This window comes from Nitrosospira sp. NpAV, assembly GCF_000832065.1.
Taxonomy (GTDB): Bacteria; Pseudomonadota; Gammaproteobacteria; order Burkholderiales; family Nitrosomonadaceae; genus Nitrosospira.
The window spans coordinates 115,344-230,686 of the sequence record NZ_JXQM01000008.1 but is presented as its reverse complement, the minus strand read 5'-3'; the positions used below and the strand labels follow the sequence as shown (position 1 = coordinate 230,686).

96 protein-coding genes and 1 tRNA gene (2 of these 97 cut by a window edge) are annotated in these 115,343 nt (G+C 53.1%); 54 read left to right on the top strand and 43 right to left on the bottom strand.

Going from position 1 to position 115,343, the window contains the following annotated elements; genetic code table 11:
• The 3 genes from SQ11_RS06855 to SQ11_RS06845 all read right to left on the bottom strand — a co-directional run.
• Nucleotides 1-1,252, bottom strand: the 5' portion of a protein-coding gene (locus tag SQ11_RS06855) for a M48 family metalloprotease (protein ID WP_041513397.1). It extends 458 nt beyond the left edge of the window; the window shows 1,252 of its 1,710 coding nt (coding positions 1-1,252); the start codon lies at nt 1,250-1,252; its stop codon lies beyond the left edge, outside the window.
• A 193-nt stretch (nt 1,253-1,445) separates the two neighbouring features.
• A complete protein-coding gene (locus tag SQ11_RS06850) occupies nt 1,446-1,784 on the bottom strand; it encodes a P-II family nitrogen regulator (RefSeq protein ID WP_041513396.1) in 339 nt (112 codons plus the stop codon).
• 315 nt (nt 1,785-2,099) lie between these two features.
• A complete protein-coding gene (locus SQ11_RS06845; RefSeq protein ID WP_041513395.1) occupies nt 2,100-3,716 on the bottom strand; it encodes an NAD+ synthase in 1,617 nt (538 codons plus the stop codon).
• Between the two features lie 198 nt (nt 3,717-3,914).
• Here SQ11_RS06845 and SQ11_RS06840 point away from each other — a divergent pair, with 198 nt between their 5' ends.
• The gene (locus SQ11_RS06840; protein WP_306463965.1) at nt 3,915-5,123 is read left to right on the top strand and encodes a GNAT family N-acetyltransferase; all 1,209 of its coding nucleotides are present in this window, start codon (nt 3,915-3,917) and stop codon (nt 5,121-5,123) included.
• Nucleotides 5,120-5,659, top strand: a complete 540-nt coding sequence (locus tag SQ11_RS06835) for an NUDIX hydrolase (protein ID WP_041513394.1) — start codon at nt 5,120-5,122, stop codon at nt 5,657-5,659. The genes SQ11_RS06840 and SQ11_RS06835 overlap by 4 nt, the downstream gene beginning before the upstream one ends.
• Before the next feature lie 53 nt (nt 5,660-5,712).
• Here SQ11_RS06835 and SQ11_RS06830 read toward each other — a convergent pair whose 3' ends face one another.
• From SQ11_RS06830 to tsaE, 6 genes are all read right to left on the bottom strand, one after another.
• Nucleotides 5,713-6,879 (bottom strand): ABC transporter permease, encoded by a 1,167-nt coding sequence (locus SQ11_RS06830; protein WP_041513393.1) that lies wholly within the window; start codon nt 6,877-6,879, stop codon nt 5,713-5,715.
• A gap of 3 nt (nt 6,880-6,882) precedes the next feature.
• The gene (locus SQ11_RS06825) at nt 6,883-8,040 is read right to left on the bottom strand and encodes an FtsX-like permease family protein (RefSeq protein ID WP_041513481.1); all 1,158 of its coding nucleotides are present in this window, start codon (nt 8,038-8,040) and stop codon (nt 6,883-6,885) included.
• Between the two features lie 80 nt (nt 8,041-8,120).
• Entirely contained in the window at nt 8,121-8,813 is a 693-nt protein-coding gene (locus SQ11_RS06820) for an ABC transporter ATP-binding protein (RefSeq protein WP_041513392.1), read from the bottom strand.
• 6 nt (nt 8,814-8,819) lie between these two features.
• Nucleotides 8,820-10,037, bottom strand: coding sequence for an efflux RND transporter periplasmic adaptor subunit (locus tag SQ11_RS06815; protein WP_041513391.1), 1,218 nt, complete (start codon nt 10,035-10,037; stop codon nt 8,820-8,822).
• 237 nt (nt 10,038-10,274) lie between these two features.
• Entirely contained in the window at nt 10,275-11,621 is a 1,347-nt protein-coding gene (locus tag SQ11_RS06810) for an N-acetylmuramoyl-L-alanine amidase (RefSeq protein WP_084226765.1), read from the bottom strand.
• A complete protein-coding gene (gene tsaE, locus SQ11_RS06805) occupies nt 11,579-12,049 on the bottom strand; it encodes a tRNA (adenosine(37)-N6)-threonylcarbamoyltransferase complex ATPase subunit type 1 TsaE (protein ID WP_041513480.1) in 471 nt (156 codons plus the stop codon). Before tsaE ends, SQ11_RS06810 begins: the two co-directional genes overlap by 43 nt.
• 425 nt (nt 12,050-12,474) lie before the next feature.
• On the opposite strand from tsaE, the gene SQ11_RS06800 reads away from it, so the two are divergent.
• The 15 genes from SQ11_RS06800 to SQ11_RS06730 all read left to right on the top strand — a co-directional run bounded on the left by SQ11_RS06800 (nt 12,475) and on the right by SQ11_RS06730 (nt 31,503).
• Nucleotides 12,475-13,101, top strand: a complete 627-nt coding sequence (locus tag SQ11_RS06800; RefSeq protein WP_041513389.1) for an XrtA/PEP-CTERM system exopolysaccharide export protein — start codon at nt 12,475-12,477, stop codon at nt 13,099-13,101.
• 216 nt (nt 13,102-13,317) lie between these two features.
• A complete protein-coding gene (locus SQ11_RS06795; protein ID WP_041513388.1) occupies nt 13,318-14,850 on the top strand; it encodes an XrtA system polysaccharide chain length determinant in 1,533 nt (510 codons plus the stop codon).
• Between the two features lie 280 nt (nt 14,851-15,130).
• The gene (locus tag SQ11_RS06790) at nt 15,131-16,060 is read left to right on the top strand and encodes an XrtA-associated tyrosine autokinase (protein ID WP_041513387.1); all 930 of its coding nucleotides are present in this window, start codon (nt 15,131-15,133) and stop codon (nt 16,058-16,060) included.
• A 55-nt stretch (nt 16,061-16,115) separates the two neighbouring features.
• Nucleotides 16,116-17,783, top strand: a complete 1,668-nt coding sequence (locus tag SQ11_RS06785) for a TIGR03016 family PEP-CTERM system-associated outer membrane protein (RefSeq protein WP_156972427.1) — start codon at nt 16,116-16,118, stop codon at nt 17,781-17,783.
• 12 nt (nt 17,784-17,795) lie between these two features.
• Nucleotides 17,796-18,785 carry an XrtA/PEP-CTERM system-associated ATPase gene (locus SQ11_RS06780; RefSeq protein WP_041513385.1) on the top strand — a complete coding sequence of 330 codons (990 nt, stop codon included), beginning with the start codon at nt 17,796-17,798 and terminating at the stop codon, nt 18,783-18,785.
• 146 nt (nt 18,786-18,931) lie between these two features.
• Nucleotides 18,932-19,774 carry an XrtA system polysaccharide deacetylase gene (locus tag SQ11_RS06775; protein WP_041513384.1) on the top strand — a complete coding sequence of 281 codons (843 nt, stop codon included), beginning with the start codon at nt 18,932-18,934 and terminating at the stop codon, nt 19,772-19,774.
• A 2-nt stretch (nt 19,775-19,776) separates the two neighbouring features.
• Nucleotides 19,777-20,862, top strand: coding sequence for a FemAB family XrtA/PEP-CTERM system-associated protein (locus tag SQ11_RS06770; protein WP_041513383.1), 1,086 nt, complete (start codon nt 19,777-19,779; stop codon nt 20,860-20,862).
• Between the two features lie 4 nt (nt 20,863-20,866).
• Nucleotides 20,867-22,042: a TIGR03087 family PEP-CTERM/XrtA system glycosyltransferase gene (locus SQ11_RS06765; protein WP_041513382.1), complete on the top strand. Its 1,176-nt coding sequence runs from the start codon at nt 20,867-20,869 to the stop codon at nt 22,040-22,042.
• Nucleotides 22,043-22,132: 90 nt separating this feature from the next.
• Nucleotides 22,133-23,719: an exosortase A gene (gene xrtA / locus SQ11_RS06760; RefSeq protein ID WP_041513381.1), complete on the top strand. Its 1,587-nt coding sequence runs from the start codon at nt 22,133-22,135 to the stop codon at nt 23,717-23,719.
• Nucleotides 23,720-23,735: 16 nt separating this feature from the next.
• A complete protein-coding gene (locus SQ11_RS06755) occupies nt 23,736-24,908 on the top strand; it encodes a TIGR03088 family PEP-CTERM/XrtA system glycosyltransferase (RefSeq protein WP_041513479.1) in 1,173 nt (390 codons plus the stop codon).
• A 29-nt stretch (nt 24,909-24,937) separates the two neighbouring features.
• On the top strand, nt 24,938-26,872 hold the full coding sequence (locus SQ11_RS06750; RefSeq protein WP_041513380.1) for an XrtA/PEP-CTERM system amidotransferase: 1,935 nt from the start codon (nt 24,938-24,940) through the stop codon (nt 26,870-26,872).
• Nucleotides 26,873-26,977: 105 nt separating this feature from the next.
• The gene (locus SQ11_RS06745; RefSeq protein WP_041513379.1) at nt 26,978-27,940 is read left to right on the top strand and encodes a polysaccharide deacetylase; all 963 of its coding nucleotides are present in this window, start codon (nt 26,978-26,980) and stop codon (nt 27,938-27,940) included.
• A complete protein-coding gene (locus tag SQ11_RS06740; protein WP_041513378.1) occupies nt 27,937-28,878 on the top strand; it encodes a GNAT family N-acetyltransferase in 942 nt (313 codons plus the stop codon). The genes SQ11_RS06745 and SQ11_RS06740 overlap by 4 nt, the downstream gene beginning before the upstream one ends.
• Nucleotides 28,879-28,908: 30 nt before the next feature.
• Complete coding sequence (locus tag SQ11_RS06735) at nt 28,909-29,604, top strand: TylF/MycF/NovP-related O-methyltransferase (protein WP_041513377.1); 696 nt, start codon at nt 28,909-28,911, stop codon at nt 29,602-29,604.
• A 36-nt stretch (nt 29,605-29,640) separates the two neighbouring features.
• Nucleotides 29,641-31,503 (top strand): HAD family hydrolase, encoded by a 1,863-nt coding sequence (locus SQ11_RS06730; RefSeq protein ID WP_041513376.1) that lies wholly within the window; start codon nt 29,641-29,643, stop codon nt 31,501-31,503.
• On the opposite strand, the gene SQ11_RS06725 is transcribed toward SQ11_RS06730, so the two are convergent.
• A complete protein-coding gene (locus tag SQ11_RS06725) occupies nt 31,467-33,614 on the bottom strand; it encodes a VanZ family protein (protein ID WP_041513375.1) in 2,148 nt (715 codons plus the stop codon). The genes SQ11_RS06730 and SQ11_RS06725 overlap by 37 nt on opposite strands.
• Before the next feature lie 56 nt (nt 33,615-33,670).
• The gene (locus tag SQ11_RS06720) at nt 33,671-35,020 is read right to left on the bottom strand and encodes a hypothetical protein (protein WP_041513374.1); all 1,350 of its coding nucleotides are present in this window, start codon (nt 35,018-35,020) and stop codon (nt 33,671-33,673) included.
• Nucleotides 35,021-35,294: 274 nt separating this feature from the next.
• Here SQ11_RS06720 and SQ11_RS06715 point away from each other — a divergent pair, with 274 nt between their 5' ends.
• The 5 genes from SQ11_RS06715 (at nt 35,295) to lolD (ending at nt 40,516) form a co-directional block, all read left to right on the top strand.
• On the top strand, nt 35,295-35,717 hold the full coding sequence (locus SQ11_RS06715; protein WP_041513373.1) for a Fur family transcriptional regulator: 423 nt from the start codon (nt 35,295-35,297) through the stop codon (nt 35,715-35,717).
• Nucleotides 35,714-36,106 carry a hypothetical protein gene (locus SQ11_RS16380; RefSeq protein ID WP_052494036.1) on the top strand — a complete coding sequence of 131 codons (393 nt, stop codon included), beginning with the start codon at nt 35,714-35,716 and terminating at the stop codon, nt 36,104-36,106. Before SQ11_RS06715 ends, SQ11_RS16380 begins: the two co-directional genes overlap by 4 nt.
• A gap of 168 nt (nt 36,107-36,274) precedes the next feature.
• Nucleotides 36,275-38,446, top strand: a complete 2,172-nt coding sequence (locus tag SQ11_RS06705; RefSeq protein WP_084226763.1) for a TonB-dependent receptor — start codon at nt 36,275-36,277, stop codon at nt 38,444-38,446.
• A gap of 152 nt (nt 38,447-38,598) precedes the next feature.
• Nucleotides 38,599-39,846 carry a lipoprotein-releasing ABC transporter permease subunit gene (locus SQ11_RS06700; protein ID WP_041513372.1) on the top strand — a complete coding sequence of 416 codons (1,248 nt, stop codon included), beginning with the start codon at nt 38,599-38,601 and terminating at the stop codon, nt 39,844-39,846.
• Nucleotides 39,839-40,516, top strand: a complete 678-nt coding sequence (lolD, locus tag SQ11_RS06695; RefSeq protein WP_041513371.1) for a lipoprotein-releasing ABC transporter ATP-binding protein LolD — start codon at nt 39,839-39,841, stop codon at nt 40,514-40,516. The genes SQ11_RS06700 and lolD overlap by 8 nt, the downstream gene beginning before the upstream one ends.
• An 84-nt stretch (nt 40,517-40,600) precedes the next feature.
• On the opposite strand, the gene SQ11_RS06690 is transcribed toward lolD, so the two are convergent.
• Entirely contained in the window at nt 40,601-41,095 is a 495-nt protein-coding gene (locus SQ11_RS06690) for a DUF2062 domain-containing protein (protein WP_232297917.1), read from the bottom strand.
• A 270-nt stretch (nt 41,096-41,365) separates the two neighbouring features.
• On the opposite strand from SQ11_RS06690, the gene SQ11_RS06685 reads away from it, so the two are divergent.
• The 18 genes from SQ11_RS06685 (at nt 41,366) to ftsZ (ending at nt 64,455) form a co-directional block, all read left to right on the top strand.
• Complete coding sequence (locus SQ11_RS06685; RefSeq protein ID WP_041513370.1) at nt 41,366-43,780, top strand: ComEC/Rec2 family competence protein; 2,415 nt, start codon at nt 41,366-41,368, stop codon at nt 43,778-43,780.
• On the top strand, nt 43,777-46,068 hold the full coding sequence (locus SQ11_RS06680) for a bifunctional (p)ppGpp synthetase/guanosine-3',5'-bis(diphosphate) 3'-pyrophosphohydrolase (RefSeq protein WP_041513369.1): 2,292 nt from the start codon (nt 43,777-43,779) through the stop codon (nt 46,066-46,068). The genes SQ11_RS06685 and SQ11_RS06680 overlap by 4 nt, the downstream gene beginning before the upstream one ends.
• 366 nt (nt 46,069-46,434) lie before the next feature.
• Complete coding sequence (mraZ, locus tag SQ11_RS06675; RefSeq protein ID WP_041513368.1) at nt 46,435-46,878, top strand: division/cell wall cluster transcriptional repressor MraZ; 444 nt, start codon at nt 46,435-46,437, stop codon at nt 46,876-46,878.
• A 16-nt stretch (nt 46,879-46,894) separates the two neighbouring features.
• Entirely contained in the window at nt 46,895-47,833 is a 939-nt protein-coding gene (rsmH, locus tag SQ11_RS06670; protein ID WP_041513475.1) for a 16S rRNA (cytosine(1402)-N(4))-methyltransferase RsmH, read from the top strand.
• A 44-nt stretch (nt 47,834-47,877) separates the two neighbouring features.
• Nucleotides 47,878-48,189 carry a cell division protein FtsL gene (ftsL, locus tag SQ11_RS06665; RefSeq protein WP_041513367.1) on the top strand — a complete coding sequence of 104 codons (312 nt, stop codon included), beginning with the start codon at nt 47,878-47,880 and terminating at the stop codon, nt 48,187-48,189.
• Complete coding sequence (locus SQ11_RS06660) at nt 48,186-49,922, top strand: penicillin-binding protein 2 (protein WP_041513366.1); 1,737 nt, start codon at nt 48,186-48,188, stop codon at nt 49,920-49,922. The genes ftsL and SQ11_RS06660 overlap by 4 nt, the downstream gene beginning before the upstream one ends.
• Nucleotides 49,919-51,496: a UDP-N-acetylmuramoyl-L-alanyl-D-glutamate--2,6-diaminopimelate ligase gene (locus tag SQ11_RS06655; RefSeq protein ID WP_041513365.1), complete on the top strand. Its 1,578-nt coding sequence runs from the start codon at nt 49,919-49,921 to the stop codon at nt 51,494-51,496. The genes SQ11_RS06660 and SQ11_RS06655 overlap by 4 nt, the downstream gene beginning before the upstream one ends.
• Nucleotides 51,493-52,869 carry a UDP-N-acetylmuramoyl-tripeptide--D-alanyl-D-alanine ligase gene (murF, locus tag SQ11_RS06650; RefSeq protein ID WP_041513364.1) on the top strand — a complete coding sequence of 459 codons (1,377 nt, stop codon included), beginning with the start codon at nt 51,493-51,495 and terminating at the stop codon, nt 52,867-52,869. The genes SQ11_RS06655 and murF overlap by 4 nt, the downstream gene beginning before the upstream one ends.
• Before the next feature lie 95 nt (nt 52,870-52,964).
• On the top strand, nt 52,965-54,050 hold the full coding sequence (mraY, locus tag SQ11_RS06645) for a phospho-N-acetylmuramoyl-pentapeptide-transferase (protein ID WP_041513363.1): 1,086 nt from the start codon (nt 52,965-52,967) through the stop codon (nt 54,048-54,050).
• An 11-nt stretch (nt 54,051-54,061) separates the two neighbouring features.
• The gene (gene murD / locus SQ11_RS06640; RefSeq protein ID WP_041513362.1) at nt 54,062-55,477 is read left to right on the top strand and encodes a UDP-N-acetylmuramoyl-L-alanine--D-glutamate ligase; all 1,416 of its coding nucleotides are present in this window, start codon (nt 54,062-54,064) and stop codon (nt 55,475-55,477) included.
• Nucleotides 55,477-56,640, top strand: a complete 1,164-nt coding sequence (ftsW, locus tag SQ11_RS06635; protein WP_052494035.1) for a putative lipid II flippase FtsW — start codon at nt 55,477-55,479, stop codon at nt 56,638-56,640. Before murD ends, ftsW begins: the two co-directional genes overlap by 1 nt.
• On the top strand, nt 56,630-57,754 hold the full coding sequence (gene murG, locus SQ11_RS06630) for an undecaprenyldiphospho-muramoylpentapeptide beta-N-acetylglucosaminyltransferase (protein WP_052494034.1): 1,125 nt from the start codon (nt 56,630-56,632) through the stop codon (nt 57,752-57,754). Before ftsW ends, murG begins: the two co-directional genes overlap by 11 nt.
• A 78-nt stretch (nt 57,755-57,832) precedes the next feature.
• The gene (gene murC, locus SQ11_RS06625; RefSeq protein WP_041513361.1) at nt 57,833-59,248 is read left to right on the top strand and encodes a UDP-N-acetylmuramate--L-alanine ligase; all 1,416 of its coding nucleotides are present in this window, start codon (nt 57,833-57,835) and stop codon (nt 59,246-59,248) included.
• A 76-nt stretch (nt 59,249-59,324) separates the two neighbouring features.
• Nucleotides 59,325-60,350, top strand: a complete 1,026-nt coding sequence (gene murB, locus SQ11_RS06620) for a UDP-N-acetylmuramate dehydrogenase (RefSeq protein ID WP_041513360.1) — start codon at nt 59,325-59,327, stop codon at nt 60,348-60,350.
• Nucleotides 60,347-61,264, top strand: coding sequence for a D-alanine--D-alanine ligase (locus tag SQ11_RS06615; RefSeq protein ID WP_041513359.1), 918 nt, complete (start codon nt 60,347-60,349; stop codon nt 61,262-61,264). The genes murB and SQ11_RS06615 overlap by 4 nt, the downstream gene beginning before the upstream one ends.
• Entirely contained in the window at nt 61,254-61,988 is a 735-nt protein-coding gene (locus SQ11_RS06610; protein WP_041513358.1) for a cell division protein FtsQ/DivIB, read from the top strand. Before SQ11_RS06615 ends, SQ11_RS06610 begins: the two co-directional genes overlap by 11 nt.
• Nucleotides 61,985-63,223 (top strand): cell division protein FtsA, encoded by a 1,239-nt coding sequence (gene ftsA / locus SQ11_RS06605; RefSeq protein ID WP_041513357.1) that lies wholly within the window; start codon nt 61,985-61,987, stop codon nt 63,221-63,223. The genes SQ11_RS06610 and ftsA overlap by 4 nt, the downstream gene beginning before the upstream one ends.
• A 65-nt stretch (nt 63,224-63,288) precedes the next feature.
• Nucleotides 63,289-64,455 carry a cell division protein FtsZ gene (gene ftsZ, locus SQ11_RS06600; RefSeq protein ID WP_041513356.1) on the top strand — a complete coding sequence of 389 codons (1,167 nt, stop codon included), beginning with the start codon at nt 63,289-63,291 and terminating at the stop codon, nt 64,453-64,455.
• 244 nt (nt 64,456-64,699) lie between these two features.
• On the opposite strand, the gene SQ11_RS06595 is transcribed toward ftsZ, so the two are convergent.
• The gene (locus SQ11_RS06595; RefSeq protein WP_041513355.1) at nt 64,700-65,158 is read right to left on the bottom strand and encodes a DUF721 domain-containing protein; all 459 of its coding nucleotides are present in this window, start codon (nt 65,156-65,158) and stop codon (nt 64,700-64,702) included.
• 25 nt (nt 65,159-65,183) lie between these two features.
• Between SQ11_RS06595 and SQ11_RS06590 the strand changes: the two genes are divergently transcribed.
• Both SQ11_RS06590 and secA read left to right on the top strand, forming a co-directional pair.
• On the top strand, nt 65,184-66,101 hold the full coding sequence (locus SQ11_RS06590) for a M23 family metallopeptidase (protein WP_041513354.1): 918 nt from the start codon (nt 65,184-65,186) through the stop codon (nt 66,099-66,101).
• 90 nt (nt 66,102-66,191) lie between these two features.
• The gene (secA, locus tag SQ11_RS06585) at nt 66,192-68,930 is read left to right on the top strand and encodes a preprotein translocase subunit SecA (RefSeq protein ID WP_041513353.1); all 2,739 of its coding nucleotides are present in this window, start codon (nt 66,192-66,194) and stop codon (nt 68,928-68,930) included.
• 54 nt (nt 68,931-68,984) lie between these two features.
• Here secA and SQ11_RS06580 read toward each other — a convergent pair whose 3' ends face one another.
• The 7 genes from SQ11_RS06580 to SQ11_RS06550 all read right to left on the bottom strand — a co-directional run bounded on the left by SQ11_RS06580 (nt 68,985) and on the right by SQ11_RS06550 (nt 75,878).
• Nucleotides 68,985-69,539 (bottom strand): cytochrome P460 family protein, encoded by a 555-nt coding sequence (locus SQ11_RS06580; RefSeq protein ID WP_041513352.1) that lies wholly within the window; start codon nt 69,537-69,539, stop codon nt 68,985-68,987.
• A 255-nt stretch (nt 69,540-69,794) separates the two neighbouring features.
• Entirely contained in the window at nt 69,795-71,870 is a 2,076-nt protein-coding gene (locus SQ11_RS06575) for a M3 family metallopeptidase (protein WP_041513351.1), read from the bottom strand.
• Nucleotides 71,871-71,928: 58 nt separating this feature from the next.
• Nucleotides 71,929-73,203, bottom strand: a complete 1,275-nt coding sequence (locus tag SQ11_RS06570; protein WP_041513350.1) for a dihydroorotase — start codon at nt 73,201-73,203, stop codon at nt 71,929-71,931.
• Between the two features lie 132 nt (nt 73,204-73,335).
• A complete protein-coding gene (locus SQ11_RS06565) occupies nt 73,336-74,283 on the bottom strand; it encodes an aspartate carbamoyltransferase catalytic subunit (protein ID WP_041513349.1) in 948 nt (315 codons plus the stop codon).
• Nucleotides 74,280-74,789 carry a bifunctional pyr operon transcriptional regulator/uracil phosphoribosyltransferase PyrR gene (gene pyrR, locus SQ11_RS06560; RefSeq protein ID WP_041513472.1) on the bottom strand — a complete coding sequence of 170 codons (510 nt, stop codon included), beginning with the start codon at nt 74,787-74,789 and terminating at the stop codon, nt 74,280-74,282. Before pyrR ends, SQ11_RS06565 begins: the two co-directional genes overlap by 4 nt.
• Entirely contained in the window at nt 74,776-75,255 is a 480-nt protein-coding gene (gene ruvX, locus SQ11_RS06555) for a Holliday junction resolvase RuvX (protein WP_041513348.1), read from the bottom strand. Before ruvX ends, pyrR begins: the two co-directional genes overlap by 14 nt.
• Nucleotides 75,256-75,317: 62 nt before the next feature.
• A complete protein-coding gene (locus SQ11_RS06550) occupies nt 75,318-75,878 on the bottom strand; it encodes a YqgE/AlgH family protein (RefSeq protein ID WP_041513347.1) in 561 nt (186 codons plus the stop codon).
• Between the two features lie 189 nt (nt 75,879-76,067).
• Here SQ11_RS06550 and SQ11_RS06545 point away from each other — a divergent pair, with 189 nt between their 5' ends.
• Nucleotides 76,068-76,529: a hypothetical protein gene (locus tag SQ11_RS06545; RefSeq protein ID WP_041513346.1), complete on the top strand. Its 462-nt coding sequence runs from the start codon at nt 76,068-76,070 to the stop codon at nt 76,527-76,529.
• 101 nt (nt 76,530-76,630) lie between these two features.
• Here the strand turns inward: SQ11_RS06545 and SQ11_RS06540 are convergent, their stop codons facing one another.
• From SQ11_RS06540 to SQ11_RS06480, 13 genes are all read right to left on the bottom strand, one after another.
• On the bottom strand, nt 76,631-76,903 hold the full coding sequence (locus SQ11_RS06540; protein ID WP_041513345.1) for a hypothetical protein: 273 nt from the start codon (nt 76,901-76,903) through the stop codon (nt 76,631-76,633).
• Between the two features lie 278 nt (nt 76,904-77,181).
• Entirely contained in the window at nt 77,182-77,583 is a 402-nt protein-coding gene (locus tag SQ11_RS06535; protein WP_232297920.1) for a hypothetical protein, read from the bottom strand.
• A gap of 419 nt (nt 77,584-78,002) precedes the next feature.
• Nucleotides 78,003-78,491, bottom strand: coding sequence for a pilin (locus SQ11_RS06530; RefSeq protein WP_041513343.1), 489 nt, complete (start codon nt 78,489-78,491; stop codon nt 78,003-78,005).
• Nucleotides 78,492-78,605: 114 nt separating this feature from the next.
• Nucleotides 78,606-79,031: a universal stress protein gene (locus SQ11_RS06525; protein WP_041513342.1), complete on the bottom strand. Its 426-nt coding sequence runs from the start codon at nt 79,029-79,031 to the stop codon at nt 78,606-78,608.
• 121 nt (nt 79,032-79,152) lie between these two features.
• Complete coding sequence (locus SQ11_RS06520; RefSeq protein WP_041513341.1) at nt 79,153-79,881, bottom strand: TerC family protein; 729 nt, start codon at nt 79,879-79,881, stop codon at nt 79,153-79,155.
• Nucleotides 79,882-79,985: 104 nt separating this feature from the next.
• Complete coding sequence (locus SQ11_RS06515; RefSeq protein WP_041513340.1) at nt 79,986-81,152, bottom strand: patatin-like phospholipase family protein; 1,167 nt, start codon at nt 81,150-81,152, stop codon at nt 79,986-79,988.
• A complete protein-coding gene (locus SQ11_RS06510) occupies nt 81,149-81,403 on the bottom strand; it encodes a hypothetical protein (protein ID WP_041513339.1) in 255 nt (84 codons plus the stop codon). The genes SQ11_RS06515 and SQ11_RS06510 overlap by 4 nt, the downstream gene beginning before the upstream one ends.
• A 189-nt stretch (nt 81,404-81,592) precedes the next feature.
• Nucleotides 81,593-82,987 (bottom strand): class II fumarate hydratase, encoded by a 1,395-nt coding sequence (gene fumC / locus SQ11_RS06505; protein ID WP_041513338.1) that lies wholly within the window; start codon nt 82,985-82,987, stop codon nt 81,593-81,595.
• A 406-nt stretch (nt 82,988-83,393) separates the two neighbouring features.
• Nucleotides 83,394-83,672 carry a hypothetical protein gene (locus tag SQ11_RS06500; protein WP_041513337.1) on the bottom strand — a complete coding sequence of 93 codons (279 nt, stop codon included), beginning with the start codon at nt 83,670-83,672 and terminating at the stop codon, nt 83,394-83,396.
• A 562-nt stretch (nt 83,673-84,234) separates the two neighbouring features.
• Complete coding sequence (locus SQ11_RS06495; RefSeq protein ID WP_041513336.1) at nt 84,235-84,783, bottom strand: histone H1-like repetitive region-containing protein; 549 nt, start codon at nt 84,781-84,783, stop codon at nt 84,235-84,237.
• A 312-nt stretch (nt 84,784-85,095) separates the two neighbouring features.
• Nucleotides 85,096-86,298 carry a ribonucleotide-diphosphate reductase subunit beta gene (locus SQ11_RS06490; RefSeq protein ID WP_041513335.1) on the bottom strand — a complete coding sequence of 401 codons (1,203 nt, stop codon included), beginning with the start codon at nt 86,296-86,298 and terminating at the stop codon, nt 85,096-85,098.
• 34 nt (nt 86,299-86,332) lie between these two features.
• Nucleotides 86,333-89,167, bottom strand: coding sequence for a ribonucleoside-diphosphate reductase subunit alpha (locus tag SQ11_RS06485; RefSeq protein ID WP_041513334.1), 2,835 nt, complete (start codon nt 89,165-89,167; stop codon nt 86,333-86,335).
• Nucleotides 89,168-89,427: 260 nt separating this feature from the next.
• A complete protein-coding gene (locus tag SQ11_RS06480; protein WP_041513333.1) occupies nt 89,428-90,513 on the bottom strand; it encodes a rhomboid family intramembrane serine protease in 1,086 nt (361 codons plus the stop codon).
• Nucleotides 90,514-90,779: 266 nt separating this feature from the next.
• Here SQ11_RS06480 and SQ11_RS06470 point away from each other — a divergent pair, with 266 nt between their 5' ends.
• The 6 genes from SQ11_RS06470 (at nt 90,780) to SQ11_RS06445 (ending at nt 97,441) form a co-directional block, all read left to right on the top strand.
• The gene (locus tag SQ11_RS06470) at nt 90,780-92,015 is read left to right on the top strand and encodes a TIGR03790 family protein (RefSeq protein ID WP_041513471.1); all 1,236 of its coding nucleotides are present in this window, start codon (nt 90,780-90,782) and stop codon (nt 92,013-92,015) included.
• Between the two features lie 158 nt (nt 92,016-92,173).
• Complete coding sequence (locus SQ11_RS06465) at nt 92,174-93,214, top strand: DUF2278 family protein (RefSeq protein WP_041513331.1); 1,041 nt, start codon at nt 92,174-92,176, stop codon at nt 93,212-93,214.
• A gap of 207 nt (nt 93,215-93,421) precedes the next feature.
• On the top strand, nt 93,422-95,170 hold the full coding sequence (gene argS, locus SQ11_RS06460) for an arginine--tRNA ligase (protein ID WP_052494033.1): 1,749 nt from the start codon (nt 93,422-93,424) through the stop codon (nt 95,168-95,170).
• Between the two features lie 204 nt (nt 95,171-95,374).
• A complete protein-coding gene (locus SQ11_RS06455) occupies nt 95,375-95,941 on the top strand; it encodes an SPOR domain-containing protein (RefSeq protein ID WP_232297916.1) in 567 nt (188 codons plus the stop codon).
• Between the two features lie 56 nt (nt 95,942-95,997).
• Complete coding sequence (locus tag SQ11_RS06450; protein ID WP_041513329.1) at nt 95,998-96,648, top strand: thiol:disulfide interchange protein DsbA/DsbL; 651 nt, start codon at nt 95,998-96,000, stop codon at nt 96,646-96,648.
• A gap of 40 nt (nt 96,649-96,688) precedes the next feature.
• On the top strand, nt 96,689-97,441 hold the full coding sequence (locus SQ11_RS06445) for an SDR family oxidoreductase (RefSeq protein ID WP_084226756.1): 753 nt from the start codon (nt 96,689-96,691) through the stop codon (nt 97,439-97,441).
• A gap of 141 nt (nt 97,442-97,582) precedes the next feature.
• On the opposite strand, the gene SQ11_RS06440 is transcribed toward SQ11_RS06445, so the two are convergent.
• The 3 genes from SQ11_RS06440 to SQ11_RS06430 are packed head-to-tail and all read right to left on the bottom strand — an operon-like array spanning nt 97,583 to nt 101,750.
• The gene (locus SQ11_RS06440) at nt 97,583-98,815 is read right to left on the bottom strand and encodes a multifunctional CCA addition/repair protein (protein ID WP_041513328.1); all 1,233 of its coding nucleotides are present in this window, start codon (nt 98,813-98,815) and stop codon (nt 97,583-97,585) included.
• A gap of 21 nt (nt 98,816-98,836) precedes the next feature.
• Nucleotides 98,837-99,775, bottom strand: coding sequence for a complex I NDUFA9 subunit family protein (locus tag SQ11_RS06435; protein ID WP_041513327.1), 939 nt, complete (start codon nt 99,773-99,775; stop codon nt 98,837-98,839).
• Nucleotides 99,762-101,750 carry a lytic transglycosylase domain-containing protein gene (locus tag SQ11_RS06430; RefSeq protein WP_041513326.1) on the bottom strand — a complete coding sequence of 663 codons (1,989 nt, stop codon included), beginning with the start codon at nt 101,748-101,750 and terminating at the stop codon, nt 99,762-99,764. The genes SQ11_RS06435 and SQ11_RS06430 overlap by 14 nt, the downstream gene beginning before the upstream one ends.
• A gap of 114 nt (nt 101,751-101,864) precedes the next feature.
• Between SQ11_RS06430 and SQ11_RS06425 the strand changes: the two genes are divergently transcribed.
• Nucleotides 101,865-103,229 carry an NAD-dependent succinate-semialdehyde dehydrogenase gene (locus SQ11_RS06425; protein WP_041513325.1) on the top strand — a complete coding sequence of 455 codons (1,365 nt, stop codon included), beginning with the start codon at nt 101,865-101,867 and terminating at the stop codon, nt 103,227-103,229.
• Between the two features lie 209 nt (nt 103,230-103,438).
• On the opposite strand, the gene gdhA is transcribed toward SQ11_RS06425, so the two are convergent.
• Nucleotides 103,439-104,782, bottom strand: a complete 1,344-nt coding sequence (gene gdhA, locus SQ11_RS06420) for an NADP-specific glutamate dehydrogenase (protein WP_041513324.1) — start codon at nt 104,780-104,782, stop codon at nt 103,439-103,441.
• Nucleotides 104,783-104,885: 103 nt separating this feature from the next.
• Nucleotides 104,886-105,011, bottom strand: coding sequence for a hypothetical protein (locus SQ11_RS18095; RefSeq protein ID WP_269746028.1), 126 nt, complete (start codon nt 105,009-105,011; stop codon nt 104,886-104,888).
• Between the two features lie 38 nt (nt 105,012-105,049).
• On the opposite strand from SQ11_RS18095, the gene SQ11_RS06415 reads away from it, so the two are divergent.
• A complete protein-coding gene (locus SQ11_RS06415) occupies nt 105,050-106,243 on the top strand; it encodes a murein transglycosylase A (protein WP_041513323.1) in 1,194 nt (397 codons plus the stop codon).
• A 46-nt stretch (nt 106,244-106,289) separates the two neighbouring features.
• Here SQ11_RS06415 and SQ11_RS06410 read toward each other — a convergent pair whose 3' ends face one another.
• Nucleotides 106,290-107,006 carry a DsbC family protein gene (locus tag SQ11_RS06410; protein ID WP_041513322.1) on the bottom strand — a complete coding sequence of 239 codons (717 nt, stop codon included), beginning with the start codon at nt 107,004-107,006 and terminating at the stop codon, nt 106,290-106,292.
• Nucleotides 107,007-107,244: 238 nt separating this feature from the next.
• Nucleotides 107,245-108,414, bottom strand: a complete 1,170-nt coding sequence (locus tag SQ11_RS06405) for a UbiH/UbiF family hydroxylase (RefSeq protein ID WP_041513468.1) — start codon at nt 108,412-108,414, stop codon at nt 107,245-107,247.
• 237 nt (nt 108,415-108,651) lie between these two features.
• On the opposite strand from SQ11_RS06405, the gene SQ11_RS06400 reads away from it, so the two are divergent.
• Nucleotides 108,652-108,727, top strand: a tRNA-Met gene (locus SQ11_RS06400).
• 210 nt (nt 108,728-108,937) lie between these two features.
• Here SQ11_RS06400 and SQ11_RS06395 read toward each other — a convergent pair.
• The 3 genes from SQ11_RS06395 to SQ11_RS06385 form a co-directional block, all read right to left on the bottom strand.
• A complete protein-coding gene (locus SQ11_RS06395; RefSeq protein ID WP_041513321.1) occupies nt 108,938-110,974 on the bottom strand; it encodes an AIPR family protein in 2,037 nt (678 codons plus the stop codon).
• A gap of 466 nt (nt 110,975-111,440) precedes the next feature.
• Nucleotides 111,441-112,679: a hypothetical protein gene (locus SQ11_RS06390; RefSeq protein ID WP_041513320.1), complete on the bottom strand. Its 1,239-nt coding sequence runs from the start codon at nt 112,677-112,679 to the stop codon at nt 111,441-111,443.
• 255 nt (nt 112,680-112,934) lie between these two features.
• Nucleotides 112,935-113,708 carry a hypothetical protein gene (locus SQ11_RS06385; protein WP_041513319.1) on the bottom strand — a complete coding sequence of 258 codons (774 nt, stop codon included), beginning with the start codon at nt 113,706-113,708 and terminating at the stop codon, nt 112,935-112,937.
• A 574-nt stretch (nt 113,709-114,282) separates the two neighbouring features.
• On the opposite strand from SQ11_RS06385, the gene SQ11_RS06380 reads away from it, so the two are divergent.
• Nucleotides 114,283-114,936: a glutathione S-transferase family protein gene (locus tag SQ11_RS06380; protein ID WP_041513318.1), complete on the top strand. Its 654-nt coding sequence runs from the start codon at nt 114,283-114,285 to the stop codon at nt 114,934-114,936.
• 310 nt (nt 114,937-115,246) lie between these two features.
• Nucleotides 115,247-115,343: the 5' end (the start) of a Crp/Fnr family transcriptional regulator gene (locus SQ11_RS06375; RefSeq protein ID WP_084226755.1), read on the top strand. Its footprint extends 692 nt past the window's final position; 97 of the gene's 789 nt are visible here — the first part of the coding sequence; the start codon lies at nt 115,247-115,249; its stop codon lies off the right edge, out of view.

Below are 115,343 nucleotides of genomic sequence, written 5' to 3'. Positions count from 1 at the left end.
TAATTCGGATTGTTGCACCGAGGTGATGGTTTTCCAGCGTTTTATCCGTTCCGATGTAATTGTTGTTTGAGGAATGTCGCGGCCGGTATATTCGTGGCGCGGCTTTGTAAATGTTGAGTGTTTCCACCGGCTCCCCTATGGCAAGCCGGGCACGTTCCGCCAGCATTTCGATCACGTCGCTCGATAGCGGGGTCTTATATATGCTCTGGGGAGCCGCGCTCAGGGAGTGGTTTTCCAGCGCCTCATCCGCCTCAGCCTGCAAGTTGTCATACAGTTGCACCAATTCTTTGTCCGCCCGTACGAACTTGTGGCTCCGCAGCAAGGCATTGATCAGTCCGTAGCGCTCCACAGCTTCACTGGCATAGCGCTTCTCCCGCAAAGCAGAGTCAAAGTATTCCACCGCATCGCCGGGAGTATCCATAGTGGCCCGCAGCTTGGCTCGTACCAACAGGAAATCCAGGCTATCGGGAACCTGGCGGTAAGGCAGACTGTGCGTGCGGTTATCGATATCCGCGATTCGCTCATAAGTAATCGGGTGGGTGCGTAGATATGAGGGTGCGCCGTTTTCACGGAATCGTCCGGCCTTTTGCAAACGCTCGAAGAATTCCGACATGCCGCGCGGATCAAGGCCAGCACTAATCAGTATATTCAGCCCGATACGATCGGCCTCTTTTTCATGATCCCGCGTGAAATTCAGTTGCGACTGAATTTGGTGCGCCTGCGAGCCAATCAGAACGGCTTGCGCCGCCTGTGGATTTGTGCGCGAAGCCAGAACCGCCAATGCCATTGCCGCCAGAGAAGTTAGAATGCTGTATCGCTGTCCGGCAATGATGCGTGCGAGGTGTTTCTGGGTAACATGCGCGATTTCATGCGCCATAACGCCAGCCAGCTCCGATTCACTTTGCGCGGTAAGTATAAGGCCGGTATTGAAGCCCATAAAGCCGCCGGGCAGTGCAAACGCATTGATCATCGGATCTTTCACCGCAAAGAATTCAAACTCCTGATCGGGGCGCGTCTCGCGTGAATTCAGAAGCAAACGGGTTCCAAGATGGGTCAGATATTCGGCGACTTCGGCATCGTCAAGATAACTGGGGTCAGCCCGAATTTCGGACATGATCCGCAATCCAAGTTCCCGCTCGTCTGCCGGCGAGAAAGTAACCTGGGATGCGTCACCGAGATCGGGCAGTCCCGCGGCAACAATATTGGTGGGGAACAATAGAGGTAAAGCCGCCACTAAATAGCGAAATTTCATGAGGATAAGATAACCGTATGCGGGCGAAGTTCCAATATGTCTTGGCGCTCGATAGGCAATGGATGGGACAGTGCGGGGAGTGCAGAACCGCAGCTTAAGCAGGGAGGGCGGTTAACGCGGGGACCAGACGACCAGTACCATGCTTCCATAGTCTGGCGGACGGGCGGCACTCGTATAGGCTGGTTCCCCTATGCTAAATTGCTGTCTCTCCTATCTCGCCGGTACGGATTCTCACCACCTGTTCTATGCTGGTGACGAAAATCTTGCCGTCGCCGATCTTGCCGGTGCGGGCGACGTTTACGATGGTTTCGATAATGCTGTCCACCAGTGCTTCCGGCACCACTATTTCGATTTTTATCTTCGGCAGAAAATCCACTACATATTCCGCGCCCCGATAGAGTTCGGTATGACCTTTTTGCCTGCCGAATCCCTTGACTTCAGTGATGGTCAATCCGCTCACGCCGACTTCATTGAGTGCTTCACATACTTCATCGAGCTTGAAGGGTTTGATAATAGCCTCAATTTTTTTCATTATGCATTTTCCATGATGCGTTAGCCTGCTTATCTTGGTCGGATGTGTTTTTTATCAAATTACGGTCGCAGTCAGCGGTATACGTTTGGCTCTTCGCCGAGTTGATTATACGAGGTTATGGAATGTTAAATCTTGATTGTTGATTAGCTATTAACCCGGATGTTTCATAAATTGACGCGCGTCCTCGCCGGTCTTTTGTTTCGTATGAAAATTTTGTTCAGTCGGGCGTATGAATAACTACGCCACTCTTTCACAAAACCCCCCTACAAACCAAAATCCTGCGCGATCATCACGCGAATTTATGAAACATCCGGGTTAAAATTCGTCTCGATATTTTGACGTGATCGGATAGCGCCAATCCTTGCCGAAACCTCGCTGCGTGATTCGAATGCCCGGGGGGCTCTGGCGGCGTTTGTACTCATTCAGGCGGATAAGCTGCACCACCCGCCGCACGTCGGCCTCGGCATACTTCATGTTTAGAATTTCCCGCAACGACAAGTCGCGTTCCATATACGCTTCGACGATGCCGTCGAGGACGTCGTAAGGCGGCAGGCTGTCCTGATCGGTCTGGCCGGGTCGCAACTCGGCCGAAGGCGGGCGGCTGATGACGCGTTCCGGGATGACACTTCCCAGCGTGTTGCGGTAGTGGCAAAGCCGGTACACCATGGTCTTGGTGATATCCTTCAGCACCGAGAAGCCCCCCGCCATATCGCCATAAAGCGTACAGTAGCCTACGGCTATTTCTGATTTGTTGCCGGTCGTAAGCACAATGGAGCCGTATTTGTTGGATAACGCCATCAGCAAGTTGCCGCGTATGCGCGCTTGCAGATTCTCCTCAGTGGTATCCGGCTGATTATGACCGGACGGCTTCGGGATTTGTGTGGCCAGCGTATCCAGGAATTTGTCAAATACCGGTCGGATGGAAAGTTCGCTGTAACGCACCTTCAATATCTCCGCCATCATGCGCGCATCCTGTAGGCTGATATCCGCGGTAAACGGTGACGGCATCATGACCGCTTCCACTTTGCCGGCACCCAGTGCATCCACCGCGATCGCCAGCGTGAGTGCAGAATCGACGCCGCCGGAAAGTCCCAGCAACACTCCCGGTATGCCATTCTTCCCCACATAATCCTTGAGGCCAAGACACAATCCTTGATAAACGGTTGCTTCCAGTGTTTGCGAGGGTGCGATTTTTCCGGGCATGGGGCTGCCGTTTTGCAATTCGATCAGGCCGAGGGTTTCCGTGAACTCATTGAATTGATGCGTCAGATCGCCTCTGCCATTCATTGCGAATGATGCACCGTCGAATATCAGTTCATCCTGTGCGCCTACCAGATTGGTATAAATCATGGGCATTCCTGTTTCACCGATGCGTTGACGCACAATCTGGTGGCGCAGGGTTTGCTTGCGCATATGATAAGGAGATGCATTCAGCACTATCAGCACATCGGCTCCCGCTTTCCTGGCGCGGCTAGCTGTATTTTCTTGCCAGATATCCTGACAAATATTGACGCCGAATCTTATTCCTTCCAGTTCAAACAGGCAGGAATCGGAACCTGGCTCGAAATAACGCCGCTCATCGAATACAGAGTCATTGGGGAGCAGATTCTTGTGATAGGTGGCGATAATTTTGCCGTCGCGTATCACTGAAGCCGCATTATAGAGTTTACCGTCCGCGAGATGGGGATGCCCCACCAGTAGCGTTAAGTCTTTTATTTCTTGGGCCAATTCGGAAAGGGCCTTTTCGCATGCCAGCCGGAAACCGTTGCGCAGTAGCAGATCTTCCGGCGGATAGCCTGAGAGTGCCAACTCGGGCGTGACAACCAAACCGGCTCCGGCACTTCTAGCCTGGTGGGTATAATCCAGGATTTTGCGGAGATTCCCGCCAAGGTCGCCGACCGTACAATTAATCTGGGCAATGGCGAGCTTCATGGCTGGGGAGAGGAGGGGATGGACTTAATTTGCAATATCTCTGCGTTGATGGGCAGGGAGATCGGGTTACGCTGGCGCTTTCGATCTATAAAATGCGCATGGCGAGCTTCGTGATCAGGATGATTTTTGCTATCTCTATCTCGGTACTGGCAATTTCTTTGCATTAACAATCACCAAATAATAACAGAATGCACCATCTTGCATAGTCTTGCGCGCAATGAGAGCAAGCGCGACAATTCCCGCATGATTTCAGCGTTTGAAATTAAAATAATTGATACGCTTGATGGTATTCCGGTGAAGGCATGGAACGCGCTTGCCGGGGACGATCCATTCCTGCGATATGAATTTCTTTCCGCCATGCATGATACCGGATGCGTATCAGGGAAAACCGGTTGGCTGCCGCGATTTGTCACGTTGTGGGAAAGAAACACCCTACGCGGCGCGTTGCCGCTTTATTTGAAAAGCCACTCCTATGGGGAGTATGTATTCGACTGGGCGTGGGCAGATGCCTATCGACGTTGTGGCCATGCGTATTACCCCAAGTTGCTGAGTGCAGTACCTTTCAGCCCTGTCACCGGACGGCGTCTGCTGGCGGAAACTGCGGAGCATCGCGCCTTGCTGGTTTCGGCCGCATTGAAAATGGCCAAAGGCAAAACCGCGGAAACAGGTATGTCATCGTTCCATTGCCTGTTCCCGCGAGAGGATGAGGCGCGCGAAATGGAGATGGCAGGGATGACGTTACGGCACGGTATCCAGTTCCACTGGAAGAATCGAGAGGTTGGCGGCTATGAAGATTTCGAAGCTTTTCTGGGGGAGTTGAGTCATGGCAAACGCAAGAAAATCCGACAGGAGCGGCGCAGGGTTCATGCTGAAGGGATTCGTTTTCAGTGGCTGTCCGGTTATGATGCAAATTGCGACCACTGGCGTTTTTTTGTCAACTGCTACAATAAAACTTACCGCGATCACCATTCCATGCCTTACCTCAATCTGGAATTCTTTTTGCGGCTCGGCAAAAGCATGCCGGAAAATGTATTGCTGATTCTGGCATTGCGCGACGGCCAGCCCGTTGCCGCCGCCCTGAATCTGCATAACTCTCGCACGCTGTATGGGCGGTACTGGGGCACGATGGAGTTTGTTCCTGGACTGCATTTCGAGACCTGCTATTATCAGGCCATCGAATTCTGCATTGCCCATCGTATCGCGTTGTTTGAAGGTGGCGCGCAGGGAGAGCATAAGCTTGCGCGTGGCTTCCTTCCCGTTCGCGTCTGGTCGGCGCACTGGCTTGCGCATCCCGAATTCGCCGCCGCCATCGGGAATTACTTGAAGCGTGAGGCCCAGGATATCAATCATTATCTGGATGAGCTGAATGAGAGCTCGCCCTTTAAGAAAGAAATGAAAGAGAAATGAAATTCTGTAGTAATTGTGGCACGCCGGTGGAGTTGCGCGTTCCCGAAGGCGACAACTTGCCGCGTTATGTTTGCCCTGCATGCGGCATTGTCCACTATCAGAATCCGAAGATAGTGGTGGGCTGCATACCCGAGTGGGAGGACAGGATATTGCTATGCCGGCGCGCCATTGAGCCGCGCCACGGTTTATGGACTGTGCCTTCAGGTTTCATGGAAAATGCCGAAACACTGGTCCAGGGTGCCGCACGCGAAACGCTGGAGGAAGCCAATGCGCGGGTGGAAATGGGGGATCTGTACGCCATTTATAATATTCCCCATATCAATCAGGTGCATGTTCTGTTTCGTGCACGCTTGCTGGATCTAGATTTTAAACCCGGTATCGAAAGCCTGGATGTCCAGCTTTTTGAGGAAGCGGACATTCCCTGGGATACGTTGGCGTTTCGTGTCATTCACGAGCCGCTGAAACGTTACTTTGAAGAACGCCAGCAAGGGAAACTGGGTTTTCATATGGGTACCATAGAAGAGCTGCGCAAATGATTCACCGTGCCGCAGAAATGCACAGGGCATGCAAATCGCCCTGACCGGCACCATTACGCCGCCCGCAGCGAATCCACGATATTGAGGCGCGCGGCCCGTGCGGCGGGAAGAAAGCCGCCGGTGACTCCCATGATAAGTGCAAATGCAAACGACTTGATGATAATCGCACCATTCAGGGTAAAGCTGAACGCGAGTTCGGAAAACGATTGCCAATTCATGGTGGAAATGGTGAAAAGTTGCATGAATGAGGCTAATACCAGTCCAACCACGCCCCCTGCCGCCCCAAGCATCAATGCTTCCATGAGAAAAGCGGCCAGAATATTCTTTCGGCGGAATCCCAGCGCGCGCAAAGTACCAATTTCCGTAGCACGGTTGGCGACGGAAGCATACATGGTGATCATCGCGCCGATAATCGCGCCGATGGAGAAGATGATCGACAGTATCATTCCCAGATAGCGAATGAAATTTGCCAGCAATTGCGATTGCTCGGCGTAGAAGACACTTTCCTGTTTGACTTCCAGAGTCAGGCGCGGATCATTCTCAATGCGGATCTTGAGTTGAGGAAATACCGCGGGATCGTTCAGCTTCAATATTACCGAAGAATAGACCGGCCTGCGAAATGCCTGCATCAACTGATCCACATCGCCCCATATTTCAGAATCGAAACCGGTCTTACCTGCGTCCATGATACCGACCACCGTCCATTCACGCTGCCCGAAACGCAGTGTTTCGCCGACACCGGCACCTTTGTAACGTTCGGCCACGCTCTTACCGGCAATAATTTCCGTTGAACCGGGACGAAACATACGTCCCTCGGCGATTTCCACTTGTGGGCGCAGCTCGATGCCTTTTTGCCCCACGCCGCGAATCAATACATTGGACGCTTTATCGGAGTTGCGCTTGGCGAGAGAAATCAACACGATCGTTTCTTTTGATGCCAGCCGCAAACCGTTTGCGCTGTAGGCGACTTCCGGCTGATTTTCCACGATGGCGGCCTGGTCGCGATCAATGACGCTTTGTACTTCAGTTCCGGCGGAACGGCGCGTGATAACCACATTGTCGGGGGAGCCGGTTTCCACCAGTGTTTTTCTGAGACCTTCTTCCAGCATGAGTACCGTCGCGAATACAAACACCACCAGTGCCATGCCGCCCGCAGTGAGCAGGGTAGTCAGCTTGCGGGCAGCGAGGTTACGCCAGATATAGGAAAGGGGAACTGACATAAGCTATCCGATGCTCCTCAGCCCTTCCACAATGGATACCCGGGCCGCGCGGTAAGCGGGTAGTATTGCCGCCGCAAGGCCTACCGCGATTGCGGCGGCGGCTTGCATATAGACAGTCTCCAGCGAGACCCCAAATACCGGAAACAGTGTGCCGACCTGTTCGCTGAACCTGTCAGCGACAGGAAAGGTGAGCAAAATGCCTGTCATTGCGCCAGCCAGCGCAATCGCGAGGGATTCGCCATAAATCAACCCGGCGAGAAAGCGCGGGCCGAAACCCAGCGCCTTGAGAGTGGCGTATTCGGCGATGCGCTCGCGCGCCGTCATTGCCATGGTGTTCGCCATGACCGCCAGGATAATGAAAATCACCAGGAACGAAACGATGCGTATCGCCACCACAATCGCTTCGGTCATGGAAACAAATCCCAGTTGAAAAGCTTTTTCTGTTTCGGTAAGGGTCTCGGCAAGAGAATTTCTGAACATTGCGTCGACCTCGGTCGATATTTCCGCGGCCCTGTCGGGGTCTGAGATCTCGATCACGTAAACACCGATCCAATCGGTTCTGCGGGCAACCGCTTTTTTCATGGTTTCATTGAGATAGTCCCAGTGAAAGAAAAACTGAGAAGTATCGGTTCCCGCCTCCGCGCCATCATAAATGGCGCGTACCGTGAAGCTCCATGAGCCCGGATAAATCGTGCCGCGCAGAGGAATGGTATCGCCGATCTTGAACCCATACGTGCTCGCCAGCTTGCGGCCAATCACGCAGCCTTTGCGGTCGGTGAGGAATGCCTTCAATTCAGCTGGCGGAATGAGGTACTCTGGATAAAGATTAAAATAGGTTTTCGCATCGACGGCGAACTGTGGAAAAAAGTTCTTTGGCGTAACGTAAACACCGCCGAACCAGCTTGCATGGGAAATTGCCGTAACACCCTGAATTCTGCGAATACGTTCCTGGTAATTGATGGGTAGGGGAAATACCAGCGAGATCGCATTCCGTGTCACCAGCCGCGCTGATGAAGCGCCTTCCGCACCCGCGTACCAGGCATCCACAACCGTGCGCAATAGTCCAAAAGCAAGTATTGCCACCATCAGGCCCAGCACGGTCAGCCCGGTGCGCAGTTTGTGGCGCAACGTATTTCTCAGAATGAGCTTCAGGAAATGCATTTTTGCAAATTCTCCGGATACCCTGCGGATAATGGAGGAGAAGCCTGGAAGAAAAGCCAGGTAAAATATTCGCCATTCCATCAATTCGTTACATCCAGCTCTCCTTTCTCCAAATGGCGAATTGAATGGGCTGACTTGGCCGCGTGCGGATCGTGTGTCACCATGATGATGGTTTTGCCCATTTCGCTGTTAAGGCGCTCCAGCATTGCAAGAATGTCGTTCGCCGAGGCACGATCGAGATCTCCGGTAGGCTCGTCCGCTACCAGTATGACGGGGTCTGTAATGAACGCGCGAGCAATCGCCACGCGTTGTTGCTGACCCCCGGAAAGCTCCGAAGGATAATGCTCCATTCGGTCAGTCAGTCCCACCATTGACAGCGCCAGTTCTACGCGTTCCCGCCGCTGGTTGCGCGAAAGCCGTGTTAACAGCAACGGCAATTCAACATTCTCAAATGCGGTCAGCACCGGCATCAGATTGTAGAACTGGAATATGAAACCAACATTGGCTGCGCGCCAGTCCGCCAGATCCGCTTCGGAAAGCGTGGCAATGTCTATTCCGCTTACCTTCAATGAGCCGCTGTCGGGCTTGTCGATCCCGGCAATCAGGTTGAGCAGGGTGCTCTTACCGGAGCCGGAAGGCCCCATCAAGGCAATGAATTCGCCGGAAAAAATATCGAAGGAGATATTCGTCAGTACCGGCACCAATTGCTCGCCGCGATGATAGCTTTTGGTGAGCTGTCTTATCTGGACGATGGGCTCCGAAAGATTTTCCATGCGTCTTTACTTCGCCACCGTTTTAACCTTATCGCCATTGTCGAGTCCATCGCCGGGGCGCAGTATGACTTTGTCACCCGCCTTGGGGCCCTTCAGAACTTCGATCATATCGCCAATTTTCTCGCCGGTTTCGATAGGTGTTTCCACTGCTTTTTCATCTTTCATGATGAATACCACATTTTTCCCGCTGCGCTGAATGATGGCATCGGGCTGAATCACCGTGCGCGCGGCGCGCTGCTCCGCCGCCATTTCTTTTTCCAGAAAGGCAATTTTTGCGCTCATCTCCGGCAGAATGTCCGGGTCGCGGTCGATGAACCGAATTTTAACCACCACTGTGGCTTTCGCCCTGTCAACTGTCGGCACGATGCGTTGCACTACCCCGCGCAATCTTACGTCAGGCATGGCATCCAGCTGGATTTCACAGGGCTGCTCAAGCTTCACTTTAGGTAAATTGGATTCGGATACGTCGGCTTCCACCTCCAGTGTATTCATGTCGGCTATCGTCACTACCGCGCCTTTGGCGTCGAGCGCGGATGAGAAGGGTGTTATCACGTCACCGACATTGGCGCTTTTTGTCAGCACTACCCCATCGAACGGCGCGCGGATCAGTGTTTGTTCCACCGCTATCCGAGCGGCGCGATGGTTTGCCTCGGCCACGCCAACAGATGCCTGATAACCCAGGACAGCGGCCTGGGCTTTGCGAAAGCGGGCGGTTGCGATGTCATGGGCGAATTGCGAAATAAACCCCTTGGCGAGCAGCTCGCCATTACGGTTGAACGCCGCCTCGGCATCGATTAGCTCTGCCTGCCCGTGCTGCAAGTTTGCCTTGGCTACCCTGACGTTGGCCGCGGCTTGCTCCATCGTGGCGCTGACATCCATATTTTCCAGCCGGGCGATAATTTCGCCTTCCGTCACGCGGCTGCCTTCCGTCACACCCAGCCACTCGACTCGTCCCGTAGCCTTTGATGCGACTGCCGCTTTACGCTGTGCAACGACATAGCCGGTGGCATTGAGCAGTGTGAAAGATTGTGAGGGATAGGCAGTGGTGACTGTGCCGGACTCCACCTCCACCCCGGTGCCGGTATGAAAGTAGAAGATTATGAGAAGACTCAGCGCCGCGATGATCGCAAGCACCGAAATGAGGCGGGGGCGTTTCCTGTGGCCAGCCGGGCTGGCGGTATCGCTCCGGTCGATCTTTAATCTGGATAAATCCTCGTTGGCCACAACAACGTCCTGAATGATTCAATCACGTGATTATGGCGTAGAAGCAATGCCACGGCTAGGCAACTTCTGATTGCTCGGGATCCACGCTGCGGCCCCCTTGGTTATCTTAGCTTAGTACGGCTTGTGATAATCGATTTTGCCAACCCGGTTGGCAATAAGTGCGATGGAGCTTTGCAGAGATACCCGAAACTTTGTCAGGAAGGGAGACGCCGGTAGTGGGTGGATGAAAATAAAAAATTATTCCAGAAATACCATTCTTGAACGTGCAAGGGGAGGATTGTTGGCGAAATAACGTTTGATGCCGGCAAGCATGGCGTCGGCCAGTTTGTCCTGGTAGGCGGCATCTTTCAATTTACGTTCTTCGTCTGGATTGCTGATGAAAGCGGTTTCCACCAGGATGGACGGAATATCGGGAGACTTGAGTACGGCGAAGCCGGCCTGTTCCACCTCGCTTTTATGCAGATGGTTTATGTCGCCGATTTCCGAGAGTACTTCCCGGCCGAGCCTGAGGCTGTCATTGATAGTGGCTGTTTGTGACAGATCCAGCAGAGTTTGTTTGAGATAAGGATCCTTGATACCCAGATTGACTCCTCCGATCAAGTCCGCCTCATTTTCTTTTTTTGCAAGCCAACGGGCAGCCGCGGAAGTTGCCCCACGCTCGGACAGCGCGAAAACAGACGAGCCGCGCGCATGGGGTTTGATGAAAGCATCCGCATGCACCGATACGAACAGATCGGCATTCAATTGCCGTGCTTTTACAAGACGCATCGGCAGCGATATGAAATAATCGCCTTCCCGTGTCAGCGCGGCCCGCATGTTGGGCTCTTTATCAATCTTGGCTTTAAGCTTTTTGGCAATCGCCAAGGTGATATCTTTCTCGTGAGTGCCACCGCGGCTTATTGCGCCGGGATCTTCGCCGCCGTGCCCGGGGTCGATGGCGACTGTGATAAGCCGTATCGTTTCCGGTTTGTTCTTTTTGACGGCCACGTTATTTTTTGCGGGTTTGCTGTTTGTCTTTACGTTCGCTCCGTTGTCGGCATCAATGTCAGGTTGTAACATTGCTGTGGTATTCTCATTCAGTAACGCCATGAGCGGATCGGGCGGGATAGCGGGGTAAATGTCCAGCACGAGTCGATAGCCGTAAGTGCCGACCGGTTTGAGGACAAATGCTTGCGGTATGGCCTCGGTTTTCAGGTCCAGTACCAGGCGCAATACGGTCGGTTTGAAACGGCCGATGCGCACGGCTCGTATATAAGGATCGGTGACATCTATTTTGCCCGGCAAGCTTTCAAGTTCCGGGTTGAGCCTGACCTGTTCCAGGTCAATTACCACGCGATCCGGATCTTTTACCATACTGAGCGAATACTGGATGGGCAACGCGGATTCCAGTGTGAGGCGCGTATATTCCGGTGCCGGCCAGACACGGACGGAGTTGACCAGGGTAGCCGCAAGAACAGTATTGCTGAGCAGCAATAGCAGAAGGACCGCCATCAACCAAAACGTGGCGAATGCCGGAGAAACAGAAAGAGGGTGGCAATAGGCTATTGCCTGAGAATCCTTAGGGTTTGCCAATGTTTTAAACACTGCCTGCCCGCCTCCGTATGCGCCTGAATTTCGACGCGGCGATGATCCGTTCCGGTAATCTGGATAAGAAACTGCAAATCCGCTGTGGGCAATAGTCCGCTTGCTTTTTCGGGCCATTCCACCAGGCAGATCGACTCCTCGTTGAAATATTCGCGGAAACCCGCTTCTTCCCACTCTGTTGGGTCATTGAAACGATAGAAATCAAAGTGATAGAAGTATAACCTAGAAATTTTGTAAAGTTCAACTAAATTATAGGTGGGACTTTTTACTTTTCCTTGATAACCCAGGCCGCGCAAGATCCCTCGCGCCAACGTGGTTTTGCCGGCGCCGAGATTGCCGCTCAGGAAAATGATAAGACCCGGATGCAATACGGCTGCGATTTCTGCGCCGAACGCCAGTGTTGCGTTTTCTTCATCAAGATTGCGCATAACGTGATGTCTGGCGGCGGAATCGGTATGATGGGGGCTATGCAAGAAAAAATATCCCAAGTAATCTGGTGGGTCCGTCCGGCTTACCGAACGCGGGTTTCACTAAGATTGTACTAAAGTCCTATTTGCTCATGCCGCTGAAGTTGATACGATGCGGACATGTAACTCAAAACAAATCACTCAATTTGACTGATTTGCTTATGCGGTGGGGTTTCACCTTGAGGATAATCTTTTCCGATTCTGAAGCGCGTTGATATAAAAATGCTATTATGGCGCACATTAAAGATCTTAGATTCCGTGACATACGTTAAAAAGAGTTTGGATTGACGCTGTCTTGACACAGATATCTACTTATTGCATCTTTAATTATCGTTGGTCGCCCGCATGATCCGACGCATCTTCAATAAACAACAAAAGGAAATTCAGTGAACACTCTCCATATCAATACCACGAAATGGCTGACCTGTTTTGCGATCGTGTTTCCTATGCTTGTCCTGGGCGGTTGCAAAACATATCCGCCCCTGTCTCCCGAGGAAAAGCATATTGCGCACGATTATTTGATAGGACCGGGCGATACCGTGGATATCATTGTCTGGCGCAATCCGGAAGTCTCCATGACGGTACCGGTTCGTCCCGATGGAAAAATCACTACGCCTCTGGTGGAAGATCTGCCGGCCAGCGGGAAAACATCCACACAGTTGGCTCGTGACATTGAAGAAGCATTATCCAAGTATATTCAGCAGCCTGTCGTAACAGTTGTTGTGACAGGGTTTGTCGGACCGTATACCGAGCAAATTCGCGTCATCGGCGAGGCGGCCAGACCCCAGGCGCTTCCTTATCGCGAAGAAATGACGCTCATGGATGTTTTGATTGCAGTGGGCGGCATAACGGATTTTGCAGCCGGCAACAAAGCGAGAATCATTCGTAACGTGGATGGGAAACAGCAACAATTTAGTGTCCGCTTGAACGATCTGATCAGAGACGGTGATATCTCGGCTAATGTCCCCATGCGTCAGGGTGACGTTTTAGTCATACCAGAGAGCTTCTTCTGATTTCCGGCGCATAGACCCCCTCCTTAGATCCATTTCATATATGGCGTATAAAAAGATCGGGTCCTGCTCCATTTCGCAATCGAGGATGCGGGCGAGAAGATAATCATGGATAAGAAATTAGTTTCTTTACCTTTAAACGTGGCGGCGCAAATAGGCCTCCAAAAATTCCATCGTTGCAAAAACCGGCAATAGCACTTCCAGGGAACATTCGACAAAATGGAAGAACTGACTACCCAACTGCTTGTTTATCTGAAGGGGATATGGAAATATCGCTGGATCTCGGTAATTGCCGCCTGGGTTGTAGCGATTGCCGGATGGGTTATTGTTTATAAGCTGCCTGACGATTACCAGGCATCAGCCAGAATTTACGTGGATACCCAGAATGTCCTGAAGCCGCTGATGGCAGGCATGACGATTTCTCCTGATCTGCAACAGCAGGTTTCCATTATGAGCCGTACACTGATTAGCCGTCCCAATGTGGAGAGGGTTGTCCGCATGGTTGATCTGGATATTAAAGTCAAGGATGCGAAAGATCAGGAGGCGCTTGTCAAGGAACTCATGGAAAAAATCAAGCTCGGGACAACCGGCCGCGATAACCTGTTCACAATTCATTATAACAATCAGAATCCACGGCTCGCCAAGGACGTCGTTCAATCGTTACTCACCATTTTTGTCGAAGGGGGACTGGGAGACAAAAGACAGGATTCTTCCGCCGCACTCCGTTTTATTGATGAGCAGATCCAGAGTTATGAGGAAAAGCTGATAGCGGGGGAAAATAACCTTAAAGCATTTAAGCAAAAGAATATAGGAATGATGCCGCAGCAAGGTGGTGATTATTATTCTCAGTTATCTGCGGCTACCGAGGATCTCAACAAAACCAGGCTGGAATTACGGGAAGCCGAGCATGCCCGCGATGCGATCAAGAGGCAGATTACCGGGGATGAGCCCGTTATGATGGTGGATCAGAGTGAGACATCCCCCTCATCCATAGTCAATGTAGAGCTTGATTCCCGAATTACTGCATTGAACAAGAATCTGGATGCGCTGCGGCTGAATTTTACAGAACTGCATCCTGATATTATTTCTACCAAGCGCCTGATTGCCCAACTTGAGGAGCGCAAGAAGGAAGAGGCCAAACTGGTGGTAAGAAACACCGGCGATCCCGGGAAAAACTATAGTCCCATGCTGCAGCAGCTTAACGTTGCCTTGGCGGAAGCTGAAGCCGATGTGGCATCCATGAGGGCTCGGGTGGAAGAGTATACCGCCCGGTACAATCGTTTAAGGTCGCTGAGCAATGCGGTGCCTCAGGTGGAGGCGGAACTTGCTCAACTCAATCGTGATTATCAGGTGAATAAATCCAATTATGAGAAGCTTCTTGAACGTCGTGAATCCGCGAAGATATCAGGCGAATTGGGTTCCGCCACCGATTTGATGTCATTCCGGATCATCGATCCGCCGACAGTATCTGACCGGCCGGTGGGACCGGATCGCAGCAAGCTGTTTTCTCTAGTGTTTTTAGGTTCCCTGCTAGCCGGGATTGGGATAGCATTTGTCATCAGCCAGGTCCGGCCCACATTCCACAGTCAGGCGAGCCTGCGCGAAATAACCGGCAGACCGATCCTGGGTTCGGTACCCATGATCTGGACGGATCAAGAGAAAGTAAAGAGCAGAAAGCGGCTCTATGCCTTTGGTCTCTCTTTGCTATCCTTGCTGGGCTTATACGGCACCTTAATGGCAAAGATGGTTTGAGCCAGGTTTTGTAAATTGACGCCCCCACAAACTTTTGAGACGTATGAAGATTTATTATCGCAAGAAACGTCTATACTAAGTCTTTGTCGCTAAGGGTAAATGAACAACGATATCGTTTCGTCGCATCAGTCTCTGTCAGTCAAATGAGGTTTCCCGGGATTCAACGATTTATTCCGGTTCACAAAGTCCGGGCGATCATTTGTTTCCATTTGCGGGTATCCGGAAAGCATTATAGATAACTGCATTTCGGCAACTTTCATTCAACACTATTGGAGAAAGCGTGAGCATTATTGAAAGAGCTGCAGGTAAGCTTGAAAAAGAAGGAAAGGTCGGCGCTAGGCAAACGCCGCCGCAAGGGCCCTCCAGTACCTTGGTAAATTCGGGCCAGAAACATTCGAGCGCAAACGATACCCCCGAGGAAGAGATTAGCCAAAGTTTTTCACCCAATCCTGTTCCGCCTTCTGCCTCGGCCTCGACATCGAAACGAATTACACTCAACCTCGCCAAGATGCGTCAATACGGCATCGTCACGCCCGATGAAGGAAGAACACAAGTTGCGGAGCAATTCCGCGTGATCAAAAGGCCCTTGCTCACCAACGCGTTCAATCAGGGCGCGGGCATGATCAAGAATGGCAACTTGATTATGGTTACCAGTGCGCTTGCGGGGGAAGGTAAAAGCTTTTGTACGGTCAACCTGGCGATGAGCATCGCCATGGAAATGGACCGCCGGGTTCTTCTGGTGGATGCCGATGTAGCCCGTCCCACTGTGCCCAAGATTCTCGGATTGGGTACAGAAAGAGGCCTGATGGATATTCTTCTCGATGAAAAACTCAAATTAGCGGATGTCCTGATAAAAACCAATGTCGAGAAACTCACCCTCCTCACGGCGGGGACGCGGCATTCTCATTCTACCGAGTTGCTGGCAAGCCAAAGCATGGAAACGCTATTGAAGGAGCTTGCGCAACGTTACGCCGATCGCATTGTCATCTTTGATTCTCCCCCGCTGCTGTTAACCAGCGAAGCGCGTGTATTGGCAAGCCAAATGGGTCAGATTGTCGTGGTGGTGGAAGCTGAAACGACTTCACAACAGGCCGTCAAGGAAATGCTCAGGCAGATCGAGTCGTGTGATGTGGTGAATTTGATCTACAACAAGGCCAGATCATTCTCCGGTGGAGAATATTACGGCTATTACTACCATGAAAGTGCCTGAGGTTCAGGCATGCCATAGAGGATTAGTCCCGGCCACTTGCTTTGCCGCAGTGGCCATGTTGTTACTGTCATCCTATTCCTATGCACAGACGCAAGGCCAGCAGGCTCAGCAGGGTCAGCAGGCTCAGCAGCTCCAGCAGGCCCGGCAGGGTGCCCAAGGCCAGTTGTTTCAGGGCACCAATGCGCCCGCCGGGGCCTTGGGGGGTGGATGGAGAGTCATTCCGCGCATGAGTTTGAGGGAAACATACTCCGACAATATTAGATTGAGACCGGAGGCCGACGCCAGGGCCGATTTCGTGACTCAGATCAATCCTGGCATCTTGGTGAGTGGCGTAGGACGCCGTTTTAATTTCATTGCTGATTACACCATGAATAACCTCATCTATGCTGATCAAAGCAGCTTAAGCAGGATAAGGCATCAATTCAATGTCATGGGCACGACTGAATTGATCGAAAATTTGTTCTTCGTGGATGGAAGAGCCATGATGACACAGCAAAATGCTTCCTTATTGGGTCCGCAGGGGCTCGACAATGTCAATGTCACGGGCAACAGGGCTGATGTAAGAACTTATACTATAAGCCCTTATCTGCGCCACCGTTTCCAGGATATTGCTACAGCACAGCTCCGTTACACTTATGGCATTGTTGAATCGAGTGCAAATGCGCTTCGAAACAGTCACAGGGACTCTTTCCAGGCGAATCTCAATAGCGGCGATGCTTTCAGGACATTCAGCTGGGGCGCGAATTATGATAAACAAATCATTACGTTTGACCGAACCGGCCGGACAGTCGAATTGGAACGGTCTATCGCCAATGCTCGCTATATGGTTACGCCCCGATTCGGACTGACCGCAACCGGGGGCTATGAGAGCAACAGTTTCATTTCAATTCGGGGGAGTCCCTCAAGTCCTACGTGGACAGTAGGCTTTACATGGATACCGGACGAGAGAACGAATATTGTGGCGACTGCCGGTCAAAGATTTTTTGGCGATACCTACTTCGTGTTGGCCAATCACCGCACTCGCCTTACCGAATGGAACGCAAGCTATAATGAAAATATCACGACGTTCAACCAGCAGGCTGGCGCAGGCGGCATAGGCGGTGTTGGTGGCATAGGTGGCATAGGCGGTATTGGTGGCATAGGTGGCGGCGGCATAGGCGGCGGCGGGATAGGCGGGATAGGTGGTGGCGGCATAGGCGGCATAGGCGGGATAGGTGGCGGCGGCATAGGTGGTTCCGATCCGGGGTTTTCTGGTACAGGCTCTTTCCTCGATCCCACTAATTTTTTTACGAATCGCCTTTTTTTGCAGAAACGTTTCCAGGCTTCCATTGCCTTCAACGGTTTATCAAATACGCTGTTGTTAAGGGCGTTCAATATGACACGCAGGGCATTCTCGCCGGAGTCAGAGGATGCCGATCTCCTTGGGGCGAACGCAGCGCTGTTTAATCACACCAGGCAAAGCGGAGTCAATGCGCTATGGACTCATCGCATTACCGCGCTCACCAGGGCTAATGTCAATTTGGGGTTCACAAGATTTGCCTTCCTCACTACCGGCAGAGAAGACGATTACAAGATTGGCAGGGTTAGCCTGACAAGGCAATTCCAGGCTCAGCCCGCTGTGAATGGCATGATTGAATTCCGGCATGTCCAGCGGGATTCCAATCAGCCTGGAGCGAATTATCGCGAGAATGCTGTTATCGCTTCCCTAAACATGAGCTTCTAGGGGCAGAGACGAATGTACGGATCATATTATGGTTTCAGGGTCAAACCATTTCAATTGCGACCCGACCCGAGTTTTTTCTTTGGCAGCAAGGGCCATAAACGTGCCATGGCCTATCTTGAATATGGGCTTTCGCAGGGTGAAGGCTTTATTGTCATTACCGGGGAAGTGGGTGCAGGCAAGACGACACTGGTACGCAATCTTTTTCGTACGCTGGAATCCGAGAATATCCTTGCCGCGCAAATAGTCAATACTCATCTGGACTCGGACGATACCCTGAGAATGGTGGCTGCCGCTTTTGGGTTGCCTTACGAAAACTCCGGTAAGGCTTCGCTCTTGATAGGGCTCGAACAATTTTTTCGTCAATGTGATCAGCAAGGGAAACGCGCGCTTCTGGTAGTCGATGAGGCGCAGAATCTTTCTCCCCGCACTGTGGAAGAGTTGAGAATGCTTTCCAATTTTCAAACAGACGACAAGCCACTGCTGCAGACATTTCTGCTAGGTCAGCCGGAGTTCAGGAAAACTCTGCTTAGCGGGGACATGCAGCAGTTACGGCAAAGAGTGACTGCCACCTATCACCTTGGGCCCATGGATTTATCAGAAACACGATCCTATATCGAACATAGACTGAATACCGCGGGCTGGCACGGAGACCCATCGTTTGATGAAGCTGCCTTCGCCGCTATCTACGATTATACCGGCGGCATTCCTCGCAAGATCAATACATTGTGTGACCGCCTTTTGCTGATGGGCTGCCTGGAGCAATTGCACGAGTTCGGTAGTTCGGAAGTCAATGAAGTCATTTGCGATATACAGCAGGAGTTTCATCTGTCGGAAGCCGATATCGCGTCCGGGCTGAAGAAAGAAGAGGCTTTCGCCAGCTTGGAGAATATGGATGACCGGATTGTCAAGCTGGAGGAATCCGTTGTTTCGTTGGCGGAACTGCTCAAGCAGGTCCTGTCCTTGGCCAACGTAAACAAGAATATTCGGAAAAACAAGGGCTAATGTGCATACTAAGGTGAGGCGTCAACTTGGCTAGCCATCATGGCCAGTCAGCGGGCGAGAACTGTGGAGGCGATTTACGGGCAGGTAGGAATGGCTTGCGAGCCTAAGTGGGGAACCGATGGTTCGCACTATGCGAGGATGGTTAAATGACTACAGCGCCAATACGCAATGCGATGACTGTCGATGTGGAAGACTATTTTCAGGTTTCCGCATTTGCCCCCCATATTTCGAGGGAATCGTGGACATCCATATTCTGCCGGGTGGAATCCAATATCGATCGCATACTCTCCTTGCTGGATGAAGAAGGTGCAAAAGCAACTTTCTTCACACTGGGGTGGATCGCTGACCGTCACCCTGACATGGTCAAGCGCATCGTCGCAAACGGTCACGAGCTTGCCAGCCATGGATGGGCTCATCATCGGGTCTCGGATCAGGAACCTCATGAATTCCGTGAGGATGTCGTTCGAAGCAAAGCCATTCTGGAAGACATTGGCGGTCACGCGGTACTGGGCTACCGTGCGCCGAGCTTTTCCATCGGGCGTCATAATCTATGGGCGCTGGATATACTTGAAGAAGCCGGCTACCGCTACAGCTCCAGTATTTATCCCATCCAGCATGATCATTACGGCATGCCGGAGGCTCCCCGCTTTGCCCACCATCCGCGCACCCATCATGGGTTGCTGGAATTGCCCATTACTACCATGCGTCTGTTCAAACGGAATTTTCCCGCCGGCGGCGGAGGCTATTTCCGGCTCTGGCCCTACCCGGTTTCGCGGTGGTTCCTGCAAAGGTTGAATCATCTGGAGCACCGTTCCGCCATCTTTTATTTCCACCCCTGGGAGATAGATCATAAGCAGCCCCGTCAGCAGGGTATCAGCATGAAAACGCGCTTCCGCCATTATTACAATCTTCATCGTATGGAGGAGCGGATCAAGGCTTTGACGCGTGACTTCCGATGGGATCGCGTGGATCGGATCTTTCTGGAATAAGCATGAGCAGCATCATTGACGCGTTTCAGGAAGATCGCAACATTTCCTTCCGCCAGACCGGTACGCCGGTTGTTCATGCCTTTCAACCGCAGGATGCCGAAAGATGGGATGAATTCGTGTCCGCTTGTCCCGAAGCCACGTTCTTCCATCGCGCCGGGTGGAAAACAGTCATCGAACGTGCGCTGGGCCACAAAACCTGGTATCTCTACGCGGAATCCGAAGGGGAAATACAAGCAGTACTGCCATTGGCGGAAATCAATAGCCGGCTTTTTGGTCATTGTTTAAGCTCACTTCCGTTTTGTGTCTATGGTGGCATCGCCGCAATTTCGGAATCCAGCCGGATTGCCCTGGACCACGCCGCCCAGTCGCTCGCTACGCGGCTGAAAGTTGACTATCTCGAATACCGCAACCTGGGAGTGCAGCACCCGGATTGGCCAACCAAGGATCTCTATGTGACCTTCCGCAAAGGCATAGATCCGGAAGTAGAGCAGAACATGCAAGCCATCCCGCGCAAGCAGCGCGCGATGGTACGCAAGGGTATCAAGGCCGGATTGGAAAGTATCATAGATGAGGATACTGAGCGTTTTTTCTTCGCCTATTCTGCAAGCGTGCACCGTTTGGGTACTCCGGTCTTTTCCAGGAAATATTTCCGGCTTCTCAAGGAAACCTTTGCTAAAGATTGCGAACTTATGGTCGTTCTAAAGGAAGGGCGCACCGTCAGCGGCGTAATGAGCTTTTATTTCCGTGATGAGGTATTGCCTTATTACGGAGGTGGCACGGGCGAAGCAAGGGAGGTAGCGGGAAACGACTTCATGTACTGGGAACTGATGCGGCGTGCTTGTGAGAGAGGGGTTAAAACTTTTGACTTCGGACGCAGCAAGCGTAATACCGGCTCTTACGATTTCAAGAAGAATTGGGGATTCGAGCCACAATCGCTGCATTACGAATATCAGTTGCACCGTGCGGGATCAGTGCCTGATCATAACCCTCTCAATCCCAAATATCAGATTTTCATCAAGGCCTGGCAGAAGTTGCCTCTACCGGTTGCCAATCTTGTGGGTCCTTATATCGTGAAGAATCTGGGCTAGATTCATGCGGGAACTTCTTTATCTCGTCCACCGCATCCCTTATCCACCGGACAAGGGTGACAAAATACGTTCTTATCACTTGCTGAAGTATTTGAGTCAGCACTATCGTGTTCATCTCGGTACCTTTATCGATAACGAGAAAGACTGGAACTACCTTGGTAAAGTCAAGGATCTCTGTGGCGAGACCTGCTTCGTCAATCTATCCCCGAAAGTCGCGCGCTTGCGTAGCCTGGGCGGCCTGCTTTTCCGGCAGCCCCTTACCTTGCCCTATTATCGGGACAAGGGCTTGCAGGCATGGGTAAATAATATTCTCGAAACAAGATCTATCAGGAATATTCTGATCTTTTCCTCGGGTATGGCGCAATATGTGAGCCATGCCGCACCCGCACGCCGGATAATCGATTTTGTGGATATCGATTCAGACAAATGGATGCAATACGCAGCCACCAAAACTTGGCCGATGGATTGGATATATCGGCGCGAATCGAGACTACTGCTCAGCTATGAAAAACAGGTCGCCAAAGAGTTTGATGGTGCGGCTTTCGTTTCCGAGGCGGAGGCCGATTTATTCAAGCGGCTTGCGCCGGAGGCTGCAACAAAAGTCACTTACTTCAACAATGGCGTCGATGCGGACTACTTTTCTCCACAAGTTGTTTACGCCAGCCCCTACGCCGCCGGCAGCAACATTCTGGTTTTTACCGGAGCTATGGATTACTGGGCTAATGTCGATGCCGTAGACTGGTTTGCGCGCGCCATCTTCCCTGTAATCCGTGCAGGCGTGCCCGATGTTGAATTCCATATCGTTGGCGCGCGGCCGACCGCAAACGTGCTGGCACTCGCCACCCTTCCCGGGGTCGCCGTAACCGGCTCGGTACCGGATATACGTCCCTATCTCGCCCATGCGTCTTTGGCGGTAGCGCCGCTACGCATTGCCCGAGGGATACAGAATAAGGTGTTGGAAGCGATGGCTATGGAAAAAATTGTAGTCGCCTCTCCCCAAGCAATGGAGGGACTATGCGCACTTCCCGGGCGGGAGTTGCTGGTCGCTGACAACGAGGACGATTTTGCTCATCAGATAATTACGCTGCTCCAAAGCAAATCGCATCTGGCTATGGGCCGTGCCGCAAGAGTTCGTGTTCTGGAGGACTACAGCTGGGAAAAAAGGCCTGGCGCGGGTTGACGCGATCCTCTCACAGCCGCAAGCGCCTTCAGCTGATGAGGCGTATTCGGTTGATTTGCAGAATCATTTTAAATCTGCGGGAGATGCGGCATGAGTGCGCAATCCCCGCAAGAAATTGTGCATAATTCGGCCACAGCGCTGGATCAGCAACATTTGAAGGGGGCTGCCCTCCTCACACTTGCCACCATCGCCGCAATCCTGGCGGGTTACCACGACACCACGTGGTCCATGGTATCCATCTGGGAGCGATCCGATACATTTGCCCATGGCTTCCTCATTTTTCCCTTCAGTGCCTATCTGATCTGGGGGCAACGCAAGCGTTTAAGCACATTTCGCCCAGAGCCCAACCCGATGGGCCTAGCGGTACTCGCCGTCTTGGGTTTTAGTTGGTTGCTGGCAACGCTTGCCAGCGTCCAGGTATTTGAGCAATATTTTCTGATAGCGATGATTTCCGCCGTGGTTTGGGCAATTCTGGGCACCCGGATGGCATGGGCGTTGGCTTTTCCATTGGCCTATCTCTTGCTCGCGGTGCCTTTTGGCGACGCGCTTATCCCTCCCCTCATAGACTTTACCGCCGACTTTACAATCTGGGCGCTGCAGTTGACCGGTATACCGGTTTATCGTGAAGGCAGCTTTTTTGCCATCCCGAGCGGAAATTGGTCCGTGGTGGAGGCTTGTAGCGGTTTGCGCTATCTGATTGCGTCTTTCACGCTGGGTACTCTTTATGCCTATTTGACATACCGCAGTCTGAAACGCCGTCTGGCGTTTATCGCACTTTCAGTGATTGTGCCTATTATCGCCAATGGGATTCGCGCCTATATGATTGTGATGACCGGCCATCTGAGCGACATGCGACTGGCTGTGGGAGTCGATCATCTTATTTACGGCTGGATATTCTTCGGCTTTGTGATGCTATTGTTATTCTGGATCGGATCGTTCTGGCGTGAAGACGATAGCGAGAATGATGTTGCTGACGCGACTTTTTCCCAATCCAAGCCGGACGTCAAGCAAGGCGGCAACGGTTCACTGAAGAGCATAGCTCTCACCACCAGCGCCGTCCTTGCCATAGCCTTTATCTGGCCAGTATCCGCAGCTTATCTGGAGAACAGATTTTCCCGCAGCACGGCGCCCCAAATTGAAATTCCAGGCGTATCGGAAAAATGGGAGGCCACCGCGAGTCAGCTCTCCGACTGGAGACCCAAGTATATTGGAGCCGCTGCCCAATTTCTGCAAAATTACCGGAACCACGGCCGGGGGGTGGATCTTTACGTGAATTACTATCGAAACCAGCAGCAGGGAACAGAACTGATCAATTCGGAGAACCTGCTCGTACCGGAAACGGAATCGTATTGGCGTAACATCAAGGAAGATACACGCGGGATCCTGCTTGACTCCCAGCAAATGACCGTCACGCAGAATCAGCTTCATTCTCCCGCCACAAGCCTGCTCGTCTGGCGGTGGTATTGGATTGGCGCAGAGAAGACGGCGAGTCCTTACATGGCTAAGTTTATTCTGGCGCGGAATAAACTCCTGGGTAGAGGGGATGATGGGGCGGAAATCATTATTGCGGCGCGTTACGAGGAGACACCGGATGAAGCTGTTCCAGTGCTTCAGGCTTTTGTGGATGACATGATGCCAATGATAACGAAGGGGCTCCAGAATGCATGGGAGCGCTAGTACCCGGCAAGATCCGGTGAAATCTTCAAGGAGCATCACGGCGCAGCCCCCGCTCATTGTCCATGTCATTCATCACCTGGGTGTTGGGGGTCTGGAAAATGGTCTTATAAACCTGATCAATCATATTCCGCCCGAGCGTTACCGGCACGCTATCGTATGCCTCAAGGGTTACTCCGATTTTCGCAGCAGGATTCTCAGGGAAAATGTGGAAATCGTGGCGTTGAACAAGCGCGAAGGCCACGATCTTGGTCTTTATATTAATTTGTTCCGGACACTGCGGCGTTTGAAACCGGATATCGTACATACCCGTAATCTCGGCACGATGGAAGGCCAAGTCATTGCCGCAATCGCCGGGGCTCGCGCGAGAATCCATGGCGAGCATGGGCGGGACATCTTCGATCTGTATGGTAAAAATCGCAAATACAATCTGTTGCGCAAGGCAATTCGTCCTTTCGTCGATCATTTTATTGCTGTCAGCAGAGATCTGGAAAGCTGGCTCGCTGATACCGTGGGAGCAACGCCACAACGTATCAACCAGATCTACAACGGTGTTGATAGCCTGCGTTTTCATCCGCGCGATGGCGCGCTCTTTAGAGCGGGCCCACAAGGCTTCTTTACGGAAAACACTTTTGTCATTGGCAGTGTTGGAAGAATGGCGAACGTAAAAAATTATCCCAGTTTGATCCAGGCTTTCCTGATGTTGCTGAAAGAGGAGCCTGCCGCCCGCGAACAACTCCGGCTTCTGATCGTGGGCGAGGGAACTTCGAGGCGGGAATGCATCGACATGCTGCGTGAGGCAGGTGCAGAAGCCCTTGCCTGGTTGCCGGGTGAACGTGCCGATATCCCGGAACTGATGCGCGCCATGGATCTTTTTGTACTCCCCTCGCTGGGCGAAGGCATCTCCAATACTATTCTGGAAGCCATGTCCACAGGGTTGCCAGTCGTCGCGACCCGCGTCGGGGGAAATGTGGAGCTTGTAAAAGAGGAGCTTACCGGGATGCTGGTTCCGCCGGAAATGCCGTCGGCACTGATGGCGGCCATACAGAAATATTACAGAAATCCCGATCTGGTTATCCAGCACGGCAAAGCGGCGCGGCGGCAGATTGAGGCAAGCTTCAGCATGGAAGCCATGACCAAAGGTTATCTTCAGGTCTATGACAAGGCCTTGCGCCGATGGCCCCAAGTTTAGGATAACGGACGGAATAAAAGGAAATCAGCATGTGTGGAATTGTTGGCTTGTTTGACACGCGTGGCAAAAGTGAAATTGACCGGCGAGTGCTCGGCCGCATGAATCAGCTCCAGATTCACCGCGGCCCCGATGAAGGAGAACTCTACACGGAGCCTGGGGTGGGCTTCGGCCATCGTCGCCTTTCGATCATGGATGTCTCCAGTGGGCAGCAACCCCTGTTCAATGAAGATGGCAGTGTAGTCGTGGTTTTTAACGGCGAGATCTACAACTTTCAGGAGCTTGCCTCAGAGCTTGCCGCCCTCGGTCACACTTTCCGCACGCATTGTGATACCGAGGTCATCGTTCACGCCTGGGAAGAGTGGGGCGAGTATTGCGTGGATCGCTTTCGCGGCATGTTTGCCTTCGGCTTGTGGGATCGTAACCAGGAAACCCTGTTTCTTGCCCGTGACCGGCTCGGTATCAAACCGCTTTACTATGGCATGCTCGGCGACGGTACATTTATTTTCGCTTCCGAGCTCAAGGCCCTGCTTGCCCATCCTGATTTCATCCGCGAGATGGATGCCCATGCTATCGAAGATTACTTTGCTTATGGCTATGTCCCGGAGCCCAAAACGATATTCCGGCAGGCACTTAAACTTTCCCCAGCGCATACGCTGAAACTTTCGACCGGCCAAAGTATGCCGCGACTGCGCCAGTACTGGGACATACCCTTTACTCCGCATGCTTCCATCAGCATGCAAGACGCACAGGAAGAGCTGATTGTCCGGCTGCGCGAATCGGTAAAAATTCATCTGATGACCGAGGTGCCGCTGGGAGCTTTTCTTTCCGGCGGGGTCGATTCCAGCGCGGTGGTGGCGATGATGGCCAATCTGATGGGAGAGCCTGTCAATACGTGCTCCATCTCTTTTGGAGATCCTGCCTTCAACGAGTCCCAATACGCGCAAAAAGTGGCCGAGCGCTATCACACCCAGCATAATGTCGAACAGGTGAATCAGGACGATTTCGAGCTGATGGATAAACTGGCCTCCTTATATGACGAGCCCTTTGCCGATAGTTCGGCCATGCCCACCTACCGGGTCTGTGAGCTGGCCAGAAAACGTGTGACTGTCGCGTTGTCGGGAGATGGCGGCGACGAAAACCTCGCCGGATATCGCCGCTATCGCTGGCATCTGTATGAGGACCGGATGAGATCCATGCTACCACTCGGGTTCCGAAAACCTTTGTTCGGTTTGCTGGGCAGCCTATACCCCAAGGCCGATTGGGCGCCAAAGGTCTTGCGTGCAAAATCCACTTTCGAGGCCCTGGCGCGTGATTCCGTGGAAGGATATTTTCACAGCGTCTCCATTATGAAGGACAAAATGCGCCAGCGTCTCTTCAGCGCTTCTTTCAGCCGAAATCTCCAAGGGTACCAGGCGGTGGAGGTTCTACGCATGCATGCTGACAAATGTCCTGTCGACGATCCCCTGTCACGCGTGCAATACCTGGATATGAAGACCTACCTTGTGGGCGACATTCTTACCAAGGTGGATCGCGCCAGTATGGCTCACGCGCTGGAGGTACGCGTTCCGTTGCTGGACCATAAACTGGTCGAATGGATATCCGGCCTTCCGGTTTCCTTCAAGCTGCATGGGCAGGAAGGCAAATACGTATTCAAAAAGGCTCTGGAACCCTATCTTCCCAATGATGTTCTCTACCGCGACAAGATGGGGTTTTCGGTACCATTGGCAAGCTGGTTTCGCGGTCCGCTACGCCAGAGGGTTAACGATGCTTTGATGGGCCCGGTTCTCGCCGAGACAGGGATCTTCAATCAGGACTTTCTAAAGGAGATGCTTGAGCAGCATCAGTCGGGGAGGCGTGACTATAGTGCTCCGCTGTGGACGCTGCTGATGTTCGAATCATTTCTGCGTAACGTGCTGCCTATGGAGCATTCAGGCTCACGTAAGAGCGATCTCAAGGTGGCGTGATCATGAATGTGCAAGCCAGCGAAACCGCATGCGCTCATTACCTCAGGCCGTAAGAAAAACAGTGTATAACAGATTCAAATTGATGATCGGGGAACTTGCAACAAAATGATGGACGTATTTCTCACCGTTGACGTGGAGATCTGGTGTGATGGTTGGGACAACATTGATGCCAAGTTTCCGGGTGCGTTTCAACGATATATCTACGGCCCCACATCAAGAGGCAATTACGGTTTGCCATACCAGTTGGATCAATTACAGGAACATGGCCTGACAGGTGTGTTTTTTGTTGAGACCCTTTTCTCCACCCGGTTTGGGCTGGATCCCCTATCTGAAATCGTGGGCCTTGTTCGGGAACGTGGCCAGGAATTGCAGCTTCATCTGCATACCGAATGGGTTGATGAATCCAGAGAACCCCTGCTCGACAATATCACCGGTAAAAAGCAGCTCCTGCGTTACTTCTCGTTGCCGGAACAAACGATCCTGATCCAGGCGGGCGCAAAGTTGATTGAACTCGCCGGTGGTCAAAGCGTAAGTGCCTTTCGCGCGGGAAGTTTCGGTTTCAACAGGGATACGTTGCGGGCACTCGCCCACAACCACATCGCTTTCGACAGCAGCTACAATGCCAGCATGCTTGGACGGGACAGCGGGGTAAGTCCGGATGTTCCGCTGGTGGAACCGATCGAGTGTGAAGGCGTGTATGAGTATCCCATGACAGTCTTCCATGGCGGCGCGCATTCATTGCGGCATGCGCAAGTGACCGCATGCTCATATCGGGAGATGGAAGGGTTGCTCTGGCAGGCGCTGGAATCCGGCCACAAGGCCTTTGTTATTCTTTCACACAACTTCGAGCTGCTTAACGGCAGCATGAACCGGCCGGACGATATCGTGGTGGCTCGTTTCCGTAAGCTCTGCACCTTTCTCGATCGTCACCGGGATTGTTTTCGTGTTCGCGGCTTTTGCGGTTTGACCCCGGATCTCGCGGCTTCGCAGCCTGCCCCGCTCACCTCGCCGATGTGGAAAACGGGCCTCAGAATGTTGGAACAAGGACTACGGCGGGGGTTCCAGTGAAGCAACGATGGCATTACCGTCAAGTCCCCATAAAGCTTCAGCTGGGTGACAAAACATTGCTTTCGTCCCGATTATGGTTGCAAGTGCGGGAAGTGGGCCTTGATGACGAAACGCCGCCGGTAACAGAGCCGGTGCCGCCAGCCGACGCGCTTCAAATCAATAGTCAAGGTTTCCTGGTACGATCGCTGCGCGTCAATGGCAAACAGCCTGTATTGCGAAGGCGGGACAATTACCTCTGCTATGTTTCTTCCCAGCACCAGCGGTATTATATTGATATGCGTCAGTCATTCGCAGACTACAAGAGCAAATTTTCCTCCAAGACGCGTTCAACCCTCAATCGTAAGATCAAGAAGTACGCTGAATATTGCGGCGGCGACATCTCCTGGAAAGTTTACAAGTCAGCTGGGGAAATGTCGGAATTCTTTCGGCTTGCCCGCGTTGTTTCCAGGATCACCTACCAGGAAAAACTGCTCGATGCGGGGTTGCCCGATTCAGAAGAGTTTCTCCGCGAAATGGAGCGACTTGCTCAAGAGGGACTTGTCCGTGGATTTATCCTTTTTCATCAGGATCAGCCTGTCTCGTATCTCTATTGCCCCATCTCCAATGAAATCCTGATCTATGCGTACCTCGGATACGACCCTGACTACATGAATTTTTCAGTGGGCACAATTTTGCAGTGGCTTGCCTTGGAGCATCTGTTCGAGGAACGTTCTTTTCGTTTTTTTGATTTTACCGAAGGACAGTCAGAACATAAAAAGCTGTTTGCCACCCATAGTGTTCAATGTGCAAATGTTTTTTTCCTGCGCAGCAATCTGCGCAACAGGTTCTTGCTGCATAGTCAGAGCGCCGTGAATCATCTGAGCAGGCTGGCCGGCGATAAGCTGGATCAGCTTGGGCTTAAGTCGAAAGTAAAAAAGATGATGCGGTTTGGAATCTGATTTGAACAATCTTCTGGATGGTGGAAAGTTATGTTAATCAAGCGAATCGCAAAGCGGATAGTGGATGCCGAGTGGGTGGCCCGTGTCGTTGAAGTATTGGATCGTCGATCAGACAATCGAATGACCGAACTCGGGATGCTGAGCCAGGCCTTCGAGTTCGCAAAGATCAATGAAGTGCCCGGGGACTACTTCGAGTTTGGCTTATGGCGAGGCAAGACCTTCGGCTACGCGCATCGAATGAAGCGGCGTTATGGCCGGCACGATATGAAGCTGTGGGGCTTTGATTCATTTCAGGGCTTACCGGCAACGGAGAAACATCCCGACAACATTTGGTATGAAGGGCAGTTTGCCTGCGCCCGCCCGGAATTCGAGGCAATTCTCGCATCCCGTGGCATTCGGACATCCGAGTACGAACTGGTTGAGGGTTTTTATAGTGACAGTCTGAATGATGCTGCCCATCGGCGATTATCCGGACGCAAGGCGGCGGTCATCTATATCGATTGCGACTTGTATGATTCAACAGTCCAGGTACTCAATTTCATCCGGTCATATATCGTAAATGGTTCCATTATCTGCTTCGATGATTTCTACAATTACAAAGGCGATCCTGAACAGGGTGAACAACGCGCGCTGGCAGATTTTATGCGGCAGGAAGCAGACCTGAGCTTCATACCCTATCTCGACTATGCCCCACTTGGAAAATCATTTATCTGTCGTCTAAGATGAAAATGGAGCGTCGTGGAAAGACATTAGCGGTGGGCGATGTTTGAATTCGATAAATACGAGATGCATTTGCATGTGGATCGGAACCTCGTGCCACTGCAACCCTACACGCCTGTTCAGGGTGTGGCGAAGATGTCCTTGCTCATGTGGGGTGAGCATTGCATAGAATGCGCCGCCCCTGGCTGTTTCGCAACCTGTGACCTCTACCAGAGCAGGCCGGATCAACGTTGCAGACGCCTGACCTATGGCATGTATCGTAACCAGCGCTTTCCGTCCGCTCGCGGCTATGGAGCGGAGGTTACATTCAAGCAATGGGGCAAGATCGAAGCTCGAGGCAATACCCTGATGCTGCCTGCCGCTACTGCCTTGTTGGCCGAACGCATGCTCGGTTCGATTGCGCCACTTGCCAACGTGGTGGGTGCGATGATGTACCGGCTGACGCGTGACATGCGCTGGTCGTATCTTGAGTATGCGCTTCTTGAGCGCTTTGCCCGCTGGATGCACCGGGTAAGCCGCACGGAGTCCAAACCGGATTTTTTTCTGCTCGAGGTTTACAACCCGGCAGAGGTGCCGATACGAATGCAGTTGAATATGTCGATTTCCAGCGGTATGGTGAGTAAACAAACGCAACTCACGAAGCTTCCCCTGCCATTTCGTACCTCGGTCGTATTTCCACCCGGATATTCGCGGCATGAGTTCGGCTATGAGCAATTTTCGATGATTACCGAGTGCGGTCTTCCATTTGACATTGCCATTATTCCCGACGGAGAAACCGCCTCGCGCGTTGTTTTCCTTACCGCCGATTTTGTTGTTCACCACAAGACTGAAGGCGTGCAGAGTGCACGCACGCCAAAAATAAAGTGCGTGGTATGGGATCTCGACAATACGATGTGGGATGGAATTCTGCTTGAAAATGAGGCGGTATCGTTGCGCCCCAAGGTCCTCGACTTGCTGCGCTTTTTTTATGAACGTGGAATCTTGCTCAGTATTGCGAGCAAGAATGACGAGGCAAGCGCGTGGCGGCGCCTTGAGGAACTCGGCATAGCGGATTATTTCCTGTATCCCCAGATCAATTGGCTCCCCAAGAGTGAAAACGTCAGAATCATAGCGGAACAGCTCAATATTGGTCTGGATACCTTCGCCTTCATTGATGATAATCCCTTTGAACTGGAAGAAGTTTCCCGGGCATTGGTCGGAGTCGATTGCGTGAATGCGGCCGACATCGACCGCCTCTTTCTGGATCCCCGCTATCAGGGAACAAGTAGCGAAGAAGCGAAGAAGCGTAGCCAGTTTTACAAAGAAGAATTCGTACGCAAGAAAAGCGCAGCCAAGTTTGGCTCGGATTATCTTGGCTTTCTGGCTGCATGCGAGATAAAGCTTTACATCGACGCCTATGCGACCGATGATCTGGACCGTGTTTCCGAACTTGTACAGCGCACCAACCAATTAAATTTTTCCGGGCGCAAGTACGCCAGGGAAGAGATACTGCCGATTCTCGCCGATGACGAGGTCAGGAAATATGTTCTTCGTTGCAGCGACAATTTCGGTTCCTACGGTGCAGTCGGATTCGCCATCGTTCGATTCGTGGAGCAAGGGATACGCGTCGAGGACTTTATGCTCTCCTGCCGTGTGCAGGGAAGATTTATCGAACAAGCGTTCTTCAACTACCTGGTGGCCTCACAAAGCAGTCAGAAGCCACAGAGCTTGTGGGTTAACTTCGAGCCTACAGGGCGTAATATTCCCGCCCAACAAGTGCTCGAAAGCCTGCACTTCGAGCCATGTACACCGGAAAAAGGTCTGCGTGTCGATCTCAGCGTTCACTCACTCGATTGCACGTTTATTTCCGTGGCATCCTTGTCCGCAAGTCAATCCGGCTCAGGCGTGTCGGAGGCAAGTGATTGAACCGCGGTTGGCTCGCACCGATCCGGTATGGCCCAACGCCATATCGGATATTGCACCATCACAATGAGCGCGATGAGAGCGCTCCACAGTGCGATGTATCGCACCGCCAACTCCCCCGGTCCAGCCAGATGTGAGCGATCGCTACTCAGCAGGAACTGCAATGCGGAAAACACCTGGTTATACTTGACGATCACCTGTTCCGTACCGAAATAAATCGCCAAATAGGCCAGAGCACCGGAAGCCACTACCCACGCGACCGTCCTTGTTTGCCCTGGTGTCCCTGGAATCAACGCCAGTGCGGCCTTCGTTCCACCAAATGAAATTCCTGCCATCGCCATGCCGATTAGCAAGAATGCGCTTACGCTGCCATTGCCGGCCATCAGTTCGACCAGATTGTCTGTGGAAGCCGCCCTCACCACGATGTAATAAGATATCGGCACTAACAGGCAGGCGCCGATCGTCCATCCCAACAACGCGGATTGAGCGCTCCTCGCACCGGAGAGGGACCGCCGCGCGGCAATAACGGCTCCCCCCGTTGCCGCAACACTCCAGAGGCTGAACAGTGCCAGAAACCGGCCGAGTATTTCCCATTCCCAAGGCCAGTTCAAAACGGGGGAACCGACGATGTCGTGAATACTCTCGCTTGGCACCGCAGACCATAGCAGCAGCCAGGCGATCAAACCATGCAGCAATATCAGGGGCGGAAAGCTCAGCAGGTATAGCTCTCCCCGCGCCAGCCATTGCGCAATCAGTATCGGAAAACCCATAGCCCAATACAACAGGGCCGCAAGCAGTACCAGTGAGCGGAAGGGGTGGCCCTGGTATATCAGTTCGCGCACATTATAGGGCGTCAAGGGTGACCGCATAACCAACCAGCCGATCGCCACGCATATCCCGATCCCGATCGCCACCAGAGCAAGTGTGCGTTTTCCGCTTGCGGTTGGGTGAACTGCAACTAAGGGGCGTGGCTTGGATGCGGGCGCTTCCATGTCCCATTTTGGGGAGCTCCCGTGTTTTTGCATCCTCGACAATGCCCAACCAATCAGCAATAACAGGATAGGTTCTGTCACATCCGCGGTGCGGCCCAGCAAACCCATTTGCGTCAGTTCGATCAAGCACGACCATACCACCAGCCCCGCCGTCGCCTTGACAATACCCATCCCGGTTCTTTGCAAAAGCCATAGCAAAGCGGTGTAAATAAACAATGACTGGACCAGTCCCCTAGCACCGGTTTCCATGGACCCCCGCAGCATGGTTGCGAACGGGATGCCATTGAAGGTTCCACCCGAAGCGGGAGAAAAAGGCGTTAGGGCGACGATGCTCCCGGCGATTAGCAGCAACCAGAACACCGCCTCGAAGAATTTGGTGCGACCGAGGCGCGATAGCGCCAGGCAACCCGCATATCCTGCCAGCGACCCAGCGAGAAGCGATGCGTTCAAAGTCAAATTGACGATAAGAACCTTACCCACCCACACCATTGCAAGTGCGCTCCCGAGCCATGTGGCGGGTTGTCGTCCCAACGCCATGAAAGCGCTACCTGCGGCAAGTGCTCCGGCCGCATGCATAGCAGCTGCCGGGAAAGAAATGTTGGATTCAAGGAGAAGTGGCTTCAGCGCATCCTTAAATTTTTGCCAATCGAATGTTGGCACCAATGGCAATAACTCGGTGAGCAGCCACAGTATCAACACCAATAGGGGTACCAGCGACGCAGCATCGAATGGATATGCGTTTCCAGGCGAGCGTTTTCCTAGCACATGCGCGGCCGCCATGCCCGACAGCATACCTGTCATATTCCAGAGCACATCCGACAATGCCGCGGAACGAGAAGGAAGCCAAACCTGCGCCAACTGAAGGGTAAATGAATAAACAAAGGCGAACAAAAGTAGGCCGGCGATACGAATCGTGGCATCGCCCCTGTTTGAGCCAAATAATATGCCAGCCATTCCGAGCGGGAAAAACAACGCAATATTACCCAACAGATCGCCGGGGGAAGTGAATAAGTGCCAGTCGGTAAGGAACTGCTTTACAGCTCCGGCATCCGGTGTGGAAAAGTTGCCGGGATACAACGATCCATAGGCAATCAATACCGCGATCACTGACAGAATACGCATTTTTTTCTGTTTTCTATCGAGTATCTTGGATTAAGGAAAGCCGGAAGATGAGAGCCTCATGGGGGTGTAACGGATAGCGGCTTAATTTCCAGTGCGGGCAGCCAGCGAGGTCTGTCTTTACCCAGCGCATAAGCGCCCATTCCACCTGTTCCATGCAAATCTCCATCAAAATCCAGATCGGCTTGGGGGTAAGCATCAAAGCGCATGCTGTCACCGGCGCGCTTCCGCACTTTGGCAGCCACCGGCATCAAATTCATTTCGCCTAAAGGTGCGAATGGCTGGGTAAGGTAATTCCGCGCTTCGTCAAATTTGTCTGTCAGATTTGTCTCTAGGGAAATGCCCTGCACAGCCATTCCGGCGAATACGATATTGGCCATCACGAATTGTGGATGCGCCGGATCGTTTTCTCGCCGGGCGAAGTTTATGCCTGACCCGCGTGCTATCACGGTATTGTAGAAAACGCTTATCGCGCGTGCCGTGTCATTGTGCGGCTGGATCCGTATGGCATCGCCAAAATGGTTCACAAACAGATTATTGTACAACGCGATATTGCCTTCGCCCTGGAACAATGCTTCATGCAGATTCTGATAAAAGAAATTGCCGTAGATGAGATACCGGTCGTTTGCTCCCGGTCCCGTGAGCGGCCAATGCCCGACCAGCATATTGGGCCTTGCCATTTCCTTGGATCCGCCACGCACCTTGCTGAGAACATTGTGACGGATGATCGTTGCGCTATCTTCGTCCGGTATGCCGGGTAAAACCGGGCGAGGCTGTTGATGTTTGATCTGCAGGTTATAGCCGAGCGTATCAATTATCAGATTGCGGTCAATCAAGCCCCCGATAAATGGTGCGCGTCCATCTGAGTTACCGAGGTAAAGGCCGGTTCCGGCACCTTCGATTACATTGTTGCGAATCACCCAGCCCCAAGCCGGGCATTTGGTGGAAATACCAACAGTTTGCTGATTGTTGCCGTGACCACGAATGCGCAGCCCATCAAGTGTGATGTGATGTGCCCAGTCCGCGTGGCCTTCGCATTTCACCCCATCCACTCGCAGATTGCGGCCATCAAGAACCAGATTGCGAATAGTGACATAACTCGAATTGACGATACTGACCGTGTTATGTCCGGGACGCGCAACAAATACTGCGCGGGGTTCTTCATCCGGCCCAGAAATTGTGATCGGAGTTTGCGCAGTGCCATGAAGCTGATGAATAGGCAGGCCGTCCCTATATTCTCCCGGCATCAGCCATACGTAAGCGCCTGGCTCTAATTGCTTTAGTCTGGCACGATAGGTTCCAGGATCTACCGTGTAGGTGGTGCCGGTGAAAGCAGGGGATATATTGGATAGAACGCCAGCGATCATGAATAACCAGCGGAAATACCGGACATCAATTGATTTAATCATGTTAGTGCATTTTGATGAAAGCTTGAGTGAATGTATCAGCCCGTCATTTCCATTTGCCTACGCCGCAAAATGTCGTGATCGGGACACCACCCATCACCGCCGCTCCCTCCCATGATAGGAACACGGACCACACCGGCTACCAAAAAACGTGACGCACCATGTTCGCGGTCTGATTCTGAGCAACTCCAATCCCTGAAGGAAGCGCAAACCGGTATTGCGCCCACCGTGTTATCCGGTTATAGTAAACGCAACTTTGTTGCAATACTATCCCTTTATGCTTATCAATTTTCAAGAGCAGGCGGAGTCGATGATCCGGCGTACCGGTGAGCGGGCGACTCCTGGCAGAGTTCGAATTCTTGCTGCCCTGTTGGCGGAGCAACAGGCTGTTACACATCATGAAATTGAAGAGCGCCTGAGCCGTGAGCAACGGCTGGATCGTGTCACGCTCTATCGCGTGCTTGAATGGCTGAACAAAAGAGGGTTTGTGCATAGGGTGGCGAGTGACGATCGAGTATGGCGTTTTCGCGCAAATTTCGACGTGCACTCACATCAGCATGCGCATTTTAAATGTACCCGCTGTACAAGGGTGATCTGTCTTGATGATATGAAAGCCAGGTATGACGGTCCGTTGCCGCCCGGTTACCGGTCTCAGGCAGTCGAGTTGATAGTCAAGGGTTTTTGTGCGGAATGCGCATGACAGAATATTCGATCCATAAAATACGGTACCCGTATGCCGATATCGGAGGATACGGTTCCACGATATTGCGTAAAGGATTGTTCCTGATTCTGATATTGACGCTTTCGTTCGTCCCGGTCTTTCAGGCGACGCACGCGCTTACGCACGTCGACATCATCGGCGTCGTTCAAGCGGACGATCCCGGGCAGAACGAACTCGATCCAGACTCCGACCTCGACCGGATTTGTCTGGACTGCCTGGCTTTAACGGCTTTCAGCATTATTCCTCTCATCCTGCCTTCCCTCTTTCTGGACCCGATGATGCGGCAGCTTCCGCCGCTCTTGAAATCCAGACATACTCTCCTTGATTTCTCATCCCCGTATCTCACGCGCGCGCCCCCGTTAGCGTAATCCCTCTGTTTCTTAAAATCGAGCGGCCCTGGCCGGTATCCGTCATTTGACGCTTATCGCCCGATCCGGGCTGTATTCGGCCACAAAAATAGCCAAGTGCCGGGAGTCGATGCCTTAATGCAACTCAGTTGCATAAAACTCGCCTTTCCATCCATTCAAGAAGTCGATATGAGTGATTCAAGCTGTAATGTACCGGGCGCACTTTCACAACGCGTGAGCGGAGTATTCAGGGAATCTCCGAACAAGTCGCCGATTTGGCTAGCGGGATGCGTGACAGCGGCGTTGTGGAATGGAGCGCTACGGAGGCGGGAAGGGCATGCTCAAAGATTTTTCGAATCAGCCATCATTATGCCGATACTTGCGTTCGGCGTATTGCCTGTGCACGCGCAGGATATCGGCAAAGCCGGTGTATTGCCGCCTGTCGTAGTGACCGCTACGCCATTCGAGAATCGTAGCGAGCTGGATATGGCACAGCCTGTTTCAGTGGTGCGGGGCGAAGACCTGCGCCGTAAGCGCGAAGCGAGTCTGGGCGATACCCTCTCCCGAGAGCTGGGTGTGGCGTCCAGTTCCTTCGGACCGGCAGCGGGCCGTCCGATTATTCGCGGTCTGGATGGCCCGCGTATTCGAGTTCTGGAGAATGGAATCGGTACTCTCGATCTGTCGACCATCAGCCCGGATCATGCGGTAACAGCCGAATCCCTCAATGCCTCCCAGATCGAGATCCTTCGGGGTCCGGCAACGCTGCTTTATGGCAGCGGCGCATCGGGTGGCGTCGTCAATGTTGTCTCAGGACGCATTCCCAATCAACTGTTCAAATCACCCAAAGGCGATATCGAGCTACGTGGCAATACAGCAACAGAGGAGCGTACCGGTGCTTTCAATGCGACCGGCAGCATCGGCGGCCGGGCTTCCTGGAGCGTGGGTGGCTTCAAGCGCAAAACCGATGATTATCACATTCCGGGGCGAGCGGATGAGAGCAACCCGAACAGCGAGAAAGGTGTTGTCAGGAATAGTGCGATAGACTCCGGTGGCGTATCTGCAGGCGGATCTTTCGTCGGCGAAAAAGGCTTCATTGGCGGATCGGTTTCGCGACTGGAGAGCGAGTATGGCATACCCAGCCCGGAAGGTTCGAAGATTGATCTGAAGCAAACTCGTTATGATTTGTCAGGTGAACTGGATAAGCCCATCATTGGCTTTGAGAAACTTAAGGTGCGTACAGGTTACAATGATTACAAGCATAACGAAATAGAGGGAACCGGCGAGATCGCCACGCGATTTAAAAATCAGGGACTGGAAAGCCGCGCCGAGCTTCTGCATGCACCCATCGCAAACTGGAAGGGGGTATTCGGGGTCCAGTTTCAGGATCGCAATTTTTCCGCTCTGGGCGAAGAGGCTGTGATCCCGGTCACGAAATCACGTTCCACCGGTATATTCCTGGTCGAAGAGCGCAACTGGGACCGCTGGCGACTGGAACTCGGCGGGCGCATCGAGCGCGCCACACAAGACCCGCAGAACAACGCCAACCCGGCGCGCGCATTCAATCTCTATAATGTTTCAGCGGGCACTTTATGGAAAATCATGGAGGGCTACGGACTTGGTTTATCAGCAACCCGAGGGCAGCGCGCGCCATCCACGGAAGAGTTGTACACAAAAGGCGCACACCGCGGCACCGCCACCTTTCAGACGGGTGATGACGCCTTAGGCAGCGAGACAACCAATAATATCGATCTTGCATTGCGCAAAAATACCGGCCTCATAAAATGGAAAATCAATGTATTCCATAACTGGATCGACAGCTATATCTTCGTGCGTAGCGCCGACATCAATGGTGACGGCGTGGCGGATCGCGTCGATGATACGGGCACACTGGATCCCGGTGGCGACTTCCTGGTACAGAATTTTGCGCAGACGGGAGCAAAATTCTTTGGCGCCGAAGCCGAAGTGATCGTCACCTTGAAGCCTGATGCCACCGAATTACGGCTGTTTACCGACTATGTGCGCGGGAAACTGGATACGGGGGGTAATGTCCCGCGTATCACACCGCCGAGATTCGGGCTGGAACTCAATCATAAAGTGGGTTCCTGGGCGGCTAACGTGAATGCATTTCATGTGATGCGCCAAAACCGGGTGGCGGAACTTGAAACCCATACACCAGGCTACACGTTGGTAAATGTCGACCTGAGTTATCGTATCAAGGAAACCAAATCAAACGGCATAAAAATATTTATCCAGGGCAAGAATCTGCTAAACGAAGAGGTGCGCGTACACACTTCCTTTCTGAAGAATTTTGCGCCATTGCCTGGAATAGCCGCGATAATTGGGTTGAGAGGCGAATTTTAACCTCATTGTGCCAAACGCATTCGTTCGACTACCGGGAAACACATTTTAATGTCTTAAAAAAGGCTTCGGCAAGGTTTCGATGTCCGTCCGTCTGTTAAGCCCCGGCAGAATGTGGCACACTTCGGCATTCTCTAATTCCCGGCAGTTAATCCGTGTCTCCCTACGAACTCTTCATTGGTCTACGCTACACGCGTGCCAAGCGCCGCAATCATTTCATTTCCTTCATCTCCCTGATTTCTCTGCTGGGCATCACCCTTGGCATGACGGCGCTCATCACCGTGATGTCGGTAATGAACGGATTTCAGAAAGAAGTGCGCTCGCGTATCCTGGGTGTTGCGTCGCATATACAGATAAGCGGCATAGACGGCAAGCTGACGGACTGGCGCCGGGTTGCGGAAGAAGCGCTGAGGCATCCGCTGGTGGAGGGCGCCGCGCCTTATGTAAGCGCGCAAGGCATGGTGTCGTTCGACCAGGTTGTCAGCGGCGTCGCGGTAAGAGGCATCGAGCCAGCCAGGGAGGATAAAGTGGCCGACCTGGCGCGGATGATGGTGGATGGCAGGCTTGACGAACTGATCCCGGGGAGATTTGGCATCGTTATCGGCTCGGAATTGGCACGAATCCTGGGAGCATTTACCGGCGACAAGATAGTACTGATCTCGCCGCAGGGCCAAGTAACGCCGGCGGGCATTTTACCGCGCCTCAAACAGTTCACCATTACCGGCATCTTCGAGGCAGGACACATGGACTACGACTCGAGCCTGGTGCTGATCAACTTGTCGGATGCACAAAAGCTCTACCGCATGGACGATGACCAGGTATCGGGTGTACGGCTGAAGCTGCATGATCTCTTCGAGGCGCCGCAGGTAGCGCGAGATCTTGCACCCATGATTTCCACGGAGGTTCATATCAGCGACTGGAGCCGCCAGCATGGCAATTATTTTCGAGCGATACAGATCGAGAAACGCATGCTGTTTCTGATTCTCGCCCTTATTATCGCCGTCGCGGCCTTCAACATCGTTTCGACCATGGTGATGGCGGTAACCGATAAGCAGCCCGATATCGCTATTCTGCGCACCCTGGGCGCAAGCCCGCGCAGCATCATGAAAATCTTCATCGTGCAGGGCACCATGATCGGTGTTCTGGGCACCATTCTCGGCTTAATCAGCGGCATGTTGCTGGCATACAATGTGTCGTCGGTGGTCGCGCTGATCGAGGGTCTCTTCAGCGTGCGATTCCTTTCACCGGATGTTTATTTGATTAGCGACATTCCATCCGATCCGCAAATGAGCGATATTGTGGCCGTGGCATCAGTATCGTTCGTGCTGACACTGCTTGCAACGATTTATCCCAGTTACCGGGCATCCAGAGTCAATCCCGCGGAGGCCCTCCGGTATGAATAAAACCATTATTTCCTGCCGCAACCTGCGCAAAAGTTATTTCCAAGGAAAGCTGGAGGTTCCAGTGCTTATGGGCATAGACCTTGATATCGTGGCAGGTGATACCCTTGCTATTATCGGTGCCTCAGGTTCAGGTAAAAGTACGCTGCTACACGTGCTGGGAGGATTGGATGCTCCGACCGGCGGCGATATTCATATCATGGGTCAGAATATAGCAACCGTCAATGAAGAAGAAAGATGCAAGCTGCGTAACAGGTCGCTGGGTTTCATTTATCAGTTTCATCACTTGCTGCCAGAATTCAGCGCACTGGAAAACGTCGCCATGCCGCTATTGATCCGGCGCATCAGCAGCGGTGAGGCGTATGACCAGGCGGCGGAATTATTGAAGCGGGTGGGCCTTGGCCATCGTCTCACGCACACTCCCGGAGAACTTTCGGGCGGGGAACGGCAGCGTGCGGCGGTGGCGCGCGCGCTGGTGACTCAGCCTGCTTGCGTCCTTGCGGATGAGCCTACCGGAAATCTCGACCGGCACACGGCGGGAGGCGTATTCGAACTGATGCTCGAACTCAACCGCAGCGTGGGCGCAAGTCTCATCATTGTCACCCACGATCCGGAACTGGCCAAAAAGGCCGGGCGGACATTACAGCTGGAAGACGGTATATTGGCTGAATAAAGTACGGGTCACTGAGGCTTGTCGCAATTTCCATGCGGCGCCTGCCCTGCGGAAGAAACGATCGGCCCAGCGGGGGATTGAGGTTTATACATCAGAGCGCCGTTTTGCCCGTTTTCGCCATTCATAAATCGTATAGAATCGCCATACCCCGCGCACAGCGAAATACCCAGTCACAGAAAGCAACAGCGCCAGCAACAATATTCCCACCAGCAACGGCTTGCCCAGCGACATTACCCAGTCTATCAATGCAGGAATCCATTCGCTGATATTCTTATCCATCAGGTGCAACTCCGTTTGGGGCATATTACCTGTGCCGTTACCCATGACAAACTCACCGATGGCGTAGGCAACGATATAGATCGGCACGATCGTGAAAGGATTGGAATAAAGTGTGGTAGCTACCGCCACGGGGAGATTTACTTTGAAAACGATTGCAAACAAAGCGGCAAAAAAGAACTGCACCGGATTGCTGCCAGGGATCAGTCCGGCAAATAGTCCAACCGCCACGCCACCCGCTACCGACCGGCGATGAAGATGCCACAGATTGTGATGTTGCAGTTGTTCTCCGAACAGCCCCACAAACCGGTTCTGTCGGACGGTTTCGTGAGAGGGCAGATATTTTTTGAAGTATTTTCGGAGCACAGGAAGAGTGTACGGAAATACCGGCGCTACATGCAAACATAATACCGGAGTCAACCGGCCATGAGAAACCAGCCGTGGGTACGCCAAAGCACTCGAAAGTCTCGATTCTTGATAGCGTGGGTCAACATGCTTAGCGGAACGAATTCCGCTCTCTGGTCCAATAACTCCCCTCATGCCCATATCGTTCAGTAAACGGCAAAGACCCTGATGCGAATCTGTATTCTCGCATTTGCCTTCGGGGTGGGGCTGTTGCAACAGCAGGCCGAGTTGCCGGAACTGCTGTGGGCGTGGCTCCTCGTGCCTGGTGCGGTGGGTGCAATTTTACTCTGGCGTTATCGGGTCGCCATTTTGTCCATCACCGCAAAGATTCTGCTTGCTCTGACTTTCTTGGGTGCGGGTTTTTTCTGGGCGGCGGCGTTTGCCCAGTGGCGTCTGGCGGATGCGCTCCCGCATGAATGGGAGGGACGCGATATTCAATTGGTGGGGGTGGTGGCGGAGCTGCCGCAAGTCAATGAAAACGGCTTGCGCTTTGCTTTTGACGTGGAGCAAGTGCTAACGGCAGATGCGATTGTGCCCAGACGCGTTTCCCTTGCCTGGTATAAGGAGCGCCGCAAGTACGCGGAGGATTCAGGGTCCGTGCCACCTCATATGAATGCGGGCGAACGCTGGCGGATCACGGTGCGGCTCAAGCGTCCGCATGGCAGTATCAATCCTCATGGTTTCGATTTCGAGGAATGGGCGCTGGAGCGCAATATTCGAGCGACGGGTTATGTGCGGAAGGCTGACGATAATTTGCGGCTGGACGAAATGGTTAATGAGCCCGCCTATCGCATCGAGCATCTGCGCCAGGAGATACGTGAGCGTTTTATTCGGGCGTTGCCGGATCATGCCTATGCCGGGGTTCTGATTGCGCTGGCGGTGGGCGACCAGCGCGCGATTCCAGGCGGGCAATGGCAAGTATTTACGCGTACAGGCGTAAACCATCTCATGAGTATCTCGGGCCTGCATGTGACGATGGTTTCGGGTCTGATATTTGCGCTGGTATATGGGTTATGGCGCAGGAGCCATCGCCTGGCACTGTGGTTGCCGGCGCGCAAGGCCGCGATTATTGGGGGGCTGGCGGCGGCTTGCGGCTATGCGCTGCTCGCGGGTTTCGCGGTGCCGGCGCAGCGCACGGTCTATATGCTTGCGGCGGTAGCGCTCGCCTTGTGGCTGGGGCGTTTCACTTCCGCGACAGCGGTGTTGGCATGGGCATTGCTGGCGGTGGTGGTGCTCGATCCATGGGCGGTGCTTTCGCCTGGTTTCTGGTTGTCGTTCGGCGCGATGGCGTTCATCATGCTCGTAACGGCCGGAAGGATTGGCAGAATGCACGGGTTGACCGGTTGGGCGCGCGTGCAGTGGGCGATAACCCTCAGCCTGATACCGTTGCTATTGGCGATGTTCCAGCAGATATCGCTGGTTTCGCCGATCGCCAATGCCATCGCCGTTCCGCTGGTGAGCCTGGTGGTGGTTCCTTTGACGTTGCTGGCCACACTGCCGCTGCTCGACTTCATGCTGCTGCCTGCACACATGGTGCTGAGCGGCTGCATGGAGATGCTGCGATGGATGAGCGATGTACCGCAGGCGGTATGGAGTCAGCATGCGCCCCCCGCATGGGCAGTGGCCGCCGGCATGGCCGGCATTGTTTGGATGCTGCTGCCCGGAGGATTAGGACCGGGTTTGAGGGGCGGATCGGGGCTGGCTACAGGTTTTCCCGCTCGCTGGCTGGGAGCCATTGCCCTGCTGCCGATATTTCTGGTATTGCCGCCAAAACCGGCATCGGGAGAATTATGGCTCACCGTGCTGGATGTCGGCCAGGGGCTGGCGGTGGTGGCTCGCACAGAAGGTCATGCGCTGCTCTTCGATACCGGCCCCGCTTTCAGTCCCGAGGCGGATAGCGGCAACCGCACCATCGTTCCCTTTCTGCGCGGGGAGGGGATCAAGCATCTGGATGCAATGATTGTCACGCACGCCGATTCCGATCATAGTGGCGGGGCATTGTCGGTGCTGGAGGCGGTGCCGGTGGAGTGGCTGGTTTCATCTTTGCATGCCGATCACCCGATTCAGCTGGCTGCTTCCAATAAACGCCAGTGCCGTGCGGGACAGTCGTGGCAATGGGATGGAGTACGCTTCGACATGCTGCACCCAGTCGAACAAAGTTACAGCAACCCCAGGCTTAAAACCAATGCTTTGAGCTGTGTGCTGAAAATCACGACAATCCATGGTAGTGTACTGCTGCCGGCCGATATCGAAAAACAATCCGAGTATCAGCTACTCGCAAACGATGGTAACGCGCTTTCCTCAACGGTGCTGGTGGCGCCCCATCACGGCAGCAAAACGTCATCTACCACCGAGTTTGTGCGTCAGGTGAATCCCCGGCTGGTAGTATTCACCGTAGGTTATCGCAATCGTTTCGGACATCCCAGGGAAGAAGTGATGGAGCGCTATCGGACGCTGGGAACCACATTGCTGCGCAGCGATAACGATGGGGCAATACTGTTGCGCTTTGCGGATAATACGCTCGCAGTCGAAACTTCGCGTGCGTTGCGCCGCCGTTACTGGCAGGATACTGAATACCGATGAAATCAAGACAAAATGATGGGTTGCCCGATTCAGCTGCAATAGTTTCGCCGGAACATTCATCCGCAGCGCTTTTCTCCGCTGCGGGTGGACGAGATGGATTTTCCTGGCTTGAATCCGCGTTACCCATGCTACCCGCATTATCTCCCGGCGAGATCGAAGTACTCCGGCATGCGCTGGAATTTTCCCAGCCGCTGTATGCGGGCAAACATCTGTCCACCGGCGAGCCGGTCACCCGGCATGTGCTGGGCGCAGCGTCGGTTCTTGCATCGTTGCGGGTCGATAGCGATACCCTGATGGCAGGTTTGCTTCATGCAGCTGCGGGTTATCTGGATGATTACGAGGAAAAGCTGCAAACAACCTTCAGTCCGGCTGTGACTCACCTGGTGGAGGGGGTGGTGCGCATGGGCCGCATCCGGACGCTGGGCGCAAGAGGTGAGGGAAGCGGTACAAATCACAATGCGCAGATCGAGGCATTGCGAAAAATGCTGCTGGCGATGGCGGAAGATATTCGCGTGGTCATTATCGCTCTGGCGGATCGGACGCAAACGATGCGATATATCGCTGCAAACAGCATTCCGGAAAGGGTGGAGATTGCGCACGAAACGCTGGATATATTTGCACCCCTGGCCAATCGTCTGGGGCTCTGGCAGATAAAGTGGGAGCTGGAAGATTTGTCGTTCCGGATTCTTGAACCGGAACGCTATAGAAAAATTGCGAGACTGCTCGAAGATACCCGCGTCAACCGGGAACAGTATATCGGGCGAGTGGTGGATGAGTTGCAGCGCGAGTTGCAGCAGGCCGGCATCAAGGCTGAAGTTACCGGGCGTCCAAAGCACATTTACAGCATCCACAAAAAAATGAAACGCAAGGATGTGGATTTCAAGGAAATCCATGATGCGCGCGCGGTGCGGATTCTTGTGAACGATGTGAGGGATTGCTATGCCGCGTTGGGGATGGTCCATAATTTATGGGTGCCGATCCCCAAGGAATTTGATGACTATATCGCGAGACCGAAAGGTAATGATTACCGGTCATTGCATACTGCCGTCATTGGTCCGGAAGACAAGGTGGTCGAGATCCAGATACGCACGTACGAGATGCACCGTCATTCCGAGATGGGCGTCGCCGCGCACTGGCGCTATAAGGAAGGTGCGAGACGCGACGCCAGGTATGAGGAGAAAATCGCCTGGTTGAGGCAGATCCTGGAATGGAAAAATGACGTGGAGGATGCCGGGGAGCTGGCGGAGCACTTCAAGACCGCGCTATTCCAGGACTCGGTTTATGTGTTGACCCCGCAGGGGAGAGTGATTTCCTTGCCCAAGGGATCTACACCGGTGGATTTTGCCTACCATGTGCACACTGATCTCGGTCACCATTGCCGCGGCGCGAAAGTTGACGGCCTCATGGTACCGCTTGACTACCCGCTGCAAAACGCGCAGCGGGTGGAAATCATCTCGGCTAAACAGGGCGGACCGAGCCGTGATTGGCTCAATCCCGCGTTGGGCTATCTCACCAGTCATCGTGCGCGATCGAAGGTCAGGCAGTGGTTCAGCACTCAGCAACGCGAAGATTCGCTGATACAAGGCCGGGCGATAGTGGAAAAGGAATTGCAGCGCCACGGCATGACGGCGCTGGGACTGGATAAACTGGCAGGGGGATTCAAGTTTGCCAAACTTGATGCTTTCCTCGCCGCGGTCGCCCGGGGCGACATCAATAGCCACCAGTTGGGCGCATTTTTAAGCGGCAAGGCCGAGCCAGCCGTCACAGCGGGTTCAGCTGGCTCAGTGGGCATAGCGGTGACCGGGCCGGAGTTGCCGGCTGGTAGGAAAGCCATTCCGCAATCCGATGGCGGTGTACTCATCGTCGGCGTGGACAAGTTGCTCACGACGTTGGCAAAGTGCTGCAAACCGGCGCCACCCGATCCGATCGTCGGTTTTGTCACGCGTGGGCGTGGCATCACGATACACCGTCATGGGTGCGCCAGCCTGTCACGGTTATCCGCGGAAAGCGCGGAGCGTCTGGTAGCCGCGGATTGGGATGCATCGAAGGGGGAAGCAAGTTATCCGGTCGATGTCGAGATCGAGGCGCTGGACAGGCAAGGGTTGCTCAGCGACATCTCCACTATTCTTTTGCGTGAAAAAATCAATGTAATCGCCACGCATACTCAAAGCCGGGGCGTTACTGCCACCATGCAATTCACGCTTAAAATTACTGGCCTGGCGCAGTTGCGCCGCGTACTTGGGCTGATACAAGGCGTACCCGGCGTGATGTCGGCGTCGAGAAAGTGATGATCACCTATGGGTTTTTTTAATAGACCCCAATATTGAGAGATCTAGCTGTTCCTGCCTAAGGCAATGCATGAGATTGCCGCTTTCCTCTTCAAGTCAACAGATCCTTATACTTTTTTCAGGTAACAGCTGCGTCATGCGGCGTTTTTAGATAAATTACATTAATATTTTTATATATCTCATTTATTTACATAACTTATTTGTTAAATGATGAGTTTCCATCGATTTTTAATTTAAGTCATTGTCACATAACAAAAAACTCCTGTATTCCCTTGACTTCACCATTGTTTTTAATTACAGTGGGCAGAAGTGGGAGAAAGTGGGGAAATTATAAGACTTATTTCCCCCCAAAAATAAGGGAACAAGATGTTTCGCGGCGGCACACCTATCAGTCTGGACAACAAGGGTAGACTCGCGGTGCCCGCGAAATACCGTGAGGGACTTATGTCTCTTTGCGCCGGTCGTCTGGTGGTAACCGCTGATCCCTCCCGGTGTTTGCTGGTTTATCCGTACCCCGTATGGGAGCCCCTGGAGCAGAAGCTCAATAGTCTTTCCAGCTTTAATCCACAAATCCGTAGTCTGCAACGTCTTCTCGTTGGTAACGCCAGCGATGTGGAAATGGATGGCGCCGGCCGTATATTGGTGCCGCCTCTCTTGCGTCAGTTTGCTGGCCTTAGCAAAGATGTGGTGCTGGTGGGACAGGGTGCGAAATTCGAATTGTGGGATGACGAGAAATGGAATTTGCAAATGGATAATGCGCTCGCTTTCAAAGACGGTATCCCGGCGGAGCTTAATGGTTTTTCGCTGTGATGTGGTTGATACGTCCATGCATGTCACGGTCTTGCCGCATGAAGCGGTGGACGCGCTGGCTATCAAGCCAGACGGAATCTACGTGGATGGCACCTTCGGGCGCGGCGGTCACAGCCGGATGATATTGGAGCGGTTGGAAAAGGGAGGCAGGCTGATTGCGTTTGATAGAGATCCGGCCGCGCTGGCCACAGGACGAACCATTGGTGATCCTCGTTTTTGCTTGATTCATAATAGTTTCTCGGAAATCAGGCAGGTGTTGCGGCAATTGGGTGTGGAGCGGGTGGATGGGGTGCTGCTGGACTTGGGCGTATCGTCGCCGCAACTTGAAGAGCCGCTGCGCGGATTCAGCTTTCGCCAGGATGGCCCGCTTGATATGCGCATGGATACCAGCCAGGGACAGACAGCTGCGGAATGGCTGGCTGGCACTTCAGAAGCACATTTGGAAGAGGTGATAAGAAGCTATGGCGAAGAACGGTTTGCTAAACAGATTGCAAGAGCGATTGTTGCGGCAAGAGCGCGACAGCCCGTCGTTACCACCCTTCAGCTTGCCGCGATTGTGGCGGCGGCCGTGCGTTCGCGCGAGCGTACCCGGGAAAAGCAGAATCCGGCGACGCGCACTTTCCAGGCTATACGGATTTATCTCAATCAGGAACTCGACAAGTTGTCGCTGGCCCTGCCGCAATGCGTGGAAATACTGAATTCCGGGGGCCGGCTCGTGGTCATCAGTTTTCATTCATTGGAAGACCGGTTAGTGAAACGTTTTATGCGCGAGTCGGCAAATGCCGACATGTTACCGCGCAGATTGCCTTTGCGGGAAAAAGAGGTACGGCTTCTGGGCCATCACAAATTGCGTCTGATAGGCAGGGCGACACGTCCGGGCGCAAACGAGCTGGCGGTTAACCCCAGGGCCAGAAGCGCGGTAATGCGGGTGGCGGAACGAGTCAATACAACGTAGTGCAAGGTCGCTATCGTGGCGTTCACGGCTAATGAGAGACTGACGTGATCAGGATAAATATGCTATTGATTTTAATCCTCATCGCCTGCGCGCTGAGTGTTGTGACTTCACAGCACAAGGCGCGCAAGCTTTTTGTGGAGTTGGAGAGAGAGCAGGAGCAGGCGGGGCGGCTGGCGGTGGAATGGGGGCAATTGCAGCTCGAACAGAGCACATGGGCGATGCATACCCGCATTGAAAAAATCGCTACGGGACAACTACATATGCAAGTGCCCGATGCATCGCGCGTTCAGGTCGTTTCACTGATGAATGCGGCTGATGCCGGCAATTCTATCGCTGTGGAGGCGGTAAAGCCATGACGCCACGTCACGCAACACGCATTATCTTGCCAGCCGGGCGCTCACGCTTACTGGTCGCTTGTTTGTTGCTCGGATTGTTGGGATTGGTGGCGCGCGCGGCCTATTTGCAGGGGATGCACCACGGCTTTTTGCAGCAGAAAGGTGAGTCACGGTACAGCCGCGTACTGGAAATGAGCGCGCATCGGGGAATGATCACAGACCGGCATGGGGAGCCGCTCGCAATCAGTACACCGGTGGAATCAGTATGGTCGAGTCCGCAGGATATGAATGCAACACCGGAGCAGTTAAAAAAACTGGCAAGCTTGATCGAGATGGACGCCCAGGAAATTCGTAGGCGCCTGAATGAACCATCCCATGGCGCTCGGCGGGATTTCGTATACCTGAAGCGGCATTTATCACCGGAAGTCGCGGCCAAGGTAGTCGAACTCAACCTGCCGGGTGTATTTCTTAAACGTGAATACCGCCGGTATTATCCGGCGGGCGAATTGACGGCTCACATGCTTGGTTTTACCGATATCGACGACAAGGGGCAGGAGGGAATCGAGCTGGCGTGGCAGGACGAACTCGCGGGCAAACCTGGAAGCCGCCGTGTCATCAAGGATCGCAAAGGCCGCATTGTCGAAGACGTGGAAAGTATCCGGGCTCCCCGGTCGGGACAAAATATCGCCCTGTCCATAGACAGCAAAATTCAGTATCTCGCTTACCGGGAATTGAAGCAGGCGGTCGAAGCCAACAAAGCCAAAGCAGGCGGCATCGTGGTGCTGGATGCGCAGACGGGCGAGTTGCTGGCGCTTGTCAACCTGCCCGCGTACAACCCCAATAACCGGGCGAGGATGAGTGGCGCGCGAGCCCGCAACAGGGCCTTGACCGACGTATTCGAGCCGGGTTCAACCCTTAAACCCTTTACCATAGCGGCAGCGTTGGAGGCTGGAGGAGTGAAACCCGATACGGTATTCGAAACCGCGCCCGGGACGTTTACCATAGGCAGGGCGACGATACGCGATGCGCATAAAGAAGACTCGTTGACGGTTGCGCAAGTGATCCAGAAATCCAGCAACGTCGGTTCCGCAAAGATTGCCTTGTCATTGCCGCCGCAAACGTTGTGGGAGATGCTGAGCGACTCTGGGTTTGGCGTCTCCACCGGTTCAGGATTTCCCGGAGAAGTTGCTGGCAGGCTTCGCCCATATCGTACCTGGCGCCCCATCGAACAGGCCACGATGTCCTATGGCCACGGCATTGCGGTGAGTCTGCTGCAGCTGGCGCGTGCCTACACCTTGTTCTCCGCCGAGGGCGAGTTGAAATCCGTGTCGCTATTGAAGCTTGATGCACCCGCGGCAGGCAAGCAAGTGATATCGCGCGACACTGCGCTCGCTGTGAGCAAGATGCTGGAGATGGTGGCGCAACCGGGAGGCACTGCGCCGAGAGCCCAGGTGAGTGGTTACCGGGTTGCTGGCAAAACCGGCACTGCACATAAGCTGGAGGGCAACGGCTACGCAAAAAACCGTTATCTGTCCACATTTGTCGGTTATGCGCCGGCTTCCAGTCCGCGCTTTGTCATTGCGGTGATGCTGGATGAGCCCTCCGCAGGCCAATATTTTGGTGGCGCGGTGGCGGCGCCGGTGTTCAGCCAGGTCATGGCGGGCGCGTTGCGCATGCGTAACGTCCCGTATGATGCACCCGCCAATAACGTCATGTCATTCAAGGCGGTGCCAGAATTGAAGAGTGATGTATGAAACCGGAATCCAGATTCGAAGATCCGAAATCCATGGCCTCAAAGGTGTGCTTTGATTTTCATGCCCTTGAAGATCTGGGTGTCAGGATCGGCAGCCTGGTTACGGACAGCCGCATGGTGAAGCCGGGAGATACTTTCCTGGCATATACCGGAGAACAGTCGGATGCTCGCAAGTTCATTCCTCAAGCGATAGCGGCGGGGGCGAATGCGGTGCTATGGGAACGCCGGGGTTTCGCATGGGATCCCGCATGGCGGGTGCCCAATTTACCCATAGCCGGGTTGCGTGCCCGGGCGGGCGCCATTGCCGACCACATTTATGGTCACCCCTCGCAAAAGCTATGGCTCATCGGTATTACCGGAACGAATGGCAAGACCTCTTGCAGCCATTGGATTGCTCAGGCCATGACCGCTCTGGGAAAAAAAGCGGCAATCATCGGCACGTTGGGAGCCGGTTTTCCGGGTGAGCTCGAATTAACCGCCAACACCACGCCGGATGCGGTTCTATTGCACCGGAAGATGGCGGATTATTTGCTGCACGGCGCACAATGCGTGGCAATGGAAGTATCGTCGCATGGGATAGCGCAAGGGCGCATTAGCGGATCGACATTCGCAATCGCGGTGTTCACCAATCTCTCGCGAGACCATCTGGATTATCACGGCAGCATGGAAACATATGCCGCTGCCAAGGCGAGACTGTTCCATTGGCCCGGACTCAGATACGCCGTACTCAATCTGGATGATGCGTATGGTGTTGAATGGTCGCAACAGCTTTCCGGCACGGAGACAAAGGTAATCGGGTATGGATTTGCCGAGCCGGCACTGCGGGGTCGGGGGTCGGAAAGATTCTGGGTGGTACGGGGCCGGAATCTAAAAGTAAGCCCGCAAGGATTGGAGTTTGATATTGAGTTTGAAAGCGGGTCTGAAACCGAGTATTCGAGATTTGAAACGAGCATAGTGGGAAGCTTCAATGCTTCAAATTTGTTAGGAGTGCTGGCCGCGTTGCTGGCCAGCGGCATCAAACTGGCTGAAGCGGTGCGCGTCTTGCGGCAAGCCCGGCCTGTAGCCGGACGAATGGAGCAAATGGGGGGCGGCGATCAACCGCTTGTAGTGGTGGATTATGCCCACACGCCGGATGCCCTGGAAAAGGTGCTGGCAACACTGCGCGAAATGCTTCGTGCCCGTTCCGGAACAAACAGAGAATCAAATGCAAAATTGATCTGCGTGTTTGGCTGTGGAGGTGAGCGTGACCGCGGCAAGCGCCCCTTAATGGGTGCTGTGGCGACGCGCCTTGCCGACGAAGTCATTATCACCAGCGACAATCCGCGGAAGGAGGATCCCCATGTGATCATCCGCCAGATCGTAGCCGGTGCAAGCGCCAATCATCGTATCGAGCAAGACCGGAGGACAGCCATTCACCAAGCGATTCAAGGTGCGCAAAAGGGCGATGCAGTATTGATCGCTGGAAAAGGGCATGAAACCTATCAGGAAATAGATGGAGAAAGGTTTCCGTTCAACGATGCCGAGGTGGCGAGACAAGTACTGCGGGATCTGTCCAAGCTACCCATGCAAACATGATGACGGTGCGGGAAGCAGCCCGGGCGCTGCATGGAGAGTGGCGCGGTCAAGATGTGCGTTTCACCGCCGTTAGTACCGATAGCCGTACAGTGGGGCACGGCGATCTGTTTGTCGCTTTGATAGGCGAGAAATTCGATGGCCATGATTTTATAGCCGAAGTGAAGAAAAAGGGTGCTGCCGCAGCGATGGTTTGTTTGGAATCAGCGGCTGAAAGCCAGGAAACAGGAATTCCGCTCATCCTGGTGAAGGATACCCGTCAGGGATTGGGGCAACTGGCCGCGCACTGGCGTAACGGTTTCAGCATTCCGGTGGTTGCGGTAACCGGCAGTAATGGCAAGACCACGGCAAAAGAGATGATCGCATCCATATTGCGACGAGCAGTGCGGGCGGCGGACGGGGTGGATAATCCTGACAAGGTATTGGCGACGGAAGGCAATCTTAATAACGATATCGGCGTGCCGCTGATGTTGTTGCGATTGCGCGAACATCATGTTTATGCGGTGATCGAAATGGGCATGAATCATGCGGGAGAAATTGCGTATTTGACCCGGCTGACAAAGCCCAGCGTGGCGTTGATAACGAACGCGGGGGCGGCGCATGTCGAAGGGCTGGGTTCGGTGGAAGCGGTTGCTCGCGCCAAGGGTGAGATATTTTCGGGACTCGATCAACACGGCATAGCCGTTATCAACGCCGATGACCCGAATGCTCCGTTATGGCGAAAACTCGCCGGTAGAAGAAAAGTGGTGGATTTTGGTCTTGACGGGGGACCCAAGGTGAGGGCCCGCTATCGGCTGGATTTTCTTGGTAGCGGTATGACGTTGATTCTGCCTGACGGAGTCGAAGAAGTGGAATTGCAAGTGCCAGGTGAACACAATGTGCGCAATGCGCTGGCGGCTGCGGCGGTGGCGGTGGCCATGGGAATTGATCCCAAAGCGATCGCATCGGGGCTCGGCGGGTTCCGTGGAGTAAAAGGGCGTTTGCAGAAAAAACACGGCTTGCATGATGCGACGTTGATAGACGACAGCTATAACGCCAACCCCGAATCGGTGCGAGCCGCGCTGGCTGTGCTGGCAAAAGCGCCGGGCAAGAAAATCCTGGTGCTTGGCGATATGGGCGAGCTAGGGGAAAACGCCAGAGACTTTCACGAGCGCATCGGTGAGGAGGCGCGTCGTGCAGGAATCGACGGATTATTTGCGCTGGGTGAACTGAGCGCCTATACGGTAGCGAAATTCGGCCCCGGGGCAAGGCATTTCGAAAAGATCGAGCAACTGCTGGCGGAGGTAAAGAGCCAACTGGCAGCCGATGTGACGTTTCTGATAAAGGGATCGCGCTTTATGCAAATGGAGCGGGTGGTCAAGCAGTTCGAATTATGAATTACGAATTTCAATCATGTGGGAGTCATGAATAAGCTGATCCGATTTGCCAGCCTGCAAGTTCCGAAAGATAAAGTCTTGTCCAGAGGACTGCCATGCTGCTAGAACTTGCCCAATGGCTTGCGAAGGATATTCGCGTATTCAATGTGTTCAATTACATTACCTTGCGCACGGTGCTGGCGGCGCTGACCTCTCTGGTGATTTCCTTCATCATCGGACCGGCCATGATACGTAAGCTCACTGCTTACAAGATCGGCCAGTCGGTACGTGATGACGGCCCCCAGAGTCACCTCATTAAGGCGGGCACGCCCACGATGGGTGGTGCGCTGATATTGGTATCCATTGCCATTTCCACATTACTTTGGGCGGATCTAAGCAATCGCTATGTATGGGTGGTGCTTGTGACCACACTGGGTTTCGGCATAATCGGCTGGGTAGATGATTACCGCAAGGTGGTATACCGCAATCCGAAGGGCCTTTCCGCCCGCGCAAAGCTTTTCTGGCAGTCGGCAATTGCTGTCTCGGTAGCACTGTATCTTGCGTTGACGGCCGAGTTGCCTGCCCAGACCACCATGATTGTACCGTTCTTCAAGCAAGTGGCAATTCCGCTTGGCGTGGCCGGATTCGTGACGCTTGCCTATTTCGTCATCGTAGGGACCAGCAACGCGGTAAATTTGACCGACGGGCTTGATGGTCTGGCGATCATGCCCACCGTGATGATCAGCAGTGCCCTGGCAATCTTTGCTTACGTGGCGGGTCACGCCGTGTTCGCAAAGTATCTCGGCATTCCACATATTCCCCATGCAGGTGAACTGGCCGTTTTCTGCGGTGCGCTGGCGGGCGCAGGGCTTGCTTTTCTCTGGTTTAACGCCTATCCGGCGGAGGTGTTCATGGGTGACGTCGGGGCGCTCGCGCTCGGTGCCGCACTCGGCATTGTGACGGTGATAGTACGTCAGGAAATCGTATTGGTCATCATGGGTGGCGTCTTCGTGGTGGAAACCTTGTCGGTAATGCTTCAGGTGGCCTCCTTCAAGTTGGTGGGTAAACGCATTTTTCGCATGGCGCCGCTGCATCATCACTACGAATTGAAGGGCTGGAAGGAAAACCAGGTAGTGGTGCGTTTCTGGATCATCACCATGATGCTGGTGCTGTTTGGATTGTCTTCGTTGAAGTTGAGATAAAACGATCTGATATGAATTTGCGAGGCAAAACCGCGCTGGTGCTCGGAATAGGCGAAACCGGACTCTCCATGGCCAAATGGCTGTCGCGCAGAGGTGCGATCGTGCGCGCGACCGACAGCCGCGCGGCACCCCCCTGCTTGGAGGGGTTGAAACAGGCTTTGCCGGGCATCTGGGCATTCAGTGGCGCACTGACAGCCGAAATCTTCGCCGGTATAGACCTTATCGCCATCAGTCCCGGCGTGCCAGTAGCGGAGCCGCTGGTGCAGGCGGCCGTGAAAGAGGGTGTGCCCGTGATGGGAGACATGGAACTTTTCGCCCTGTCGATCGAGCAATCCAATATTTCGCGGCCAAAAATTATCGCCATTACCGGTTCCAACGGCAAAACTACGGTAACCGCCATGGCGGGCGCGATGGTGAGGAAAGCGGGATGGGATGTCGAGGTGGCCGGCAATATCGGCCCGGCGGTGCTGGATGCGCTGATGCGGCGGGAAGACTTGGGAAAGCAGCCGCAGGCATGGGTACTGGAGGTTTCCAGTTTCCAGCTGGAAACTACACGAAATCTTGATCCCGATGCGGCGACGGTGCTGAATTTAAGCGAGGACCATTTCGATCGCTATGCGGGAATGGACGATTACGCCGCCGCCAAGGCAAGGATATTTCAGAAGAACAGCCGTGGCGGCGTTCAAGTTCTGAATCGCGATGATCCTATTGTGCGCACGATGGCGTTGACCACCAGAAAGCAGATGACTTTCGGTCTGGATACACCCGTTGGCGATGATGATTTCGGTTTGCTCCACGAAGGAGAAGATATCTGGCTGATGCAGGCAAAAACCCGGTTGATGAAAACCAGCGAGCTTGGCGTCACGGGCCTGCACAATGTGGGCAATGCGCTGGCGGCGTTGGCACTCTGCCGTGCCATCGATCTGCCATTTGCCCCGTTGCTGCAAGCCTTGCGCGAATTCAAGGGGCTGCCGCATCGAATGGAGAAAGTGGCGTCTCTCAGTGGCATCACATTCTATGACGACTCGAAAGGGACCAACGTGGGCGCAACGGTGGCGGCGCTCAACGGGATGACGCAAGGTGTGGTGCTGATCGCGGGCGGCGATGGCAAGGGGCAGGATTTTTCGCCATTGGCTCAGCCAGTCGCACAACGCGCGCGCGCGGTGGTGCTGATCGGGCGCGATGCGAAGAGAATCGCCAGCGCGATTGATGGCCGCGGGGTGCCGTTGCATCACGCGGCGACCATGGAAGAAGCCGTGCAAAGGAGTTTTGCGCTGGCACAGAAAGGAGATGCGGTATTGATGTCACCGGCATGTGCAAGTTTCGACATGTTCAAAAATTACGTTCACCGCGCCGAGGTATTCGTTGCGGCGGTAAGAACTTTGCAGACGAGCGCGCCGGACACGATAAAAGCGGTATCCAGCTGATGATCTACCAGAGCGATATCAATTACCAGAGAAGTCTACCCAACTTCGATCAGTCCCTGATCTGGTCCGCGATATTGCTGCTAAGCCTGGGATTGGTGATGGTTTATTCAGCTTCCATCGCCATTGCCGAAGCGGGGCGGGGTACAAATGGCCACCCTGCCTATTTTCTTGTCCGGCATGGGGCTTATTTGGCAGTGGGTTTGCTGGCGGGGCTGATCGCATTCCAGGTGCCGGTGTCCGCATGGCGGAAGTATTCGTTGCACCTGTTTTTGCTGGGACTGGCGCTGCTGGTGCTGGTGCTGGTTCCTGGAGTGAGCCGTGAGGTCAACGGCAGCCGGCGCTGGATATCGCTGTTCATAGTGAATTTGCAGCCGTCGGAGTTCATGAAGCTGTTTGTGGTGTTTTATGCCGCGAACTATACCATTCGCAAGGCAGCCTACCTGAACAGTTTTCGCAAAGGTTTTTTCCCGATGTTGATTGTTATGCTGATGGTAGGTCCGCTCCTGCTGCTCGAACCGGATCTGGGAGCATTCGTTGTCATCACCGTCATCATGATGTCGATATTATTTTTGGGAGGCATGGACCTGAGGCTGTTCGCGGGATTGACCGGCTTTCTGGCCATCTGCCTGCTGGCGCTGATCTGGGTTGAACCTTATCGCATGCAGCGGTTTTTCGGGTTCATGGATCCGTGGGACGATCCCTATGGAAAAGGCTACCAGTTGAGTCATGCCTTGATTGCGTTCGGACGCGGTGAATGGCTGGGCGTAGGCCTGGGAGGGAGCGTGGAAAAACTTTTCTACCTGCCGGAAGCGCACACTGATTTTTTGCTTGCGGTAATCGCGGAAGAGCTTGGCTTCATCGGCGTGATGACGGTAACAGCGCTGTTTGCGTTGCTGGTGATAAGGGCGTTCGTCATAGGTCGTCAGGCCGCTGTACGGGAACGTCATTACTCCGCGCTGGTGGCGCAAGGGATCGGCGTATGGCTGGGCGTGCAAGCCCTGATCAACATGGGGGTGAACATGGGTGTATTGCCGACAAAGGGATTGACTCTGCCGCTGATGAGCTTTGGCGGCAGCAGTATTGTCGCCAGCTGCGTCGCCTTGGCGGTGCTGATGCGGGTGGATTGGGAAAACCGGCAGCTGATGAAAGGGTATGCGGTATGAAAATAATGCCGCACCGCCGGGCCGGCATGGAGACTTTGTCTTGATCCCCACCATTCTCATCATGGCGGGAGGGACCGGCGGGCATGTGTTTCCAGGGCTGGCAGTGGCGGATTACATGAGGATGGCGGGCTGGCATGTGGTATGGCTGGGGACAGAGCGAGGAATGGAAACGACCCTGGCGCCGCAGCGGGGGTATGACATGGAGACTATTCGTTTCTCCGGTTTGCGCGGGAAGAACATTGCGACCTGGCTCACGCTGCCGCTACGTCTGTTACGTGCGTTATGGCAGAGCGCCAGGGTGATAGGCCGGGTGCGTCCCGACGTGGTACTGGGCATGGGGGGTTATCCCGCATTCCCCGGCGGGCTGATGGCCTCCTTGCTGAATAAGCCATTGCTCATACATGAGCAGAACTCGGTTCCTGGTCTCGCCAACAGGATATTGGCGAAACTTGCCGACAGAGTCTTGCTGGGTTTCCCCGGTGTAATCAGAGGCGACAGCAAGGTGGTATTTTCCGGCAACCCGGTACGCAGCGAAATCAGCCAGTTGGCGGCACCGGACAAAAGATATGCCACACGCAGCGGAAAATTGAAGTTGCTGGTAATTGGCGGCAGCCTGGGCGCGCAGGCACTCAATACTGTAGTGCCGCAGGCGTTGAAGTTGATTCCTGAAAAGCTGCGCCCATTGGTGACACATCAGGCCGGAACAAGGCATCTGGACGCGTTAAGAAAGAATTATGCCGAAGCGGAAGTGGAAGGTGAACTGGTCACGTTCATTGAAAACATGGCCGCTCGTTACGCCGATAGTGATCTGGTGGTTTGCCGTGCCGGGGCGCTTACTATCGCCGAACTGACCGCTTCAGGTGTCGCCAGCATTCTGGTGCCTTTTCCCTATGCGGTAGATGATCATCAGACAAGTAACGCGCGATTCTTGAGTGATCGAAATGCGGCGGTGCTGCTGCCGCAGAATGAGCTGACCCCGCAAGGACTGGCGGAATTACTGATGGGGTTTACTCGCGAAACACTTCTACAAATGGCGACGAGCGCACGCGAACTGGCAAAACCGGAGGCCACCCGGCTGGTGGCGGAAGCATGCATGGGAATGAAGAAAGCATAGGAATGAGGCTCAGAAAATGAAAAAAACCGGCGTTTTCAAATCATCGCGTTTATATCTCGCGGCTTACCTATCCCGGGTATGAAACATAAGGTCAAACATGTGCATTTTGTCGGCATCGGCGGCTCGGGTATGAGCGGAATCGCCGAAGTGCTGCTCAATCTGGGCTACAAGGTTAGCGGTTCCGATTTATCCAGTACTGCCATTACCCGGCGCCTGAAGAAACTGGGCGCGGTTATTCATGCCGGCCATGCGAGCAATCATGTCGCATCGGCGGACGCCGTTGTGACCTCTACGGCAATCAGCCCGGACAATCCCGAACTGATTGCCGCGCGCGAGCGAAATGTACCGGTGGTGCCTCGCGCCATCATGCTGGCGGAGTTGCTGAGGTTGCGTCAGGGAATCGCCATTGCGGGTACGCATGGCAAGACGACCACCACAAGTCTGGTTGCCAGCATTCTTGCGGAAGCGGAAATGGATCCGACGTTTGTTATCGGCGGCAGGCTGGAAGCCGCGGGTTCTCATGCCAAACTCGGACGTGGCGAATTTATCGTGGTTGAGGCTGACGAATCGGATGCTTCGTTCCTCTACTTGCAGCCGGTGCTGGCGGTAGTGACCAATATAGATGCCGATCATATGGAAACCTATGGTCACGATGTCAGCAAACTCAGGCAGGCATTCGTTGATTTTTTGCGGCACCTGCCTTTTTACGGGATGGCAGTCTTGTGCGTGGACGACGCCAATGTACGTGAAATCCTGTCTGATGTGACCAAACCCATCACCACTTACGGCTTATCGGATACCGCGCAGATCCGTGCCACCGATATTCGCCATAGTGACGGACGGATGCACTTTACCGCACTGGTAGGCTTGAATGGCAAGACCCGCAAACTCAAGATCATGCTGAATCTGCCGGGGTTGCATAACGTACAGAATGCGCTCGCGGCAATCGCCGTGTGTAATGAGGTGGGCGTGGCAGACACCGCCATAATCAAGGCGTTGGCCAGTTTTCGAGGTGTGGACCGGCGTTTCCAGCGCTATGGCGAAGTCAAGCTGACCAGCGAGGAAGCAGGTGAGGGGGGGAGTTTTACGCTGGTCGATGATTATGGTCATCATCCGGTGGAAATGGCGGCCACCATCGCGGCCGCGCGTGGTGCATTTCCAGACCGCCGGCTGGTATTGGCATTCCAGCCGCATCGCTATTCCCGCACCCGCGATTTGTTCGAGGATTTCGTCAAAGTGCTGTCCACCACCGATGTACTGCTGTTGACAGAGGTTTACCCGGCAGGCGAAGCGCCTATCGTCGCTGCCGACAGCAAGTCGCTGGCACGTGCGCTGAGAGTGCTGGGCAAGGTTGAACCGATATTTTTCGAGACAGTGGACGAGTTGCCAGCCGCCATTCATAGCGTGGCGCGGGACAATGACGTCGTATTGGTGATGGGAGCGGGATCGGTGGGAACGGTGGCGCCTGATCTCGTGAAAGGATCGCAGGCCTGAGCATGCCCGCAGTCGCGGAAGGGGACAGTGGGCGCCATGGTTTCTTCATAAGAGAGACTCATTGCTGGATGCATGCATGGATATGTCAGAAATAAAATTAACTCAGGGGTTGCGCGCCCTTCGCGGGGAGATGCGCATGCATGAGTCGATGAAGAAATATACCTCCTGGCGCGCGGGCGGCGAAGCGGAGCGTATCTATATACCGGCCGATTTGGCCGATCTTGCTCAATTCATACGCGGCCTGCCGGAGGATGAGCCGGTGCATATGGTGGGCCTTGGCAGCAATCTGCTGGTGCGCGACGGGGGCGTGCGAGGCACCGTAGTCGTGCTGCACGCGCGGCTCAACGATCTACGGCTGGTGCAGCAAGACAAGAATGGCGGGTTGATTGCCGCCGGAGCGGGTGTGGCGTGTGCGAAGGTCGCGCGATTCGCGGCGGTGCACAATCTGTCGGGCGCGGAATTCTTGGCGGGCATACCCGGTACGGTGGGCGGAGCGCTGGCAATGAATGCGGGGTGCTATGGCGCCGAAACCTGGGGAATTGTCGAACAAGTGCGCATACTCAGCCGCACGGGGGAATTGCGCGCCCGCGCGCCCGCGGACTATGAGATAGGTTACCGGCACGTGGCGTTGAAGCCGGAGATGGTAATCGAGGACCCGAAGATGGGGAATTCTTCCGGCGAGGAATGGTTTGTAGGAGGTGGCTTCAGATTGGCGAGTGGCGAAGATGCGGCATCGCGCAAAAAGATCAAGGAATTGCTCTCCAGGCGTATCACCACTCAGCCATTGAATCTGCCCAATGCCGGATCAGTGTTCCGCAATCCCCCGGGCGATCATGCCGCACGGTTGATCGAGTTCTGCGGGCTGAAGGGTCTTCGGAGGGGCGGTGCGATGGTTTCGGCCAAGCATGCAAATTTTATCGTGAACACCGGCAATGCTACCGCTGAGGAAATCGAAATGGTGATTCTTGCGGTACGAAAAGCGGTGAAGGAACAAACCGGAATTGAGTTGGTGCAGGAAGTGCGAATTATCGGATTGCCGCGTGAATCCGGTCAGATTCAAAATTTTCCCGTTGATAGTCTCATAAGGAAAGACCCATCATGAGCAGCCATGATTTCGGAAAAGTTGCGGTCCTGTTGGGGGGGCGCTCCGCTGAGCGGGAGATTTCACTCAAAAGCGGTCGCGCTGTGCTCGATGCGCTCCGGCGCCGAGGTGTAAACGCCCATCCCTTCGATCCCTCCGAACAGCATATGGAGGCGCTTCTGCAACAGGGGTTCGACCGGGCACATATTGCCTTGCATGGGCGCTATGGCGAAGACGGCACCGTGCAAGGCGCTCTGGAGCTCATGGGTTTGCCCTATACCGGCAGCGGGGTCATGGCGAGTGCGCTGGCCATGGATAAATGGCGTACCAAGCTGCTTTGGCAGGCGGCAGGGATCAGTACCCCTCGCCATATTTTGCTGAATGCCCAAAGTGACTTTGATGCGGTGGCGGAAGCGCTGGGCCTGCCACTGATTGTCAAGCCATCTCGCGAAGGATCAACCATCGGCTTGAGCAAGGTCATGGCCGCCATCGACCTGCCGGCTGCCTATGAATTAGCGGCGAAGCACGACACCATGGTGCTGGCAGAGCAGTTTATCGAAGGCGTGGAATTGACAGTCGGCATTCTCGGAGAAATCCCGCTGCCTCTGGTGCGGATAGAGACAGCGAGCGGTTTATACGATTATCAGGCGAAATACATTTCCGATGATACGCGGTATTTTTGCCCAAGCGGTTTATCCGCCATGGAAGAACAGGCAATTCAGGCGCAGGCGCTGCAAGCGCACCGCACATTGGGGTGTGAAGGATGGGGAAGGGTGGATGTCATACTGGATAAATCCGGCAGGCCCTATTTTCTTGAGACCAACACTTCGCCTGGCATGACCGATCACAGCCTTGTGCCGATGGCGGCAAAGGCGGTGGGAATATCGTTTGATGATTTGGTGCTGCGAATACTGGAGCTGGCCCATGTGGGATGACCATCAGGCCATGGACCTGCTGGCCAACTCGCTCTTTATGCTGGTTGCGCTGATGGTGATTTATGCCGCCGGCCAGTGGGCGCTGAGTCTGCCGGTGTTGCCGTTAAAGACCGTGAGTGTTAGTGGCAACAGCGGTAACGGAAAACTGCAGCATGTCACACGGGAACAGATAGAAAGCGCTGTTCGCAGCGAGTTCATAGGAAGCTTCCTGACACTTGACCTCAATGTCATGCGTCATGCCTTCGGGAAGCTGCCCTGGGTGCGTGTTGCAAGCGTACGGCGGCACTGGCCGCAAAACCTGGAAGTGACGCTGGAGGAACATGTCGCGCTGGCCCGCTGGGGCAGCAACGCATTGGTGAATACGCATGGTGAAACTTTCAATGCCGCATCTGACGAAATACTGCCGGTATTCGATGGGCCGGCGGGGACCTCGCACGACATGGCGCGGCAGTATGCCGTCTTTACGGAACTGCTGCGGCCTCTGCAACAGCGCATAGAGCGGATGAATCTTTCGCCCCGCCGTGCTTGGCGGGTCCATCTGGATAATGGAACCATACTGGAACTCGGGCGCCAACAGATGGAATCACGATTGGCGCGGTATGCCCTAGTGTATGACTACAGCATTGCACAGTTAAACCGGCCATTGAGTTATGTGGATTTGCGTTACCCCGACGGATTCGCTGTGCGAACCGAAGTGATCCCACGAGTGAAAACAAGTAGATGACTAGAAGTAACGAAAATAAAAATCTGATCGTCGGCCTCGACATCGGTACCTCGAAGATCATCGCCATTGTCGCGGAGGTGAAGCCCGAGGGTGGATTCGAGGTGATCGGCATGGGCAGCCATCCCTCGCGCGGTTTGAAAAAAGGCGTGGTCGTCAACATCGAGACGACGGTGAGCGCGATCCAGCGTGCGCTGGAAGAAGCGGAGCTCATGGCCGATTGCAAAATCCGCGAGGTATACACCGGCATTGCCGGCAGTCATATCAAAAGTTTTAATTCGCATGGAATGGTTGCGATCAAGGACAAGGAGGTGTCGCAGCTGGACGTGGAGCGTGTGATGGAAACCGCCAAGGCCGTGAATATTCTCAACGACCAGCAAGTCCTGCATGTCCTCAATCAGGAATTCATCATAGACGGGCAGGAAGATGTGCGTGAGCCTATCGGCATGAGCGGCGTGCGGCTGGAGGTGAAAGTGCACATCGTTACCGGTGCGGTGTCCGCGGCACAGAACATCATGAAATGCGTGCGCCGCTGCGGGCTGGAAGTGCGGGATCTGGTGCTGCAACCGCTTGCCTCGGCAATGGCGGTGCTGTCGGAAGACGAAAAAGATCTGGGTGTATGCCTCGTGGATATTGGGGGCGGCACGACCGATATTGCGGTATTCACACATGGCGCGATTCGCCATACCGCGGTGATTCCGATTGCCGGAGACCAGATTACCAATGACATTGCGATGGCATTACGCACGCCCACCAAGGATGCGGAAGATATCAAATGCCGTTACGGTTGCGCGTTGCGCGGCATGGCTGACCCGCGCGGAATGGTGGAAGTGGCAGGTGTGGGCGAGCGGGCTGCGCGCCAGCTTTCGCGGCAGACACTGGCGGAAGTCATCGAGCCGCGTGTGGAGGAACTCTATTCCCTGGTGCAGGCTGAGTTGCGCCGCAGCGGTTTCGAGGAGTTGCTTTCATCGGGAATCGTAATTACCGGCGGCAGCAGTTCCCTTCAGGGCATGGTGGAGCTCGGCGAGGAGATATTCCACATGCCCGTGCGGCTGGGGTTGCCGCACTATCGCGGCGGGCTGGCGGAAGTGGTGCTCACGCCGCGATGCTCTACGGGGGTAGGGTTGATCATGGCCGGCATGGAGCAGGTTCAACGGCATCAGCATACCCGGCTGCAAGGCAATTCATTCAAACGGATTCTTGAAAGAATGAAGAGCTGGTTTCAGGGCAATTTTTGATAGCGGGCGGTTAAAAGCAGGAACCCGCATAAAGTTTGATTAACAATTTTTAAAGGAGAAGCGCCATGTTCGAAATAATGGATACACAAACTCAGGAAGCCGTTATCAAGGTCATTGGCATCGGCGGCTGCGGCGGCAATGCGGTGGATCACATGATCCAGAATGGGGTGCAAGGTGTCGAGTTTATTTCCGCCAACACCGATGCCCAGGCATTGAAACGCAATCAAGCGCGCACGCAATTGCAATTGGGATCCGCAATCACCAAGGGACTGGGTGCGGGGGCCAATCCTGAAATCGGACGCGACGCCGCGATGGAGGACCGCGACCGCATCGCGGAATTGATAGAAGGCGCCGACATGCTGTTTGTCACCGCCGGAATGGGCGGCGGCACCGGTACCGGTGCCGCGCCAGTGGTCGCGCAGGTGGCGAAGGAATTGGATATTCTTACCGTGGCGGTGGTTACCAAGCCTTTTTCCTTTGAAGGAAGACGGCTCAAAGCGGCGCAGGCCGGTATGGAAGCCCTGTCGCAACATGTCGATTCGTTGATCGTGATTCCCAATGACAAGCTCATGGTGGTGCTGGGCGACGATGTCAGCATGCTGGATGCATTCAAGGCCGCCAATAATGTGCTATATGGTGCCGTCGCGGGAATCGCGGAGGTGATCAATTGCCCGGGCCTGGTGAACGTCGATTTTGCCGACGTGAAAACCGTCATGTCGGAAATGGGCATGGCAATGATGGGTTCCGCAACCGCCGCGGGGATGGACCGTGCTCACGCAGCGGCGGAGCAGGCGGTAGCCAGCCCCTTGCTGGAAGATGTGAATCTCTCGGGCGCGCGGGGCATACTGGTCAACATTACCGCCAGCTCGGGAATGAAAATGCGGGAAGTCCACGAAGTGATGAGCACCATCAAGGGCTTTACCGCCGATGATGCCACCGTGATTGTCGGCACCGTGATCGACGAAAACATGCAGGACAACCTGCGGGTCACCATGGTCGCGACAGGCCTCGGCGGCGTGGGTAATCGCATGCAGCCCAAACCGCTAAGCGTGATTCACACACGTACCGGGACGGACAATATCATGTTCTCGGACACCGTAAACTGGAAGGAGCTGGATGCGCCCGCTGCGATCCGCACGAACAGGAGGCGCGATGCCACGGTGGAAGCCATGAAACAGTCGGGGGTGGATATGCTGGATATTCCCGCATTCTTGAGGAAACAAGCTGATTGAGAGTACACCAGAAGTTTAGTCGGGTTAGCGTCGCGTAATCCGACAAAAGGTTATGAGATACGCGGTAAGCCCCGGATCGTGGGGAGTTCGTTCTTTTCACCGTCGTTACAGTGGAATGCCGGCGATTGTTCTGTGATCCGTGGAGTGGGGAAGAATGGAAATTAAGAGAATGGGTTGAGTTGTTGGGTTACGCTTCGCTAGCCCAGCTACCCATACTGCCAGCGTATCGCCATCCGCATTTGTTCTATTCATTTTTCTTTTTCAGTAATGATTCGATGGCACTTTTCAGGGGTGACCGGGGCAATCCGGCAGCGAGCCCGACCAGACTTTTCATGCCAGCCTGGCCTATTTGCCGCTTCCCAGCCGGCCCGTTTGCGGCTAGTTCACGTCCTGTAATAGAACGGTAATTTGCTTGCACAGTAACCCGAATTGCAGTAACCTCATAACCTCTCACCCGAAATTTTAATAATAACGACGGTAAGATTTGCCTGAGTTTTGCTGCAATCGCACCGTTATATGCGCATAGAGTCAGGTTCCCTTCGAAGAACCCGCCTAGAGTGCAGCGTTGAGCCAGTTGCGGCGGAGCAATTTCCATGAATACCCGTTGCATCGCAGTTAACTTGTCCATGTGATCGAATAGTCGTTGATGAGCGGGCATAGTGCTGAGGGCGCCGAGGTAAAAATTGATCTTGCGTGCGGTCATGGCTGAACAATGATAGGGAATAAAGATGAATATTATTCTAGTTTCCAATAATTTGGCAAAGGCAAGAACCCTGACAGTGACCCGCGTGCACCTCGCACTTTTCGCGGGAGGGTTCCTGTTCAGTGCTGTGTTACTGGCGATGGGATTGAATTATCTTTCCCTGCGTTATGCCGACAAGATTGACAGTCCCACCTTGAGATCGCTGGTTTTGAGCGTACAGGCGGAAGAACATCAAAAAACCCAGTCGTATTTGCGCGATAGCCTCAACGCCATGGCGGTCAGAATGGGCCAGATGCAAGCCCAGCTGTTGCGGCTTGATTCAGTGGGCGCGCGTCTGGCGGAGCTGTCAGGCATCAAGCCGCAGGAATTTCTGTTCAACCAAAATCCTGGGCAGGGAGGTGTCGCTTCTACCCTGCCGTCTCGGGATATGTCATTTTTAGAAGTCAGCAATAAAATCCAGGAGCTGTCGCTCATGCTGGACGATCGCGCCGATAAGCTCGGCGCGCTGGATTCCGTAATGATGCAAGACAGGCTCAAGAAAAAAATGCTTCCCTCCATTATGCCGGTAAGCACGAAGTGGCACTCTTCCGGATTTGGCGTGCGCATTGATCCTTTCACCGGAAGGAGCGTTTTCCACGAAGGGGTGGATTTCACAGCCGCGACAGGCACCCCGATCGTCGCCGCGGCGGGAGGTGTGGTCGTGTATTCCGGTTTCCATTCCGAATATGGTAATATGATCGATGTTGACCACGGTAATGATCTCGTCAGTCGCTATGCCCATGCATCCAAGCGTTTGGTCAAAGTAGGCCAAGTGGTGGTACGTGGACAGAAGATCGCGGAAGTGGGCAGCACTGGCCGTTCCACCGGTCCGCATTTGCATTTTGAAGTCAGGCACAGAGGCTTGCCGCAAAATCCATCACGATTCTTGAAGATGCCTAGTTGAGCCGGATCAATACTCTGCTGCGGGGGTGAGGCCAAAAACCTCACCCCTTATTTTTTGGACGTTTGTTTAAATAGAATTTTCTGGAATTTCATGCTGAACAATCTGCTCAAGAAGGTCTTCGGAAGCCGGAATGACCGGCTGATCAAACAGTATTTCCAGATGGTGGGGACGATCAACGCGCTGGAGGCCAAGTTTGGGGCGCTCACTGACACGGAGCTACGTGCGAAGACCGATGAGTTCCGGCAACGGATTGCCGATGGAACCACGCTCGATGCCTTGCTGCCGGAAGCGTTTGCCGTGGTGCGCGAAGCCAGCAAACGGATACTCGGGATGCGCCACTTTGACGTACAGTTGATCGGCGGCATGGTGCTGCATAGCGGCAAAATTGCCGAGATGCGTACGGGTGAGGGAAAAACGCTGATGGCGACTTTGCCCGCGTACCTCAATGCCCTGGCCGACAAAGGGGTTCACCTGGTGACGGTGAATGACTATCTCGCCAAGCGGGATGCGGAATGGATGGGGCGCATCTATCAGTTCCTTGGTATCAGTGTCGGTGTGATCCTCTCTCAGATGGATCACGGCGACAAGCAGGCAGCCTATGCTGCTGGCATCACTTATGGTACCAACAACGAATATGGGTTTGATTACCTGCGCGACAATATGGTGAATCACCCTGTCGAGCGTGTGCAACGCGTGCTCAATTATGCCATCGTTGATGAAGTGGATTCCATTCTGATTGACGAAGCACGCACTCCATTGATTATATCGGGTCAGGCGGAAGGCAACACCGACGTGTATGTGCGTATGAACACGCTGATTCCCAAACTTGCCCGTCAGGAAACAGAGAAGAGTCCGGGTGATTTCAGCGTGGACGAGAAATCCCAGCAGGTGTTGTTGAGTGAGGCGGGTTTCGAGCACGCGGAAAAATTGCTTGCCCAGAGCGGCTTGCTAACACCGGGAACCAGCCTCTATGATCCCGCCAACATTAATCTTGTTCACCATCTTTACGCTGCTTTACGAGCCCATGCCTTATTTCTTCGCGATCAGCATTACGTGGTTCAGAATGGCGAAGTCGTCATTGTCGATGAATTCACCGGTCGATTGATGTCCGGCAGGCGCTGGTCGGAAGGATTGCATCAGGCCGTGGAAGCCAAAGAAGGCGTTCCGATCCAGAAGGAAAACCAGACGCTTGCCTCGATCACTTTTCAGAATTATTTCCGCATGTACCAAAAATTGGCCGGCATGACGGGTACGGCGGATACTGAAGCCTATGAGTTTCAGCAGATTTACGGGTTGGAAACGGTGATCATCCCGACCCATCGTCCCATGATACGCAATGATCGCATGGACCAGGTATTCCGTACCATGGATGAAAAGAATCGCGCCATCATCGCGGATATTAAGGACTGCTATGAGAGGGGGCAACCTGTCCTGGTCGGAACCACCTCTATTGAGAACAATGAGCTGCTGTCCGGACTGCTCACTCATGAGCAGCTGCCCCATCAGGTACTTAATGCCAAGCAGCATGCGAGAGAAGCTGAAATCGTCACCCAGGCCGGCCGTCCAAAAATGATCACCATCGCCACCAATATGGCGGGCCGGGGTACCGACATCGTGCTGGGGGGCAACCCGGAGCCGGAACTTGAGCGCATTCGTGTCGATGAAACCATAAGCGAGACCGCCAAGCTTGAGCGCACAGGAGAATTGCAAGGGCAATGGCAATTGCTTCACGAGGAAGTGCTGAAGCAAGGGGGCCTACATATCATCGGCACTGAACGGCATGAGTCCCGCCGCGTGGATAACCAGTTGCGTGGCCGCTCAGGGCGTCAGGGCGACCCTGGCTCCAGTCGCTTTTATCTTTCGCTGGAGGATCCGCTGCTGCGCATTTTCGCATCCGATCGCGTGGCAAACATTATGCAGAAGCTCAACATGCCGGAAGGCGAGGCCATTGAGCATCCTTGGGTTACGCGTGCCATCGAGAATGCCCAGCGCAAGGTGGAAGCCCGTAATTTCGACATGCGCAAGCAATTGCTGGAATACGATGATGTTGCCAATGATCAGCGCAAGGTGATCTATGAACAACGTAACGAGCTTCTCGAATCTCAGGATATTTCAGAGACGATTACCGCCATGCGCGCAGATGTATTGGGGGGTCTCATCGCCCTGTATATCCCGCCACAAAGCGTCGAGGAGCAATGGGACATACCGGGACTGGAAAAGGCACTGGTTGCCGAATATCAGTTGTCGTTGCCGCTGCGGGAATGGCTGGAGAAAGAACCCGATCTGCATGAAGAAAGCCTGCATCAGCGTATCGCCGGAATAGCACAGGAACATTATTCCGGGAAAGTGGATCAGGTCGGCGTCAATGTCATGCATCAATATGAGCGGGCGGTGATGCTGCAAAGTCTCGATACTCATTGGCGGGAGCATCTGGCGGCGCTCGATCATCTGCGCCAGGGTATTCATTTGCGCGGGTATGCGCAGAAAAATCCCAAACAGGAGTATAAACGCGAAGCCTTTGAGCTATTTACTTCCATGCTGGAAGAGATCAAGACAGAGGTCACCAAGGTGCTCATGACCGTTCAAATCAGAAGCGAGCAACAGGTGGAGGCGGTGGCGGAAACACAGCGTGCGCCGGTGAACGTCCAATATCATCACGCGGCTTACGAGGAGGCGCTGGATGAAGCGGGCGATCATGAAGATCATGACGAACAGCGCCTGGAAAAGCATCAACCGTTCGTGCGCCAGGGTGGGAAAGTCGGCCGCAACGATCCGTGTCCATGCGGATCAGGAAAGAAGTATAAGCAATGCCACGGTAAACTGAGCTAATTGCGCTCGCTGCACGGGGCAGCCGAGCGCAATGGGTAGTCGTGTATCCGCTGATTAGTTTACCCGCTTCTGGAAATACTCGTCATAGCGGAAAATGTAATCCTTGTCTGTCAGCGGCAGATGACAGGCACGGCAGGTAACAATATCATCCGGCGCTTTCGTTTTTCCATCTGCCATATACATGGCGTATATCCAGTCGCCATTCCTGAGGTCTTGGGGCGTTACGCTTTCACCCCAGCCGGCGCCTTTGCCCATTACCGCCACTTTGAGCAGGTCACCCTTGACAAACTTGCCATCCGCACCTTTCAGCGGCGTGCCGTCAGCGGCTTCACGCGCCTTGTAGATTTCCATTACCGAAATAGTCCCGTTGGGGAAAGCCTCGCCCATTTTTGTGCTATGCCCGATAGGATTGATATAGATCTCACGTACCTGTTTAGTGTCGGTACGCTGGATTTCGGACAAAAATTTAGGCCAGCTCTTGTAGTCAGCGGGAACGGGTAACTCACTATCCTTATATTGCTGGGCCTGGGGCGCGGGTGGCGTCTGCGCGCAGCCCATTAGTACTGTCGTCAATATGGTGGCTGTAACAACCCATCTAACACATTTCATGTGGTTTCTCCTGTTATCGAGCGGGATTAATTACCTTTCCTCCGTCAATTTGGCCGATAGCTTCCCGGTTGAGGCCACATATGACGGAAGGCATTCTTGTGATATTTATACGATGGCTTTGAATTGTAGGATGCCGGAATGCCTTCGCTATACTAGCGTTGGACCGATGTCGTTGCAAGAATTAATACACACCGCTGTCTGCGGGACTCCAATGGAATTTCCGAAAGTATTATGCCGTATTCCTTCGACGTCATTTCATGCAGTTGCCATGCCGTTATGGCGCAATAGCGCATCGATTTTCGGCTCACGTCCCCGGAATGCAATGAATGATTCGAGCGCTGGGCGGCTGCCGCCGACGGCGAGAATCTCATTTCGGAAGCGTGCACCGGTTTCGGCATTGATCACTTCCCCGGCATGGCTTTCCTCAAACAGGCTGAATGCGTCAGCGGACAATACTTCCGCCCATTTGTAGCTATAATACCCGGCCGCATAGCCTCCACCAAAAATATGCGAGAAACTGTTGGGAAAACGATTAAATGGGGGTGGAATAATGACAGCGACCTGCTCGCGAATTTCATCCAGTAATTGCTGTACCGTTTTCGTCCCGCCTGGGTTGAAATCAGAATGCAGCCGCATATCAAATAATGCAAATTCTATCTGGCGAAGCATCTGAAGGCCGCTCTGGAAGTTTTTCGCGGCCAGCATTTTGTCGAATAACGCAGGCGGGATCGATTCACCTGTGTCCACATGCTTGGTCATATTTATCAGCACTTCGCGCTCCCAGCAAAAGTTTTCCATGAATTGACTGGGTAGTTCTACCGCATCCCATTCCACGCCATTGATCCCCGATACACCCAGGTCTTCAATCCGGGTGAGCAGATGATGGAGCCCATGGCCGAATTCATGGAATAATGTGATGACTTCGTCATGAGTAAACAGAGCAGGGCGGATTTGCCCATTAAGAGCGACGGGTGCGGAAAAATTGCAAGTGAGATACGCTACCGGCGCCTGGATGCCAAGTTCTCCAGATCCGATCCGGCGGCGGCTGATGGCGTCGTCCATCCATCCCCCCCCACGCTTGCCGGGACGTGCATAAAGGTCGAGATAAAATTGTCCGATCAGGCTTCCTTCAGCGTTCTTTATCGTGAAGAACTTTACATCAGGGTGCCAGAGTTGAATACCGGCCGCCTCTGGGGGTGGAGTGATAATAATGCCGTAGAGATTCTCCACCAGATTGAACATTCCCGGCAGCACACTGGTTTCAGGGAAATACTGCTTCACCTCTTGCTCGGAGAACGCATAGCGGTCAAGGCGCAGTTTTTCGCTGACATAAGCCAGATCCCATGCTTCCAGTTTTCCCAACTGCAACTTACTCGCACCGAACTCAGACAACTCTTTCAGATCGCGTTCAGCGTAGGGCCGGGCCTTGACGGCAAGCTCTCCCAGAAAATCCAGGACCTGTTTCGGCGTCGAGGCCATTTTTGTTGCGAGCGACACCTCGGCGTAACAATCAAACCCCAGCATCCGCGCCTCTTCCTTACGTAATTCAAGTATCTTGTTGATGAGCGGGGTGTTATCCCATTCCACTTTATCCAGTTCACTCGCGCGGGTGGAATAGGCGCGATACATTTTCTCGCGAAGCGCCCGATTATCCGCATACTGCAGGACGGGCATATAGGATGGGGCATGCAACGTGAATTTCCAGCCTGGTGCACCTTCTTTCGCCGCGATTTCCCTGGCCGTTTCCAGGACGTCCGCGGGGATGCCCGATAGCTCGTCCGCATTCTCCACATGCAGGATAAAACTATTGGTGGCATCCAGCAGATTGTCGTTGAATCTGGATGAGAGCGCCGACAGCTCTTCCTGAATTTTGAGAAAACGCTCTTTTTCCCGCGGCGGGAGCTCCGCTCCGCCCAGGCGGAAATCTCGTAACTCGTTCTCGATAATTTTTTGCCGTGCGCGATTCAGGCTTTCAAATTCCGGATTATTGCGAAGCTGTTTGAATTTTTCGAATAAAGCCTGATCCTGGCCCAATTCAGCATAATACTGCGTAACGTGCGGCAGGTTGGTGTTATATATTTCACGCAATTCCGAACTGTTCACCACTGCGTTTAAATGCGAGACCTGACTCCAGGCGCGAGACAAACGCTCGTTGGCGTCAGTCATCGGCTGCACGAAATTTTGCCAGGCTGGTATGGCGGTATCGGCACGTATCCTGGCCATGATGGCGCGGTTATCGGCAAGTAGTTGCTTTATCGCCGGAGTAATATGCTCGGTTCGGATATCTGCGAAGCGCGGGAGTCCGGAAAAATCGAGTAGAGGGTTTGTCATGGTATTCCAGGAGAGTGATTACAGATTGTTATGGGTGAACGTTCAGCTGCGAATTGGTTTAGCCTTCATGCACAATGGTGCCGTTGACCAAAGTGTATTTTACCTTGCCTTGCAGCTCCATACCCAGAAACGGCGTGTTTTTGCCCTGGCTTTTGAGCGCTGCCGCCTCCACCTTCCAGTATTGATCGGGGTCGAAAATGCAAAGATCAGCGGCGGCACCGAGAGATAGGTGGCCCGCATCTATACCTAGTATCCGGGCGGGCTCCATGGTAATCCTGGCCATGGCGGCAGCCAATGGAATCTTCATTTCCCTCGCCCATTTCAAGGTCAGCGGCAGCAACAACTCCAGGCCGGTGGCACCAGCTTCCGCCTCGCCGAAAGGTGATTGCTTGGCATCGTCGTCCACTGGTGTGTGGTCGGAACACACCGCATCTATCGTCCCGTCCAGCAGGCCGGCTCGCAGCGCATTACGATCACTGAGTCCCCGCAGCGGAGGAACAAGATGGCAATTGGAATCGAAAAAGCCGATATCCATTTCCGAGAGGTGTATGTGATTGGCCGTTACATCGCAGGTAACCGGCAAGCCCTGCTGCCTCGCTGCCCGCACCATGGCGACGCCTTCTGCACTGGAAATTCTGCACAAATGCACGGTGGCGCCTGTCTCCCTCGCCATCAAAATAATATTCGATAAGGCTACGGTTTCCGCGCATACGGAAACCGCTGGCAGGCCCAACCGCGTCGCCACTTCGCCATCATGGGCTACGCCGCCATCGGCGAGGCTCGCATCCTGGGGACGCAACCATACTCCAAAACCGAAGGTGGAAGCGTATTGCATTGCATGCATCATGACTCGTGCGTTGGTGAGCGGCATATCGGACTGGCCAAAAGCGACACAGCCCGCATCACGCAGTTCAGCCATTTCCGTGAGCCTTTCGCCTTTCAGACCTTGAGTGAGCGCCCCAATGGGATAGACATGGGCCTGATTGAGGCTTCTGGCACGATGCTTCAGCATTTCCACCAGCCCCGGTTCATCCAGGGGCGGATCGGTGTCTGGCGTGCATGCCAGGCTGGTGATGCCGCCCGCTACAGCCGCTCCCATTTCGGATTCCAGCGTGGCCTTATACTCAAAACCGGGCTCGCGCAGGCGTGCGGATAGATCTACCAGGCCGGGGCATACCACCAGATTCGCCGCGTTTATTTCGCGATTGGCATGGAAGCCAGGCGGGTTTGCTCCCATGCCGACAATTTTTCCGGCAGCGATGAAAACATCCATAACAGCGTCAATCCCGTTTCCGGGGTCTATAACACGGCCGCCTTTAATAAGGAGTTTCATTCTGTTTTAACCTAAATCCGGCAGTTGAACGGTAGCGGGCTCACCCAAAGATGAGGTTTTGAACAGCAAAATATATCCTTATGAGTCATATATCCATTTAATAAATGAACAATCGCCTGCCGAAATTCAGGTTTAGTTACCCGCCAGAATCGACATCACCGCCATCCGGACCGCGATTCCGAACGTGACTTGCGGCAGAATCATCGACTGTCCGCCGTCGGCTACCGCGGAATCAATTTCCACGCCGCGATTCATCGGGCCCGGATGCAGGACAATGGCATCGCGCTTCGCCAGAGACAGTTTTTCCGGCGTAAGTCCATAGTATTTGAAGTATTCTTCCGTGCTGGGAAGGCGCGCACTGAGCATGCGTTCATTCTGCAGGCGCAGCATCAACAACACATCCACATCCTTCAACCCTTGCGCCATTTCGTGATAAACATGGACGCCTAGCCGCTCCACTTTGGCGGGCAACAGGGTTTTAGGCGCAATGACGCGTACTTCGGGCACACCGAGTGTGGTCAGCGCGTGAATCTGGGAGCGTGCCACCCGCGAGTGCAGGATATCGCCAACGATGGCCACGCGCAGATCATGGAAGTTACTTTTATAGTGGCGGATGGTAAACATATCGAGCAATCCCTGAGTGGGGTGTGCATGCCGGCCATCCCCGGCATTGATAACGTGAATTTCGGGCCGAACGTGGCGTGCTATCAAGTGTGCCGCACCGCTTTGTGAATGCCGCACCACAAACATGTCGGCATGCATGGCGGCGAGGTTATCGACCGTGTCCAGCAGCGTCTCGCCTTTGGTTTGCGAGGAGGCCGCGATATTCAGATTGACCACATCGGCTGAAAGACGTTTTGCCGCGATTTCGAAGGTGGTGCGGGTACGGGTACTGGGCTCGAAGAATAAATTGAATATGGATTTTCCACGTAGCAGGGGTACTTTTTTGATGTCTCGCTCGGTAACTCCGACAAAGGATTCGGCCGTATTCAGTATGTGAAGCAGAATGGAGGCGGGGAGTCCCTCGGTGGTAAGAAGGTGTTGCAATTCTCCGTTCTTGTTCAGTTGCGGATTGTTCATTGTCCCGGAGAGTTTTTGTTATACAGGCTCAAACCCAATTTTCCGTCGATGTCTTTTTCCAGCGCCAGCATTTTATCTGATGGTAGAACGAGCGTCGCGCCAACGTATTCGGCGGCCACAGGCAGCTCTCTGCCACCCCGATCTATCAGTGCCGCGAGGCGGACGCTCGCTGGCCGCCCATAGTCGAACAATTCGTTGATGGCGGCGCGAATGGTGCGTCCGGTATAGAGCACATCATCTATCAGGATGATATGACTGCCTTCCACTTCGAACGGGATATCCGAAGGCTTAACCTGGGGATGCAGGCCGATTTGACCAAAGTCATCGCGATAGAACGAAACATCCAGCGTACCCAGGGGGAGAGCGAGTCCCAGACCCTGATGCAGCCGTTCCGCCAGCCATACGCCTCCCGTATAGATTCCCACCAGCGCGGTGTTCGCGGTAACGTCAGGCCGCATCACGTCGGCCAGACCGGCCAGCAATTGTTCCGCATCAGGTAGCCGCATCTTGTCCATCGAAATAGGATTGCAATATCAATTGTGCCGCTACTTGATCAAGTACCGGTTTCCGCTTCTTTTTTTTGACATCCGCTTCCCGCAATATGACGCTGGCGCTAACCGAAGTATAACGCTCATCCACCAGCACAGTCTTAATGCCAAATCGGCCTTCGAGCCGCCGCGCGAAACGTCGGCTCAACCGGCTTAATTCATGTTCCGTGCCATCGGCATAAGCGGGCAGTCCTACCACCAGCAGGACTGGTTGCCATTCGGCAATGAGATTGGCGATACTATCGAAACGCCGCACCGTATTTTCGTCGCTAACCGTGGCAAGCGGATGCGCCAAACCCACCTCCAGATCACCCACCGCTATGCCGATGCGCTTTTTACCAAAATCAAAAGCCAGAATCGCGCCTATGGAACGATGACTGCTTCCGATATCCGGTGACAAGTGTTGTGTTGTCTGCATTTGCATGGTTGCGGTTCCACTCATAGATATTAAACTCATTCGGCAGCCGGCCGCTCATTTAGGTTCTCTCAGGAATGCCCCACTTCGTCCGACAGGCTTGAGAAATCTATTCCCAGCGAGTGCATCGCCGCGGTCAGGCGCTCTTCGGACGGAAGCTCGAATATGATGGTGGGCGATGCGGGTACTGTCAACCAGGCATTCTGAGACAATTCATGCTCTATCTGACCGGGCGCCCATCCTGAGTAGCCGAGGGCAACCAGTATTTGTTTGGGACTGTTTCCACTGGCAATGGCCCGTAAAATATCAAGTGATGTGGTAAGTCCAACTTCTTGATTTACGGTCATGGTGGATTGCCAGTCGCCTACCGGTTGATGCAGCACGAAGCCCCGATCCAGTTGTACAGGTCCGCCAAACATTACTTGCAGGCCCGCGGCGGCCTCATCATCAGAAGAAATACCCAGTTGATCGAAGAGATCTTTCAGCGTGAGATCAATGGGGCGGTTGACTACCAAACCCAACGCACCCTGTTCATTGTGCTCACAGATGTATGTGAGCGTCTTGGAAAAGAAAGGGTCCGCCATAGCGGGCATGGCGATCAGAAAATGGTTGGTCAAATCGACGCTTTGCATAAATGGGCTGGCCACATAGTGGTTATTGCGTATCTCTGGAATCCTGATTTGAGCGCATGGGTCTCAATGCTATGCTTATCATTGTAGAACGAATCGGTTTCCAGTAGTACGTTTTGCAGGAACTCTGGAATTCACGCTGCCACAGCGGTAGTTATGCAGGACTTGACCAATTTTCTTGTTTGGTGACCTATGGGTGTGAACTGGGCCGCCGCGGTTGTCGCCGGTATTGTCGCGGGAATATTAGCCACGGGGATACAGCTTTTTCTCTGGTGGATTTTTCTGGATGCCGTGCCCTGGATGTTATATAGGGATGCGCGCCTGACTGCGGCAATCATAATGGGGCGGGAGGTCTTGCCGCCCCCTGCCACTTTTGACTGGACCGTGATGATGGTCGCGACGTTGATTCATTTTGTGATTTCTGTCGCATACAGCCTCGTTCTGGCTGGTTTGATCGCGCGTCTGCGGATGTTGCCGTCGTTGCTTGCAGGCGCTATCTACGGACTGACCCTTTATGGGATAAATATGTATGGCGTAACGATCATTTTTCCCTGGTTCTCGGAGGTCCGCGACTGGATTACAGTCGTTACGCATATCATGTTTGGCATTTCGATGGCTGGCGTCTACAAGGCATTTGCCAAGCAAGAGTATTGACATTCCTTACAGCCGATGCAGGTCTTAAACCACCTCAAAATAGCGCGATAAAAAAAGGCAGGGATAAGCCTGCCTTTACGTGAATGGGAAATGAGCCGGGATTACTTTTTCTCGTCTTCTCGTGCCTTTTTGGCATGGGCCTCATCTTTATCGGCGTGCTCCCGCGCCTTCTTGGCATGGGCCTCATCTTTTTCGGCGTGTTCCCGCGCCTTCTTGGCATGGGCTTCATCCTTCTCGGCGTGCCCTTTGTCGCCGTGGGCCTTGGATGAATGCGAACCATGATCGCCATGACCATCATGTTTTTCGGCGACGGCGTTAAAACTGAAGGTAGTGGCGAAGGCTATTGCGGCAAGCATCGGTAACAGTTTGTTCATTTTTCTCTCCAAAGTTCAGTACGATATTAGTCGGTAAAATAAAGCTGATTCTCCACTCCTGTATTTCCCTGCTTCTTTTTATTATACCAGCGTAGCTTGGCGCAACGGTTGACAGGTATCGAGACTTATCGCCCCCAAAACAGATCTATTGGCGGAACTGCCACCCGGATTTCCCTTTTGAAATTGCGGGCGCAAGAGACTTGATCGATAGGTGGGGTTTCAAAGGGTCAGTTCATATTATAGTTAAATTAATTCCCGGTCAAAATGTAATCAAGAATTCAGCTTGCATGACGCAAAAGATTCGAGACAAGTGTGTGGAATTGTTTTTTGGGGTCTGGCTCCGCGCCGGGATTCAGGTCTGCCGCGGTGCACTTGTCGTCGGTCACCTCTGCGCGGCAGAACTGATAATAGTTATCCCAATCCCTGTTGTAGGCAGGGAGGCTCTCCTGGCGTACGTTAGGCTTGAAATCGTCGATGATTTCCTGCATGACGGGCAATCGGGCACAAAGATAAGTATCGATACTTTTAGGCCAATGGGTAGGTTCAGGATATAGACCGGAGAGCGTGGAGAGAATAGCGGAACGGAAATCATCAATGGCATGAGCACGTTGCTTGCGGTGGAACAGTTCGTATATTCCCGAGATAACGATTGCCACAGCGAGTAAAACCAAGGGCCACATAGGCACTTGATTGAAGTATCCAGATATTTGATCGGTGTATTCGTTCATGTATTCCTTTCGGGGTTTCCAATTGTGTTACAGACTTATGGATGGGCACCGTGCCCTGTGATCCTGATTAGCTGATTTATTTTTTCTCTCTCTTTTTTGCTACTTCTTCTGAAAACCCGCGGGTGGGGTAGCGGTTAAATTCTGATGGATCGATTCGCGGCGCGACACGACACGGTTCAGCCTGATAGGAGCAAACGGTTATAGGGGATTATAAACTTTAAGGGATTACGGTCAATTGTCCAATAAATGGATCTCAGCCAACCATGCGCAGCGCGCCAAAAATACTATCACCTAGAAACATTTGGATTACCCCCTGTTATCAACTCAATTATTTGTCATCAATCTCGGGTCCCATTATTGGTAATATCACGCTACTTGCACACCGGAGGACGATGTTGAGAGAGTACGTTGCCCGCAACAAGACCGGGAACCCCGGTCGCGGGATCGGTATTATCGTTGCAAATCCATTGCGCGCCATCTTTTGTCGCGACTACCAGGGTTCTGCCAACTCCTTCGTTCAAAAGGCTTGCGCTAACCCCATTAATCTTGAATGTCGCCGTAACCTGAAAACCGGAGGCAAGTGGCAAAGGCGTGAGACTGGCGACATATCGCCCTGTCCGGGCCGTCACCAGGCTATCAAATTCCAGTTTTGTCGGCCATCTCCCCTTATCGGAATAAAACGCGACAACAGGTGATTCCACGCTTTGCAGGAGACCGAAGGCTTCCATCACCTGGTCCCGCGCCACGGAGTCCTCATAAAGCTGGTATGCTGGCGGAATAGCTATCGTCGCCAGGATGCCAATAATAGCGAACGTCATCATTGTTTCGATCAAAGTTAAACCTTTTTGATCCTGCTCCATCTTGATAAAACTCCTTTTGATTGATATCCATATTCTTTAATGCGCGCCATTAATCTGATCATCCATTGGGCTGCTGTGCGAGCCTGTACGAATGCTGGCGGTCGGTTCCCGGGTTTATTTGATCAGTAGTATGGGCACGGTCGAAAGCTGCATCACCTTGCTGGCTACGGAACCTAGCAGCAAACCTTTCACCACGCCGAGCCCGCGCGGTCCGATAACTATCTGGTCGAACTCCATTTCTTTTGCATAGCGTGTAATTATTTCCACCGGACTGCCTACCATGATGTGAAACTGGTAGTCAATTCCCGCCCGGTCCAGCAAGCCCCGTGCGGTTTGCAACCCTTTCAAGCCCTCTTCCTGGTGATACAGGTTGATGCTTTCTTTGTCGATAAACAAAGTTACATTCCCGTGCTGTGGAAATTGTACGTTCAGCAAATGAATCTCCGGCGCTTCCTTATACCAGTCGAGCCGTTTAATGAATCTGGCAACCGCTTGATTGGAGGCATGGGAGCCATCCACGGGCAGCAGGAATTTCAACATTGTATCCCCCCTTAATACGGCAGTTATATTCACGGCGACTGTAATTCTGAACCCGGCAGGTGACGGCGCTCATTTTTAATGCATTTGTTGTTTGTTTCTCGGTTCGCCGCAGCCACCGGATTCAAGGTAACGGTTTGTTTATGTCATCCGCCAGATCAACGATAGGCGCCATTTTTGCCTGTGTTCTCGCCGCAAGCCATTTGCCGATGACGACTACCAGCAATACTCCGCCGGCAGGAACCAGCCAATGTAAAAAGGCCGCGTTAACATTCACCCATTCCCTGGTGACAGCGTCGGTAACGCTCATGTCTCCCGCGATCCAGCCAAGCAAGCCAGCACCCATGACAATGACGATGGGAAAACGATCCATAAGTTTCATCACCAGTTTGCTGCCCCAGACAATGATGGGCACGCTTATCACCAAACCGAAAATGACCAGGCCGATACTATCTTTAGCGGCGCCTGCAATGGCAATAACGTTATCGAGGCTCATTACGGCATCGGCGATAATGATTGTCTTTATGGCACCCACCAGCGTGGTGCTGGCGTCAATCTGGTGACCGCTATTATCCGGTTCGGGCTGAAGCAGCTTGATACCGATCCACAACAGCAGCAATGCGGCTACTATTTTCAAAAACGGAACCGCAAGCAGCGAAAGCGCAAAAAAAATCAAAACAACGCGCAGGCCGATAGCGCCGAACACCCCCCAGAAAATGCCCAGATTGCGTTGCTTCTCCGGTAGCCGCCTGCATGCAAGCGCAATCACAACTGCATTGTCTCCGCCTAGTACAATATCAATGGCGATGATTTGCAATACCGCGACCCAAAATTGTGGATTTGCGATATCCATAAATAATCTCTGAGAAAATGAGCGACTCGTGAAATGACAGATGAGAAAGTTTGGCGCTGTTCGGGACTGAGTGGTGACTGTATCGTTATTATACCAGCGTCCGCTCAGTCGCTTGTCTCAGCTCCGATAAATTGCAAAATCTGGGATCTGCGCGGCATCGTATCCTGGTAACCCAGGTCTATCAATGCGCGACAGAAGGGTTCTTCAAACAGAACGTAGCTCAAAAGTGATGAACCATCACGCCTCAACGCGCCAATGGCGCGATAAAAAAGACGTATGGTACGGGGCAGGGTGTGGGCGTGGTGTTCCGCAATCGTATTGATTTCCACGCTGGGAGAAATGACCATCGACTTCACCTGACGTAACAGCATGTTGTTATCTCTCAGTCTCTCGTCTGGGATCATTCGTAGCGTGCTGTTAATACGTTGCAAGCGTTCCAGATCCAAGTCAAGGCTATCGAGAAAAATACTCCCCATGATGTGGCCGCCGATTTGCGCCAATGTTGGATAACTGTCTACGGTAACGCGTTCAGGTTGCGTCTCGGCGGTTTTACGCACGCCTATCACCAGCACGCGCTCGGCACCGAGATGCAGTGCCGGACTGATGGGCGCAAGCTGGCGCATGGAGCCGTCACCGAAATATTCGCGATTGACTCTTATTGCGGGAAAAAGAACCGGGATCGCGGAAGACGCCATCAGGTGCTCGATGCCGATGCGTGCCGGGACACCGATACGGCGCTCCCGTTTCCAGGGTACTATGTTTTCCGCGCCTTGATAAAAGGTGACCGATTGGCCGGAGGTATAGCCCCAAGCGGTAATACCCAGGGCGTACAAGGCGCCTGTCTCGATACTCCGCTGGATGCCGCGAAGCGATAAACTCCGTTCCAGCAATTGTGCTAGGGGCGTACTGTCCAGCATCGAGACCGGGATGCGCTTTCCTAATCCACCGAACAGCAGCGAAGACAGCAAGCGCGCGACATTTCCAAAAACACCGATGGGATCGGTGCGGTAAGCCTGATTGACATGGGCATTTTCCCATACCGCTGATAGTAGACGCACGCCTTCATGAAAATTTCGCGCGGAAAGGGCAAGGCTGGCAGCATTTACCGCGCCTGCGGAGGTGCCGCAAATTACAGGAAAGGGATTATGCGCTTTTTCCGGTAACATGGCCGCAATGGCTTGCAATACCCCAACCTGATAGGCGGCGCGGGCACCACCTCCGGTCAAAATAAGCCCGACCTTAGGAGAGGATGACAGATGTATTAGACTCATTCACCGGCGGCCAACTCCGCCTTTACCTTTTCCAGCGCATCCCGCAAGGTTTCCTCCGGAAGATCATTCAGGCAGTTGGACAACATCTCAGCCGCTTCATACGTACCTTCCGGCAATGCGTCACTGTCCAGATTGGCGATAAATACTGCTGCCGCACCAGTGGTTTTGAGCAGACCCTGGCGCTCGTTTATCAGCATTTCGATTTCAGCGCGCAGCATGGAAATTTCCTGTTCTTTCAATGTGTGGGGCATGGCAGGTCCTGATTATGCCGATACAAGGCGTATGATATGATACTGCAACAAGCCATAATCACACATAGCTATATAGTCGTTATATAGGATTAGTGGGATGCCGAACCACTCATTATCAACGAAGTGCCAGTCAGCGCGGGGAGCAGACTGTTTATGCGAGGGAAGCGGAGAGAGCTCGGGAGTGGTTTTTTATATTATCTGCTGCCCCGTCATATCCCTCGGCCTGACCCAAAGCTTGTATTGCTCCGCTGTGACATAACCGGACGCAATTGCGGCTTCCTTCAGTGTCGTGCCCTCGCGGTGTGCGTTCTTGGCAATTTCCGCTGCCTTGTTGTAACCGATGTGGGGGGCCAGCGCTGTCACCAGCATCAAGGAGTTATGCATCAACTCGTCAATGTGCTTAATATTGGCGGTTATTCCGCCTGCGCAATGATCGTTGAAACTTATTATTCCATCCGAAAGCAGGCGCACGCTTTGCAGGAAATTATGAATAATAAGCGGCTTCATGACATTAAGCTCGAAGTTACCCATTGCTCCGCCCATGTTGATCGCCACGTCGTTGCCCATCACCTGGCAGCACAACATAGTTACCGCTTCCGATTGAGTTGGGTTGACCTTGCCAGGCATAATGGAACTGCCGGGCTCGTTTTCAGGAATTTTTAGTTCGCCGATGCCGCAACGGGGCCCTGACGCGAGCCAGCGGATGTCATTGGCGAGTTTCATCAAGGATGCCGCCAGTGTTTTCAGCGCACCATGCGCGTGAACCAGCGCGTCATTGGCGGCGAGGGCCTCAAACTTATTGAACGCGGTAATAAATGGCAGTTCCGTCAATCTTGCCAATTCACCCGCCACACGCACGCCGAATTCGGGATGAGTATTCAAGCCTGTACCTACGGCTGTGCCGCCCATGGCCAGCTCATATAAATGCGGAAGCGATGCATTCACATGCGCCAATCCGTGATCCAGTTGCGAAACATACCCCGAGAATTCCTGTCCCAGTGTCAGAGGTGTCGCATCCTGTAAATGCGTGCGGCCGATTTTGACGATACCGGAAAATTCTTTTACTTTGACGGCAAGAGTTTGTCGTAACGTGCCGATGGCGGGTTTCAGCTGATGATGGATAGAGAGGGTTGCCGCCACATGCATGGCTGACGGAAAAACGTCATTGGACGACTGTCCCATGTTCACATCATCATTGGGATGAATTTTGCATTCAATGCCCCGCCCGCCGCCGAGCAACTCGGAGGCACGGTTAGCCAGCACCTCATTCATATTCATATTGGTCTGCGTTCCCGAGCCTGTCTGCCACACTACCAGAGGAAATTCTGCTTCGTGACGACCCTTGATTACCTCGTCAGCGGCCTGAATAATGGCATTGGCCTTATTCGCTTCGAGCAGACCCAAATCCCGGTTTACCTTCGCCGCTGCCAGTTTCACCAGCGCAAGCGCGTGAAGTAATGCGGCCGGCATCCGTTCGCCGGAAATTCTGAAGTTCTGCAAGGAGCGTTGTGTTTGCGCGCCCCACAGTGCAGTAGTTGGCACCTGCACCACGCCCATGGTGTCTTGTTCTTCGCGATGGCTCATGCAGACCTTTGGCTGGAGAAATAAAAGAAACGGCTCATATTCTGCATTGCGGCGTCAGCTCAATGCCTGTTTGACCATGGGATCCGGCTTTAGCCTAAATCCGATAGCGGCAAATTTTTACCCTAAAGGTGGAAGGCTGGTAACGCAAAAAAAATTTCTTGATCGTGACACTAAACCGGGAAATGAGCGGTCGATTGCCGGATTTAGGTTTAATGCCTGAAGAGGATGCAACTTTTAATGGATGGCATCAACCGCACAGGATTCTGGTTGACGACTCAGTAAGTTTTCTTTGCAACGCGGTCGTATCACGGGTATTTTCTGGCGCCAATAAGTGACAGGCCGTTTCTAGATCACTCAGAAAAGCACCGGATATTGATCAAAGCCTATCAGAATTAGCCGCTACTAATTAGTTGTCATGACGGAATGATTCCTCACTTGGCTCTCCCGTCTCCTGGTCGATCCAGCCGGATATGCCGATCTCGTCTTCCGCCTGCTCCAGGGTTTCTCCCGGTTCATAATCTGATTCAGCGGTATATTCCATATCCTGAATGGCTTCGAGCAGGGTGGGAAAGGGACCGAAAACCTTCTCGCTCTCGTTCTTATCATGCCAATAAAAACCATCGGGACGTTCTACAACACGCGTGGTGTCATAGTCGCGTGACGTTTGTGGAATTGTATGAGCCATGACCACCCTCACAACGAATTATCGGTTTGAATTAGCGTTAATGTTAACCCTGTCTGTCAAATTTTACCAGTGTAAATATTCACTGCGTAAACTTAATCGCGAATCCACTGCCGGATTCAGGATGGGGTCCTGTAGATCGGAAAGAAAAATCCTGAAGGATACCGATCCTCAAGCTCGATATGAAAGGAAGTCCGCCTGGAAACTGATGCGAGTGGGATTTATTATTGCAATAAAGACAAGAATCCACCCGGCTTTTAAAGGAAACCGGTCTCTATATAACCCTAATATAATCCTAAATCCGGTAGTTAATCGCTCATTTGTCAGTCTAGCACTATGATTCGTAGAGAATTTCTGTGCTATTGGGTTCTCATCGTCGGGGTGAGCCGCTACGGGGAGCGGATTATACTGCTTTTGTGATACATGGCCGTGTTATTGCGCCTTGCCCTGCGTTTCAAAAACCGTACAGTTCACCCTTCCAATCACCGGATTTAGGATAAAAACCTGCGGAGTAGCCTATTATCTCAAAAGAAAATAGACTGATCCGCAGTGGCAATCGTCAAGCTTAAGAGCGCGATCCCGAAAGTGGAAACGGCCAGCTGGAAGCAGGGCTGGCCGTGTCTGAAGTATTCGTTGCCTTCGGTGCTGGTTTCTTGGCGGGGGCTTTTTTTTGAGCTGCGGGTTTCTTGGTTGAAGCGCTTTTTCCTGCGGGCTCCTTTGCGCCGGCTTTCTTGGCTGGAGTGGTTTTCTTGGTTGAAGCATCTTTCTTCGCCGCCGGTTTTTTAGCTGAGGCAGTGGTTTTTTCCTCTGCCGGCTTCTTCGCTGCCGCTTTCTTGACTGGAGCCTCTTTTTTCGCCGTCGCTTTTTTAGCGGGGGCCGCTTTCTTGGCCGAAGCTTTGGGCGCCGCCGGTTTTTTTGTTGAAGCCGTGACTTTTTTTTCTGCTGCCTTCTCTACTTTCTTCTCGGCTTTCTTCTCAACCGGTTTCTTGGTTGCTACTTTTTTGACGGACACTTCTTTTTTGGCTGAGACTTCTTTTTTGGCCGCCGGCTTTTTCACAGCCGCCGGCTTCTTGTCGGCAGGTTTCTTTGCTGCGGTTTTCTTGGTAGTTGCCATTTCAACCTCCAGATAAAAGTTACAGGGATTACTACTCACGTTTACTACACTACCGCTACATGCATAATACGGGTCAGCGGATAAATCGAGCCGCATTCAACCCCATCAGACGGCAGTTCATTATATGCAGCATGGCTTTTCGGCCATGTTTGCAAGATAATCCTTAAGTATGCCCGGCACTCAGACCGATATCCCCTTCCCCATGACATCAATGTCAACCGGGTGTACGGATATCGGTCGGCTGAATCTGGCCGATTGAAAGCATTTATTGACACATAAAAGGCGCGACACACATCAGCCTTGTTTCTTTTTTTAATCCCAGCTCAGCGCACCACCGGTTTGATACTCGGTTACACGGGTCTCAAAAAAGTTCTTCTCCTTTTTTAGATCAATCATTTCTGACATCCAAGGAAAGGGATTTCCGGCCCCCGGATAAAGGGCATCCAGACCGATCTGCTGGCAGCGGCGGTTCGCGATATAGCGCAAGTATTCCTTGAACATCGGTGCATTCATTCCCAACACTCCGCGCGGCATGGTGTCCTCGGCATAACGGTATTCCAGTTCCACGGCTTTCTGCATCAGTGAGCTGATTTCGTTGCGGAACTCCTTGGTCCATAGGTGTGGGTTTTCCATTTTGATCTGATTGATAACATCTATACCGAAATTGCAGTGCATGGACTCATCTCGCAGAATGTACTGATATTGCTCCGCTGCACCCGTCATTTTGTTTTGCCTCCCCAACGCCAGGATTTGCGTAAAACCCACATAAAAGAACAATCCTTCCATGATGCAGGCGAATACGATCAAGCTTCTGAGGAGTTTCTGATCTGCCTCGGGCGTGCCGGTCTTGAATTCCGGATCGGTGAGCGTGTCAATGAACGGAATCAGAAACTCGTCCTTTTCGCGAATTGATGCCACTTCATGATAAGCGTTGAAAATCTCCCCTTCATTCAGTCCCAGCGATTCGACGATGTACTGATAAGCATGTGTATGAATCGCCTCTTCGAATGCCTGCCGCAACAAATATTGACGGCATTCCGGATTGGTAATGTGGCGATAAGTGCCGAGCACGATATTGTTGGCGGCCAGCGAGTCAGCGGTAACAAAGAAACCCAGATTACGTTTAACCAGGCGGCGCTCATCCTCGGTTAATCCGTTGGGGTCTTTCCAAAGGGCGATGTCGCGGCTCATATTGATTTCTTGCGGCATCCAGTGGTTCGCGCAGGCGGCAAGATATTTTTCCCATGCCCACTTGTATTTGAACGGCACCAACTGATTAACATCCGCCTTGCAATTGATAATGCGCTTATCCTCCACCGACAAGCGGCGATTGGTATTGCCGGCGGCATAATGCTCGTCTCTCTTGCCATTCTCCATTTCTGTATTCCTGATATCTGTCACATGACCGGAAGCTTGCAGGTTCAGGCTGGATGCGGCCGGCATTTGTGCATCATTAAATAGCCCATTTATCCGCGGCACTCCAGATTGCATTGTCTTATCCTCAAATGTCAGCATACCTTCTCTCCTTTTATTTCTGATATCTCGCAAATTATTGACATGACTCGCACTCGGGATTATCAATCGCGCAACTCATCGCAGTCATGTTTCCTTCCGCGGGTACCGCGTTCAGAGCGCCTGCTTCGACTGTGGATTTTTCCGCTGAAGTTGCTCCCAGAGAGCGCAAATAATAGGTGGTTTTCAGACCCCGCAGCCAGGCCAGTTTATAGGTTTCATCCAGTTTTTTACCGGAAACGCCCGCCATATAAATGTTGAGTGATTGTGCCTGATCAATCCATTTTTGCCGCCGTGCCGCTGCTTCGATTAACCACTGGGGATCAATCTCGAAGGCGGTGGCGTAAAGTCTGCGAATATCGGCCGGTACCCGGTCTATCTTGCTTAAGGCGCCATCAAAATACTTGAGATCGGAAATCATGACTTCGTCCCAGAGCCCGAGTTTTTTCAAGTCGTTTACCAGGTGTTCGCCAGCCATGGTGAACTCTCCCGATAAGTTGGATTTGACATAAAGGTTTTGAAAAGTCGGCTCGATGCTGGCGGATACGCCGATGATATTTGAAATAGTGGCGGTCGGTGCAATCGCAAGACAATTGGAATTACGCATGCCATGTTTTTTTATGCGTTCGCGCAATGCATTCCATTCCATCGTGGCCGACATGTCCACGTCGACATAACCCCCCCGTTCCTCACGCAACAGATCAAGGGTATCCTGAGGCAGGATGCCGCGATCCCACAGACTCCCCTGATAAGAAGCATAACGCCCTCGCTCTTCGGCCAACTCGGTGGAAGCCCAATAGGCATGGTATGCGACCGCTTCCATCGCATGATCGGCAAACTCTACCGCCTCTTGTGAGGCGTAGGGGACGCGCAGCTTATGCAGGCAATCCTGGAAGCCCATGATACCCAGTCCCACCGGGCGGTGCCTGAGGTTTGAGTTGCGCGCCTTGGCGACGGCGTAGAAGTTGATGTCGATTACGTTGTCCAGCATGCGCATGGCGGTGCTGACAGTGCGCTTGAGCTTGTCAGCGTCAAGCTCTCCATCATGGATGTGGGCCGCCAGGTTGACCGAACCCAGATTGCATACCGCGATTTCATGATCATTGGTGTTCAGGGTTATTTCCGTACAGAGATTGGAGCTATGCACTACGCCGGTGTGGTTTTGCGGTGAGCGGATATTGCATGGGTCCTTGAAGGTAATCCATGGGTGCCCCGTTTCAAACAGCATGCTGAGCATTTTGCGCCATAATTGTTGCGCGGGAATTTTTTTGTGCAGGCTCAGCTCGCCGCGCGCGACCTTTTCCTCGTAGGCAAGGTAGGCCTGCTCAAACTGTTTGCCAAACTTTTCATGCAGATCAGGCACGTCGGAGGGTGAGAAAAGTGTCCATTCACCTCCCTCCATTACCCGTTTCATAAACAGGTCGGGAACCCAGGTAGCGGTATTCATATCATGGGTACGGCGACGGTCATCGCCGGTATTCTTGCGCAATTCCAGAAATTCCTCGATATCCAGATGCCATGATTCCAGATAAGAGCATACCGCGCCCTTGCGCTTGCCGCCTTGATTCACCGCGACCGCGGTGTCGGACACCACCTTGAGAAACGGAACCACGCCTTGTGATTTGCCATTGGTGCCTTTGATGCGCGAACCCATCGCCCGCACTGGCGTCCAATCATTACCGAGGCCTCCGGCATACTTGGCAAGCAAGGCATTTTCCTTGATGGCTTCGTAAATGCCATCGAGATTATCCGCCACCGTGGTGAGATAGCACGAAGATAACTGAGAGCGGCGAGTGCCTGAATTAAACAGAGTCGGGGTGGAACTCATGAAATCGAAATTTGACAGCACGTGATAGAACTCTATGGCGCGTCCCTCGCGGTCAATTTCGTTCAGCGCGAGCCCCATTGCCACACGCATGAAGAATGCCTGCGGCAATTCGATGCGCCGATCCTCTACATGCAGGAAATAGCGGTCATACAAGGTCTGTAAACCGAGATAACCAAATTTCAGGTCGCGGCCGGCATCCAGAGCTTTAGCCAAACGCGGGAGATCAAACTGCGCCAGACGCTCATCCAGCAACTCAGCTTCGATACCACGTTTAATGAAATCAGGAAAATAATCCACGTAGCGATCTGACATTTCCTGCTGCACGACTTCTTCGCCCAGCACCTCGAAACGGATGGTATGCAACAACAGGCGCGCGGTGACGTAGCTGTAGGCGGGTTCTTTCTCAATGAGTGCGCGCGCCGACAGTACAACCGATTTCCTTACCTCTTCTACCGGCACTCCATCGTACAGGTCTTTCAATGTGGCCTTAAGTATCAGTTTGGCGTTCACCACCTCGCCCAAATCCGCGCAGGAAGACTCGATCAGCGCCAGCAGCTGGGCTGTGTCAAGCGGCATTTTGCGCCCATTCTCCACCACATTCAGAATGCTGGCCGGGATCTCCACCACCGCCATTTCCTTCTGTTTTGCCCGCTTGCGCGCACGATCCTCGCGATAAAGTACATAAGAACGTGCCACATCGTGCTCACCGGAACGCATCAATGCCAGCTCTACCTGATCCTGGATATCTTCGATATGAAAGGTTCCACCCGTGGGCTGGCGGCGAATCAACGCATTCACCACATCATCGGTCAGCCGCGCCACCACTTCGCGGACCCTGGCGGAAGCCACGCCTTGACCGCCATTGACGGCAATGAATGCCTTTGTCATCGCAATGGAAATCTTGTTCGGCTCGAATGCGACGACAGAGCCATTGCGGCGAATGATCTTGTATTGGGAATAGCGGGAATCCGGTGTGTAATGGGTTGAAGAAAAATCGTACCCGGGTGCTACCGGGGGGGTCGTATTGTCTGTTACAAGCTGCATATTGGATTCTCCTCATCGATACGGGAAACGTATGCTTTCCCATTGACTGAAGTGGATGCTGTGGCGCTGACAAACCACTACATCTAGTACTCTTATCGGACACGATTTACTATTACTAGTACGCCGCGTCATAGTGCAATATTTTTCGATGTGTGTCAAAATTTTTCTTAAAATTATCGTAAATGACGCTTGCCTTAAAAGAAAATAAACTACTGAAATGCAAAAGCGACAATAACCCGCTTCCGCTCCATCAGTCTGAATCAGTCAGGCTGAGACAGTTGCCGCGCCTGATTTGCCATTTCGAGGGCATCGCGAATCTGTTCCGGCTTGTGGGCGCGCAGTCCTTCAGCCAACGCACGGGAAGCATCCCTGCGGCGCTCCGCATAGTGGCGCAGCATTTCCACTGTCGCGGAGGAAGGCAGAGCAGGATTGGGCGGAAGGTGGGAAAGCTGCTCGAAGTTTTCTTCGTAACGATCTCCAACCGCCGTATCGATGCGTCCCGCAAGCTCTTCGAATGAGATGCCGCCACGCCTGCCCTCATCAAGTATGCTTTGCCACGCCTGGCTGATCGCCGCATCATCACGCAAAAATTCCCCAATCTCCTTGCGCGTCAGCACTTCTTCGCTCCATCGGTAGGCCCGTACGGGAATCTGGCTGATCAGGATGGCAACGGCCAACGTAAAAGCGCCTCCTGCAAGCAGGCGGCTGCGATGGGCTACCCGTTTTATTCCATTCACAGGCCGCGCAAGCACTATTCCTCCAAGAGCTCCGGTTAAAAAACCGCCTATGTGAGCGGCATTGTCGATACCCGTAATTAGAAAACCGAGAATAAGGGTGGCTACCGCAAAACCCGCCGCTCCCCAGAAAAACCAGCGGAATTCCTGTGGGTCAAGATTGCGCCGCTCCCGCCAGAGAAACACCAGCAAAGCGCCATACAGGCCAAAAATAGCGCCCGAGGCGCCGCCGGAAACGGCTAATCCTTTGTGCGCGACAAGCGATAGCAGATTGCCCGTCAGCCCGCTGGAGAAATAGATGGCCGCAAAACGGGTGTGCCCATACATGCGCTCAACCAGTTGTCCCCCATCCCAAAGCGCCCAAAGATTCAGCGTCAGATGGACGGCGCCGAAATGGAGGAACATGGCGCTACCCAGGCGCCACCATTCCCCATCCTGCGTAGCCGGGCCAAAATTCGCTCCCCAGGCCAATTGCACGTTATTGGACGAATGCCACAGGCCCGCTCCGCCGGCGAGCATTGCCACGAAAACCAGCAGGTTGATGCCTACCAGCAATTTCGTCACGGGCACCCGCGGTGTCCGCTGGTAAAGAAGATCATGGAGAGACAGCATGGGCCGGTGGATTTATTTTCCTGAAAAGGTTGCTGCGGGACATGGCATTAAACTAAGAGACTGGGAGTCAACCGCCGGATTTGGGATTATCATGCATGAGGATGGAGTTTGCTTATCCGATAAGGAACAAAAACATCCTTCAATTTTTGATTACAAGCATCGGAATCGGTTCTGTGGATAGGCTTCCAATCTGATGTAGCATGTCAGATGGCGGGCTACAATGATCAGATGTCATTATGCCGCGCCATGCCGCATGCCGCTTGTCTATGATGAAATTTTTAATCCAATTTTCGATCAGCCTGCTGATCGTTCTATTTTTCCAGCCATCGTTTGCCGATGCTCAGGAGCGGGTCCAGTTACCACGCACGGGGCTGACGCCGGATGATCTTGCTGTCATCATTAATGACGATGATCCCCTATCAAAACAAATCGGAGATTACTACCAGAAGATACGCCATATCCCGGCAGCCAACATGATCCATCTGCGTTTCCAACCCGGCCGTAAAGCGCTTTCGAGGGATGAGTTTCAGCAATTGAAGGCAGAGATCGACCGGACAGCGCCCACTCATGTTCAAGCCTATGCTGTAGCTTGGGCAGATCCCTACCGGGTGGGCTGCATGTCTCTGACTTCCGCACTGGCTTTCGGCTTCGATGAAGACTATTGCTCGTCCGAATGCGGTCCGACCGCGCCCAGCCCCTACTTTAACTCTTCCAGTCTTAATCCCGCCACCGATCATAAATTGCGACCGGCAATGATGTTGGCTGGCACCAGTTTTGAACAGGTCAAAGCGTTGATCGACCGGGGCGTCGCTGCTGACCACAGCTTTCCGGAGGGGCGCGCTTATCTGATCATTACGCCCGATAAAGCGCGTAGCGTGCGGGCAAATTATTTCGAGCGAACCGCAAAAGAACTGACCGGCGTTTTCCCTATTGACATTCTCGAGACCGAGGCAATCACCGACCGCCACGATATTCTGTTTTATTTCACAGGATTGGCGCATGTGCCGCAGCTCCATACATTGGATTTCCTGCCAGGTGCATTGGCTGATCATTTGACGTCAACCGGAGGCCAGCTTACCGATTCGAGTCAGATGAGCAGTTTGCGCTGGCTGGAAGCTGGCGCCACGGCAAGCTACGGCACCGTAGTGGAGCCCTGTAATCATATGCAGAAATTTCCTGTTCCAGGTATTGTCATGTTTCATTATGCCCTTGGCGCAAGCGCCATTGAAGCCTACTGGAAGAGCGTCGCGTGGCCGGGAGAAGGCGTATTCGTGGGTGAACCGCTGGCCCGGCCGTTTTCACCCAGCCTGCGGGAAGTACGCGCCGGACAATTCGAATTGCGCATTTTCTCGCCGCGCGAACGGCTGCTGCGAATTGAGCGATCTCCCTCAGCCGCCGGACCGTTCAAGCTGATTACCCGGCATTCTCCCTTGCACCGCGGCGCGAATCTGATACGCTTTAATTTTGCTGAAAAAGGTGGTTATCTTAGAGTCCGATGGTGACCTGATCGAATCATGAGCTTGGATTGACGGATAAGCCATTAGCCACCGGATTTGGGATATTGTCCGGATACGGGATTTTCCTACAAGATGTTGCAGGCGGCTGATTATTTATTCTGGTCATCCGGCATCGCATGCAAACCATTATTTTAGGAGGAAGCATGGCTCTAAAGAACTATGGGGTTTTGAAGGGGAGGGCCATTGCCCGCCGCTTGGGTTCGGGATCCTCCCCACATTATCAGCTCCATATTGTGGATGAAATTGGCACCAGTTACCGGATTGCGGTCAATGTGAAGTCTCAATTGGCGCCGTCGGAGTTGATGTATCATATCAAATCGCATTTTGTCCATCCCCTCACGGACGCAGTCTCTGTCCTGCCGAGCGGCTTCAATCCGCTTGCGCCAAGCCCGACCTCGGGAGCACTCGACCTGATCCGCGGCAACCTGGTCCAGCCTGGAATGATGACCCCTCTCGCTTTCAATTTACCGGGACCCGACAATGATCTGAACGAGAAACTTGATCAGATCGTACAGCGCGCCATGGCTGATGAGGACGCGCTGGTTTATGCCTTCGGCGAACGCTGGGGACCGGAGAGCAATAGAGCCGATAAGTACTTCGGCTTTGTTCCCGGTAACGGTATTCATGATATCCACATGAATCAGGGCAATGTGGGCAACTTCGTACAGGATGATGGCGTGTGGCAGGACGGCGGCCTCCTTTTTCATTTTCCCATTCAACAACAGTGGACAGCCATTTTCCTGAAGTTTCAGTCACAAAGTTGGCATACTGACGATGTGACAGGGCACACGTTGAGAACGGGAGAGGAGGGGGGCGAACCGGTAAACCCCGATCCGATCGTGCCGCAGCCGACGGAATCATTGCCCGATGGACTGGTGCGTATTGTCGCGGCGCTGGTTAATTCGAAAGAATCTCCCGAGAAAGAGTGGGTCCAGATAATGAATCCCAGTGATCGGCTCATTTCATTGGCCGGATGGCATCTGGCCGACAAGCAGAAAGCGAAGATGCCCTTGAGCGGAGCACTCGAACCTGGCGCCACGCTTCGTGTTGACGTGCAGCCGCCTACTGTGCTGTCCAATAAGGGCGGGATCATCACACTGCTGAACCAGAACGGTTTGAAAGTGCATGGCGTATCCTATACCAAGCAACAAGCGAATCAACCCGGTTGGACCATCGTCTTTTAGGAAGAGTGATACGCCTTGGCAACAACTCGATGAATTGACTTCGGTAGCCGCATGCCGACACATGCGACGCCACCCTTCGGCGCGGTGGCAACGCCGTTTTCCTGACTATAGGTTCTTTTCCATTGCCGCGTAAATCAAACTGGCGCGTAATCTGCCGCAACATCGTTATAATAACGGCTTCAAACAACCTGTCATTATGACGTAACCATGTTTCCGCCAGCCCCGCCCAACTTCAGATCCCACTTTATCGAACTTCTGCGCCCGGCCTTGAGTGAAATCGCACCGCTGGGTTTGGATCTGGATATCGAGTTTGCACGTTCCAGGCAAGCAAGCCATGGTGATTACTCCTGCAATCTTGCAATGCAACTGGCCAAGCCGTTGCGTCAAAATCCGCGTGATATTGCCGCATTACTCATCAGTGCGCTGTCCGCTTCCCCTTACCTGGAGAAAATCGAGATTGCGGGGGCGGGGTTTATCAACCTGTTTCTCAAGACTTCTGTCAAACAGCAGTTCCCGCGCTATGTGCTGGAGAGTGGCGGAAGATTTGGTCATGGCAATATTGGTGCGGGCAGGAAAATCCAGGTGGAGTTTGTGTCGGCCAACCCGACAGGCCCGCTGCATGTAGGCCACGGGCGCGGTGCGGCGTTTGGCGCAAGCTTGGCGAATGTACTGGCGGCGGCGGGGTTTTCCGTCTCACGCGAATACTATGTCAACGATGCGGGACGGCAGATGGATATTTTGGCGCTTTCCACCTGGCTGCGTTATCTGGAACTCCATGGGGTCCTGCTGCGCTTTCCCAGCAATGCCTATCAGGGCGAGTACGTGCGTGACATGGCGCGGCTGATTCAAAAGGCGCATGGGGGGCGCTATCTGCATCAACCCGATTTGCTGTTTGAGGACATCTCTCCGGAAGCGGATTCAGATACCGAGGCTCAGCTCGACCAGCTAATCGCCAATGCCAAGGGGCTGCTGGGACAGGATTATGCATATATCCACAATTTTGTTCTTACCGAGCAATTGGGCGACTGCCGCAATGACTTGATGGAATTCGGAGTTGTTTTCGACACTTGGTTTTCCGAGCAATCGTTATTTGATAGCGGGGCGGTAGCGCAGGCGGTGCAATTGCTCGAGCAACAGAATTATCTGTATCGGCAGGATGGTGCCAAGTGGTTCCGTTCAACGCATTTCGGCGACGAAAAAGACCGCGTTGTGCAACGGGAAAACGGACAGTTCACCTACTTCGCTTCCGACATTGCCTATCATCTCAACAAATTCGAGCGTGGCTTCGAACGCGTAATCGATGTGTGGGGAGCCGATCATCACGGGTATATCCCGCGGGTGAAAAGTGCCTTGCAAGCATTGGCGCTTGACCCGGCAAAACTTGAAATCGCTCTGGTGCAGTTCGCGATACTTTACCGCAATGGTCAAAAAGCTTCCATGTCTACCCGTTCAGGGGAATTCGTGACGTTGCGGGAATTACGCCAGGAGGTGGGCAACGATGCGGCAAGATTTTTTTACGTGCTGCGCAAAAGCGACCAGCATCTGGACTTTGATCTGGATTTGGCCAAGTCGCAAAGCAACGATAATCCCGTATATTACATCCAGTATGCGCATGCAAGAGTTTGCAGCGTGCTGGAGCAATGGGGCGGGGAGTGGGAGACGCTTGTTGCCGTAGATATGATTCTGCTTACCAGCCCCGCGGAATTATCTCTGCTGCAAAAGTTGATTGATTATCCCGAAATGGTGGAAGCGGCGGCGAAGGAACTTTCCCCTCATCTGATCGCATTTTATTTAAGGGAACTGGCCGGAGAATTCCACAGTTACTATAATGCTACCCGATTTCTTGTGCCGGAAGCTCCACTGCGGCTCGCCCGCCTGGGGCTGATTGCCGCAGTAAGGCAGGTGCTGGTCAACGGACTGGAACTGCTGGGTGTGAGCGCCCCCGAGAAAATGTAGAAAGCATATCGATATTTGTCGATCTGATGGCCGGTGGCGAACTCAACAAGAAAGTAAGGATCAATTGATGCAAAACGTCGTGGTGGGTCATGACGCTCATCACAAAAATGAGCGGCCCATGAGCGATCAACTGCCGGATTTGGAATAATATTTTTTATGAGTCGAGATTACAAAACCCGCCCTAGCTCTCCAGCCTCCGGCATAATGGGTAATCCTCTTTTGTTGGGGCTGTTCATTGGCTATGCGCTAGGTATTCTTAGTGCCATTGGCATGTGGATGATAATCAGCAATGCGCCGAGTCCGTTCATTTCCCAGGACAGGCTCGCGGATAACGCGGTGGCGAAAAGCGCAACAAGTCAAACTGACCCAACGCAAAGAAGTACGCAGTCCCCCGGTACAGCAGATAAAACGGTCAAAGCGCCCGACAGCAAGCCTCGCTTTGAATTTTACAAAATACTGCCCGGCGCCGAGGAGCCTGTAACCGAACAGCAATTCAAACAGGCGGCACAACAGCCATCTTCCGGGGATAAGTATTTTCTTCAGACCGGATCTTTCCAGAATAGCGATGATGCGGATAATCTGAAGGCGAAACTGGCCATGCTCGGCGTAGAGGCAGCTGTTCAATCCGCCGATTTGTCGGAAAAAGGGGTTTGGCACAGGGTGCGCGTGGGGCCTTTTACCTCGATTACCGACCTCAATCAGGTTCGCGCTTCCCTGCAACAAAATGGCGTACCGAGCAGTCTCATCAAAGTACATGAGGATGCGCAATAAGAAGGCCGCCTATTCCGGTGTGAATAAAGTATCCCATTTATCTCAAGGAGAAAAGAATGAATTCAATGCGTTTACTTGCGGTAGTTCTTCTGCTTGCCGGCATGGGCATTACCGGCATCTCCGGCGCCCAAGCAGAGCTAGTGGAAGGACGTGATTACACAGTTCTGCCGCAACCTCAGCCAACGGATAGCGGAAAAAATATCGAAGTTCTCGAATTCTTCTGGTACGGCTGCCCGCACTGCTACGCTTTACATCCACACATCAGCGCCTGGCTCAAGACCATGCCGAAAGATGTAAGCTTTCGTTACGTCCCCGCTATCTTTCGCATCAACTGGACTCCCGGTGCAAAAACTTTTTATGCACTGGAAGCACTTGGGGTAAGAGACCGGCTGCATGATAAAGTCTACGACGCGATTCATATCGGCAAAATTGATCTGACTAAAGATGAGGTATTGTTCGATTGGGTAGCCAAACAGGGAGTAGACCGGCAGAAGTTTATCGATGCCTATAATTCTTTTTCGGTTCAGAACCAGCAGGTGCCCCAGTCCGTACGTATGTCGAAGGAGTACCGGCTCTCCGGCGTGCCTGCGTTGGTGGTGGATGGCAGGTACCTGACCAGTGGAAGAATGGGAGGCACACCCGAGGATACTATCAAGACACTGGATGAACTGATTGAGAAAGTACGCAGGGAGAGGATAAAGAAATAGCGCGATATCTGGCTGGCTGTTTCATGCAAACCCGGCGCTAATGCCGTTAAAAGTCATCATTAGCGGTGCATCCAGCGGCTTGGGCCGAGCACTGGCGCAACACTATACAGGCATGGGTGCAACGGTTGGTTTGATTGCAAGGCGCAGAGCCCTGCTGGAAAACCTTTCGTCGGAACTACCCAGCGCGTCAGCCTACGTCGCGGATGTCCGCGATACGATTGCAATCCAGGCGGTTGCGCGGGATTTCATGCAGCGTCATGGCTGTCCCGACATCGTCATCGCCAATGCCGGTATTAGTCGCGGCACTCTCACGGAATACGCCGAAGACAGCGAGGTTTTCGAGGACATTCTCGCTACCAATGTTACGGGGATGGTCAACCTTTTTCAGCCGTTTATTGTCGCCATGCGGACATCCGGCCGAGGCAGCCTGGTCGGCATCGCCAGTGTTGCCGGCTATCGAGGTCTTCCCGGCGGTGGTGCTTACTCAGCATCCAAAGCAGCCGCCATTAGCTATCTGGAAAGCCTGCGCGTGGAAATGTATGGCAGGGGTGTATCCGTCATTACCGTTTGTCCCGGCTATATCGTCACACCGATGACGGCGAATAATCCTTTTCGCATGCCCTTCATCCTCACAGCGGATGAGGCTGCTGAAAGAATTGCTTGTATTATCAGGAATAAAACATTGTTCGCCGTGATTCCCTGGCAAATGGCGATTGTCGCGCGGCTTTTAAAATTACTTCCTGATTTCCTCTATGACTGGCTGTTCGCCAAGGCGCCCCGCAAACCGCGGTAATCATCACCGGGCTTAGCGATTATCATCACCGCGTTCCCAAAAAGCACCAAAAATGCCGGTGAGAAACCTGACAAATTGGCATAGGCTGCTCAAGAACCAGATCGAAGCCTGTTGTGACATATCCCGCCCATCCTCTGCAGCTCAGGCCAGCCGCATTTTGATTTCGGCGATACGCGCTTCGCTCACCTTGGTGTTGATTGCGGTCGGCAAACGGACGGAATCAGGAACGGACCGGGCCAACTCGGCGGCAATTGCACCTGAATCCACGCTCCTGGCTGCACCAAATGCTTCGCGCAACCGTTCCGCCTGGGGATAAGGTTTTTCGGCATAACCCGGCCGGCCATGAAAGTCGCACGCGCAAGCTTGCAGAAATTCTTCGAAGCGTTCCGGCTTGCGATAGGCATCCACGCCTTGCAGCATGTTTGCAATGGTTGCGGGACGCAGTTCCGCCGCATGATGTACATCACCATGGTAGCGGGCGACCAGCAATGCCAGATCACGGGCATCGTTAGGTGTTCTGATGCGCTCGCATAAGTCCCTCACCAGCTTTACGCTGCGGGCTTCGTGACCGATATGGCGGGGCCACTCCTCTGGCGGTGTGGTGCCTTTGCCGAGGTCATGGGTCAGGGAAGCGAAGCGTACCGGCAGCGAATAATTTCTTGAAGCAGCGTGATCGATCACCATCATCACATGCACCCCCGTATCAATTTCGGGATGATATTGTGCCGGCTGAGGTACGCCGAACAACGCATCCACTTCGGGCATGATGCGGGTCAGCGCACTGCATTCCCGCAGCGCATAAAACATGCGCGAAGGCTTGTGTTCCATCAAGCCGCGAGCAAACTCCTGCCACACCCGTTCCGGTACCAGGGCATCCACTTCACCGTTGTGTACCATCTCACTCATCAGCGCGAGGGTTTCAGGCGCAATATGAAATGCGAAGCGCGCGGCGAAACGTGCTGTCCGCAGTACCCGAACCGGGTCTTCGGTAAATGCCGGACTGATATGGCGCAGCAGCCCGGCTTCGAGGTCGCCCACGCCGTCGAATGGGTCGATGATGTTGCCGTCCTGATCCTTGGCGATGGCGTTGATCGTGAGATCGCGCCGTGCCAGATCCTCCCGCAATGTGACTTCAGGGGAAGCATAAACTTCAAAGCCCTTGTAGCCACGGGAAACTTTGCGCTCTGTACGGGCAAGCGCATATTGCTCCTGGCTTTGAGGATGGAGGAAAACGGGGAAGTCTTTCCCCACCGGGCGATAGCCAAGCCGCACCATCTCATCCGGCGAGGATCCCACCACGACGTAGTCATGGTCGGTAACCGGCAGACCCAGAATCTCGTCGCGTACGGAGCCGCCTACCAGGTAGATTTTCATGAGTTATGAAGAACGAGAATTTTATCGCCCTGCCCGATGGCGGAAGCGATCGTACCGCTCTCGCGGCATACGGTTTGCCAGATACAGCGGCGCCACCTCTTCCATCGCGGTGGGCCGGATGCCCCAGACTTCCGCGAGATTATTGTGACCGGAATCGCATACACTATCCACTTTCATCGAATAATAATTGTCCCGGGTCATGAGCTTGCCGGGCAGAGACTCCATCATCAGTGCCTGCAGATAAGAGAGGCCGTCACCAAGACCGATAATGGCCGGCTTATGTCCGGTTACATGCGCCGCGTATTCTACCAATTGCCGCAGGGTGTAGCATTGGGGGCCGCATAGATCGTAACTCTGACCGAAAGTGTCAGGATTTTCCAGGCTGGCGGCGAATGCGTGCGCCACATTTTCGACAAATACCGGCTGGAATTTCGCATCGGGCGACGCCAGCGGCAATATCGGCAGCCGCCGGGCCAGCCTGGCAAATAGACTAATAGAAGAATCCCCGGGTCCGAAGATGACCGATGGCCTGAAAGTGGTGGTCGTCAAACTGGACGCCATCACGATCTGTTCGCCTTCTCCCTTGGTGCGCAAATACTCGCTGGGGCGGTCGGTACCTGCTTTAAGCGCACTCATATGCAATAGCCGCGCTATTCCGTTACGGGTACACGCAGCCACGATTTTACGCGGTAATTCCACATGCGCAGTTTTGAAGTCGCCATGCAGAATACCCACCAGATTGATGACCGCATCCATTCCCACGAGCAGGCGATCAAGTGCCGCGTCATCATGGACATTGGTTTCCACGACATCCACCGTCGGCAGCACCAGCAGTTCTTTAGCGCGTTCGCGGTGGCGAGTCGGGATACGGAGGTTGATTTCCTGTGTCGTCAGTACGTTGGCGATATGCTTGCCGACAAATCCGCTGCCGCCAATAATGCATACGTTATTGATTTTCATCTGGCTTATCTTCCTCTTCGGAAACATCCGCGCCGTTTTTCGACGGGACGATGCCAAGCCGTTGCCTCAGTGTCCTCATCTGATGACCGAATGTGCTCGCATAATACATGGAATTGCTCATCACCTTTTTTACATAATCCCGGGTTTCACTGAAGGGAATGGTTTCGGCGTAGATGGCGCCTTCCAGCGGTTTCTCATCGCGCCATTGCCGTGCCCGTCCCGGACCGGCATTGTAAGCCGCAGAAGCCATCAGCGACTGGTTATCGAACAACGTCAGAACGTGCTTGAGATAGTATGTGCCCAACATCAGATTGGTATTCACTTCGGTCACAAGCGTTTTATGGTATTTCTGCATTCCCATTTTTTTTGCTACCCATTTTGCGGTAGCCGGCATCAATTGCATCAGGCCCATTGCGCCGGCGCTGGATCTGGCATCGCTGATGAAGCGGCTTTCCTGGCGGATAAGACCGTATACCCAGGCTTCGTCAAGCTCTTGTTGCTTCAGGACATCGCGCATAACCTCGCGATGAGGGGCAAGGAAGCGCAGGCTGAAATCATGCTGTAGACGGGTTCTATCAGCGGTATGTATGGCACGATCGTAGAGCCCGTTACGCCGTGCGACTTCAGCGGCGGCAAGCAGCTGCCGGTCGTCGAAATCGCGGATCGCCCAAGCCCACTCGCGGATAGCCTCGGTACGCAGGTTCAGGCGATACAAAGCCAACGACCGTTGAATTCCCGGTGACCGCTCGATTACGGCGATTTCCTCCCTTGTGGCTTTATAGGGTTCGGCCAGCGCACTCATCACGACACCCAATTCTTCTTCGGCCAATTGGCCGTAAAAATTGTGCTCGGTACTTAATGGAGCAAGAATAGCATTCGCTTCCACTGTCTTGCCCTGCGCTTTCAGGGCTCGCGCTTTCCAGTAACGCCATACTCCCATCTCTTGTTCCGCGGCCGACATGGCTTCGATGGTCTCCAGTACCAGCCCCCAGTTCCCAATCCGCAACGCCGCCCGCGCCTTCCAGCCAAGTTGTGCATCCGATAGCGGAAGCGGTGTGCTTCCAATATTGGCAGCTTCCCTGAACCAGTCCAATGCATGCGGATTAAGTCTGCGCGCTGCCTGATCCGCTAATTGCACCATGAAGTACGCACGGTCCGCTTCGGTGAATTGACCGCGTATCCTGCCCCAATAAGTGTAAGCCTGATCAGGGCCGCTACGCAGCAGGCGTAGCATCGCAAAAAGGGCAATCTCCCGGTCGGCCCGCGTCTTTATTTGGTTCCGGTGTTTCTCCAGATACCGCAGGGGATTGTCCGTGGCCGCGGTTAACTTTCGTTCATTAAGTGCCTGATTAACCGGGAGATACTGGTTGATTCGTTTCGCCACGCTCACATTACCCATTTCCAGCGCCAGACGCAGCCGTGTCCACACGTCTTCCATTGTCAATGTGCCTGCGCTGATAAGTATGTCGAATACCGGCGTGCAGCTTTCCGGTAGATCGCGTCCGTTGAACCATAGCGGGCGCGCGGCATTGTAGGCGCTGTCATCGTTTACGCTAAGGCGTTGCTGCAGGGAATAGCAGGTGAGTTCGGTGTCGCCGTTGATCAGCTCCAGATACCCTTCGGCGAATAACTTCCACTGCTGTGTCTTGCCCAAGGCTTTCAGCCAATCACCTTGCAAGCGGTCGCCCAGCGGACTATCCTGATAGCGGTCAAGAAACTTTTTTATGGTGTCCGCACTCACAATCGTATTTTCCAACTGTGGACGGAGCTGATAGTACGCTGCGTAGGGTTCCAGCACATACCCCTGCAACCGCTGGGCATAAAAGGCCACGCGGGCGGAGTCTCCTACCTGGAACGCCTGCCTCATGGCCATGAAATCATCGTCCTGGCTGGCCGCCAGGCTACCTGCGCAAATCGCAACGGAGAAGCCTACTAATCCCGCTAACCCGGCTGATCCCGCAAAAAACTTTTTCATAACCTGCTATACATAATAAATATCCGGAATGAAAAATCGAACGGACAGCGGTTGGTTTTTTTTGACTGCTGACCATCCTTTAACTTTGATATCTCATTTAAAGAATAGCACATCATGCCGTATATCAGCCTAAACCCCGCGACCAATAAAACCTTGAAAACTTATACCAGCTGGGACAGCCATCATCTCGCGTCAATTCTGGAGCAGGCATACAACGCTCAGCAACTTTCGGCACACACAACATTTGCCGAACGCGCGGAGCATATGAATCGCGCTGCCATGCTGCTACACCAGAGGGCTGACGAATATGCCGGACTAATGGCTGTAGAAATGGGAAAGCCCCTGCGCGAAGGTCGCGCAGAAGTCGAAAAATGTGCGCTTGCGTGTGATTATTATGCGGTCCATGCCGAACATTTCATGCAAGCCGAAATGGTTCGAACCGATGCCGGAAAGAGCTATGTTTCCTATGATCCGTTGGGTGTCGTCCTGGGTGTAATGCCTTGGAATTTTCCGTTCTTTCAGGTTATCCGCTTTGCGGCGCCCGCACTGATGGCGGGTAACGCGTGCGTCCTGAAACATGCTTCCAACGTGCCGCAATGCGCGTTAGTGCTGGAGCAATTGTTTCGCGATGCAGGATTCGCTCCGCATCTTATTACCACGCTCATGATCGAGGCTGCCGATGTGGGTGAGGCCATCGCCAGTCATTACGTTCATGCGGTGACGCTCACCGGCTCGGAGACCGCCGGGCGTAAAGTTGCCGCGCACGCGGGGCAGCATTTGAAGAAATGTGTATTAGAACTAGGCGGCTCGGATGCGTTCATTATATTGAAAGATGCCGATCTGGAACAGGCCGCCAATATCGCGGTGAAGTCGAGGTTTCAGAACTGTGGCCAATCGTGCATTGCAGCCAAACGCATTATTCCCGTTGCGGAAATCGCCGACGAATTTTTATCGCTGTTCATTAAGAAAACGGCGGAGTTGAAAGTGGGTGATCCGCTGGACGAAGCAACACAAATGGGCCCAATGGCGCGGCTTGATTTGCGGGAGGCGTTGCATGAACAGGTAACCGATTCGATCGCGCAAGGTGCACAAGCAATTCTCGGATGCGAGCCGATATCGGGAGATGGAGCATTCTACCCGCCATCGATACTTGACGGAGTAACGGCGAAAACCCGGGCGTATCACGAAGAATTATTCGGGCCGGTCGCCGCCGTGATACGCGCAACGGATGAAGAAGAGGCTGTTCAAATTGCCAACGATACCCGTTTCGGTCTTGGTTCCAGCGTCTGGAGCCGTGATACCGGACAAGCGGAGAAAGTCGCGCGGCAAATTCAGGCGGGTTGCACTTTTATCAATGGCATGGTTCGATCTGATCCCCGCCTGCCCTTTGGCGGTACCAAGGCTTCCGGTTTTGGCAGGGAGCTGTCGTACCATGGCATTCGCGAATTTGCTAATATCAAAACAGTCTGGATACGATAAAGCTTCAGTGGAGCCGCCCACCTGCTCCAGTGTGCGGAGGACGGCATCGTGGCTTTTTGTCAGATCCGAGAATTTCTGAATAAGTTTTCGGGTTGCGAGGCACCCACGAAGGTCGGTGGTACAAACTGAATTCACTGCCTCATTCATCCAGTGCCATTATTCATGCTGTTTACGATAATTTTAAGGCCGCATCCAGTGAAATATCCGGGCTAGACGACTCCCTGACCAATCATCGCGTCGGCCACTTTTACGAAGCCAGCCACATTGGCGCCATCCACATAACTGATGCTGCCGTCTTTGCGTTGACCGTATTTAAGGCAGGATCTGTGGATGGCCTGCATGATCTCGAGCAACCGGGCATCCACCTCCTCGCGAGGCCAGGAAAGGCGCATGGCGTTCTGACTCATTTCCAGACCGGACGTCGCCACCCCGCCGGCGTTACTGGCCTTACCGGGGGCAAATAGCACTTTGCTGTGCTCGAAGCGTTTTACGGCCTCCGCCGTGGAAGGCATGTTGGCGCCCTCGGCGACACAGATCACACCATTCTTGATCAGATTAGCCGCATCCTCCTCGTTCAACTCATTCTGGGTGGCGCATGGCAGGGCCACATCGACCGGTACATGCCACGGACGCACGCCGGGGATAAAAGTGGCTTTCGTGCATTCGGCGTAGCTGCTGATTCGGGCGTAGCGATGATTTTTACATTCCATCAACTCATTCAGTTTTTCAGTGGTGAATCCTTCTTCATCAACCACCGTGCCGCTGGAATCGGATACGGTTATTACCTTGGCCCCGAGCGCCATTGCTTTTTCCACGGCATATTGTGCGACATTCCCCGAGCCCGAGACGGAAACCCGTAAGCCGTCGAGCGAGCGGCCGGATTGCTTGAGCATTTCTTCGGCAAAATATACGGTACCGTAACCTGTTGCTTCCGGGCGTATCAGGGATCCGCCGAAACTCAGACCCTTGCCAGTGAAAACGGAATCGGCGCGGTTGGACAGCTTTTTCATCATGCCCGCCATGAAACCCACTTCCCGCCCCCCAACCCCAATATCGCCGGCTGGCACATCCGTGTCGGAGCCGATATGGCGAAACAATTCAGTCATATAAGCCTGACAGAAACGCATGATCTCTCCCGGACTGCGGCCTTTGGGGTCGAAATTCGCGCCGCCCTTGCCACCACCCATCGGCAGCGTGGTCAGCGCGTTCTTGAACGTTTGTTCGAATGCCAGAAATTTGAGGATGGAAAGATTTACTGAAGGATGAAAGCGCGTGCCCCCCTTGTAAGGGCCGATGGAAGAACTGTGCTGTATTCTATAACCGCGGTTGACATTCACCTCTCCGTGATCATCCACCCAGGCGACCCGGAAAATGATTATTCGCTCCGGCTCTATAAGGCGATCCAGAAGGCCGTGTTCGGCATAACGGGGGTGCTCGGTGATAAAAGGCCACAGGCTTTCCATGACCTCGGCAACCGCTTGCAGATATTCGGGCTGACCTGGATTATGGTCGGCTATATAGGCGCAGAATTCCTGAAAGCTTTGGTATTTCATTTTGACTCTCCCCTTATCCCTTTATACAAAATACAAAACCATTCTATCAAAATGCATACTTCGCCAAACTACTTTCTGAATCGCATTGCATTACCCGCCTGCATCAACCCGGCTCGTCATCTTTTTTATCGTCATCTTTTTTCCGCGGCCTCGTCCACCAGACGATGAGAATCAGTAGCGATAACGCTACGCCCGCTTCCAGCAGTAGTATCCACATAGGGTCTGGCATGATGTATATTTGTCAAATGCAACTTTAACCAAAATTCAATGAAAAACCAATTAAGTTTTCTCGCCGTCGCTTGGTTGCTATTGCTCAATGCCTGTACGACCGTGCCCAAAAGCCCTGCTGTCGTTCCGGAAAAACCGGCGGCATCCACAGTTCCGCCAGTTGCGCCCGTCCCTGTGGCCGTGCTCAAGCCGGCGGATTGGGACGCGCTGACGGGTTGGACCGATGACGATATTCTACCCGCATGGGATGCATTCCTTCAAAGCTGCGCCGTCCTCAAAAATCAGCCGCTATGGCAGGAAACCTGTCTTCAGGCCGCTACCATGCGGGGACAGGATAGCGCCGCCCTACGGCAATTCTTCGAGAGCCGTTTCGTTCCGCATCAAGTCTTGAATTCCGACGGTAGCGGTGATGGCTTAATCACCGGCTACTATGAACCCTTGTTGAAAGGTAGCCGTAAACAGTCGAAGCGTTACCGCTTTCCACTTTATACCACGCCCGATGAGCTTCTCGTGATCGATTTAGGCGAGATTTATCCCGAACTCAAGAGTATGCGGCTGCGCGGACGTGTGCAAGGACGCAAAGTGGTGCCGTATTACAGCCGTTCTGAAATAGAAAGAAACCCGGCATCGCTGCAGGGGAAAGAACTTTTATGGGTGGATGACGCGATTGATTTATTTTTCCTGCAGATCCAGGGATCGGGTCGGGTGGCGCTTGAAAATGGAGAGATCGTGCGTGTCGGGTATTCGGAGCAAAATGGCCATCCCTATAGATCCGTTGGACGGTTGCTGGTGGAGCGTGGGGAGTTGCCGCTGGAAAAGGCCTCCATGCAGGGAATCAAGACATGGGGTCAGAAAAATCCGGGCAGATTGAATGAGTTGTTGCAGCAGAATTCGAGCTTTGTTTTTTTTCGGGAACTGCCCGCCGGGGTGCCAGGGCCTCTCGGTTCGCTCGGTGTGCCCCTGACCGCAGGCAGAAGTCTCGCTATCGACCCCCGCGCGGTACCGCAGGGGGCGCCAGTGTTTCTTGCCACGACTTGGCCGAATACCGATAAGAGGCTTCATCGGCTAATGGTGGCGCAGGATACCGGCGGCGCCATCAAGGGAAGCGTACGTGCCGATTTCTTCTGGGGCTTTGGTCCAGAGGCCGGGGACCAGGCGGGGAAGATGAGGCAGAGCGGCAGGATGTGGGTATTAATGCCCGCCGGTTATGAACCGCAAGCCCAGGCCCGTTAGAATGCGTTGACCTCTCCACCGGGTTGCCGCCAAACCCGTATGCTTGTTATTTTGCGGCTGCTCCCCCGCCTAATTTCTTTTCTATGGCCTCGGTGGTTATCATTCCCGGTATAACCGAGCCGTCGGCAAAAATCAACGTCGGGGTACCATTTATCCCATTTTTCCGGCCAACCTGAAGAAGCGTGTCGATGGGCGTTTCACAGTTCTTTCCGGTCGGAGCGGTACCTTTCAGCATGAAGTCATCCCACGCCTTGAGCCGGTCAGTAGAACACCATATCGCCGTGGCGGTGGGTAACGAACCGTTAAGTACCGGATAAAGCAGCGTGTAAATGGTCACATCGGTAACCTTGATCAGTTCCTTCTCCAGACGCTTGCAATAAGGGCAATTTGGATCGGAAAAAACTACCAGCTTGCGCTTACCATTGCCCTTGACCGCCTTAATCGCATGCTCAAGCGGGAGGGAATCGATGCTTATCCGCCGGGCATCCTTTATTTCCTGCAGGCGTTCGCTGGTCAGACTCTGCCGGGTTTGGGGATCAACCACATGACCGAGGAAGAAGTAGGCCGCTTTTTCGTCGGTATAGAGTAACTCGCCTCCGACCACAACCTCATATAATCCGAGATAAGGGGTTTTTTTCACACTTTCAATCTTCTCGCCGGGGAAATGTGCCATGAGCGCCTTTTTTACGGCGGTTTCATCGGCAAAAGCCGAACCCGATAGTAGACATAGCAATAAGGCGGGGAAAATGAGATTCAAACGCATAAAGTGGGTTACTCCGGTTCAGGTAGATATTACGGCGTTTGGCCGTGCATTCGTCAGATTCTGCAATTTGCCGGTTCAGCTTCAACCCGATAATTCACTAGGCAACTCTCTGTCGGCCTGCGCGAGTATACTGGCCGTCGGCTTGGGCCATTTCGCTGCTTGACCGGCGTTCATAGGCTAGGCTAATGCACTCCCAGCGGCAAAGCTGTGTCGCCATCTGCTGCGCCTTCATCTCGCGTCAACTCAACGCATGCTGCATCAATCGGTCTTTCAGCAGGGGTAGCCGGTTGGTGATTTCCAGTCCCAAGTTACGCCAGCGAACCAGCGTCGGGTTAGTGTTGTTGAATAATCTCTGCAGACCATCGGTGGCAAGTTCCATTGCGAGGATGTCTTCCTTGCGTGCACGCTCGTAGCGGCGCAGCAACAAATAATCGCCACAATCTGGTTCCAGTCCGCGCGCAATCATCGTCGCGGCCAGTTCGCGCGCATCACGCAATCCCAGATTAACACCTTGTCCCGCTAGGGGATGTATGCCGTGGGCGGCATCACCGATGAGAGCGAGCCGCGGTTGCACCAGTTTCTTCACGTGCACGAAATTCAGCGGAAAAGCGGCAGGCCGTGTAATAAGCCGCAGTTCACCTAGCGCGCGGCAAGAGGCCTGGGTAACCTGCTGGCACAATTCCGTTTCGGATAAATCGAGCAACGCGCGAGCCCGTTCTTCATTTGCCGACCATACCATGGATACCCGCGTCTCCGGTAATGGCAGCAGCGCCAGCACGCCATCCCGCCGGAACCATTGGTGGGCAACATTGCGATGGCTTTGTTCCGCGTTGAAATTGGCCACCACCCCAATTTGTTGATAGGAATGCCGCACGACCCCGATTTCTGCTTGTTCCCGTACCCAGGAATTCAGGCCGTCCGCGCCAACAATCAATGCCGCTTGCAGCACATTGCCGTCCGCCAGATGTAAATCGGCGTGAGACTCGTTCCAGGTTATCGAAGCGCATTCCGCAGGGCAGAAGATCTTGACGTGTTTTTTCTGGCGTTTGAGCGCATTCCACACCGCAGTCTGGAGCTGGCGATTCTCCACGATGAAAGCCAACTCCGTCAATCCGATATCATAGGCGCTGAAATCAAGACGTGCGGCGCTATCATCACCGAATACCGCCATTTTATAAACCGGCGTAATCCGGTCTTCCTTGAGCGCTTGCCACACGCCAAAGGCTTGCAGAAATTTGGCGCTCCCAGGACTTATTGCATAAACTCTGCTGTCCCAGCTATCGTCAACGGGAAGAGGCGTCGGTGGACGCGACTCCACCAGTGCAATTTTGAGACCGCTATCCGTGAGCGCAAGTGCCAGGCTTGCCCCAACCAGTCCGCCGCCAACAATCACGACATCGAAATTCATGAGGACATTATAAGCCGCTTTAAGCCGCTGGGCCAAGGTATGCAACTTCCCGGAATTTGAACGGATAAGTAATACAGGTTCTTTCATGGGGTTAAATCCGGAGACACGCTGGAATCAGTCATTTAGAACCTTTCCGGCTTTCCTCAAGCCTTATGTAAGCCTCATGCAAGCCCTTGTAAATCTTGACAGAGCGTGTCTCTGAAGGCACAATGCCATCCCCTTGGGCGCTTACAATGTGGCGAATTAGCTCAGTGGTTAGAGCAGCGGAATCATAATCCGTTGGTCCCCAGTTCGAATCTGGGATTCGCTACCAATAGATCAAGGGATTAGTCTATTGACTGATCCCTTTTTTAGTTTTTGGGGTTTTGGGGTAACGCAGGGATAACTTTCCGGATAAATTATACCCCCCTCTTGTATATTAATTTTTCCGTCGAAATTGTTAGTGGCCTTCTAATGACTGGCGGACTCAGCTATAACCAAACTCAGACTTACCAGGGCTGTTTGATAACTTCATAGACTTCGACTAACGCTTATTTTCAAGCAACTTCATTGTTTTGGGCTCCACCCGTTCAGGATCGAAACACAAAACATCTCCAGAGGGATCATATACCACCCCATCAACTTGACGATTCACTAAGCCTTCGTGAATTAGTAACTCGACCGCTGAAAAATACTCGCTGTTGCTACAGCACAGTGATGTTGAGATGAGCTTGTGTAGGCCCGGCTTCCAAGGTTGTGGAGGTAACAGATCTTTGACTTTCAAAGCGAAGTCCATGTCTACTCTAGCTTTAATGGTTCGAATAGATTTTTTGAATTTATCGGCCTCAGTTGCTCCATAGCCAAAATCCTGCGATGCCTGGACTCGCTCGATTCCATTTATGCCGAAATGCGATCCCCCGGCTACACACAACGCGACAATATTTCCTTTTTTTGACCAAATATTTCTACCGATGTTTTTCTCACCAAAGTTGTGAATGTATTTCCAGCTTTCCAGTAACTCCTTTTCGAAAGCGCTCTCAGTATCCAAGGCTATGAGATGTTCATGCAGAAAATCAAATCGTCCAAGAAGCCTTGAAATAGTGAAAAAACAAATAATATGCCGCCACCCCTTAAGAAACCCTTCAGTTATCTTTTTAGTAGGCCGCAGTTTTTCAAGCAGTTCGTCAGTCTTTTTTAATACGGTGGCGATTTTTGGCCACACATCAATAGGCGCAGTATCTGAAAAGACGAGTTTATACGCTTCTTGCGAACGCATAAATTTTGATTTCAGTACAGCCGCTTTGTGGGGTTGCTTGAGAAGCAAACTCACATAACCAGAGGCGAGATAAAGAGGTGTGATGACCTCGCGTGATGTATGCCCAAGATTTGTATAGTGATTCTTTCTTCTCTCGTAGAACAGTCCTTTTCGTAAGAGGATGTCTTCGATGTCCCGCTGTATTTTGTCAGTAGCATGAAGCGAAGCAAGCTCGACATCCGTTTGATTATTCGTTGCACGGATAATGGCGTCTCGCACAGTCTCCTCTCGTGAAACAATTATCTTTACCAAGACAGACCGATCTTCTGGATCACTTCCTCCTTGGGTAAAATGCCGAAAGATTGATTCGGTTGTTTGAAGCCCGTTGACGATTTGAATATCTTCGATTTGAATAGATTTTCCAACAACGCTTGCAGAGGTAGCTAGGATAGTGATTCCATTATTAAGCCACCAAAAATCTGGAGAATTTATATCATGCAGTGTTGCCTTTATGTCTTCGTTGACTCGATTTAAGCCCATGAAATCTCGTACGTTTGATTCGAAGAGATACCTTCTGAGTCTGCCTTCCTCCGATGTGAACAAATAGTAATCTGCTAGTCTAGCCAAGAGAACATATCTTTCACCTCTTGAGAGCACCTCAATAAAAGGTAGCTCCAGAGAATAGTTTCGCATTCTTCGATGAAGCTCAACCAGTTCCTTGCTCCCGAGAAACGTAAATTGCGGAACGCATGTACTAAAACAGTCCGATGCTATGCTTTTTATTTGTTCAGCTCTTGATCGTACTTCATCGCCAATCTCTGAAGTGTTCCCGCGAGACGCATAGCAAAAATCCGCTGTAAATTTGCTCATTCTTGGGGAGAGCTTTCTATAAGCCAACCTAAGATTATTCCTAAGTTTGATTACGGATTCAGAATATCCCCCTTTCAGCTCGTTATTGTCGACTTCGAAGTCGAGTAATTCCGTCAAGCTTGCAACAAGTTTGTCTAGCGTTGACTGCTTGAATGTATCGTGATGCTTGCAAGTGATAATAGAAACATGAAGCTCTGATCCAGTGCGGGGCCACATGAACGATTCTGGATACTGTAATAGATGCCCGTTAACGAATATAAAGAAGCCATCAATGCCCCCATCCTTATGCCCATCGATCCATCCCGATTCGGTTTCATCTTGAGAAAGATCATAGTCCTTTAATATCTGCTGGAAGGCGAGATATTCAAATGCCTCGTCGCGTTTGTCCGACGGAACTTGCAATTCAACCCTATCGTCAATGATCGCATCCAGCAAGATTTTGTCATTTTTTGCCAACGTATTTCTCCGGCGCACAGAAACATTAGAAAAGAATTTAGTTATGGCAAATAAATTGAAATTCTAGCGTACAAAGTATATGTTCGTGCCTATTTGTTTACAGCGCCTATCAATTCAGCCTTTGTTATCTAAGCTGTTCTCAGGTGGCTTTCGGAATCATAATCCGTTGGTCCCCAGTTCGAATCTGGGATTCGCTACCAAAATCAAGGGTCAGCTTACAGGCTGATCCTTTTTTCTTTTCCGGGATGACGCTGGGGGGCAAATCTTGAAGCGTCGGGAATATTTCGCCCGGTTCTGCTGTAGTTGCTAGGCGGGATGGGAGATAGAGATAGGCCAGACGAGGGTTGGCTTTCTGGTAATTTCAAAAAACTAGCCCCTGTTTGATTGATTGCCAAGAAAACAATGGGGAAAATAAAATTGGACGATAATAATCAATTCAAAAATTAGAACCTAGGCAATCAAAATATCACGGGTTTTTTTCTCTTCTATTAAGGGTTGTTTTTAAAAAACCATTCAGAAATTTTGCATCAAAACTTTTCAGAAGATTGATTGTTCGATCTTTAATATTTGGGCCAGAATTATATTTCTTAATCTGTTCCTCTAGATGATCCGCAATTTCATTTTCGCCAATCTCCCTTAAGCGTTTTATAGGCTCTCCAACATATTCTACTTCGTGGGGATGCCTAACTATTAGGCCACGAAGCAAGTCTGGGGATATGGATTTGTCTGAAAAAGTCTTGGCGTCATTTAATAGGCCGTGCGAAAGTAATTCAACTTTTGTTCTGGTGCATTTTGAACATTTGCCACAATTGATTTCACCCGTTGGTATGTTGTTCATCATATAGCAAACCCGAAGGGTCTCTAAAGATTCAGGTTTTTGGGCTAGAAAAGAATATCTTTCCAGCCTCGAATAGGCATCCATGGTCGAATTAATAACCAACCCCGAACTGGATACATAATTATTTAGCCATGGATGAGAGCCCCACTCATCGGCAAAATCGGCCCGAGAATCCAGTGCCAACTGGCAATGGCTGAATTTTCCACTTAGAGCATGGGCGATGCCGCTTAAGAGCGCACCAAAATGCCTCTCTTCATAGAAGCGCCAATCCGGCTCAATGTTTCGGGCGTTTGTATAAACGGGAATTAATTCGCATCCATTCCTTTCTAAAAAAGAAACCAATTTATTTTTGCCTTCTTCAAAAATATCCTTTCTTTCCATCTTGTTGGGATCGCCAACATCCAGGCCATAAACAAATATCGCATGCCGTATTCGCCTCGGGTCTTTTAATGTGTACAAGGAGATGTTTCTGCAATAGCTGGATAGCGAGTCAACGCCCCCCGACATAAAGCCTGCCGTGCCGTGGGGGGCTAAATCCAAGATGCGATTGTTTTTGTATTCAATAATGGGGAGTGTATTTTTGTCTTTCCACCAGCGTTTCTGAAGCAGCATTGCTGATTTGATATTGCTAATGAGTTCTGGGCATGCAGCTCCCTCAACCGATATTCGTTTCTCACCGTGAAGAAGTGCTGCCGGAAAGCACGCTAAAATGAAAGGTTCATAAAATGCACGCAAATAGTTTTTGTGCTGAATGCCCACTTCAAAGTAAATATCTTGCTCGGACTTTTCCAGTGCTTCGTGGGAAACAGTTGCGCTGAGTCGCGCAGTATTCTCGTTCTCAGAAATGGCTAGTTTACTAATGCGCAAAATTTTTCCTCTATTCGCTCTATTTGATTTGAAAACATTGGTGATCAGGCACTGCAATGAACATACACGACATGTGCATGCCTAGGCTGGCAAACTGGCATCGCAAACCCGGAATTCAAATTTGATTCCCAGATTGCGGGACGCCACACCCATCGCATATTTCCCCGCCCGCAGTCAGCGGCTTCATTGCTGTCGCGCAAGACCCGCCATGGATGTCGCGTCCCCTTGCAAAAACTTTCCCGCATCCGTGCGCTATTATTTCACACAGATACCGCTGCAGTCGGCACCACCCCGGGTGGGATCGCAATTATCTGAAGGATCATCCACGCAAGTCTTGCCGGCGGGACAGGGAAACCCGGCTATTCCGCCACACATTTGTTTAGGTTCCTTATCGCCGTACGCAGGGCTTCCTTTGGGCGGATAATCGACACGCTTCCCGCCGCCCGGTTTCGTGGACTCGGTTGACCCCACCTTAACCGTCTCAGGAACTTGCTTGGGCTGTACCGTTTCGACGTCGATGGACTCCACGTCTCCATCCGTGTGCCGGGCCGTATATACCCCGACAACATCCAAAGGCACAGGACTTTTTATAACCAGAAATCCTTCCAGGAACGCGAAATCCACACAAACTCCGTCGATCGGGCAAAAGTAGCCGGCGACGTCGAAGCAGCTTACGCCCACCGCTCCATCCGGTTGGAGAACGGCTTCCTTGAATGGCGTAACGCCAAAGGGACCTGGTTCCGAGCCAAACGGGGTGGCAAGCGCTACTTTGGCGGCAACAGTGATTTGCTTGTTGGTGGGGTTGTGTATATTGACAGTCGTGCGGTAGGTGCCCCTCGCCAAAGTTCCATCCTGGTGTGGCAACAATAGCGAACAGACGACTTTTGCAGCATATTGATACTCGGTTTTGATTGTCTTCGTAGGCTTCACCGTCTCTGCCCGAGAGGATGGAATAAGTTCGATAGAGCTTAGGCCTCCCCATAGAACCGCCAAAACGGACAAGACTCCGATCACGTGTAGCTGTTTCATGATAGTCACCTCCTATTGGTTGAGCATGGTGCAGATTGAGCCGGGTAATTACTGTTTGGAAGCTAAACCGCATGAACAAGAAAAATGAGCATCACTTAAACCCGCTATCTGCACTTATTCATAGCAGTGTTCCTTTTATAGTCAAGCCGATTTCTCGAGTTGTTCAAGAACGAAACGGTGCGTTGGTACTACTCAACGGATGAAAGAGGAAGGATTCCTGCCGAAACTGACGAGTGCGCAGAGCAGGGATAAAAAATAAAAAATAACTGTTCTGCGCATCTGTTTTGCGCATGATGCGTTGTTGCCTATGGAGCCATGTCGATCGCTTCTAAGGCGGCTCGCTGATGGATGTTTCGATGGCGGTATAGTCACGTTTGGGCGCGCGCCCAGCGAGCGCAGCAGCACGAGTTGGAGTTATGGCTAGCCCCATCATGGGTCTCTGAAAGATGAGTTTGCAAAGGTCTGCCATGCGGATAAACTGGACACGAAGCGGGATCGTCTTCAATGTCGTTGCATTTGCCTTGGCAGCTTGCCAGCCCCGCAGCCGATGATTTTCGCCAGGAGGAGCCTCACGATGACCATCACCATTACCGCCTTTGAACGGTCGCCCGATGGCGGCAAGGGGCTGGCGCGTGATACGCGCGTGCGCTGGGCGCTTGAAGAAGTGGGCCAGCCTTACGAGGTTCGCCTTGTTTCGTTCCGTGCGATGAAGGAACCCGCGCATCTGGCGCTTCATCCTTTCGGCCAGATTCCGACTTATGAGGAAGGCGATCTCGCCCTGTTCGAGACCGGGGCGATCGTGTTTCACATCGCAGAGCGCCATGCGGGCCTGCTTCCGGTCGATGCCAATGCCCGGGCGCGCGCGATCACCTGGATGTTTGCCGCGGTCAATACGATAGAGCCGCCGATCCTTGAACTCGGAACCGCAAAGTTGCTTGAGGGCGACAAGCCTTGGAATAAGGCACGCTTGCCTTTAGTCGAGGAGCGCATCAGAAATCGGCTGGCCCAGCTTTCCACTCGTCTGGGTGATGCCGACTGGCTCGATGGTGCGTTCAGCGCGGGCGACCTGATGATGGTGTCGGTGCTGCTCAGGTTGAAGTCATCGGGCATTCTGGACGAATATCCGAACCTGGCCGCCTATGTCGCCCGCGGCGAATCTCGGCCCTCCTACAAGCGGGCTTTCGACGCTCAATTGGCAGTTTACACCGGCAAGCCACCGACCGGTTGACTGAGGTCCTGGGCTCGAAATCGTCATCCGAATTCTTTCGTTCAGTTTATGACGTCCTGACTCTAGCTCAACAGTATTGGCTGCTGGCCAGAGGTACATCGGAGCGGGCATTGCAGATATTAATGCAAGCGAAGATGTACGTGGGATAGCGAACAGAATCGAGTGGTGTCTCCGCGTATATTTATTCCTTCGCAATTTCGCTGTGTCCGGAGCGGTGTCATTGTTGTTGGTAGCAGAAAAAAAATCGGGAGTATCCGCGGATCCCCAGATTATCTCTATTTGACTAGCCATTCGTGATGAGGAGACCGCCGTGTCCATATTGCATAGCGCAAAACAGAATCAGATCATTTCAGCTTTACCTGTCCATGAATACACCCGCATATTGCCATTTCTTGAATTGATGGATT

Excerpts from the sequence above, each read along its gene's own strand:
- SQ11_RS06850 (WP_041513396.1), bottom strand. The coding sequence starts at position 1,784 with ATGAAAAAAATTGAGGCTATTATCAAACCCTTCAAGCTCGATGAAGTA.
- SQ11_RS06845 (WP_041513395.1), bottom strand. The coding sequence starts at position 3,716 with ATGAAGCTCGCCATTGCCCAGATTAATTGTACGGTCGGCGACCTTGGC.
- SQ11_RS06835 (WP_041513394.1), top strand. The coding sequence starts at position 5,120 with ATGAAATTCTGTAGTAATTGTGGCACGCCGGTGGAGTTGCGCGTTCCC.
- SQ11_RS06830 (WP_041513393.1), bottom strand. The coding sequence starts at position 6,879 with ATGTCAGTTCCCCTTTCCTATATCTGGCGTAACCTCGCTGCCCGCAAG.
- SQ11_RS06825 (WP_041513481.1), bottom strand. The coding sequence starts at position 8,040 with ATGCATTTCCTGAAGCTCATTCTGAGAAATACGTTGCGCCACAAACTG.
- SQ11_RS06820 (WP_041513392.1), bottom strand. The coding sequence starts at position 8,813 with ATGGAAAATCTTTCGGAGCCCATCGTCCAGATAAGACAGCTCACCAAA.
- tsaE (WP_041513480.1), bottom strand. The coding sequence starts at position 12,049 with ATGCGCAATCTTGATGAAGAAAACGCAACACTGGCGTTCGGCGCAGAA.
- SQ11_RS06795 (WP_041513388.1), top strand. The coding sequence starts at position 13,318 with ATGGAAGAACTGACTACCCAACTGCTTGTTTATCTGAAGGGGATATGG.
- SQ11_RS06785 (WP_156972427.1), top strand. The coding sequence starts at position 16,116 with ATGTTGTTACTGTCATCCTATTCCTATGCACAGACGCAAGGCCAGCAG.
- SQ11_RS06780 (WP_041513385.1), top strand. The coding sequence starts at position 17,796 with ATGTACGGATCATATTATGGTTTCAGGGTCAAACCATTTCAATTGCGA.
- SQ11_RS06775 (WP_041513384.1), top strand. The coding sequence starts at position 18,932 with ATGACTACAGCGCCAATACGCAATGCGATGACTGTCGATGTGGAAGAC.
- SQ11_RS06770 (WP_041513383.1), top strand. The coding sequence starts at position 19,777 with ATGAGCAGCATCATTGACGCGTTTCAGGAAGATCGCAACATTTCCTTC.
- SQ11_RS06765 (WP_041513382.1), top strand. The coding sequence starts at position 20,867 with ATGCGGGAACTTCTTTATCTCGTCCACCGCATCCCTTATCCACCGGAC.
- xrtA (WP_041513381.1), top strand. The coding sequence starts at position 22,133 with ATGAGTGCGCAATCCCCGCAAGAAATTGTGCATAATTCGGCCACAGCG.
- SQ11_RS06750 (WP_041513380.1), top strand. The coding sequence starts at position 24,938 with ATGTGTGGAATTGTTGGCTTGTTTGACACGCGTGGCAAAAGTGAAATT.
- SQ11_RS06745 (WP_041513379.1), top strand. The coding sequence starts at position 26,978 with ATGATGGACGTATTTCTCACCGTTGACGTGGAGATCTGGTGTGATGGT.
- SQ11_RS06735 (WP_041513377.1), top strand. The coding sequence starts at position 28,909 with ATGTTAATCAAGCGAATCGCAAAGCGGATAGTGGATGCCGAGTGGGTG.
- SQ11_RS06730 (WP_041513376.1), top strand. The coding sequence starts at position 29,641 with ATGTTTGAATTCGATAAATACGAGATGCATTTGCATGTGGATCGGAAC.
- SQ11_RS06725 (WP_041513375.1), bottom strand. The coding sequence starts at position 33,614 with ATGCGTATTCTGTCAGTGATCGCGGTATTGATTGCCTATGGATCGTTG.
- SQ11_RS06720 (WP_041513374.1), bottom strand. The coding sequence starts at position 35,020 with ATGATTAAATCAATTGATGTCCGGTATTTCCGCTGGTTATTCATGATC.
- SQ11_RS06715 (WP_041513373.1), top strand. The coding sequence starts at position 35,295 with ATGCTTATCAATTTTCAAGAGCAGGCGGAGTCGATGATCCGGCGTACC.
- SQ11_RS16380 (WP_052494036.1), top strand. The coding sequence starts at position 35,714 with ATGACAGAATATTCGATCCATAAAATACGGTACCCGTATGCCGATATC.
- SQ11_RS06705 (WP_084226763.1), top strand. The coding sequence starts at position 36,275 with ATGAGTGATTCAAGCTGTAATGTACCGGGCGCACTTTCACAACGCGTG.
- lolD (WP_041513371.1), top strand. The coding sequence starts at position 39,839 with ATGAATAAAACCATTATTTCCTGCCGCAACCTGCGCAAAAGTTATTTC.
- SQ11_RS06685 (WP_041513370.1), top strand. The coding sequence starts at position 41,366 with ATGCGAATCTGTATTCTCGCATTTGCCTTCGGGGTGGGGCTGTTGCAA.
- SQ11_RS06680 (WP_041513369.1), top strand. The coding sequence starts at position 43,777 with ATGAAATCAAGACAAAATGATGGGTTGCCCGATTCAGCTGCAATAGTT.
- mraZ (WP_041513368.1), top strand. The coding sequence starts at position 46,435 with ATGTTTCGCGGCGGCACACCTATCAGTCTGGACAACAAGGGTAGACTC.
- rsmH (WP_041513475.1), top strand. The coding sequence starts at position 46,895 with ATGCATGTCACGGTCTTGCCGCATGAAGCGGTGGACGCGCTGGCTATC.
- SQ11_RS06660 (WP_041513366.1), top strand. The coding sequence starts at position 48,186 with ATGACGCCACGTCACGCAACACGCATTATCTTGCCAGCCGGGCGCTCA.
- SQ11_RS06655 (WP_041513365.1), top strand. The coding sequence starts at position 49,919 with ATGAAACCGGAATCCAGATTCGAAGATCCGAAATCCATGGCCTCAAAG.
- murF (WP_041513364.1), top strand. The coding sequence starts at position 51,493 with ATGATGACGGTGCGGGAAGCAGCCCGGGCGCTGCATGGAGAGTGGCGC.
- mraY (WP_041513363.1), top strand. The coding sequence starts at position 52,965 with ATGCTGCTAGAACTTGCCCAATGGCTTGCGAAGGATATTCGCGTATTC.
- murD (WP_041513362.1), top strand. The coding sequence starts at position 54,062 with ATGAATTTGCGAGGCAAAACCGCGCTGGTGCTCGGAATAGGCGAAACC.
- ftsW (WP_052494035.1), top strand. The coding sequence starts at position 55,477 with ATGATCTACCAGAGCGATATCAATTACCAGAGAAGTCTACCCAACTTC.
- murG (WP_052494034.1), top strand. The coding sequence starts at position 56,630 with ATGCGGTATGAAAATAATGCCGCACCGCCGGGCCGGCATGGAGACTTT.
- murC (WP_041513361.1), top strand. The coding sequence starts at position 57,833 with ATGAAACATAAGGTCAAACATGTGCATTTTGTCGGCATCGGCGGCTCG.
- murB (WP_041513360.1), top strand. The coding sequence starts at position 59,325 with ATGGATATGTCAGAAATAAAATTAACTCAGGGGTTGCGCGCCCTTCGC.
- SQ11_RS06615 (WP_041513359.1), top strand. The coding sequence starts at position 60,347 with ATGAGCAGCCATGATTTCGGAAAAGTTGCGGTCCTGTTGGGGGGGCGC.
- SQ11_RS06610 (WP_041513358.1), top strand. The coding sequence starts at position 61,254 with ATGTGGGATGACCATCAGGCCATGGACCTGCTGGCCAACTCGCTCTTT.
- ftsA (WP_041513357.1), top strand. The coding sequence starts at position 61,985 with ATGACTAGAAGTAACGAAAATAAAAATCTGATCGTCGGCCTCGACATC.
- ftsZ (WP_041513356.1), top strand. The coding sequence starts at position 63,289 with ATGTTCGAAATAATGGATACACAAACTCAGGAAGCCGTTATCAAGGTC.
- SQ11_RS06595 (WP_041513355.1), bottom strand. The coding sequence starts at position 65,158 with ATGACCGCACGCAAGATCAATTTTTACCTCGGCGCCCTCAGCACTATG.
- SQ11_RS06590 (WP_041513354.1), top strand. The coding sequence starts at position 65,184 with ATGAATATTATTCTAGTTTCCAATAATTTGGCAAAGGCAAGAACCCTG.
- secA (WP_041513353.1), top strand. The coding sequence starts at position 66,192 with ATGCTGAACAATCTGCTCAAGAAGGTCTTCGGAAGCCGGAATGACCGG.
- SQ11_RS06580 (WP_041513352.1), bottom strand. The coding sequence starts at position 69,539 with ATGAAATGTGTTAGATGGGTTGTTACAGCCACCATATTGACGACAGTA.
- SQ11_RS06575 (WP_041513351.1), bottom strand. The coding sequence starts at position 71,870 with ATGACAAACCCTCTACTCGATTTTTCCGGACTCCCGCGCTTCGCAGAT.
- SQ11_RS06570 (WP_041513350.1), bottom strand. The coding sequence starts at position 73,203 with ATGAAACTCCTTATTAAAGGCGGCCGTGTTATAGACCCCGGAAACGGG.
- SQ11_RS06565 (WP_041513349.1), bottom strand. The coding sequence starts at position 74,283 with ATGAACAATCCGCAACTGAACAAGAACGGAGAATTGCAACACCTTCTT.
- pyrR (WP_041513472.1), bottom strand. The coding sequence starts at position 74,789 with ATGCGGCTACCTGATGCGGAACAATTGCTGGCCGGTCTGGCCGACGTG.
- ruvX (WP_041513348.1), bottom strand. The coding sequence starts at position 75,255 with ATGCAAATGCAGACAACACAACACTTGTCACCGGATATCGGAAGCAGT.
- SQ11_RS06550 (WP_041513347.1), bottom strand. The coding sequence starts at position 75,878 with ATGCAAAGCGTCGATTTGACCAACCATTTTCTGATCGCCATGCCCGCT.
- SQ11_RS06545 (WP_041513346.1), top strand. The coding sequence starts at position 76,068 with ATGGGTGTGAACTGGGCCGCCGCGGTTGTCGCCGGTATTGTCGCGGGA.
- SQ11_RS06540 (WP_041513345.1), bottom strand. The coding sequence starts at position 76,903 with ATGAACAAACTGTTACCGATGCTTGCCGCAATAGCCTTCGCCACTACC.
- SQ11_RS06535 (WP_232297920.1), bottom strand. The coding sequence starts at position 77,583 with ATGTGGCCCTTGGTTTTACTCGCTGTGGCAATCGTTATCTCGGGAATA.
- SQ11_RS06530 (WP_041513343.1), bottom strand. The coding sequence starts at position 78,491 with ATGGAGCAGGATCAAAAAGGTTTAACTTTGATCGAAACAATGATGACG.
- SQ11_RS06525 (WP_041513342.1), bottom strand. The coding sequence starts at position 79,031 with ATGTTGAAATTCCTGCTGCCCGTGGATGGCTCCCATGCCTCCAATCAA.
- SQ11_RS06520 (WP_041513341.1), bottom strand. The coding sequence starts at position 79,881 with ATGGATATCGCAAATCCACAATTTTGGGTCGCGGTATTGCAAATCATC.
- SQ11_RS06515 (WP_041513340.1), bottom strand. The coding sequence starts at position 81,152 with ATGAGTCTAATACATCTGTCATCCTCTCCTAAGGTCGGGCTTATTTTG.
- SQ11_RS06510 (WP_041513339.1), bottom strand. The coding sequence starts at position 81,403 with ATGCCCCACACATTGAAAGAACAGGAAATTTCCATGCTGCGCGCTGAA.
- fumC (WP_041513338.1), bottom strand. The coding sequence starts at position 82,987 with ATGAGCCATCGCGAAGAACAAGACACCATGGGCGTGGTGCAGGTGCCA.
- SQ11_RS06500 (WP_041513337.1), bottom strand. The coding sequence starts at position 83,672 with ATGGCTCATACAATTCCACAAACGTCACGCGACTATGACACCACGCGT.
- SQ11_RS06495 (WP_041513336.1), bottom strand. The coding sequence starts at position 84,783 with ATGGCAACTACCAAGAAAACCGCAGCAAAGAAACCTGCCGACAAGAAG.
- SQ11_RS06490 (WP_041513335.1), bottom strand. The coding sequence starts at position 86,298 with ATGCTGACATTTGAGGATAAGACAATGCAATCTGGAGTGCCGCGGATA.
- SQ11_RS06485 (WP_041513334.1), bottom strand. The coding sequence starts at position 89,167 with ATGCAGCTTGTAACAGACAATACGACCCCCCCGGTAGCACCCGGGTAC.
- SQ11_RS06480 (WP_041513333.1), bottom strand. The coding sequence starts at position 90,513 with ATGCTGTCTCTCCATGATCTTCTTTACCAGCGGACACCGCGGGTGCCC.
- SQ11_RS06470 (WP_041513471.1), top strand. The coding sequence starts at position 90,780 with ATGATGAAATTTTTAATCCAATTTTCGATCAGCCTGCTGATCGTTCTA.
- SQ11_RS06465 (WP_041513331.1), top strand. The coding sequence starts at position 92,174 with ATGGCTCTAAAGAACTATGGGGTTTTGAAGGGGAGGGCCATTGCCCGC.
- argS (WP_052494033.1), top strand. The coding sequence starts at position 93,422 with ATGTTTCCGCCAGCCCCGCCCAACTTCAGATCCCACTTTATCGAACTT.
- SQ11_RS06455 (WP_232297916.1), top strand. The coding sequence starts at position 95,375 with ATGGGTAATCCTCTTTTGTTGGGGCTGTTCATTGGCTATGCGCTAGGT.
- SQ11_RS06450 (WP_041513329.1), top strand. The coding sequence starts at position 95,998 with ATGAATTCAATGCGTTTACTTGCGGTAGTTCTTCTGCTTGCCGGCATG.
- SQ11_RS06445 (WP_084226756.1), top strand. The coding sequence starts at position 96,689 with ATGCCGTTAAAAGTCATCATTAGCGGTGCATCCAGCGGCTTGGGCCGA.
- SQ11_RS06440 (WP_041513328.1), bottom strand. The coding sequence starts at position 98,815 with ATGAAAATCTACCTGGTAGGCGGCTCCGTACGCGACGAGATTCTGGGT.
- SQ11_RS06435 (WP_041513327.1), bottom strand. The coding sequence starts at position 99,775 with ATGAAAATCAATAACGTATGCATTATTGGCGGCAGCGGATTTGTCGGC.
- SQ11_RS06430 (WP_041513326.1), bottom strand. The coding sequence starts at position 101,750 with ATGAAAAAGTTTTTTGCGGGATCAGCCGGGTTAGCGGGATTAGTAGGC.
- SQ11_RS06425 (WP_041513325.1), top strand. The coding sequence starts at position 101,865 with ATGCCGTATATCAGCCTAAACCCCGCGACCAATAAAACCTTGAAAACT.
- gdhA (WP_041513324.1), bottom strand. The coding sequence starts at position 104,782 with ATGAAATACCAAAGCTTTCAGGAATTCTGCGCCTATATAGCCGACCAT.
- SQ11_RS18095 (WP_269746028.1), bottom strand. The coding sequence starts at position 105,011 with ATGCCAGACCCTATGTGGATACTACTGCTGGAAGCGGGCGTAGCGTTA.
- SQ11_RS06415 (WP_041513323.1), top strand. The coding sequence starts at position 105,050 with ATGAAAAACCAATTAAGTTTTCTCGCCGTCGCTTGGTTGCTATTGCTC.
- SQ11_RS06410 (WP_041513322.1), bottom strand. The coding sequence starts at position 107,006 with ATGCGTTTGAATCTCATTTTCCCCGCCTTATTGCTATGTCTACTATCG.
- SQ11_RS06405 (WP_041513468.1), bottom strand. The coding sequence starts at position 108,414 with ATGAATTTCGATGTCGTGATTGTTGGCGGCGGACTGGTTGGGGCAAGC.
- SQ11_RS06385 (WP_041513319.1), bottom strand. The coding sequence starts at position 113,708 with ATGAAACAGCTACACGTGATCGGAGTCTTGTCCGTTTTGGCGGTTCTA.
- SQ11_RS06380 (WP_041513318.1), top strand. The coding sequence starts at position 114,283 with ATGACCATCACCATTACCGCCTTTGAACGGTCGCCCGATGGCGGCAAG.